Genomic DNA, 114,077 nt, shown 5'->3' with positions numbered 1-114,077 from the left:
CCGCGGGCCGAGCCGATGCCCATGAGGGCGGACCCGGCCCCCTGCATCACGGACTTCACGTCGGCGAAGTCCAGGTTGATCAGGCCGGGGGTGGTGATGAGGTCGGTGATCCCCTGGACGCCGGAGTGCAGCACCTGGTCGGCCGAGTGGAACGCGGCGATCGCCGAGACGTTCCGGTCCGACATCGACAGCAGCCGGTCGTTCGGGATCACGATGAGGGTGTCGACCTCCTCGCGGAGCTGCTCGATCCCCTGCTCGGCCTGCACCGAGCGGCGACGCCCCTCGAAGGTGAACGGCCGGGTGACCACGCCCACGGTCAGCGCACCCAGCGACCGCGCGATGCGGGCCACGACCGGCGCGCCGCCGGTGCCGGTGCCGCCGCCCTCGCCCGCCGTGACGAAGACCATGTCCGCCCCGCGCAGGACGTCCTCGATCTCCTCGGCGTGGTCCTCGGCGGCCTTGCGGCCGACCTCGGGGTCCGCCCCCGCGCCGAGCCCGCGCGTCAGCTCGCGGCCGACGTCCAGCTTGACATCGGCGTCCGACATCAGCAGGGCCTGCGCGTCGGTGTTGATGGCGATGAACTCGACACCCTTGAGGCCGACCTCGATCATGCGGTTCACGGCGTTCACGCCGCCACCGCCGATGCCGACCACCTTGATCACTGCCAGGTAGTTCTGCGGAGTTGCCACGTCGTTGCCTCTCGGGTCGTTCCGGTCCTGACTGCCACCGACCAAACCTTCAGGTTATAGTTGAAGGTGAGTGTTATGTCAGGTTGCTGCTTGCCACCGACGGTATTTCGCCGACACCCACGCGGGCCGCACATGCCTCGGCGTGTCGCGAGCGGTGTGACGGCTCTCAACGGGTCACGGGAAGCTCGGGCGAGGACACGTCGATGACGGCGACGTCGCCGCCGACCTGACGCAGGGTGCGCACGACCTCCACCTTCAGCGGCAGCCGCTCCGCGCCGCCCCACCGGACGCTCAGTCCGTCGCGGAGCACGGTCTCGACGTCGTCCTGGGTGCGGGCGCTCACCGTCTCCACGCGGGCGGCCAGACCGGGCGGCAGCGCCGCGACCACGGCCAGCGCCGCCCGCAGCGCGCGGACGGACTCCTGCTCGAGCGGCACGGAGACCACCGGGAGCCCCTCCGGCACCGCGCCGCGACGGCCGAGGCGGACCCCCTCGTCGTCGAGCAGCACGAAGTCACCGTCGTCCGGGACCGCGGCGACCGGTTCGCGCGCCACGACGGACACCTGCAGACCGTGCGGCCACGACCGCTCCAGCGCGACGTCCTTGACACCGCGCAATCCGCGGATCTCCTCCGCCATGCCCGAGGCGTCCAGCCGCGCCAGCGGCGTGCCGGCGGCCGCGACGGCGATCTCGTGGACCCGCTCGCCGTCGACGACGGACGAGTCGGCCCCCGTCACGGCCACCTCACCGGCCTCGAGCGCCAGCAGGTCGGACCACCCGACCACCCAGCCGGCTCCCCCGGCGAGCAGGAGCACCAGCACGACCACGAGCACGGTGCGCCACGACCGGTGACGGCGCATCGCCGACCGCTCGGCCCGCCGTTCCGCCATGGTGGTCGACACCCGGGGGTCGGCCGCCGGCGACGGCGCCGGGCGCGGCGCCCGCGCGGGAGCCGACGGCCGGGCGCGCGCCGGGCTCGCGGCGGAGCGGGCGCTGTCGGAGGAGCGGGCGCTGCCGCTCGACCGCGCACCGTCGCCCGCACGAGCACGGGAGCCCGACCGCTGCGGGGCACGGCCCCGCGCCCCCGCCGACGGCGCGGACGTCCCCGCCGGGTCCGGCCGGGACCGCTCGGGCGCGCGGGGACGAGGAGGAGGACGCATCACCCCATGGTCGCGTCCGGCGCGGGCCCCGAGGGGTCCGCCACGCCGTGACGGGCCGCCAGGTCCGCGAGGACGACGGGGCCGAGCTCGGTGACGTCGCCGGCGCCGACGGTCAGGACGACGTCACCGGGACGGGCCAGCTCCGCCACGGCGTGCGCGGCCGCGAGCCGGTCCTCGACCGGGCGGACCCGCCCCCCGGAGACCGTCGCGCCGGCCCGGTCGGTGATGGTCCGCGCCGTCACCTGCGGGTCGACGTCCTCCCGCGCCCGGTACACCCCGGTCACCACGACCTCGTCGGCGAGCGCCAGGGCCGCGGCGAACCGGTCGGCGAAGATCCGCGTGCGTGAGTACAGGTGGGGCTGGAACAGCACGACCACGCGTCCGTCGCCGGCCACCGGGCGGGCCGCACGCAGCAGCGCCTCGACCTCGGTCGGGTGGTGGTCGTAGCTGTCGAACACCCGCACGCCCGCGACCTCGCCGCGCGGCTCGAAGCGTCGACCCGTCCCCACGAACATGCCGGCGCCCGCCACGGCGGCCGCCGGCTCCGCCCCGAGCAGCACGGCGGCGACGACCGCGGCGGTGGCGTTCAGGGCGTTGTGCGCCCCCGGCACGTCGAGGGCCAGCACGTGGTCCGTCGCACCCAGGGGCCCGCCGGACACGACGGCGCGCACGGTCCCGGCGCCGACGACGACGTCCCGCACGCGGACGTCGGCACCGTCCGCGGTGCCGTAGGTGACCACGCGTCGGCCGGCCTCGCGGTGCGCGGCGGCCAACCGGGCCGAGCCGGCGTCGTCCGCGCAGGCGACGAGCGCCCCGTCGGGGGTGATCCGCGCGGCGAAGTCCACGAACGCCTGCTCGAACGCCTCCTGGGAGCCGTAGTGGTCGAGGTGGTCAGCCTCGACGTTGGTCACCACCGCCACCGTCGGGGCATAGTTGAGGAACGACCCGTCGGACTCGTCGGCCTCGGCCACCAGCACGTCCGCGCTGCCGGCGTGGCCGCCCGGCACGGTCCGCTCCCCCGTCGCGTCCCGCCGTCGGACCGTGCCCCCGATCGCGAACGAGGCGTCCACCCCGACCGCGGCGAGCACGGTGGCCACCATGGCCGAGGTCGTGGTCTTGCCGTGCGCGCCGGCGACCGCCACGGTGCGCCGCCCCTGCATGAGGGCGGCGAGCGCCTGGGAGCGGTGCAGGACCCGCAGGCCCGCCGCACGCGCGGCGGCCAGCTCGGGGTTGCTCTCCCGCACGGCGGTGGAGACGACGACGGTGTCGACCCGCGGGGTGCCGTCCGGCGCGACGACGTGGTCGGCGTCGTGCCCGACCCACACGGTCACGCCGTCGGCCCGCAGCGCGGACAGCGCGGGGCTCTCGACGGCGTCCGACCCCTGGACCGGGGCGCCCTGGGCCGCGAGCAGACGGGCGACGACGGACACCCCGGCTCCGCCGACGCCGACGAGGTGGACGCGCCCGAGCGCGGCGACGGCGGACGGGGCGCTCATCGTGCCGCCCCCGCGGCCGCCTCGACCATGTCGGCGACCCGGGCCGCCGCGTCGCGGACCCCGACCGAGCCGGCGGCCTCGGCCATGGCGGCCAGCCGTGCCCGGTCCTGGAGCAGGGCGGGCACCTCGGCCGCGACCCGCTCCGGGGTGAACGCGGCGTCGTCGATCACGATCCCGCCGCCGGCCCCGACGACGTCGCGGGCGTTCAGCCGCTGCTCGCCGTTGCCGATCGGCAGCGGGACGTACACCGCGGGCAACCCCAGCGCGGCGAGCTCGCAGACCGTCCCGGCCCCGGAGCGCGCGACGACGAGGTCGCAGGCGGCCAGCGCGTGCTGCATGTCCGACAGGTACTCGCGCACGTGGTAGCGGGACACGTCGTGGTCGCCGGCCAGCGCCGCCACGGCCTCGCGCACCTCGGCGTCCTTGTCCCGGCCGGTCAGGTGCAGCACCTGCAGGCCCGCGTCCAGGAGCGCGGCGGCGGCACCCGTCACCGCCCGGTTGACGTTCAGGGCGCCCGAGGACCCCCCGGTGACCAGCAGGGTCGGCAGGTCGGGGTCGAGGCCGAGCGCGGCGGCCCCGCGGTTCCGGGAACCGGCAGGGTCCGCCCGGCGCTCGTCGACCAGGGCGGCGATCGCCGGGCGCAGCGGCAGCCCGACGCAGGTGGCCCCGGCGATCGTCGTGTCGGCGAAGGTGGTGCCCACGGCGGCCGCCCAGCGGGACCCGAGCCGGTTCGCCAGACCCGGGCGGGCGTTCTGCTCGTGGATCACCACCGGCACGCCGAGACGTCGCGCCGCCAGGTAGGCCGGGGTGGACACGTAGCCACCGAAGCCGACCACGGCCCGGGCGTCGATCTCGGTGATGGCGTCCTGCGCCGACCGCACGGCCGCGCGCAGGCGGCCCGGCAGCCGCAGCAGGTCCACGCTCGGCCGGCGCGGCAGCGGGACCCGGGGGATCTCGTGCAGCCGGTAGCCGGCGGCGGGGACGAGGTCGGCCTCCAGGCCGGCCGCGGTGCCCAGCACCCGGAACGACGTCTCGGGGTCACGGGCCCGCAGCTCGTCGGCCACGGCGAGCAGCGGGTTGACGTGGCCGGCGGTCCCTCCACCGGCCAGCACGACAGAGCGCACGGAGGAAGTCTTCACACGCGCAGACCCTACCGGCCCCGGCGGCGCGCACCGCTCAGCACGGTGAGCGAGCGGCGCACGACGCTCGGGCGCGCCGCGAGCGCCTCCGCGGCACCCGGCTCGGAGCGCGCGAAGCTGATGACCATGCCCAGGGCCGCCATGGTCGTCACCAGGGCCGACCCGCCGGCGGACACCAGCGGCAGCGGCACGCCGATGACCGGCAGCAGCCCCAGCACGACGCCGATGTTGACGAACGCCTGGCCCACGATCCAGCACGCCACGGCGGCGGTGGTGATCTTGACGAACGGGTCGTCGTGCCGCCGCACGATCCGTGCCATGGCGACCCCGAGCACCACGAACAGGGACAGCACGAGCAGGGTGCCGAGGAGGCCGAGCTCCTCGCCGATGATGGCGTAGATGAAGTCGTTGTGCGCCTCGGGCAGGTACCGCCACTTCTCGCGGCTGGCCCCGAGCCCGACGCCGAACAGCCCGCCGGTACCCAGGCCGTACATGCCGTGCAGGGACTGGTAGCACAGGCCCTCGGCGTCGGTGCACTCGCCGTAGGTCGCCAGGATGCGCCCCATGCGGTTGGAGTTGCCGAGCACGAAGAGCCCGACGATCGCCGTCACGGCGGCGGCACCGCCCAGCGCGAGCATGCGCCACGGCGCACCGGCGACCCACAGCGCTCCCGCCACGAGCCCGGCGATGACCAGCATCGTGCCCAGGTCGTTCCCGGCGATGACCAGTCCCAGGACGATCAGCGCCCCGGGCACGGCGGGCACGATGGCGTGGGCCCAGGACCCGAGCAGGTGCTGCTTGCGCCCGAGCACGACCCCGAGCCAGACGGCCAGGGCGAGCTTGCTCACCTCGGCCGGCTGCACCGTGACGCCGCCGAGGGAGATCCAGCCGACGTTGCCGCCCTGCGCGCGCGCCAGCGCCGGCACGAGCGTCAGCGACTGCAGGACGACGGCCACGGCGAGGGCCGGCCAGGCCAGCCGCTTGTACCACCGCACCGGCAGCCGGGCGGCGACCAGCAGCACGGGCAGTCCGATCAGGGCGAAGCGCGCCTGCGTCAGCCCGGCGGCGTAGGGGGACTCGCCCGCGGCGATCGAGGTGACGGCCGTGCTGGAGAACACCATGACCAGACCGATGAGCAGCAGCAGCCCGGTCGCCCCGACGACGAGGTAGTAGCTCGTCACCGCGGAGTTCCACTGCCCCAGCCACGGCCGGTCGGTGCTGCGCGTGCGCGCCGCGGGCGTGACCGCCATCGTGCTCCCCTACGTCAGGTCCTGCACCGCGGAGGCGAACTCCTCCCCCCGCGCCGCGTAGGACGCGAACTGGTCCATGGACGCGCCGGCCGGGGCCAGCAGCACGGTGTCGCCCTCCCGGGCGGCCTGCCGCGCCGCGGACACCGCGCGACGCATCACGCTGCCAGTGTCGCCGGGATCGATCACGCGGACCGGCACCTCGGGCGCGTGTCGGGCCAGTGCGTCGGTGAACGGCTCCGGGTCGGTGCCGATGACGACGGCGGCACGCAGCCGGTCGGCCCGGCTCGCCACCAGGTCGTCGAAGGTCGCCCCCTTGGCCAGACCGCCGGCGATCCACACGCCGGTGCCGGGAGCGCAGGCGGCCAGCGAGGCGGCCGCGGCGTGGGCGTTGGTCGCCTTGGAGTCGTCGACGTAGGTCACCCCGTCGAGCGTGCGCACGACGGCGGCGCGGTGCGCGTCCGCGGAGAAGCGGCGCAGACCGTCGCGCACGGCCCGGGCCTCGACCCCGTGGGCGCGGGCGAGGGCGGCGGCGGCCAGGGCGTTGGCCACGACGTGCGGGGGCGCACCCTGCGGACCGCCCAGGTGGGCCAGGTCGGCGAGCGTGCCCAGCTCCGCGGCCGTGCGGTGCCGGTCGGGGGCGTCGGCGGCCGTGTGGAAGGCGCGGTCGACCAGCACGTCCTCGACCACGCCGAGCTGGCCGGGGCCGGGCGCTCCGAGGGTGAAGCCGACCGCCCGGGCGCCCTCGGCCACGTCGGCCTCGCGCACGAGTCGTTCGGTGCGCGGGTCCGCCACGTTGTACACGCACGCCACCTGCGCGCCGTGGTAGATCCGGCCCTTGTCGGCCGCGTACGCCGCGGCCGACCCGTGCCAGTCCAGGTGGTCGTCGGCCACGTTGAGCACCGCGCCGGCCTCGACCGCCATCGTGAGGGTGTGGTGCAGCTGGAAGCTGGACAGCTCCACGGCCAGCACGTCCAGGTCGGAGTCCTGCGCCGCGGTCAGCACCGGGGTGCCGACGTTGCCGACCGTCGCGGTGCGCAGCCCGGCGGCGGTCAGGATCGACGCCAGCATCTGCACGGTCGTGGTCTTGCCGTTGGTGCCGGTGACGGCGAGCCACGGGGCCCCGCTGCGCAGCCGCCAGGCCAGCTCGACCTCGCTCCACACGGGGACGCCGGCCCGCTGCGCCGCGGCCAGCAGCGGGGTCGTCGGTGCCCACCCCGGGGACGCGACGACGAGGTCGGACCGCGCGACCAGGTCGGCGGCCACCGCCGGGTCGGCCGCGTCCGCGCCGGTCACGTCCGCGTCCGCGGCACGGCCGTCCACGGTGGTCACCGTGCCGGCCCGGCCGGCGAGCGCCTCGACGACGGCGCGGCCGGTGACGCCCAGCCCGGCGACGACGACCCGGGCGCCGGCCAGGTCGACGTCGCGCGCCCGAGGGCTCAACTGACGACCCACTCGGCGTAGAAGATGCCCATGCCGAGGGCGGAGAACAGTCCCGCGATGAGCCAGAACCGGATGACGATGGTGACCTCGCCCCACCCGGACAGCTCGAAGTGGTGGTGCAGCGGGGCCATCTTGAACACCCGCTTGCCGGTCAGCTTGAACGAGCCGATCTGGATGATGTCCGACAGCACGATGATGACGAACAGGCCGCCGATGACGGCGGCGAGGATCTCGGTGCGCGTCAGGATCGACAGCGCCGCGAGCGCGCCGCCGAGGGCGAGGGACCCGGTGTCCCCCATGAAGATCTTGGCCGGGCTGGCGTTCCACCACAGGAAGCCGAAGCAGGCGCCCATGACGGCGGCCGCGACGATCGCGAGGTCCTGCGGGTCGCGCACCTCGTAGCAGCCGGGTCCGGCGGCCGCGAGCCGCTGGCAGGACTGGTTCAGCTGCCAGATGCCCACCAGGATGTACGCGCCGAAGACGATGAGGGACGACCCGGTCGCGAGGCCGTCCAGGCCGTCGGTGAGGTTCACGGCGTTCGACCACGCGGTGATGAGGAAGTTCGCCCAGATCACGAACAGGATCAGCCCGATGGTCGTCCCCGCGAAGGCGAGGTCCAGGTCGGTGTCCCGCAGGAACGAGATCTTCGTCGAGGCGGGCGTGCGGGAGTTCGCGTTGGGGAACTGCAGCGCCAGCACCGCGAACGAGATGCCCACGAAACCCTGGCCGACGATCTTCGCCTTCGCGGTCAGCCCCAGGGACCGCTGCTTGCGGATCTTGGTGAAGTCGTCCAGGAAGCCGACGAGCCCCAGCCCCGTCATGAGATACAGCGCGAGCAGCGCCGAGGCGCTCGGCGGGCGGCCGGCCCAGATCATCGACGCCGCGACGCCCAGCAGGGTGGCGGCGATGATGACGACCCCGCCCATGGTGGGCGTGCCGCGCTTGGTGAAGTGCGCCGTGGGACCGTCCTGCCGGACGAACTGGCCGTAGTTGCGGTGCACGAGGAACCGGATGAACAGCGGGGTGCCCAGCAGGGCGACCAGGAGGGAGACGCCGGCGGCGGCGAGGACGGCGATCATCCGGCGACCTCCACCAGCTCGTCGGCCAGGCTCCACAGGCCGGAGCCGTGCGAGGCCTTGACCAGGACGACGTCACCGTCGGTGAGGGTCTCGGCCAGCAGCGAGCGCGCCGTCGCCAGATCGGGCACGAACACCGACTCCTCTCCCCAGGATCCCTCCTGCTGGGCTCCCTCGTGGATGTGGTAGGCCCCCTCGCCCACCACGACCAGCAGCTTGACGTTGAGCCGCACGGCCAGGCGGCCGATGGCGTCGTGCTCGGTCCGCGCCACGTCCCCGAGCTCGAGCATCTCCCCCAGCACGGCGACCGACCGCCGCGAGCGACCGGCCATCACGGCCAGGGTACGCAGGGCGGCCCGCATCGAGTCGGGGTTGGCGTTGTACGAGTCGTCGACCACCGTCACGCCGTCCGCCCGCTCGGTGACCGCCATGCGGTGCGGGCTCTGCGGCGTCGCCGCCGACAGCCGCTCGGCCACGACCGCCAGGTCGACGCCGAGCCGCAGGGCCGCCGTCGCGGCCGCGAGCGCGTTGGTGACGTGGTGCGCGCCGACGAGCCGGAGCGCGACGTCGGCGGTCTCGCCGCCGGCGCGGAGCGTGAACCGCGCCCGGCCGCCGTCGACCGTGACGTCCTGGGCGCGCACGTCGGCCGAGGAGATCGTGCCGAAGCCGACCACCTCGGTGCCGGGCTCGGCACGGTCGGCCATCGCCGCGACACGGGTGTCGTCGACGTTGAGGGCCACGACGCCGCCCGGACGCACGCCGGAGACCATCTCGCCCTTGGTGCGCGCGATGGTCTCGACGTCGCCGAAGACCCCGAGGTGGGCCGTGCCGACCGCCAGGACGATGCCGACGTCCGGGGGCGCGATCCGGGTCAGGTCCGCGATGTTGCCGGGCCGGTCGGCGCCCATCTCCAGCACCAGCAGGCGGGTGTCCGCGGTCGCCCGCAGCACCGTCAGGGGCAGCCCGATCTCGTTGTTGAACGAGCCCAGGGGCACCACCACGGCGTCCTCGCCGAGCGCGGGCACGAGCAGCTGCCCCAGGAGGTCCTTCGTGGTCGTCTTGCCCACCGAGCCGGTGACGGCGGCGACGCGGACCTCGGCGGCCTCGCGCAGGCGGGCCAGCACGGCCCGGGCGAGCTCGCCGAGGGCCGTCTGGACGTCGTCGACGACGACGCACGGCACGCCGTCGACGGCGCGGGCGGCCAGCACCAGGGACGCGCCGTCCCGGACCGCGGAGGCGGCGAAGTCGTGCCCGTCGACGTGCTCGCCGGGCAGCGCGACGAACAACGCGCCGGGTGACACCTGCCGGGAGTCGACGACCACGGGACCGGTGACGACGGCGTCGTCCCCGGCGCCGTGCAGCGACCCGGCGGTCGCGGCGGCGACCTCGGCGGCGGTGAGCTCGATCATGCGGTGGGGGTCCTCTCTGCGCGGGCGCGCAGCGCGGCGCGCGCCTCGACGCGGTCGTCCAGCTCGAGGTCCACGCCGCGGACCTCCTGGAAGGTCTCGTGCCCGCGGCCGGCGACGAGCACCGTGTCGGTGCCGGCGGCCTCCAGCACGGCGCGCCGGACGGCCTCGCCGCGCGGGGCGACCTCCGTCACGGTCACCTCGCGGCCGGCGGCCGCCGCGCTCTCGCGGGCCGCCTCGGCGCCGGCGCGCACGGCGGCACGGACCGCGGCGGCGTCCTCGTCGTGCGGGTCGTCGTCGGTGATGACCACGACGTCGGCACCCGCGACGGCGGCCGCACCCATCGCCGGGCGCTTGCCCGGGTCACGGTCGCCGGTGGCGCCGAACACGACGGCCAGGCGCCCGGTCGTCGTCGGGCGCAGCGCCGCGAGGGCCAGCTCGAGGGCGTCGGTGTTGTGCGCGAAGTCGACGACGACGCGGGGGTGGCCGTCGCCCCCGGGGCCGACGACCTCCATCCGGCCGGGTACCCGCGCGGACAGCCCGTCCCCCGCCTCGAGCGCGGCCACGACGTCCTGCGGGGCGACGCCGGAGGCGAGCACCATCACCACGGCCAGCGCGGCGTTGGCGACGTTGAAGTGTCCCGGCAGGGACGTGGACGTCCGCAGGGAGAGCCCGTCGGTCCGGGTCAGGGTGAAGGCCGAGCCGGTGCCGTGCGGGACGACCTCGGAGACGGTCCAGTCGGCCGCCGGGGAGTCCGGTGCGGGCGCCGTGGTCCGGACGGTCTCGACCGGGACCGTGGCCGCGGCGGCCATGCGCTCGCCCCACGCGTCGTCGACCACGACGACACCCCGGCGGGCGCGGGCCGGCGTGAAGAGCTCGGCCTTGGCGGCGAAGTACGTGGGCAGGTCCCCGTGGAAGTCGAGGTGGTCCTGGCTGAGGTTGGTGAAGCCGGCGACGTCGTAGACCACGCCGTCGACGCGGTGCATCGCGATGGCGTGCGAGGAGACCTCCATCGACAGCGAGTCGACGCCGTCCTCGCACATCGCGGCGAGCACCGCCTGCAGGTCGGAGGCCTCCGGGGTGGTCAGCCGGCTGGGCAGCACCCGGTCGCCCGACCGCGTCTCGACCGTGCCGACGAGACCGCCGCGGCGTCCCAGGGAGCGCAGCAGGTGGTCGAGCTGGTAGGTCGTGGTGGTCTTGCCGTTGGTGCCGGTGATGCCGAACGTGGTCAGCCGCTCGGCGGGGGCACCGTGCACCCACGCGGCGACGGGACCGAGCAGGGTGCGCGGGTCGTCGGTCACGAGCACGGGCACCGTCAGGTCGCGCAGCCGGTCGGCGCCCGCCGGGTCGGTCAGCACGGCGTGGGCGCCGCGGGACACGGCGTCGGCGGCGAAGGCCGCGCCGTGGGCGCGCGCGCCGGGCAGCGCCACGAAGAGGTCGCCGGCGGCCACGGCACGGTTGTCGCTGGCGACCGCGGTCACCTCCGCCGCGGCGTCCGGGCCGGGGACGGCGGTGGTCAGGTCGAACCGGGCCACGAGGTCGGCCACGCGTCGCGGGACGAGCACCGCGGGCCGGATGCGATCGGTCGGGGATGTCACGGGGAAGAACCTACCTGGTGCCGGCTCGTCACCAGGTCAGCGGGAACAGGTCGGCCGGCTCGTCGGACGGCGGGACGCCGTCGGCACGCAGCACGTAGCCCATCAGCTCGCTGAAGACCGGAGCGGCCACCACCCCGCCGTAGATCGAGGACCGGGGGCTCTTGAGGAACACCGACACCGTGTAGCGGGGGTCGTCGACGGGCGCCACGCCGATGAACGAGGCCACGTAGGTGGTGCCGCCGCCCTCGAACATCTGGGCGGTGCCGGTCTTGCCCGCCACCCGGTATCCCGGGACCTGGGCCGCCGTCCCCGTGCCGTCCTCGGCGGTGACGGCCTCCATCATGGTCAGCACGTCGTTCGCGGTCTGCGAGGACACCACGCGCGTGCCCTCGTCGCGTTCGACGGGGACGAGCTCGCCGGTCGCGGTGCGGGTGCCGGCGACCAGGGTGGCCGGCATGCGCACGCCGTCGTTGGCGATGGTCGAGAACACCTGGGTGGCCTGCATGGCGCTGACCGCGACGCCCTGTCCGAACAGCACCGTGTAGGGCGTGCGGTTCTCGATCTCGTCGATGTTCTCGTCGGGCAGGATGCCCGCGCTCTCCCCCGGCAGCCCGAGCGCCGTCCGCTGGCCGAACCCGAACTTGCGCAGGTAGTCGTAGCGCACCGCGAACGGGATCTCCTCGCCCATCATCACGGTGCCGGCGTTGGAGGACTGGGCGAGGATGCCCGCGAGGGTCCAGCGCTCGACGGGGTGCGGGTGGGAGTCGCGGAACGTCTCGCCGTCGACCGTGTAGCGGTCCGGCACCTCGAACTCGTCCGTGGGTTCCCAGTAGCCGCCCTCGAGCGCGGCGGCCATCGAGATGACCTTGCCGGTCGACCCCGGCTCGAAGACGACGTTCACCGCCCGCGAGCCGTCGGCGACGTCGCCGGAGGTCCCGTTCGGGTCGACCTCGCCGGAGTCGGCCATCGACACGACGTCCCCGGTCCGCAGGTCCTGGACGACGGCGATCGCGTAGCTCGCCCCGGTGTCCGAGACCGCCTGGTCGAGCAGCTCCTCCGCCTTCCACTGCACGTCCGAGTCGAGGGTCAGCTGGACGTCCTCGCCGGGCTCGGCGGGGACGGACTCCAGCTCGGACGCCGGGATCCGGGCGCCGTCCCGGCCGCGCTCGTAGGTCAACGTGCCGTCGGTGCCGTCGAGCACGTCGTCGAAGGTGGCCTCGAGACCGCCCACGCCGACCTGCTCGCTGTTGACGTGCCCGAGCAGCGGGCCGGCCACGGTGCCGGCGGGATAGGTGCGCTCCGACGTCAGGTGGGAGAACACCGAGCCGTACAGGCCGAGGGCCGAGACGGCGCGCTGCACCTCCGGCACGACGTCGCGGGCCAGGACCACGTACCTGTCCTCGCCGTTCAGCCGGGCACCGAGGGTGGCCTCGCTCTCGCCCAGGACCGGGGCCAGCAGCTGGGCGATGCCCAGGGCGCCGTCCTGCACGGGGTCGCCGTCCGCGTCGCGGCGGCCGTTGCCGCGGAACCCCTGGATGTTCACCTGGTCGGCCACGATCCGATAGCGGTCCACGGACGTCGCCAGCACGCGCCCCTCGGCGTCGAGGATGTCGCCGCGGTGGGCCTGGGTGACCTGGGTGGCGAGCCGGGCCTGCTGGGCCGTGGACGCCAGCGCGGGTCCCTGGACGACCTGGACGTCCACCAGCCGGCCCACGAACACCGTCACCACGAGGGCCGCCAGGGCGATCAGCCAGCGCTGCCGACGCTCGGGGTCGCCGGCCAGGCGTCCCTGCGCCCGGGGCGTCCGCCCGCGGCCGGCCGTCGCCGCACCGCGCGACGCGCCCGCCGCACCGGCCCGGGCTCCCCCGGGTCGTCTGGTCTGCACAGCACGATCCTGCGCCCCCGACGGCCGTCCGCCGCGGCGGCGCACCGGGCGTGTCGGGCTCACGGCTCCTCCGCGGGCTCCGTGGGTCCCGGCACGACGGCCCGGTCGGCGGCGGACAGCATGGTCATCTCCTCGGCGGGCACCATGCCGAGCCGCTCGGCCTGCTGCGGCAGCGAGGCCTCGGCGGCCCGCAGCTCGGACCGCACCTCCTGGACGTCCTGCGCGACCAGGCCCGCCTCGCGCTGCAGCCGGGACATCTCGTAGGACCCGCGCGCCATCGTGGTGTTGAGCAGCAGCGCCGCCAGCAGGGCGGCGACCAGCACCAGGGCGCACAGCAGCATGAAGGGGACCCCGGAGGTGGCCTGCAACGGCGCCCGGACGGCGTCGAAGCGACGGCCGGCTCCTCCCTCGACGGCGCGCAGGGGCGCGCGGCGCGGGGTGGGCTCGCCACGGGGCACCGGGTGGACGGTGGAGGCTCGCAGAGCACTCATCGTGACTCCTTCCGGGTCGGGCCGAGCAGGTGGGCGGGCGTGGGTCGCAGTCGGCGGGCGGCGCGCAGGCGGACCGAGGCCGACCGCGGGTTGCGCTCCCGCTCGGCCTCGTCGGCCTCCTCGGCGCCGCGGGTGAGGGCCTCGAGGTAGGGCCGGTGAGTCTCCGGCTCGACGGGGAGGTCGGGCGGCGCGCTGGACGTGGTGCCGCGGGTGATGGCCCGCTTGACGATGCGGTCCTCCAACGAGTGGTAGGACTCCACGACGATGCGGCCGTCGACCGCGAGCGCCTCGATCGCGGCGGGGACGGCCCGCTCGAGCACCTCGAGCTCGCCGTTGACCTCGATCCGCAGCGCCTGGAACGTCCGCTTGGACGGGTTGCCCCCGGTGCGCCGCGCGGCCGCCGGGATGGCGGCGCGGACCGCGTCGGCGAGCTCGGCGGTCCGGGCCCACGGCTCGCGCTCCCGGCGTCGGACCACCGCGCGGGCGATCCGCGGCGCGAACCGCTCCTCGCCGTAGCGACGCAGGACGCGGGCGATGTCCGCCTCGTCGTAGGTGTTCAGCACGTCGGCGGCCGTGATGCCCCGCGAGGGGTCCATGCGCATGTCCAGCGGGGCGTCCTGGGCGTAGGAGAACCCGCGCTCCGGCTCGTCGAGCTGGAGCGAGGAGACGCCCAGGTCCATCAGGACGCCCTGGACCGCGCCGTCGGCGTGCTCGTCGACGACGTCGGCGATCTCGTCGTACACGGCGTGCACCGGGGTGAACCGGTCGCCGAAGCGGGCCAGCCGCCGCCCGGCGAGCTCGAGGGCCTGCGGGTCCCGGTCGATACCGAGCACCCGGGCGGTCGGGACCTGCTCGAGCACGGCCTCGGTGTGCCCGCCCATCCCGAGCGTGCAGTCCACCAGGACGCTGCCGGGCTCGGCCAGGGCCGGGGCGAGCAGGTCGACGCACCGCTGGAGGAGCACCGGCAGGTGGCGGTCGCTCGTCGGCCGCGCCGCGTCGTCCGGTCGTTCGTCCACCACGGGCCCCTCCTTCCTGTCGCGGCCCCGCCCGACCAGGTCTCCCTCCGCGTCGTTCTGGCGCCGGGGAAGTGCGCCAGACCCTCGCGGGGAGAGGCCTCGCCGTGCGGGGCCGCTGCTGTGCTGGTGTCGTCGTCGGTCGGTTCAGAACTGCAGGTCGGGGAAGATCTGCTCGGCCACGTCGGAGTAGTCCGCCTCCTGCGCGGACAGGTAGCTCTCCCACGCACCGGCGTCCCAGACCTCGACCCGGGTGCCGGCGCCGATGACGGCGACGTCCCGGCCGAGGCCCGCGTACTCGCGCAGGTTCGCGGGGATGACCACGCGGCCCTGCTTGTCCGGCACCTCGTCGCTCGCCCCCGACAGGAACACGCGCAGGTAGTCGCGTGCCTGCCGGCTGGTGACCGGCGCCTGCCGGACCTGCTCGTAAATGCGGGAGAACTCGTCCATCGGCAGCAGGAACACGCAGCGTTCCTGCCCCCTGGTCATGACGAGCCCGGCGGCGAGTCGGGAACGGAACTTCGCCGGCAGGATCAGCCGTCCCTTCTCGTCGAGCCTCGGGGTGTACGTCCCGAGCAGCAGCCCGGTACCCGGGAACTGGTCCCCCAGCGCTCCTGCCACGGTCCGCACCTCCCCTCGGGCTCCCGCTTCCTCCACGCTACTCCACTTTCCTCCACCAGGCGCGGCGATTCGGCCCTCTTTCCTCCACCTGGGCACCGGTGCCACGCGTCGTCGCAGGTCAGAGCGTCGGGGGTGAAGTGGAGGGCCGAGGCGCCACCGAGGCCCCCTCGACGGCTGCGCACCACGTCGGACGCGTGACCCGGGTCACGGACCTGGCGTGGGACCGGATAGGCTGCGAGGCGTACCCGCAACATCACCGGAGGCCGCATCGTGCAGACCGACCACGTCACCGGCACCCTGCCGCAGACGCCGCCCGACGGCGGGCAGGAGGCCCTGCGGGCCGGGCTGGGCGAGCTGGTGGCCACCACGGCCCGCGTGCGCGACCAGGTGGAGAGCGTCGTCACCGGACGCCCCGACCTGGCGCGGCTGACGGTCGCGGTCCTGCTCGCCGGGGGGCACCTGCTGGTCGAGGACGTGCCCGGCGTGGGCAAGACCACGCTCGCCAAGGCGCTGGCGCGCACGATCGACTCCCGCGTCGGCCGGGTGCAGTTCACCCCGGACCTGCTGCCGAGCGACCTCACCGGCGTCAACGTGTACCGGTCGACCACCGGGGAGTTCGAGTTCCGGCCGGGCCCGGTGTTCAACAACGTCGTGATCGGCGACGAGATCAACCGCGCCTCGCCGAAGACGCAGTCGGCGCTGCTGGAGTGCATGGAGGAGGGCCAGGTCACCATCGACGGGTCCACCTACGCCCTGCCGCAGCCCTTCCTGGTGGTCGCCACGCAGAACCCGGTCGAGATGGAGGGCACGTACCCGCTGCCCGAGGCGCAGCGGGACCGGTTCATGGCCCGGCTGTCGGTGGGCTACCCCGACAACCAGGCCGAGATGCGCATGCTCGACGCCCAGACGTCGGCGGACCCCCTGGCGCACCTGGAGACGGTCACCCACGCCGACACGATGCTGCGCTTCGCGGGCTGGATCCGTGCCGTGCACGCGGCACCTGCGGTCAAGCAGTACATCCTGGACCTGGTGGGACGGACCCGCGAGCACCCCGGGCTGCGCCTCGGGGCCTCGCCGCGCGCGTCGCTGCAGCTGCTGAAGGTCGCCAAGGCGCACGCCGCCATGGCCGGCCGGATGCACGTGCTCCCGGACGACGTCCAGGCGCTGGCGGTCCCCGTGCTCGCGCACCGCCTCGTGCTGTCGACCGAGTCCCGTCTCAGCGGCCTCGACGCCTCCGGCATCGTCGAGGAGGTCGTCCGGCAGACCCCGGTGCCGACCCGCGCGGACGTCCCCGTCGGCGGCGCCGCCGCCCACCACCAGCCCCGCTGACCATGGCGGTCGAGCAGGTCCGGGACGCGCTCCGGCGTCTCGTGCGGGTGCGCCCGACCGCACGGGGAGCCCTGCTGGTCTGCGCCGGCCTCGTCCTCGCCGTGGTCGGCGTCGTGCTCGACCTGCCGGACCTCGTCGGCCTCGGGGCCGCGGCCCTGCTCGTCGTGGCGGCCGCCTGGGTCTCCCTGGGACTGCAGCGCCTGGACGCCGGCCGCGGCGCCCTCGACGTGGAACGGCACCTGGCACCCCACCCCGTGGTCGCGGGGCAGCAGGCCACCACCCGTCTGGTCGTGCGCGCCCGCGCCCGCACCGGGGCAGCCTTCGAACGGCTCGCCCGGCTGCGGCTGTCCGAGCAGGCCGCGCACGAGCTGGCCGGGCCGCACGGCATCCGCGCGCAGGTGCGCGCGCACCCCGACCATGTGGCGGTGCAGTACGCGATCGCGCCGGTGCGACGCGGGCGCTGGGCGCTGGGTCCGGTGCTGACCACGCGGACCGACGTCTTCGGGCTGGCCCGCACCACGCAACCGCTCGGGACCAGCACCGCGGTGTCGGTGTGGCCCCGGACCACCCGGGTGGCCGCGCGCAACGCCGCCCTGGGCGACGTCGACCGCGCCGCCGCCGGTGCACGCCTCGCCTCCTCCGACGACTCGGTGATCCGGGAGTACGTAGCCGGCGACGACCCGCGCCGCGTCCACTGGGCCGGCTCGGCGCGCCAGGGACGCCTCATGGTGCGGGCCGACGAGAGCGCGGGGCTGCGCCCGGTGACCGTCCTGCTCGACAGCGGCCTGCTCGCGCCGGCCGCGGAGGACCGTCCCGGCGGCCGGGCGCCGACGCACGCCGCCGTCGCCGACGGCGAGTGGGCGGTCGAGCTGGCGGCGTCGATCGCCACCTCGTTCCTCGAGGCGGGCCACCCGACCCGCCTGGCCGCCACCGGCGGCGCGCACCACCCGCTCACGCACGTCACCGGCGTGCAGACCGGACGGGCCGTGGTGCTGGACGCCACCGTGGACCTCAGCGGGCTGCGGGGCACCGCGGCCGAACGCGCCCTCGAGCAGTCCGTGGCGGCCCTGCGCGCCGACCGGACGCAGTCCGAGATCACCGTCGCGGTCCTCGGCCCGACCGCGGGCGCGGCACGGCACGCGATCGCCTCCCTCGGGGCGGACGGGGTGTCGTGGGCGCTGCTCGTCGTCCCGCGGGCCGAGGGGATGCGCCACGACGTCGACCCGACGGCGGACGACCTGCGGGCCGCCGGCTGGCGGGTGACCACCTGCGCACCGGGCACCCCGCCGGAACGGGTGTGGTCCGCCGTCACGGAGCGTGTCGCATGATCCCCCCGTACACCGGTCCGGTCGTGCGGCTCGTGGCCACCGGCCTCCTCGTCGCGCTGGCCGTCGCCGCGTCGATGACGGCGCTGACCGAGCTGGTGCTGCCCGGCCCGTGGGTGCGGACCGGCCTGCTCGGGATCGTGCTGGTCTCGGTCGCCACGACCGTGACCCGCGGGCTGACGGACGCACGGGCCCGCCGTCGCGGGACCACCGAGACCGGGTCCGGGTCGGCGCTGCCCACCCTCGCCGGGGCCGCGGTCGCCGGCTGGTTCGTCCTGTCGCGCTTCGGGGCGCCGACGTCGGACCCCGACCTGCTCGTCGGACCCGAGCACCTCGGCCGGGTGGTGGCGCGCCTGGGCGAGGCCGGGGAGATCATCCGCTCCCAGGTCGCGCCCGTGCCGGGCACGCTGCCGATCGCCCTCCTCACCGTCGGAGGAACGCTCGCGGTGCTGCTGCTGGCCGACGCCCTCGCCGGCGGGCTGCACTGGTACGCCGGGGTCGGGCTGCCGCTGCTGGCCCTGTGGGCCCCGCCCCTGGTGCTGGTCGGCGAGGTGCCCCGCACCGTCTTCGTCGTCGTGGTGGCGGCGCTGCTGCTCCTCCTGACGGTCTCGCCGCGCGGGGGCCCACGGCCACGCCGCCCCGAGCGCCCCCCGGCCTCCGTGCGCCGCGCCGAGGGGTTCCGCTCGGTGGTCACCACCGCGGTGGCCGTCGTGGTGGCCCTCGGCGCCGGGCTCGTGGCCAGTGCCTCGGACTCGTTGCCGGGGTACGCGGGCGCCTGGTACCAGGCGTTCACCACCTCCGGCGACGCCATCCAGCTCTCCGAGGACCTGGACGTGCTCGGGAGCCTCACCGAGCGGTCGGGCGAGGTGGTGCTGACCTACACCGGGCCGTCCGAGGGCGTCGGCCCCTGGCGCACCTACACGACCTCCGCGTTCGACGGCCGCCGCTGGCAGCGGGGCGACGAGCGCACCGGCGAGCCGTTCGGCCCGGACGACCTGCTGTGGCCCGACGACGTCGACCAGGGCGACCTCGCCGGAGCGCGTGACGTGGCGGTCACGATCGGGTCGCTGCGCGACGACCAGCTCCCGGTGCCCGGCGAGCCGCGCCGGGTGGACGCCACCGGGACCTGGGGCTACGACGGGATCCGTGACGAGGTCGTCGGGGACCGGACGGACGAGGGCGAGACCTTCGCCGTCTCGGTCCGCCCCCGCGACCTCGACCCCGAGCGGCTGCGCGCCGCCGGCCCCGGCACGGCCGTCGACGCCTACCTGCTGGTGCCCGAGACGGAGCACTCCGCTGACGTCGCCGCGCTCGCCGCGGAGGTGGCGGGCGAGGCCCCCACCGCCTACGACCAGGCGGTCGCGCTGCAGCAGTGGCTGCGGGACCCGTCGTCCTTCACCTACTCGACCGAGCTCCCGCGGGGCGGGACGGGTGACCCCGTGTGGGACTTCCTGCAGCACCGCACGGGCTACTGCGTCCAGTTCGCCACCACGATGACGATGATGGCCCGCACGCTGGACATCCCCGCCCGCCTCGGCGTCGGGTTCCTGCCCGGCGACACCGTCGAGGAGTCCGAGGACTCGTCGACCTGGCAGGTCACCGGGCAGGACTCGCACGCCTGGCCCGAGCTCTACTTCGAGGGAGCCGGCTGGGTCCGGTTCGAGCCGACGCCGGCGATCCAGACGGGCGCCCCGCCGGAGCACACCACGCCGCGGGACGACGGCACCTCAGCCCAGGAGCAGGCCGACCAGGTCCCGCCGGTGCCCGAGCAGGTGCCGCCCGAGGAGCGCCAGGAGCAGCAGCCGGCGGCGTCCGCACCCCCGATCGCGGTCTCCGGCGGCGCCGACGCCGACGGTCCGGCCGTCTGGGTGTGGGCCGTCGTCGGTCTCGTGGTGCTCGGTGCCGCGGCCGCCGGCGTCGTCCTCCTGCGTCGCCGTCGGGACGACGGCCCGGTCGACGCCGAGAGGGCGTGGGAACGGGTCCTGGCGGCGCTCGCCCGCGACGGTGTGACGCTGCCTCCCCCGACCACGCCCCGGCAGGCCCCGGAGGCCATCGTCACGGCGGTCACCGCGGCGCACGGCCGCGAGCCCTCCCCCGAGGTGCGCGACGGGCTCCACCGCATCGCCGAGGCCGTCGAGCACAGCCGGTACGCCGCCCCGGACGAGGCCGAGACCGACACCGACCTCGCGGCCCTGGCCGAGACCGTGACCGACGGACTGGCCGAGGCGCGGCGTGCGCGGCGGGGCGTGACCTCGGGGCGCTGACCGCGCGACCCTGGCGTCCGGGCGGACCGAGCGATGAGGCCGGGCCGAGCCGGGCAACGCGACCGCGTCGGCCGACGAGATCGTCGGGGCCGGGGGCGAGACCGTCCGACGAGAGGCGTCCGCCCGGCTTCAGGTCGGGGACGTCAGGGACGCGCCGAGCTCAGCGACCTTCGTCGCGACGCTTGTTCCAGCGCTCCTCGAGCCGGTCGAGGAACCCGGCGCTCTTGGGCTTGGGCTTGGCGGTCCGGGTACCGCCGGACGCCGCCGCCGAGGGAGTCACGTTGCCGTCGTCCTTGACGACGCCCTGGGGGCCCTTCTTGCGGGGCGCGGCGAAGACGAACGCGACACCGGCGAACATCAGCGCGAAGCCGACCACCCCGAGCCACGCCATCTGCGAGGCGGCACCGATCACGAGGAGCAGCAGGCCGAGGACGACACCGACCCCGGCGAGCACGAAACGCAGCGGGGAACGCCGCCGCGACTGCTGGAGGGTGGTCGCGAGCCGGGGGTCGTCGCTCTCCAGCGCGCGCTCCATCTGCTCCAGAACGCGCTGCTCGTACTCCGACAGAGGCATCGGGCCCCCCGATCTCGCTGTGTGGTCGACTGACGTGCTTCTAGGATATGCCCGCTGAACCATGGATGGTAGTCGACGAGGGGGCGAACGACGCACCGAGCGCCACGGCGGACGTCCCGAAGCGCGCGCGCACCGCGTCGACGGCGAGCTCGGCCTCGCGACGGGCCCCGCTGCGGTCGTCCTCGGCGTCGAACAGGGTCGGCTGGCTCGAGAGCCCCGTCCGGGGTCGCAGGTTCTCCCCGCGCACCCCGACGAGCCGCACGGCCAGCCCGCCCAGGTCGACACCGACGAGCAGCTCGCGGGCCACGGCGAACAGCTCCTGGGCCACGTCCGTCGGGGTCTCCACCGTCCGGGACCTGGTCACGGTGCGGAAGTCGCTGGTGCGCACCTTCAGCGTGACCGTCCGGGCGACGACCTCGTGGCGACGCAGCCGGGCGGCCACGCGGTCGGCCAGCTCGCGCAGCCGGTGCACGAGCTCCTCGCGGTCGGCCACGTCACGCTCGAAGGTCGTCTCCGCGCCGATGCTCCGCTCCGCGCGGCCGGCCACCACCGGCCGCGGGTCCCGGCCCCAGGCGAGGTTGTGCAGGTGCTGTCCCGCCACGGGCCCGACGGCGGCCCGCAGGACGTCCACCTCGGTGTCGGCCAGCTGGGCGACCGTGGTGATCCCCCACCGCGCCAGCACCGCCTCGGTCTTGTCCCCGACCCCGTTCAGGGCCCCCACGGGCAGGGCGCGCAGGAACGGCTCCGTCGCGTCCCGGGGCACGAGGAGCATGCCGTCGGGCTTGGCGTGCGTGGAGGCCAGCTTGGCGACGAGCTTGTTCCGCCCGATCCCGACCGAGCACGTCACCCCGTGCTCGGCGCGCACGCGCTCGCGCAGCGCCGCCCCGATCGCCGTCGGGGGCCCGAGCCGACGGCGAGCACCCGCCACGTCGAGATAGGCCTCGTCGACGGAGACCTGCTCCACGACCGCGGTGATGTCGCCGAGTATCTCCATGACCGACCGGGAGACGTCACGGTAGGCGTGGTGGTCCGGGCGGACCACCACCGCCTGGGGGCACTGCCGCAGGGCCTGCGTCATCGACATCGCGGACCGCACGCCGTAGGCCCTGGCCTCGTAGGTGGCGGCGAGCACGACGCCCCGGTCCCGCCCGCCCACGATCACCGGTCGACCACGCAGCTCCGGCCGGCGCGCCAGCTCCACCGAGGCGAAGAAGGCGTCCATGTCCACGTGCAGGACCGTCGCGCCCTCCTCGTCCGTCCCCCAGTCCCGGCGGACGGCGGCGGAGCGGGGACCGCGGCTCATGACGCCGCCGTCGACGGCCCGTGCACGCCGGTGAGCGTGAAGCCGGCCTGCGGGTCGAGCCGGAGACCGACCTCGTCGCGGAAGTCCTCGGCGCAGGCCAGCAGCTCGTCGGCGCGACGAGCCGGCACCTCGTCCCCGTGGCCGGAGTCGACCACGGCACGCAGCCGCGCCCCCGAGGCGAAGTAGACGCTCCACGCGGCCAGCTCGGGCTCGACCCCGCTCAGCAGCTCCCACACGGGCCGTGCACGACCCCTGCGCGGTGCGTCCCCGTGCCAGGCCACGACGGCGGCCGCAGCACGCAGCGCGGCGAGGTGGGCATGCACGAAACGGTCGCCGGCGTCGTGCGCCTCCACGGCGGCCGCGAGCTCGGCGTCGGCGCGGGCGAGCAGCTGCTGGACGCGCTCCGGCGCCGGGACTCCGTCACGTGCGGACATCACAGACCTCCTGACCCCGGGCGGGTTCGCCCCGCACCCTCATCGTCGAACACCTGTTCGACTCCTGTCAACATCCCGGGTCGCGAGAGAATGTCGGCCATGGCCAGACGCTCCCGCCGCGCCCGTCGCGACCGATCCTCCCGCGAGGCACCGACACTGCCCCGGGAGGAGGTGCCGATCGACACCGGCACGGCGCGCGTCGAGGTCGACCCGGAGGACCCGCAGCGCCTGACCCTGCACGTCAACGGCGTGCCGAGCTCCTGCCTGGACCTGGCCGACCCCGGCTTCCTCGCCTTCGAGTACCTGCAGCAGATGGCCGCCGTCGTCGACGCGCTGCCCGCCGGACCGGTGCGGGCCGTCCATCTCGGAGCGGCCGGCTGCGCCCTGCCCCGGTACGTCGAGCACACGCGGCCCGGGTCGCGGCAGATCGGCGTGGACATCGACGCCGAGCTCCTGCGGCTGGTGCGCGACTGGTTCGACCTGCCCCGCTCCCCCGCCCTGCGCCTGCGCGCCGACGACGCCGGCCGCGCGCTGTCCGGCCTCACGCCCGGCCTGGCCGACGTGGTGGTCCGCGACGTCTTCGACGGCGACACCACCCCGGAGCACCTGGTCGGCAGGGCGTTCGCGGACGCGTGCGTCCGGGCGCTGCGACCGGGCGGGCTGCTGCTGGCCAACTGCGCCGACCGGCCACCCCTGACGACGGCCCGGCGCGAGGTGGCGTCCGTCGCGGACGCGCTCGGGGACGACCCGATCGGTCAGGGCCGGCTCGCCCTGGTCGCCGAGCCGGCGATCCTCAAGGGGCGCCGGTACGGCAACGTGACGATCGTCGCCGTGACCTCGCCGGAGCAGGACGCCGCGCCGGACGCCGCGCCGGACGCACCGGGGTCGCTCGACGTGCGGGCCGCCGACCTCGGGCGCGCGCTGCGGTCGCTGGCCGTCCCCGCCCACGTCCTCGCCGGAGCGGAGCTGTCCCGGTTCGTCGCGGGGGCCGCGCCGCTGCCCTGAGCCCCCGGGGCGAACGTCCGACCGGACGGGCGGCGAGCGGCGCCCGGGAACGACGCAGGCCGCCTCCCGACGCGGGAGACGGCCTGCGCTGGTGCGGTTCGCCTCAGAGAGGGACGACCTGCTCCGCCTGCGGGCCCTTCGGACCCTGGGTGATCTCGAACTCGACCCGCTGGGCCTCGTCCAGGGTGCGGTACCCCTGCGTCTGGATCGCCGAGTAGTGCACGAAGACGTCGGCACCGCCGCCGTCCTGGGCGATGAACCCGTAGCCCTTCTCAGCGTTGAACCACTTCACGGAACCCTGCGCCATGCTGATCCTTCGACCTTCCGTCCGGTGCACGGGCGCCCCGGACGGGCACCCGCCGCCGCACCGGACGCCGACGCCGGTTCGTGCGCTGCTACGCCGATGCGACGCCGGTCAGTGTGGCACGGATCACGTCGGTTTGCACGGAATCGTGCCCCATGACCGCCAGGTGTCACCCAGGCGAAACATCATGATTCATCGACCCACGCCGCCCCGTGCTACTCGTCCCCGCGCTCGGCGAGGAACCGTTCGAACTCGGCGCCCAGCTCGTCGGCCGTGGGCAGCGCGGAGTCCTCCGCGAGCAGGTTCGTGCGCCCCACCGACCGGGCGAAGGCGTCGTACTGCTCCTCGAGCTGGTGCACGACCGTGGCGACCTCCTCGTTGTCGGCGACCAGCTCGGCCACCTCCACACGGGCCTGCCCGGCGGCCTCGTCGAGCCCGCCCGTGGCCAGGGCGAGCCCCGTCGCCTTCTCGAGCTGCTGCAGGGCCACCACGGCCGCCGGCACGTAGCGCGACTGCCCCAGGTAGTGCGGCACGTGCACCGCGAACCCCATGGCGTCGTGCTCGGTCTCCCCGAGCCGGTACTCGAGCAGGGCCTCCCAGGACCCCGGCACCTGGACCCGGCCGAAGTAGGAGGCGTGGTCGTCGACCAGACCCTCGCGGGTCCCGTGCACCGTCAGCGTGAGCGGGCGCGTGTGCGGCACCGCCATCGGGATGCCGTGCAGGCCGACGGTCAGGGAGACGCCCAGCTCGTCGACGATCCCGCGCACCGCCGCCGCGGCGCGCTCCCACTGCAGGTCCGGCTCCACGCCGTGCAGCAGCAGGAAGCCCGTGCCCTCGTCGTCGACCAGGTGGTCGACGACGAGCTCGGGGGCGTCGTAGCCGGCCCACCGGTCCGCGTCGAACGTCATGGGAGGCCGTCGCGAGCGGTAGTCGACGAGCCGGTCGACGTCGAAGGTGACCAGCCGGGTCGCCGTGAACCGCTCCAGCAGGTGCTCCGCCGCCAGCTCACCGGCGGCGCCGGCGTCGACGAAGCCCCGCACGGCGTGCACGAGCACGGGCGCCGACGCGGGCCCGCCGTCCTCGGACGTCCCCAGGGTGCGCTCCACCGCGTCGTGATCCACCTCGTAGATGCTCTGCGGGTCCTGCACCGTTCCTCCTTCGCACCAGCTGCCGGGTGCGGTCGCACCCCTCGCGGGCCACAACCGACGGCGGCGGTCAGATCATCCCGGCCGGGACGCTCAGCGCTGCGGCAGGCGCACGACCGAGACGAAGAACTCGTCGATCTGCTGCACGACGTCGATGAAGCGCTCGAAGTCGACCGGCTTCGTCACGTACGCGTTGGCGTGCAGGCTGTAGGAGCGCAGGACGTCCTCCTCCGCCTCCGACGTGGTCAGGACGACCACGGGGATGTGCCGCAGCGCCGCGTCCTGCTTGACCTCGGCCAGCACCTCGCGGCCGTCCATGCGCGGCAGGTTCAGGTCCAGCAGGACCAGGTCGGGGGTGGGCGCCTCGGCGTGCTCCCCCTCCTTGCGCAGGAACTGCAGCGCGCTGACGCCGTCGGACACCACCCAGAGGCGGTTGGCGACCTTGTGCTCGGCGAAGGCCTCCCGGGTCATGAGCACGTCACCCGGGTCGTCCTCGACCAGGAGGACCTCGATTCCGACCTGCTGATCCGTCATGGACGACACCCTAGTCGGACGCCGGCAGGGTCCAGCGGATCGTCGTCCCCTCGGTGACGCCGGTGTCGATCCGCACCCGGCCGCCGTGGTGCTCCACGACCCTCTTGACGAGGGCCAGGCCGATGCCGGTGCCGCTGTACACCTCCTTGGGGTGCAGCCGCTGGAAGATCACGAAGACCCGGTCGGCGTACTGCGGGTCGATGCCGATCCCGTTGTCCGCGCAGGTCAGCTCCCACTCGTCGCCCTCCGGTCCGGCGACCCGACGGGCCGACAGGTGCACCCGGGGCGGCCGGTCCGGGTGGGAGAACTTCAGGGCGTTGCCCACCACGTTGCGCAGCAGCATGGTCAGCGGTCCCCGCTCGCCCTCCACCACCGGCAGCGGGTCGGTGGTCACCTCGGCCCCCTTGTCCGCGATGCGCTCGGACAGGTCGGCCAGGACGTGGTCCAGGGCGTCCGCCAGGTCCACCCGCTCCCGCTTCTCCCCCGACCGGCCGACCCGGGAGAAGCTCAGCAGGTCCTGGATGAGCCGCTGCATGCGGTGGGCGCCGTCCACGGCGAAGGCGATGTACTGGTCGGCGCGGTCGTCGAGCTGGTCGCCGTAGCGCTTCTGCAGCAGCTGGGTGAAGCTGGCCACCTTGCGCAGCGGCTCCTGCAGGTCGTGGGAGGCGACGTAGGCGAACTGCTCCAGGTCACGGTTCGACCGTTCCAGCTCGGCGGCCTGCTGCCGCAGGCGCACGTGGGCGTCCTCGACCTCCTGGTGGGCCGCCCGGGCGTCCGCCACCTGGGCGACGAGCTCGCGCCGCATGTCCTCGACGTCGCGCGACAACGCCGCCACCTCGCCCGAGCCGACCAGGGGGATCTCGTGGTCGTGCTCGCCCGTGCTGGCGGCGCGCACCTCGGCGGCGAGGGTGGCCAGCGGCGTCGTGAGGCCCACGCGCACCTCCCGCCAGACCGCGAACGCCACCGCGACGCCGACACCGCCGAGGAGGAGCACGACCGCGAGGAGCACCTCGTTCCAGACCCTGGCGTCGTCGATGGCCTCGGCGTCCGCCCCCGCGGTCAGCAGCTGCAGCGAGAACAGCGTGGCGACCACCGCGACCACGAGGCCGCCGACGAGAGCGGCGGTCGCCCACCGCAGCAGCCGACGCACGCGGTCCAGCACCGAGCTCGACGCGCTCATCGGGCCCACTCCACCGAGTCGGCCAGGGTCGAGGACCGCTCCCCCGGCACGTCGTCGGCACCGGTCCACCCGACGACCAGCATCGCGGCGTCGTCGACGAGCGGGCCGCCGTGCAGCCGCCGCACCCGGCGCAGGACGCGCTCGACGATCCCGACGATCCCGTCGGTGTCCAGCTCGTCCTGGACCAGGTCGGCCAGGCCGGCCACGCCCACGCGCAGCGCCCCGCGCCGTCGTCCGCCCGCCGCGGGACCGGGAGGATCCTCGGCGGCCAGCGACGCCTCCACGAGCCCGTCGGTGTAGGTCAGCACGGCGAAGGGCTCGCCGAGGGGGATCCGCTGCGTCGGCCACTCCCCGGGCACCGGGACGCCCAGCGCCCGGCCGCGCTCGACCGGACGCACGACGGTGCAGCGCACGGCGCCGACGGGCCCCGTGAGCAGCATGGGCGCCAGGTGCCCGGCGAGGCAGACGTCGACGGTGGACCGGTCGGCGGCGATCGTCACCTGGCACAGCGTCACGAAGATCTCCGGCCGGGCCCGCTCGGTGCGCAGCACCGTCTCCAGCCCCGCGAAGATCTCCTCGGGCGGCGTCCCGGTGAGCACCAGCGTCCGCCACGCCGTGCGCAGGGTCGCCCCGAGCGCCGCCTCGTCCGGCCCGTGACCCGCCACGTCGCCGATGACCGAGAGCACCCGGCCGTCCGCCGTCTCCACCGTGTCGAAGAAGTCGCCCCCCAGCAACCCCTCCCCGCCGGGCAGGTAGCCCACCATCACCGAGACCGCGGGGTCCTCGACGAGCGGCCGGGGCAGCAGCGCCTTCTCGAGCCGCTCGGTCTCCGCCGCCCGCACCTCGCTGCGGTACAGCGCGCGCTCCTGGGCCACCGACCGGCGCCGCTGCAGGGCGTACCGCAACGACCGCCCGAGCAGGTCCGGTCCGACCTCGCCCTTGACGAGGTAGTCGTCGGCGCCGGCCGCGACCGCCTCGACGCCCCGGTCCACGCTGCCGAGACCGGTCAGCACCACCAGGGCGGGCGGCGCGGCGTGCCGGGTGCCCGCCCGCCGCAGCCGTTGCACGGCGTCCAGACCGACGGCGTCCGGGAGCCCGAGGTCGACCACGAGACAGTCCACCGCGCCGGTGGCGACCTCGTCCTCGGCCTCGGAGACCGAGACGACACGGCGCAGCTCGACGTCGATCTCGGCGTCGGCGAGCAGCTCGTCGACGAGCACCGCGTCGCCGTCGTCGTCCTCGACCAGCAGGACGCACGGCGGCGACCCGTCCGCCGGCTCGGCGCCGTCGTGACCCCCGTCGCCGCTGCTCATGCGGGTGATCCTATGCGCCAGTGTGCTCCACGTCACCGGCCGCGGGCGGCGCGTCGTGGCACATCACCCCGACCGCACGCACGACAGGGCGCCCGGACGTGGAATGATGGTCGGCCGCACACCGAGCAGCACCGGGAGGACGCGTGGCGGGCAGGCACGACGAGCTGGCGCGCGAGCAGGTGGTCGTCGACCGCCTCTACGAGCGACTGGACGAGCTGCGCGCCACCGCGCGCGAGCGGCTCGCGGTGGTCCGGCGCGAGGGGCCGTCGGGATCGCCGCAGAACCGCAGCGAGCGCGACGCCTTCGCCACCATGTACGCGGACCGGGCGGCCCGCCTGGACGCCGTCGAGGACCGGCTCGCCTTCGGACGGCTGGACCTCGAGACCGGCGAGGAGCGGTACATCGGCCGGATCGGCCTGACCGACGACGAGCACCGCACGCTGCTCACCGACTGGCGCGCGCCCGCCGCCCAGGCCTTCTACCGCGCCACCGCACGGCACCCGGACGGCGTGCGTCGGCGCCGTCACGTCGTGACCACGGGGCGGACCGTCACCGGACTGGAGGACGAGGTCCTGGACCTCGACGCCGTGGACGACGGGCTCGACGTCTCCACGCTGTCGGGCGAGGGCGCGCTGCTCGCGTCGCTGGCGCGGCGCCGGACCGGCCGGATGTCCGACATCGTGGCGACGATCCAGGGCGAGCAGGACCGCATCGTGCGCGACGAGCTCGGCGGGGCCGTGGTCGTGCAGGGCGGGCCCGGCACCGGCAAGACCGCCGTGGCCCTGCACCGCGCCGCCTACCTGCTGTACGCCCACCGCCGGCTCCTCGAGCGCTCCGGCGTGCTGCTCGTCGGTCCCAGCCGCGCGTTCCTGCGCTACATCGACCAGGTGCTGCCCTCCCTCGGCGAGACGGGCGTGGTGTCCACCACCATCGCCGAGCTGCTGCCCGGGCTGACCGCGGACGGCGTCGAGACGCCCGCCGCCGCGGAGATCAAGGGCCGGCTGCTGTGGCGCGCGGCGATCAAGCGGGCCGTGCGCGCCCGCGAGCGCGTCCCCGCGCAGGACGTGCCGGTGCGCATCGACGGTGTCGAGCTGCACGTGCGCCGCCGGGACGTGCGCGACGCGATGGCGCGCGCCCGCCGCACGCACAAGCCGCACAACGAGGCGCGCGCGACCTTCGTGCGCGAGATGCTCGGCAAGCTGGTCGAGCAGTACCGCGAGCGCACCCAGCGCGAGGTGACCGAGCACGACCTCGCGGTGCTGACCGAGGACCTGCGCTCGGACCGGGACGTGCGGGTGGCGATCAACCTCGCGTGGTTCCCGATCACGCCCGAGCGGCTCGTGGCCGACCTGTGGGCCAAGCCGCACCGGCTGGCGGAGGCAGCACCGGAGCTGACGGAGGACGAGCGGGCCGCGCTGCGCCGCGACCGCGGCGCCCGCTGGACCGAGTCCGACGTGCCGATCCTCGACGAGGCGGCCGAGCTGCTCGGCGAGGACGACACCGTCGCGCGGGCCGAGGCCCAGGCCGCCGAGGCACGCCGCGCGGCCGAGGTCGAGTACGCCCGCCAGATGCTGGAGAGCTCCGGCGCGGGCCAGGGCATGGTCGACGCCGAGACCCTGGCGGCGCGGTTCGCCGAGTCCGGACCCACCCTGACGACGGCGGAGCGCGCGGCGTCGGACCGGTCGTGGACCTACGGGCACGTCGTGGTCGACGAGGCGCAGGAGCTCAGCCCGATGGCGTGGCACACCCTGGTGCGCCGGGTGCCCAGCCGCTCCCTGACGATCGTCGGGGACGTCGCGCAGACCTCGTCCGCGGCCGGGTCCCGCTCGTGGCAGAAGACCCTCGGGTCGGTCCTGCGCGACGGCTGGCGCCTGCACGAGCTGACGGTCTCCTACCGGACCCCGGCCGAGGTCGCCACGACCGCGCAGCGCGTCGCGGTCGAGGCCGGGCTGCCCGTGTCCCCGCTCACGGCCGCCCGCGACGTGGCCGACGCCCTCGTCGTCGCGCCGACCGACGACCTCGTCGCCGAGACCGCACGCCGCGTCGCCGCCGAGGCGCGCGAGCACGTCGACCCCGACGGCGCCGGACGGGTGGCCGTCATCGCCCCCGAGGACGCCGTCGCAGGACTGCGCGCACCGGTCGCCGCCGCGGTGGCCGACGCCCTCGGCGCCGACGAGGCCGCACGGCTGGACCGGCAGCGCCCCGAGGACGCCCAGGTCCTCGTCGCACCGCCGCGGGAGATCAAGGGGCTCGAGTTCGACGCGGTCGTGGTCGTCGAGCCGGCGGCCGTGGCCGCCGGGGCCGGCGGCTGGGGAGACCTCTACGTGGCCATGACGCGCCCCACCCAGCGTCTGGTCGTCGTGCACGCCGCGGACCTGCCGGCGGGGCTCGTGCACGAGGGGTGAGACACGTTTGGCCCCGACGCCCCGGGAGGCGCACCATAGGGTCGTGCTGCGCGCCCTCCTTCTCGAGAACATCCACCCTGACGCCGTCGCCATCCTGGAAGCGGCGGGCATCGAGGTCGAGACCCGACCCGGTGCCCTCGACGAGTCCGAGCTGATCGAGACTCTCGCGGACTTCCATATCCTCGGCATCCGGTCCAAGACCCAGGTCACCCGCCGGGTGATCGAGGCCTCCCCCGGTCTGCTGGCGGTCGGGACGTTCTCGATCGGCACCAACCAGATCGACCTCGAGGCCGCCGCCGGCCACGGCGTGGCCGTGTTCAACGCCCCGTTCTCCAACACCCGCTCGGTCGTCGAGCTGGCGGTCTCGGAGATCATCGCCCTGACCCGCCGGCTGACGGTGCGCGACAAGGCGCTGCACGACGGCGTGTGGGACAAGACGGCCGACGGGTCGCACGAGGTCCGCGGCCGCACGCTGGGCATCATCGGCTACGGCAACATCGGCTCCCAGCTGTCGGTGCTGGCCGAGAACCTCGGCATGAACGTGGTCTTCTTCGACACCTCCGAGAAGCTGGCCCTCGGCAACGCCCGCCGGGTCGAGACCCTCGGCGAGCTGCTCGAGGTCTCCGACACCGTGACGATCCACGTCGACGGACGCGCCGGGAACGCCGGGCTGTTCGGGGACGACCTGTTCGCCCGCATGAAGCCGGGCGCGATCTTCCTCAACCTCTCGCGCGGTTTCGTCGTCGACGTCGAGGCGCTGCGCGAGCACATCCTCAGCGGCCACCTCTCCGGTGCGGCCGTCGACGTCTTCCCGACCGAGCCGAAGAAGCGCGGGGACCACTTCGAGTCGCCGCTGCGCGGCCTGGACAACGTGATCCTCACCCCGCACGTGGGCGGGTCGACCGAGGAGGCCCAGCAGAACATCGGTCTGTTCGTGGCCAAGAAGCTGCGTGACTACCTGCTCACGGGATCGACCACGCTGTCCGTCAACCTGCCCAACCTGCAGCTCGAGCACACCGGCGTGGGCCGCATCGCCCTGCTGCACCGCAACGTGCCGGGTGTGCTGGCGGCCGTCAACCAGGTCTTCGCCGACCACGGCGCGAACATCGAGGCCCAGATGCTGGCCACGCACGGCGAGCTCGGCTACGTGGTCACCGACATCTCCGACGTGACCCACCGCGGCGCCTCGAGCAAGCTCATGGCGATGGACACCACGGTGCGCCTGCGGATCCGGGACGCGTTCGACCGGCCGGAGTTCCCTCCGGGTCCGGCCGCGCACTGAGGCGCGCTCACCCCTCCGTACGCTGCGCGGCGGACGACTCGCGTTCGAGTCGCTCCGCCCGCAGCGAGGTGATCGCCGCCTCGAAGTCCTCCAGGGAGTCGAAGTCCTGGTAGACCGAGGCGAACCGCAGGTACGCCACCTCGTCCAGCTCCCGCAGCGGTCCGAGGATCGCCAGACCGATCTCGTAGGCATCGATCTCGGCGCTGCCGCTGGAGCGCAACGTCTCCTCGACCCGCTGCGCGAGCAGCGCGAGGTCGTCGCCGCTGACGGGCCGGCCCTGGCAGGCCTTGCGGACCCCGGAGACGACCTTCTCGCGGCTGAACGGCTCGGTCGCGCCGGAGCGCTTGACGACCGACAGGCTCGCGGTCTCGATCGTCGTGAACCGGCGCTGGCACTCGGGGCACTGACGGCGTCGGCGGATCGACGCACCGTCGTCCGAGGTCCGCGAGTCGACGACGCGCGAGTCGGCGTGCCGACAGAAAGGGCAGTGCATCCGAGGTCTCCTGCGGTCGGTGCCGGGCCCCTGCCCGGCTGCCCGACGAAAGTATGCGCAGGCCCGCCTCCGGTGCAACACAGCCCGCGCCGGCTACGACCTCGGCAGCACCAGCACCTGCCCCACCCGCAGGGACGACTCCGTCATACCGTTCAGGTCACGGAGCTCGGCGACGACGTCACGCACGTCCTGGCCGGGATCGGTCAGGGGCGTCGCGAAGTCCCAGAGCGTCTCCCCGGGCGCGACCGTGTGCAGGCGGACCTCCAGCGGCTCGCCGGGCGAGCCCGCCACCGCCTGCCCCCCGGCGAAGGCCAGCGGGAGGCTGACCGCCACCGCCAGCACCGCCAGCACGACGCGTCCGCGGACCGTCAGCCGCAGCCCGGTCAGCCCCCACCTGTCCTGCACGCTGCTCGGGTGTGCCGTCATCGTGGTCATGACGCCCGTCCCTCCGGCTCGAGTTCGTTCGTACAGACGTTCGTGGAACACATGTTCGTCGAACACGTGTTTTATTGATACCACGACACGGCGACACGAGTCGAGAGATGTCGAACAGATGTTTGATGTCGCAGGTGATCTGGCCTAGGCTGACCGCAGCGGGATGGCAGGAATGTCGGGTTCACCCCGGCGGGCCTGTCCCCGCACCCAGACACGGCACGACGGGAGCGACGCATGACGACGCGACAGCACAACGACGGGACTGGCACCGGCGACGGCCTGGCGTCGGTCTCGGAGCTCGCCCCCGGACCGGACCGGCTCACCGCGCGCCAGCGCGGCGTGCTCACCACGATCCGCGAGTCGGTCGAGTCACGGGGCTACCCGCCCACCATGCGGGAGATCGGCGAGGCCGTCGGCCTGGCGAGCCCCTCGTCCGTCAAGCACCAGCTCACCGTGCTCGAGCGCAAGGGCTACCTGCGCCGCGACCCGAACCGGCCGCGCGCGATGGAGGTCGTCGACCCGGACACCGGCCGGACCGCCAGCACCACAGCGCCCCCCGCACCGCCCGTGCCCGCCGCGCCGACGCCGGACGGCGAGGGCGAGGAGACGCCGGCACCGTCCTACGTCCCCCTCGTCGGCCGGATCGCCGCCGGTGGGCCGATCCTGGCCGAGCAGGTCGTCGAGGACGTCTTCCCGCTGCCGCGCCAGCTCGTGGGCGACGGGGAGCTGTTCCTGCTCAAGGTCGCCGGCGACTCGATGGTGGACGCCGCGATCTGCGACGGGGACTGGGTCGTGGTCCGACGCCAGAACGTCGCGGAGCAGGGCGAGATCGTGGCCGCCATGATCGACGGCGAGGCGACGGTCAAGACCTTCAAGCAGGCGGACGGGCACACCTGGCTCCTGCCGCAGAACCCCGCCTACTCCCCCATCGCCGGCGACGAGGCGCAGGTCCTGGGTCGCGTGGTGGCGGTGCTCCGCAGCCTCTGACCGCGCGGCGTCCGGTCGGTCGACCGGGCGCCCGGCGGTCCGGTGCGGTGCTCCGCACCGGACCGGGGCGGGTCAGAGCCCGAAGCGGTGCAGCACGGCGCGCACGCTCTCGGCCGAGGCACGCAGACCGGCCGCCTCCTCGTCGGAGACCGGCGTGTCGATCACGGTGGTCGCGCCGCGCGAGTCGACCAGCGTGGGCATCGACAGGCAGACGCCGTCGATCCCGTGGAACCCGTCCACGCGGGTCGAGACCGGCATGACCCGGTGCTCGTTCTTCAGCACCGCCTCGACGATGCGGGTCGCCGCGAGACCGACCGCGTAGTTGGTGGCCCCCTTGCCGGCGATGACCTTGTACGCCGACTCCACGACGTCGCGGGCGATGGCTGCCCGCGCCGCGTCGTCCAGCGGCGGCCGGCCCGGCAGGTGCTCCCACTCCAGCAGCGGGACGCCCGCGATGCGCGCCGAGCTCCACAGCGCGATCTCCGAGTCGCCGTGCTCGCCCGCGACGTAGGCGTGCACGTTGGCCGTCGCCACGCCGCAGTGCTCGGCCAGCGCGGCACGCAGCCGCGAGGAGTCCAGGACGGTGCCCGACCCGAAGACCCGCTCCGGCGGGAGGCCGGAGATCTGCTGGGCCGCGTAGGTGACGACGTCGACCGGGTTGGTGACCATCAGGTAGATCGCGTCGGGGGCCACCTCGACCAGACCGGGCAGGATCTTGCGCGTGAGGCCGATGGTGGCCTCGGCGAGGTCCAGGCGGGACTGCCCCGGCTGCTGCTTCGCCCCGGCGGTCACGACGACCACGTCGGCGCCGCGGCACACCTCGACGTCGTCCGAGCCGATCACCTCGGCCTCCGGGACGAACATGCCGCCGTGCTGCAGGTCGAGCACCTCGGCGTCGACCTTGGACTTGTTCACGTCCATCAGCGCGACGGTCCGCGCGGTACCGCGCGCCAGCGCGGCGTAGGCGAGGGTGGCGCCGACGGAACCGGCGCCGACCACGGCGAGCTTGGTCGTGCTGCGGGGTGCGTTCACGCAGGACAGACTATGTGTCGAGCCGCCGCAGTGCACCGCGGACCAGATCCTGGTCGGTGGTGCGCCAGAAGTCGGGCAGGGACCGGGTGAGGAAGGATCCGTACCGGGCCGTGACCAGGCGGGGGTCCAGGACCGCCACGACGCCCTTGTCCTCCTGGGAGCGGATGAGCCGACCGGCTCCCTGCGCCAGCAGCAGCGCGGCGTGCGTCGCGGCGACCTGCATGAACCCGTTGCCGCCGGACTGCTCGACCGCGCGGGCACGGGCCGCCTTGACGGGGTCGTCGGGGCGCGGGAACGGCACCCGGTCGATCAGGACCAGCCGGCACGCGTCCCCCGGCACGTCCACCCCCTGCCACAACGACAGCGTGCCGAACAGACAGGTCGCCGGATCGGCCGCGAACTGTGCCACCAGGCTCGGCAGCTGGTCGTCGCCCTGGCACAGCACCGGGACGTCCAGGCGCTCACGCATGGCCTCGGCCGCGGCCGTCGCGGCGCGGCGGGAGGAGAACAGCCCCAGCGTGCGCCCGCCGGCCGCCTCGATCAGGCCGGCGATCTCGTCGAGCTGCGCCTCGGTGGTGGGTTCGCGCCCGGGCGCGGGCAGGTGCTTGGCCACGTAGCAGATGCCCTGGCGGCGGTAGTCGAACGGGCTGCCGACGTCGATGCCGCGCCAGTCGCCGTCGTCGTCGCCGGTGGAGGCGGCGAGCCCGAGGGACCGTGCCAGCGGGTCGAAGCTGCCGCCCAGCGTCAGCGTGGCCGAGGTCAGGACGCCGGTGCGCTCGGTGAGCAGCTGGGAGCTGATCAGCCCCGCGACGGCCAGCGGCGCGGCGTGCAGCCGGGCGACCCCGTCACCCCAGGGCGCGTCGGCGGGCGGTCGGGAGCACCACAGGACGTCGTCGCTGGTGTCCTCGGCCGCCATGCGTTCGGCCACGTCGAAGAGCTGCTGGATCGCCGACTGCGCCATGCGGATGCCGGCGTCGGGCTCGGCCCCGGGCTCCGGCCGCAGCTCGGCGAGCAGGCCGCGGGCGGCGTCGCGCACCGCGGACACGGCGGTGTGCAACGACTCCGGCAGCCCCTGGGGGTAGCGCTCGGCCGGGACCGTGGCGAGCACCTGCGCCAGGCCCTGGGCGGCGGCGTCGAGGTCGTCCGTGGTCCGGCCGCCGTGGCGGCGGGCGAGCCGGGCCGCGTGCTCGACCGTGCCGGCCGACAGGTCGACCGTCGCGGCGGAGGTGATGCGGTCGGCGAGCTCGTGGGCCTCGTCGACCACCAGCACGTCGTGCTCCGGCAGGACGTGCTGGTTCCCGGACGCGGCGATCCCCAGCATGGCGTGGTTGGTGACCACGACGTCGGCCTCGCGGGCGGTGGCGCGCGCCTGCTCGGCGAAGCACTCGTCGAAGACCGGGCACCGCTGGCCGAGGCACTCCAGGGAGGTGACCGACACCTGCCGCCAGGCACGGTCCGGGACGCCGGGGACCAGGTCGTCCCGGTCCCCGGTGTCGGTCTCCTCGGCCCAGGCGTGCAGCCGGCGCACCTGGTCGGCCAGCCGGTCCGACGCCGCGTCCCCGCCGCGCGGGGTGGCCGGGTGCTGCTCGGCGGCCGCCCCCTCGCCCGGGCCGGGGTCGGGCGGCAGGTCGAACAGCGTGGCGTCGTCCGTCGGGTAGCCGCCGGTGATCTTGTGCCGGCACAGGTAGTTGTGCCACCCCTTGAGCAGGGCGACCCGCGGCGGCCGCGGCAAGGCCGGCGCCACGGCGTCGGCCACCAGGGGCAGGTCCCGGGTGATGACCTGGCGCTGCAGGGCGAGCGTGGCGGTCGACACCACGACCCGCTCGTCCTGCGTCACCGCGTGGCGCACGGCGGGCACGAGGTAGCCGAGGGACTTGCCGGTGCCGGTGCCGGCCTGCACGAGCAGGTGCCGCCCGTCGTCGATGGCCCGCGCGACCTCCGAGGCCATCTCCCGCTGGCCCTCGCGCGGGCTGCCTCCGAGGGCCCCGACCGCGCGGTCGAGCAGCGTCGAGACGTCGGGTGCGGCGGCGGGGTCGGACGAGGTCACCGTGCGATCCTACGGGCGCCCGGCGACCCCGCCGGACGGGTCCACAGCGCTCAGACGGCCGCGGCGTCCAGCTCGGCCGCGAGCGCCGCGTCGACCCGTCCGCGCAGGCGCGTGCCCTCGGCGAGGTACTCCTCGTCGGCGAGCTCGCCGTGCTCGTGGACCCGGTGCACGAGGTCGCCGCGCGAGTACGGCACGACCAGGTCGATCTCCACGGCCGGGCGCGGCAGCGCGTCGGCGATCAGCGCCTTGAGCTCGGCGATCCCCTCGCCGGAGTGCGCCGAGACGACGGCGGTGCGCCGTTCGCGGCGCTGGATCCGGCCCACGGTGACGGGGTCGGCGAGGTCGGCCTTGTTCAGCACGACGATCTCGGGGACGTCCTCCACCCCGGGGATGTCGGACAGCACCTCGCGGACGGCGTCGATCTGCCCCTCGGGGTCGGGGTGGGAGGCGTCGACGACGTGCAGCAGCAGCGCCGCGTCGCCCACCTCCTCGAGGGTGGACCGGAACGCCTCGACGAGCTGGTGCGGCAGGTGCCGCACGAACCCGACGGTGTCGGCGAGCGTGTACAGGCGGCCGTCCTCGGTGCGGGCGCGCCGCACCGTGGGGTCGAGCGTCGCGAACAGGGCGTTCTCGACCAGCACCCCGGCGTCGGTGAGGACGTTGAGCAGCGAGGACTTCCCGGCGTTGGTGTACCCGGCGATCGCGACGTTGGGCACCGCGTGGCGACGACGCTCGAGGCGCTTGGTCTCCCGGGCGGGCGCCATCGCGGCGATCTCGCGGCGCAGCTTGGCCATGCGGTTGCGGATCCGGCGGCGGTCGAGCTCGATCTTCGTCTCACCGGGGCCGCGCGAGCCCATGCCGGCGCCCGCGCCGCCGACCTGGCCACCGGCCTGCCGGGACATCGACTCGCCCCAGCCGCGCAGACGCGGCAGCAGGTACTCGAGCTGGGCGAGCTCGACCTGCGCCTTGCCCTCCCGCGACTTGGCGTGCTGGGCGAAGATGTCCAGGATCAGCGCGGTGCGGTCGACGACCTTGACCTTGACGATGTCCTCCAGCGCACGCCGCTGGGACGGGGCGAGCTCGGAGTCGACGACGACGGTGTCGGCGCCGCTGGCCGCGACCATGTCGGCGAGCTCGGCCGCCTTGCCGGAGCCGAGGAACGTGCCCGGGTCGGGCGTGGCCCGCTTCTGCAGCAGCCCGTCGAGGACCTGGGAGCCGGCGGTCTCGGCCAGCGCGGCGAGCTCGCGCAGCGAGATCTCGGCGTCGCGGGAGGCGACCTCGCCCCCGGAGTGCAGGCCGACGAGGACGACCTTCTCCAGCCGGAGCTGGCGGTACTCGACCTCGGTGACGTCGTCGAGCTCGGTGGACAGCCCGGAGACGCGGCGCAGCGCCGAGCGCTCGGCCAGGTCGAGCTGGTCGCCGTCGTACGCGGAGTGCACGGTCCCGCCCTCGGCCCGCGCCGTCCCTGCTCTCGCGAGGACGCGTGCGACCACGTCGTGAGCGATCGACTGCGCGTCCCGGGGCTCCTCGGTCGCCTCGGCGCCCGTCGCGGTCTGCTCGGGGTCGGTGGGGGTGTGGGTCAAGTCGGTCCTCTCGATGGGTTCTCCGTCGTCAACAAGGATCCCACGCGGTTTCGTCCCGACGAAGCCCATTACGCTTCCTGCTGTGAGCGACCACTACTTCACGGCCCGACCGGCCTCCGACGACGAGCGTCGCACCCTCGACGTGCGGCTCGCCGGACGCGAGGCGACCGTCGAGGTCGCCGCCGGCATCTTCTCCCCCGGCGGGGTCGACAAGGGCACCCGGATCCTGCTCGACGAGGTGCCCGCCCCGCCGGCGGGCGACCTGCTGGACCTCGGGTGCGGCTGGGGCCCGATCACGCTCACGGCGGCCCTGGAGAACCCGGCGAGCACCGTCTGGGCCGTCGACGTCAACGAGCGCGCGCTGGACCTGGTGCGCCGCAACGCCGACCGGCTCGGGGTCTCCGACCGGGTCCGGGCGGTGACGCCGGACGGGGTGCCCGACGACGTCACGTTCGCCGCGATCTGGTCGAACCCGCCGATCCGCGTGGGCAAGCAGGTGCTGCACGACATGCTGCGACGCTGGCTGCCGCGGCTGACGGCGCCGTGCCCGCCCGACGGCGGCGCGTGGCTGGTGGTGCAGAAGAACCTCGGCGCCGACTCCCTGGCCCGGTGGATCGAGGCCGAGCTCGGGCAACCCACGCGGCGCGCGGCCTCGTCGAAGGGCTTCCGCGTCCTGCACGTGACGCGCTGAGGGCGCGCCGGGCGGCCGGGCACGTCCCGTGAGGGGACGAGCGTCCCGGTTCTGCGGCGGATCAGCAGACGAATCTCGCGCGTCCGGGACGCTCGACCGACGGACGCGGGACCTGACCGGCGACCGCGGTGACGTCCGGCACTACAGGTCGATCTCGCCGCTGAAGACGAGCTCGGCGGGACCGGCGAGCTCCACGTGCCCGCCGTGCAGCAGCCGGACGCGGACCTCGCCGCCGGGCACCTCGACGAACCAGGTCGACGGCACCCCGTGGGGGTCGTCCACGCCGTGCGCCGCCCAAGTGCGCACCGCGAGCGCCGCCGCGCACGCACCGGTGCCGCACGACCGCGTCTCGCCGACGCCGCGCTCGTGCACCCGCATGCGGATCCGCCCGACGGGCCGCCCCTCGGGACCGGCCTCCTCCCCGAGCGGGACGACGAGCTCGACGTTGGTGCCGTGCGGCGGGACGGGTTCGACGGCCGGGGCCCGGGTGAGGTCCAGCGCGTCGAGCTCGGCGACGTCGGACAGCGCCACCACCGTGTGCGGGTTGCCCAGGTCGAGGCTCAGCGCCGGACGCGGGGCGTCCCAGCCCGCCGTGAGCACCATGGCGTCGGCTCCGGCAGCGGCCGCGTCGTCGCCCCCGGTGAGGGACCACGGCCCCATGTCGACGGCGTACCAGCCGTTCTGCTCGCGCCGGACCCGCTTGACGCCCCCGCGGGTGCCCAGCGCCAGCTCGGCGCCGTCGGACAGGTCGGCGAGCCCCAGGCTCTCGGCGAACGCGGTGAAGACCCGCACGCCGTTGCCGCACATCTCGGCCGGGCTGCCGTCACCGTTGCGGTAGTCCATGAACCAGATGGCCTCCGGGGCGGCCGCGAGCACGTCGTCGGCCACCTGCTCGCCCGCCTGGGCGACCGCGGCCGTCGGCGCCAGGCGGATGACGCCGTCGGCGCCGATGCCGCTGCGCCGGTCGGCCAGACGCCGCACCTGCTCGGCCGTGAGGTCCATGTCGCCGCGGGTGTCGGCGACGAGCACGAAGTCGTTCTGCGTGCCGTGCCCCTTGGTGAAACGTACGGTCATGAGCCCAGACTACGGCGCACGGGTCGGTCCTCCGGCGCCGGGAGGGTCTCCGCATCGGCGGCCCGGACCACGGCGAGGGCGTCGGCCAGCAGGGTCGGCGAACCGGCGTCGAGCCACTGCACGCGCGGGTCGCGGCCGAACCATCCCATCTGCTTGCGCGCGAGCCGCCGGGTGTCGGTCACCACGGCCTCGCGCGCGGCGTCCTCGGTGAGGTCGCCCGCGAACCAGCGCAGCAGCTCGGCGTACCCCACGGCGCGCGCCGCCGTCGTGCCGAGTCCGGCACCGGTCCCGCCCTGCGCGGGCGAGGCCAACGACCGCACCTCGTCGACGAGCCCGGCGGACCACATGCGGTCCACCCGCCCCGCGACCCGGGCGTCGAGCGTGGGTCGGTCGCAGTCGAGACCGATCTGGACGGCGAGACGGACGTACTCCTGGCGGGGCAGGTTGGCGGTGAACGGCTGCCCGGTGATCTCGATCACCTCCAGCGCACGTACGAGGCGCCGGGTGTTCTCCGGGCCGATGGACGCGGCGGCATCGGGGTCGCGGCGCACCAGCTCGGCGTGCAGCGCGCGGCGCCCCTCGGTCTCGGCGCGCCCCTCGAGGCGGGCGCGCACCTGCGGGTCGGTGCCCGGGAAGTTCATCTCGTCCAGCAGTGCGCGCACGTAGAGCCCGGAACCGCCGACGACGACGGCGCGGGCGCCGCGGGCCGCGATCGCGTCGAGGTCCGCGCGGGCCGCCGCCTGGTAGTGCGCCACGGAGGCGTCCTGGGTGGGGTCCAGCACGTCGAGCTGGTGGTGGACGATCCCCCGGCGCTCGGCCGGCGGCACCTTGGCGGTGCCGACGTCCATGCCGCGGTAGAGCTGGAAGGCGTCGGCGTTGACGATCTCGGCCGGCGCCCGCGGTCCGGACAGCGCCTCGGCGAGGTCCAGGGCGAGGTCCGACTTCCCGGTGGCGGTGGGTCCCACGACGGCGACGATCACGGACCTACCGTACGTCGTGGGTCGCCGTACCCCCCGGCTAGGCTCTGCGGGTGCTGCTGCTGTCCGTGCTCGCCGTGAGCCTGCTGTCCGGGCTCGTCCCGGTGGTCAGCATCGAGGTGTACCTCGGGGGCGTCGCGGCGGTGACGGACGCGGCGTCGGACCCGGTCCGGGTGGCGCTGATCGCTCTCGTGGCCGGGATCGGCCAGACCGTGTCCAAGGTGGTGTGGTACCTCGGCGCGGCCCGGTCGATGGAGACGCGGTGGGTGCGCGAGAAGCTGGCCGTCAAGCGACGCCGCGAGACCTTCGACCGGTGGCAGGACCGCATCCAGGGCCGGCCCTGGCTCAGCGCCGCGGTGCTTCTCGCGTCGGCCTCGGCGGGCTTCCCGCCGCTGATGATCATGGCCGTCGTGGCCGGCTCGCTGCGGGTGCCCATGGCCGTCTACGTCCCGACCCTCCTGGTCGGCCGCACGGTGCGGTTCTGGCTGCTGCTCGCCGGCGTCGGCTGGTTCGCCGGGTGAGTCAGTCGGCCCAGGTCACGACGTCGTAGGCACCCGGCAGGTGGTCCCCGGACGCGGCGACGGTCCGGGTGGTCGCCGACCAGCCGCCGCGGTCCGCGAGCCCGGCCAGGACGCCGGCGACCGCCGTCGTGCAGGCCGTGGGTCCGGCCGCCGGGTCGGCGGGGGAACCGCCGGCCACGACGAGCGCGTCGACCCCGGCGAGCTCGCGCAGGCCGACGCGCACGGCCCCGGGATCGTCGTCGGCGACCTCGACGACGTGCGCCCCGGCCGCGACGTCGTCGCCCAGCGCGCGGGCCAGGACCAGCAGCGCCACCGAGGCGGGAACGTGTGCCGCCGGGAGCGTGACGCCCGTGGGGGGACCAGGCAGCCAGCGGTCGTGGACGCCGGCCGCGGCGAGGGAGGCCCGCCGGGCGCCGGCGGCGGTGCGCGGACCGGGCGCGAGCACCCCCCAGCGCTGCGGGACGGCTCCGTGCGGGGTCCGGACGGCGGCCAGGGCGTCCGCGACGGCGGCACGCAGGTCGCCCAGGGGCCGTGCCGTCCCGGCGGCACCGGGGACCAGGAGCGGGGTCGCGGGCAGGACGACGGCACGAGCGGGCACGCTGCCAACCTACCGGGACGTGTAGCGTGGGTGGTGTGAGGTTCTTCGGGTCGCGCCGGATCGCCAGATCGTCAGCCGCATCGCGTGAGGAGCCCCTCGACGCGGACCTGTTGCGCAGCGACGTCGAGAACGTGCTGCTGGCCGGGCCCGTCGGGCAGCTCGCCGGGGCGACCCCCCGCCCCGTGACGCGAGAACGGGTCAGTGCCTGGCTGGACTCCTCGGGGTTCACCTACGCCGTCGACAACGACGGCGACCCGGGCGGCATCTGGCACGGACGGCAGTTCTCCTTCCTCGTGCTGGGCGACGAGGGCGAGGTCCTGCAGGTGCGCGGCCAGTGGCACCGCCAGGCCACCATCGAGCGGCTCAGGGAGATCCTCGACGTGTGCAACGCCTGGAACGCCGAGCGCATCTGGCCGACGACGTACGCGCGGGTGCGCGACGACGGCGCGGTCGTGGTCTGCGCCGAGGTCACCACGAGCCTCGAGCACGGCGCCACCGACGACCAGCTCGGCCAGCTCCTGGAGTGCGGGCTGTCGACCGGGGTGATGTTCTTCGAGCACCTGGACTCGGTGTTCCCGGACCCGCTGCAGGTGGCACCGTGAGCGGGCCGCTGCGACGAGCCGCGACGGCGGTGCTGCAGGTGGCGCGCCGTCGGCGCGCCGACGACACCGAGCCCCCGGCCGCACGCCCCACCCCGGTGACGGCCCGACGCATCGGCGCCGACCTCGCGCGGCGCGGCTACCGGTTCCGCACCGACGACGACGGCGACCTCACCGGGACGTGGGACGGCCACCGGTTCTGGTTCCTGCTGCTGGGCGACGCCGGAGAGATCCTCCAGGTCCGCGGACGCTGGTCGGGAACCGTGCCCGACTCGGCACGGCCGGCGGTGCTGCAGGCGTGCAACGACTGGAACCGCGAGCGCATCTGGCCGAAGGTCTACACGCGCCCCGAGCAGGGCGGCCTCGCCCTCTACGGCGAGGTGTCCGTCGACCTGGAGCACGGCGCGACCGACGAGCAGCTCGCCGAGACGCTGTCGTGCGGCCTGGTGACGACGTCCCAGTTCTTCTCGGGGCTCGGCGCCCTGGTCGGCCCGGAGGCCGAGGACTGATCCCCGGCCGCCGGTCCGGACCTCGGCCGGGAGTCCGGCCCCGGCCGGGGCACGTCAGCGACGTAGCGTCGGCATCCCCAGGGTGACCGGCGCGCCGGGCTCGCCACCGCCGCCGTGGGAGTGGTCGTCGTGGCCGCCGCCGAGGCGGGCGGACTCCCGCTGCACCCAGGCGTCGCCGGACCGCGTGCGCCGCACCGTGTAGGTGCCGCCGTCGAGCGCGGAGTCGGCGATGAGATGGTGCGGCGCCGCCCGCGTGACCTCGACGGTCACCATGTCCCCCGGGCGCGGGAGCGCAGGGTCCAGGTCGGCGACGTCGACGAGCCGCGGGTCGTCGAGGGAGGCCGGCTGGTCGGCCAGGCCGCCCTCGGGCAGCACGCCGGCCGGCACCGCGAGGTGGACCAGGCGGTTGTCCGGGGCCCGGCCCGACAGCCGGTGGGTGGCACCGTCCTTCTTCCCCGAGCCCTCCGAGACGAGCACCTCGAGGGTCCGGCCGGTCTGTCGCGCGGACTCCTCGGCGCTGATCCGCTCCTGGAGCGCCAGCAGCCGGTCGAAGCGCTCCTGGACGACCTCCTTGGGCAGCTGGTCGTCCATCTCCGCCGCCGGCGTCCCGGGGCGCGGGGAGTACTGGAACATGAAGGCCGAGCTGAATCGCGACTCCTCGACGACGCGCAGCGTCTCGGCGAAGTCCTCCTCGGTCTCCCCGGGGAAGCCGACGATGATGTCGGTGGTGATCGCGGCGTCGGGCATCGCGGCGCGCACGCGGTCCAGGATCCCGAGGAACTTGGTCGACCGGTAGCTGCGGCGCATGGCGCGCAGGACGCGGTCCGAGCCCGACTGCAGCGGCATGTGCAGCTGCGGCATGACGTTCGGGGTCTCCGCCATCGCCTCGATGACGTCGTCGGTGAACGCGGCCGGGTGGGGCGAGGTGAAGCGCACGCGCTCCAGTCCCTCGATGTTCCCGCAGGCGCGCAGCAGCTTGGCGAACGCCCCCCGGTCGCCGAACTCGACGCCGTAGCTGTTGACGTTCTGACCCAGCAGCGTAACCTCGACGGCTCCGGCGTCCACCAGGGCCTGCACCTCCGCGAGGACCTCCCCCGGCCGGCGGTCGCGCTCCTTGCCCCGCAGGTGCGGGACGATGCAGAAGGTGCAGGTGTTGTTGCAGCCCACGGAGATGGAGACCCAGCCGGCGTACACCGACTCGCGGCGGGTCGGCAGCGTGGAGGGGAAGACCTGCAGGGACTCGGCGATCTCGACCTGCGCGGCCGCGTTGTGCCGTGCCCGCTCGAGGAGCACCGGCAGCGCGTCCAGGTTGTGGGTGCCGAAGACCACGTCGACCCAGGGCGCCTTGTCGACGATCTCGCCGCGGTCCTTCTGCGCCAGGCAGCCGCCGACGGCGATCTGCATGCCGGGCCGCTCCGCCTTGAGCCCGGCGAGCTGGCCGAGGTTGCCGTAGAGGCGGGTGGCGGCGTTCTCGCGCACCGCGCAGGTGTTGATGACCACCACGTCGGCGTTGCTGGCCGCCTCGTCGGCGGCCGACGCCCGCGTGTAGCCGGCCTGCTCGAGCATCCCGGCCATGTGCTCGGAGTCGTGGACGTTCATCTGGCACCCCAGGGTGCGGACCGTGTACGTCCGGCCGGCCCCGTCGGAGGGCTGGGGTGTGACGGTCTCGCGGGGTGACGGCATGGTGGTGGACATCGCCTTCTAGGGTACGGTCCCGCGCGCGACGAATCCGACGTCGCAAGCATGCTGATTCTTCACGTTCCGGACAGTCGTTACCGATTCGTTGCCGACTCGGCGCGTCTTCGCATCCCATGGAAACAATCGGCTGGTTAGGTTCATGACATGGATCACAGCGGAACGACTCCGGCGGACGACCAGCACCCGCCGGCGGACGACTCGCACCTGGGCGCCCCGCTCGTCGAGCTCGAGGCGGTCGACAAGTACTTCGGGGACCTGCACGTGCTGCAGGACATCAACCTGACGGTGCGACGCGGCGAGGTGCTCGTCGTCATCGGCCCGTCGGGCTCCGGCAAGTCGACGCTGTGCCGTGCCATCAACCGGCTGGAGACGATCGACAGCGGCGACATCTCCATCGACGGGCAGCCGATGCCGGCCGAGGGCCGCCAGCTCGCCCGGCTGCGCGCCGACGTCGGCATGGTCTTCCAGGCGTTCAACCTCTTCGCCCACAAGACGGTGCTGGACAACGTCACGCTCGGCCCGCGCAAGGTCCGCGGGCTGAGCAAGTCCGACGCCGAGGCCGAGGCCCTGCGGCTCCTCGACCGGGTTGGGGTCAAGAACCAGGCGGCGAAGTTCCCCGCCCAGCTCTCCGGCGGGCAGCAGCAGCGCGTGGCGATCGCCCGCTCGCTGGCCATGCACCCCAAGGTGATGCTCTTCGACGAGCCGACGTCGGCACTCGACCCCGAGATGATCAACGAGGTGCTCGACGTGATGGAGCAGCTCGCCAAGGAGGGCATGACGATGATCGTCGTCACGCACGAGATGGGGTTCGCGCGCAAGGCGGCCGACCGGGTGGTGTTCATGGCCGACGGCCAGATCGTCGAGGAGGCCACCCCCGAGGAGTTCTTCCACCACCCGCGCAGCGACCGCGCCAAGGACTTCCTGTCGAAGATCCTCACCCACTGATCTTCCGCACCGGCACCACCCGACGAAAGGACGAACCATGCGACGCACACGCACCACCGGGGTGATCGCCCTGGCCGCCACGGCCGCGCTCGCGCTGGCCGCCTGTTCCTCCGACGACGGCGGAGGAGACACCGACGCCGACGCCGGCAGCGAGACGACCGACACCATGGAGGAGGAGGAAGGTGCCGGCGGTGAGGGCCTCACCATCGGTATCAAGTTCGACCAGCCCGGCCTCGGCTTCATGGACGGCGACACGCCCTCCGGGTTCGACGTCGACGTCGCCAAGTACGTCGCGAGCGAGCTCGGCTACTCCGAGGACCAGATCGAGTGGGTCGAGGCCCCGTCCGCCCAGCGCGAGACGCTGCTCTCGACCGGCCAGGTCGACATGATCTTCGCCACCTACTCGATCACCGACGAGCGCCGCGAGCAGGTCTCCTACGCCGGCCCGTACTTCGTGGCCGGCCAGGACCTCCTCGTCGCGGCCGACAACACCGACATCACCGGCCCGGACGCCCTGGACGGCAAGAACCTGTGCTCGGTCACCGGTTCGACGTCCGCCCAGCGCATCAAGGACGAGTACTCCGAGGGCGTCAACCTCCTCGAGCAGCCCGGGTACGCCGAGTGCGTCACCGCGCTCACCTCGGGGCAGGTCGACGCCGTGACCACCGACGACATCATCCTCGCCGGCCTGGGCGCCCAGCCCGCCAACGCCGGCCAGGTGAAGGTCGTGGGCAACACGTTCTCCGAGGAGCGCTACGGCGTCGGCATCCCGCAGGAGTCCGAGCAGTGCGAGGACATCAACGCGGCGCTGACGCAGATGATCGAGGACGGCTCGTGGCAGGAGTACATCGACGCCGCCACCGAGGGCACCGGCTACACGCCGAACTCCGACCTGAACCCGCCGGAGTTCGACCCCTGCGACATGTGATCCCCGGATGAGTCCGGGTCGGGCCCGCCGCACCGCTCGGCGGGCCCGACCCGGTCCCTCGATCCGATACCCGGGCCGTCGGCCCGGTGCCCGTCACCGCCGTGACCGAGCCGAAGGAGCGTCCGCCGCGTGGAGGAGTATCTCGACATCGTCCGCCAGTACGACGTGCTGGGGGCGTTCTGGGTCAACATCCAGCTCGCCTTCTGGGCGGCGCTGCTCTCCCTGGCCCTGGGGTCGGTGCTGGCGCTGTTCCGCATCTCCCCCATCGGGAGCCTGCAGTGGGCCGGGTCCGCGTACGTGACGATCCTGCGGAACACCCCGCTGACGATCATCATGGTCTTCATGGTCCTCGGGGCCTGGGGTCAGCTCGAGCTGACGCTGGCGACCGACTTCGACCTCAACTTCTTCTGGCTCGCGGTCGTGGGGCTGTCGATCTACCACGCGGCCTTCGTGTGCGAGGCGATCCGCTCCGGCGTCAACACGGTGCCGGTCGGCCAGGCCGAGGCGGCACGCTCCATCGGCCTGTCGTTCCTGCCCTCGGCCCGGCTGGTCATCCTGCCGCAGGCCTTCCGCGGCGCGATCGCCCCGCTCGGCAACGTCCTCATCGCCCTCATCAAGAACACCACGGTCGCGGCGGCCGCCTCGGTGGCGACCGAGACCTCCTCGGTGATGCGGACGATGATCGAGTTCCGGCCCGACTACATCTACGCGATCTTCTTCACCTTCGCGATCGGCTACGTGATCCTCGTGACCCCCGTCGGACTGCTGTCCACCTCGTTCTCGCGTCGACTGGCGGTGGCCCGATGAGCGCCCAGACCGTCCTCTTCGACGCGCCCGGTCCCCGTGCCAAGCGCCGGATCCTGCTGGGCAACATCGTCGGTGCCGTCGTCGTCGCCGGCATCGCGGCTCTCGTGCTCGCCCGTCTGGCCGACAAGGGCCAGCTCGACGCGGACCTGTGGCTCGCCGCGGTGGACGCCGATGCCTGGGCCTACTACTACTGGCCGGGGTTCCTGGCCACCATGCGCGCGGCCGCCGTCGCGATCGTCGGCGCCTTCGCCTTCGGCCTGCTCTTCGGCGTGGGCCGGCTCTCCGCGCTGCTGCCGGTCCGGGTGGTGTGCGGCGCCGTCGTGGAGTTCTTCCGCGCCGTGCCGGTGCTGCTCATGATGGTGTTCTTCTGGCTGCTGCTCGCCAACGCCGGCGTCGACGACTCGGACTTCTGGGGGGTCGTCATCGGGCTGATCCTCTACAACGGGTCCGTCGTGGCCGAGCTGGTGCGTTCCGGTGTCCACGGCCTGCCCTCGGGTCAGCGCGAGGCCGCGCTGTCGACGGGACTGACGCGGGGCCAGTCGCTGCGGTCCGTCGAGGTCCCCCAGGCCCTCATCGCCATGCTGCCCGCGCTGCTCTCCCAGCTCGTGGTCGTGCTCAAGGACTCCGCCCTCGGCGCGATCATCACCTACCGCGAGCTCCTGCAGGAGGCCCGGCGCCTCGGCTCCGGCGAGGGCAACATCCTGCAGACCCTGGCCGTCGCCGCCGTGCTGTTCATCCTCATCAACTGGAGCCTGACCAAGCTGGCGGAGCGGCTGGGCAACTCCTTGCGGCGCACCTCGGGGCGGACCGGGACGATGGCGGCCGGTCTGGACGCCGGTGTCGGGGTGGGCGCGACGGCCCAGGCCGCCGAGCGCCCGCACGGGGTCGACGAGGGACCCGACGCCGGTCCCGGGGACCCCGGCCGACCGGGACGGTGGACCTGACTCAGGAGACGTCGACGACGACGCTGCCCCACCTTGCGGCCGGACTCGACGTACCGGTGCGCCGCCGTGATGTCCTCCAGCGCGTAGTGCCGATCGACGACCGGGACGAGACGTTCAGCCGTGACCAGCTCGTGCAGCACGCGGCGCGTGGGTCCGTCCGGGACAGGCGCCGGAAAGCGCACGCGGGCCCACGGCGCCAGCGCGAGCAGGAGGTTGACGCCGCCGGGACCGAGCTCCGACGAGGCGTACACGCCGTGCGGACGCAGCAGACGTCGGCACCGGGCGAACGAGCTCTTGCCCACGGCGTCCATGACGACGTCGAAGCGGGCGGCGTCGCGGGTGAAGTCCACCTCGTCGCGCGCGATGACCCGGTCGGCGCCCAGGCTGCGCACGAGATCCGCGTGCGCGGCGTCGCAGACCGCCGTCACCGTCGCACCGCAGGACGCCGCCAGCTGGACGGCAGCCGCACCGATCGCCCCGGTCGCGCCGTGCACGAGCACGTCCGTGTCCGGGCCGATCTGGAGCCGCTCGCAGAACGCCCAGGCGTAGTGCGGGCCCTCGGTCACCGTGGCCGCCTCCGCGAAGGAGAGGTGGTCGGGGATCGTCTCGACCCAACCGTCGCTGCGGACCGTCATCAGCTCGGCGTGCGCCCCGAAGGGACCTTCGACGTAGCCGTAGACGCGGTCCCCGACACCGCGGTCGTGCACGCCGTCCCCGACGGCTTCCACTGTGCCCGCGTACTCGCACCCCAGCACTCGTGCCCGCGGGCGCCGCGGCCCGTACATCGCCCGGGCGAACCAGGGACGGCCCGCACGGTACGCGGTATCGGTGCGGTTCACGGTCGTCGCCCGGACCCGGACGAGGATCTCACCGGGGCCCGGCGCCGGGTCGGGCACCTCCTCGACACGCACGACCTCGGGCGGCCCGTACCGATCGTGCACGGCAGCGCGCATGGCTCCCCGCTCCTTCGTGTCGACGAGAGCCGCGAGTGCTCCCCGACGCAGGCTAGTCGTCGAACGACACCATGTCGTCCAGGTCGTCATTCTCGCCCTCGGTGGCCAGGGCCTCCTTGACCGCGGCGAAGGCCACCGACGGGTTGTGCCCCTTCCGGCTCAGCGCCCCCACGGCACGCCGGACGCGCTTGTCCCGGTCCAGACCCTGCGTCCGCGCGACGTGCTTGCGGGCCAGCTCGGCCGCGGCGGCGCGCTCGTCGTCGCCGTCGATCTGCTCGAGGGCGGTGGCCGCCGTCTCGGTGTCGACGCCCCGGCGGTGCAGCTCGGCGGAGATCGCCCGCCGGGCCTGCCCACGCTCCGCGTGCCGGGTCCGCACGATCATCTCGGCGTACGCGGCGTCGTCGACGAGGTGGACGTCCTCAAGGCGGTCGAGCACCTGCTCCGCCAGATCCTCCGGGTACCCCTTGCGCGCGAGGGACCGTGCCAGCTCGACCCGGCTCTTCGGCGCAGCGGTGAGCGTGCGCAGGACGGCCTCCCGCGTCAGCTCCATGGCCTCGTCGCGGGAGAGCTCACCGGCCTCGAGCCGCTCGACGACGGTCGGGCGACGGCGACGGGTCCGCCCGTCGCCGTCGCCCGACCGTCCGCGTCCGGTCTCCGCGCTGCTCAGAAGGGCGCCTTCTTCTTCGCGGCCATGCGGCCGGCGCTCTTGCTCGCCGCGGGCGCCTTCGCCGGCGCCTTCTCGTCGGCCGCGCCGGCCGCGCCGGCCGTTGCGGTCTCGCCCGCGGGGGCGTCACCGTCGGCCGGGGCATCCACTTGCGGGCCGACGCCGAGCTTCTCCTTGATCTTCTTCTCCAGCTCGTTCGCCAGGTCCGGGTTGTCCCGCAGGAACGAGCGGGCGTTCTCCTTGCCCTGACCGAGCTGGTCCCCGCCGTAGGTGAACCACGACCCGGACTTGCGCACGAACCCGTGCTCGACGCCCATGTCGATCAGACCGCCCTCGCGGGAGATCCCGACCCCGTAGAGGATGTCGAACTCGGCCTGCTTGAACGGGGGCGCCATCTTGTTCTTGACGACCTTGACGCGGGTGCGGTTGCCGACGGAGTCGGTGCCCTCCTTGAGGGTCTCGATGCGGCGGATGTCCATACGCACCGAGGCGTAGAACTTCAGCGCCTTACCACCCGTGGTCGTCTCGGGAGAGCCGAAGAACACGCCGATCTTCTCGCGGAGCTGGTTGATGAAGATCGCCGTGGTGCCCGACGAGCTCAGCGCACCGGCGATCTTGCGCAGCGCCTGCGACATCAGGCGGGCCTGCAGACCGACGTGGCTGTCACCCATCTCGCCCTCGATCTCCGCCTTGGGCACCAGGGCGGCGACGGAGTCGATGACGATGATGTCGAGCGCGCCCGAGCGGATCAGCATGTCCGCGATCTCCAGGGCCTGCTCACCGGTGTCGGGCTGGGAGACGAGCAGCGCGTCGGTGTCCACGCCGAGCTTCTTGGCGTACTCGGGGTCCAGGGCGTGCTCGGCGTCGACGAAGGCGGCGATGCCACCGTTCTTCTGGGCGTTGGCGACCGCGTGCAGGGCGACGGTCGTCTTGCCGGAGGACTCGGGGCCGTAGACCTCGATCACGCGGCCACGGGGCAGGCCGCCGATGCCGAGGGCCACGTCGAGGGCGATGGAGCCGGTGGGGATGACGTCCACCGGGGCGCGCCCCTCCTGGCCGAGCCGCATGACCGAGCCCTTGCCGAAGCTGCGGTCGATCTGGGCGAGCGCGGCCTCGAGGGCCTTCTCACGGTCTTCCGGTGCTGGCATGTCGGTCACCTTCGTGTTCTGCGCGCGGCCGCGCGTCTTCGGTCTGCTGCTCATGTCGACGACGACGCTACGCGCCGCCACCGACATGACCCCGGCCGGGCCCGTCGACCTGTGGACGACGAGCCCGCGAGGCCGTCCTGTGGACACACTCTAGCCGAACATCTGTTCGACGCGAGAGGCTCGACGCTCGGCGTGTCGGCCTCGCCGCGGGCGGCCGTCAGCGCGGCGGCCGTCAGCGCGGCGGCGGGGCCTGCCGGTGCTCGTCGGTCCCCCACCGCTCGCGGTCCGGGACGTCCAGGGCGTCGCACAGGGCGTGCCACACGTCGCGGGGGTCCGTCCCGGCGTCGAGCGCCTCGGCGGGCGTCCGGTCGCCGAGGCGGGGCAGCACCTGCTCGCGCACGAGGGTGCGCCCGTAGGCCCGGCCGAACACCTCGTCGACGAGCTGGGTGAAGTCGGAGTAGAGCACGCGCCCAGCCTGCCACGGCCGCCCCGATGTCGGTGCCCGGGTGCACCATGGGCTGGTGGCCACCGACCCGCTCGCCCGCTTCGCCCCCGCGACCCGGGCCTGGTTCCGCGACGCGTTCGCGGGCCCCACGACGGCGCAGGTGGGCGCCTGGGAGGCCGTCGAGGCGGACCGGCACGCGCTCGTGGTCGCGCCCACGGGCTCGGGCAAGACGCTGGCCGCGTTCCTCTGGGCGATCGACCGCCTGACGTCCACGCCACCGCCGGCGGAGCCCGCGCACCGCTGCCGGGTGCTGTACGTCTCCCCCCTCAAGGCGCTGGCGGCCGACGTCCAGCGCAACCTGCGCGCTCCCCTGACGGGGATCCGCCGGGCCGCCGACCGGCTGGCGGTCGGTGCCCACGAGGTGCACGTGGGGATGCGCACCGGCGACACGCCTCCCGCCGAGCGCCGCGCCTTCGCCACCCGTCCCCCGGACGTCCTCGTCACGACGCCCGAGTCGCTGTTCCTCGTGCTGACCTCGGCGGCCCGCGCCGGCCTGGCCGGCGTCGAGACGGTGATCGTCGACGAGATCCACGCGCTGGCGGGCACGAAGCGTGGCGCGCACCTGGCCGTCAGCCTCGAGCGGCTCGACGCCCTGCTGCCGCGCCCCGCCCAGCGCATCGGCCTGTCGGCCACCGTGCGTCCGGCCGAGGAGGTCGCCGGGTTCCTCGGCGGGAGCCGTCCGACGACGGAGGGCGGCCGCGAGGTCGTCGTCGTCCAGCCGCCGTCCGAGAAGCGCTGGGACCTGGACGTCGCCGTCCCCGTCCCCGACCTGACCGACCTCGGCGGCGACGAGGAGCCCGACCTGTCCGGGGCCGCGAGCGGTCCGCAGCGGCAGGCCTCGATCTGGCCGCACGTGACCGACCGGGTCGTCGACCTCGTCACCGACCACCGCTCGACCCTGGTGTTCACCAACTCCCGGCGCGGGGCGGAGCGGCTCACCGCCCGCGTCAACGAGACCTGGGCGGAGCGCGAGGGGACGGCCGCGCCCGACGCCGGGGCGGAGCAGGCGGCCGGGACACCCGGCCAGTCGGGCACGGCGGCGGCCCTGGAGCCCGGGGTCCCGGTCCTCGCCCGCGCCCACCACGGCTCGATGAGCCGGACCGAGCGCACGCGGACCGAGTCCGACCTCAAGGCGGGGCTGCTGCCCGCCGTGGTCGCGACGTCGTCCCTGGAGCTCGGCATCGACATGGGGGCGGTGGACCTCGTCGTCCAGGTCGGCGCCCCGCCGTCGGTGGCCAGCGGCCTGCAGCGCATCGGTCGGGCCGGGCACCAGGTCGGGGCCGTCTCGCGCGGCGTGGTCCTGCCCACGCACCGGGGCGACCTCGTCCCGGCGACGGTGGTCACCCAGCGCATGCGCTCCGGCGACATCGAGCCCCTGCGGGTCGTGTCCACGCCGTTGGACGTGCTCGCCCAGCAGGTCGTGGCCGCGCTCGCCGTCGACGACTGGGACGCCGACGAGCTGCTCGGCACGTTCCGTCGGGCCGCGCCTTTCGCCGCCCTCGGCGACGCGACGTGGCACGCGGTGCTCGACATGCTGGCCGGGCGCTACCCCAGCGAGGAGTTCGCCGAGCTGCGGCCGCGGATCGTGTGGGACCGGGCCACGGGGCGGCTCACGGCCCGTCCCGGTGCCCTGCGGCTGGCCGCCACCAGCGGCGGGACCATCCCCGACCGCGGCCTCTACGGCGTCTACCTGGCCGGCGACGACGGCGGGCGCGGCGGCAAGCGTGTCGGCGAGCTCGACGAGGAGATGGTCTACGAGTCCCGCGCCGGGGACACCTTCACCCTCGGGTCCTCGACCTGGCGGGTCGAGGAGATCACCCCGGACCGCGTGCTGGTCACCCCGGCACCGGGCCTGCCCGGCCGCCTGCCGTTCTGGCGGGGCGACTCCCCCGGCCGTCCTGTCGCTCTGGGGCGGGCCGTCGGCGCGTTCCTGCGGGAGGCCGACGAGCACCTCGCCGACGACGCCGAGAAGGGCCGCGCCCACCTGCGCGAGGCGGGCCTGGACGCGTGGGCCGCCGACAACCTCGCCGGCTACCTCACCGAGCAGCGCGCCGCGACCGGTCGCGTCCCCGACGACCGCACCGTCGTCGTCGAGCGCTTCCGCGACGAGCTCGGCGACTGGCGGGTCGTGGTCCACTCCCCGCTGGGCGCCCGCGTCCACGAGCCCTGGGCGCTGGTGGTCGGCGCGCGGCTGCGGGAGCGCCTGGGCACCGACGTCGCCGCCATGGCCGCCGACGACGGGATCGTGCTGCGCCTGCCCGGCGACTCGCCGTGGGACCTCGAGGCCGCGACGGCACGGCCCGAGGTCACCACGGCCGACCTCCTCGTCGAGCCGGACGAGGTCGACGCGGCCGTCCGTGCCGAGCTCGGTTCCTCGGTGCTGTTCGCGTCCCGGTTCCGCGAGGCGGCGGCCCGCGCCCTGCTGCTGCCCCGCCGTCGTCCCGACCGCCGCGCCCCGCTGTGGCAGCAGCGCCAGCGGGCCGCCCAGCTGCTGCAGGTCGCCTCGGCCTACCCGGACTTCCCGATCATGCTCGAGGCGGCCCGCGAGTGCCTGCAGGACGACTTCGACGTCGCCGCCCTGCGCGCGCTGATGACCGACCTGGCCGCGGGAGACGTCCGGCTCGTCGAGATCTCCACCGAGGGACCCTCGCCGTTCGCCCGGTCGCTGCTGTTCGGGTACACCGCCCAGTTCCTGTACGACGGCGACGCGCCGCTCGCCGAGCGCCGGGCCGCCGCGCTCTCGCTGGACCCGACGCTGCTGGCCGAGCTGCTCGGCGAGCAGGGCGCGACCGACCTCTCCGACCTGCTGGATCCCCAGGTGGTCGAGCGGACCGAGGCCGAGCTGCAGGGGCTCGCCCCCGACCGCCGTGCGACCGACGCCGAGGGGGTCTGGGACCTGCTGCGCCGCACCGGACCGCACGGGCTCGAGGAGGTGCGCCGCCGGGTGGCCGACGACGTCACCGGCGCGGTCCCCGACTGGCTCGCCGCGCTGGAACGGGACCGCCGGGCCATCCGGGTCCGCGTCGCCGGCACCGAGCAGTGGGCGGTCGCCGAGGACGCCGGCCGGTTGCGCGACGCGCTCGGGGTGGCACCGCCCGCGGGCCTGCCGGACGCCGTCATGGCGCCCGCCGCCGACCCGCTGACGGACCTGCTGCGCCGCCACGCCCGCACGCACGGGCCGTTCACGGCGGCCGGGGCCGCGCACCGGTTCGGGCTCGGCATCGCCGTGGTGACCGCGGTGCTGTCCCGGCTGGAGCGGGACGGCCGGCTGACCCGCGGCGCCCTGCGGCCCGAGGTGATCGGCGGCACCGGCGACGAGTTCTGCGACCCGCAGGTGCTGCGGACCCTGCGGCGGCGTTCCCTGGCCGCGCTGCGCGCCGAGGTCGAACCCGTGGAGCCGGAGGCGCTGGGCGTGTTCCTGCCCCGCTGGCAGGGCACCACCGGACCGCGGCTGCGGGGCACCGACGGTCTGCTCCGGGCGGTCGAGCAGCTCGCGGGTGCCGCGGTGCCCGCCTCGGCGCTGGAGACGCTGGTGCTCCCCGCCCGGGTCGCCGACTACTCCCCCGCGCTGCTGGACGAGCTGACCACCACCGGCGAGGTCGTCTGGGCCGGCCACGCCGCGCTGCCCGGCACGGACGGCACCGTGAGCCTGCACCTGGCCGAGGACGCCCCGCTGACGCTGGCGCAGCCGGCGCCCCTGGGTCCCGAGGGGACGCTGGACACCGACCTGCACCGGGTGCTGCTCGACCTGCTCACGTCGTCGGGCGGCTTCTTCCTGCCCCGCCTCGTCGAGCTCGCGGACGCCTCGGCCGAGGACGTGCTCGAGGCGCTGTGGGACCTCGTCTGGGGCGGGCACGTCACCAACGACGGGCTGGCCGTGCTGCGGGCGCGGCTCGGCACGGGCGGTGGCGCGCACCGGGCACCCCGGCAGCCGGGGCGCGCCCGCCCCGTGCGGCGGTCCCGCTTCGCCATGGCCCGCTCCACCGTGCCGCCGGCGGGAGCCGGCCGCTGGTCCGCGCTGCCGACCCGAGAGCAGGACGCGACGGTGCGCACGCACGCCCTGGCCCAGATGCTGCTGGACCGGCACGGCGTCCTGACGCGTGCCGTCGCGCCGTCCGAGCACGTGGCCGGACAGTTCCGGGAGGTCTACCGGGTGCTCACCGGGCTCGAGGAGCGCGGGGCGGTCCGGCGCGGGTACTTCGTCGAACGGCTGGGCGGCGCGCAGTTCGCCCTGCCCGGTGCGGTCGACCGGCTGCGCGTGGACGCCGGGGACCGCGACCGGGTCCGCGACGACCCCGACGCCGCACCGCCCGGCCTGCTGCTCGCCGCGACCGACCCCGCCAACCCGTACGGGGCGGCGCTGCCGTGGCCGGGCACCACCCCGGGGCCGGGTGACGCCCCCGGCGGCCACCGGCCCGGCCGCAAGGCGGGGGCCGTGGTGGTGCTGACGAACGGCGAGCCGGCGATCTACGTCGAACGGGGCGGCCGCACGGTGCTGACGTTCACCACGGAGCCGGCCGCCCTCGAGGTCGCGGCGGCGACGCTGGCCGACCATGCGCGCCAGGGGCGGCTGGGCCGGCTCGTGGTGCAGCGGATCGACGGCGTGGCGTCCCTGGAGGCCGTCCGGACACCGTCCGCGGCCGTCGGGGCGCTGCTGGGGGCGGGTTTCTCGGTCACGCCCCGCGGCCTGCGGGTGGCGGTCTGATGCCCGAGGGGGACGTGCTGCGGCTGACGGCCGAACGCCTCGACCAGGCGCTGCGGGGCGGGCCGCTGGTGCGCGCCGAGCTGCGCTGGCCGAACGTCGGCGGGGCCGAGCTGACGGGTCGGACGGTCACGGGCTGCGTCTCGTACGGCAAGCACCTGCTGACCCGCTTCGACGACGGCCGCACCCTGCACACCCACCTGCGGATGGAGGGCGCGTGGCGGGTGGTGCCGACCGACGGCCGCACCTCGGCCGCGGGCCATCCGCAGGTGCGCGCCGTGCTGTCGACCGCCCGCTGGACCGCCGTGGGGTGGCGGCTCGGCATGCTGGACCTGCTGCGGACCCGGGACGAGCCGCGCCTGCTCGCTCATCTGGGACCGGACGTGCTCGCCGACGACTTCGGCACCCACGGGCTGCCCGAGGCCCTCGACCGGTGGCATGCCCAGGGGGACCGCCCGCTGTGCGACGTCCTGCTGGACCAGGCCGTCGTGGCCGGGCTCGGGACGATCTGGATGGCGGAGTCGCTCTTCGCGCGACGGCTGCACCCGTGGATCCCGGCCGACTCCCTGTCCGAGGACGAGGTGCGCGGCCTGCTCGTCACGGCGCGCCGGCTCGTGGGGGGCAGCGTCGAGATCGGCCGCCGCCGTGATCTGGGCGAGGTGCCGCGGTCCGTGCACGGGCGACTGGGCCGACCCTGCCGACGGTGCCGGACGCCGATCGCCGTCGGGCAGGCCAACGAGCCGCCGTACGAGCGGCCGGTGTTCTGGTGCCCCACGTGCCAGGCGGTCAGCCGACCGGCGTGAGGTCCTCGCGCTCGACGGCGCCGCGGGAGAGCATCCCGGCGAGCACGTCCGTGGGGATCGTGTCCGGGACCAGCAGCCCCTCGGCGACCGCGATCCGGTCGCTCACCTCGCGCAGCACGAGGGACAGCGGGATGTCGAGGGCCTCGCAGATGGAGGCCAGCAGCTCGGAGGAGGCCTCCTTCTGCCCGCGCTCGACCTCGCTGAGGTAGCCGAGCGAGACCCGTGCGGCCGAGGACACCTCTCGCAGGGTGCGCCCCTGACGCTGCCGCGCGTCGCGCAGCACGTCACCGATCTCCTGTCGCAGGACGACCATGTCGCGCCCCCTCTCTTCCTCCGACACCCCGGGACGGGGCGTGGGATGACTACCGTACCCCGACGGGCGCGTGGTGCGTCGTCCGGGACGGGCATCGATACCGGTTCGTGGCCTGTTGGCGATCACACCTGCCCAACGCCCGGCACCCCCGCTGTGTTCCCACCACGGCACGACGTCCGGGATCCGCACCCTTCCTTCACGCGGCTGCGTCACCCAGCACCGCTGCGCAGAGGTCCAGGACCGCCGCGACCGCCCCCGCACGGACCGCGGCGCGGTCGCCGTCCAGGTCGCACCGGCGCACCTCGATGGTCGTCGGCGTGGCCACGGCGACGAAGACGAGCCCGGGAGCCCGGCCGTCCTGGGGGTCCGGCCCGGCGACCCCGGTCGTGGCGAGCCCGACGTCCGCCCCCGTCGCGGAACGCGCGCCCGTGGCCATCGCACCGGCGACGTCGGGGTCCACGGCCCCCCGGGCGGCCAGCAGGTCCGCGTCCACCCCCAGCAACGACGCCTTCAGGTCCGTCGCGTAGGCGACGACACCGCCGCGCAGGACGGCGGAGGCGCCCGGCACCGTGGCGAGCTCGGCCGCGACCATGCCCGCGGTCAGCGACTCGGCGACGCCGAGCGTCCATCCCCTCGCGGCCACCGCCGCCAGGACCTCGCGGGCCGTCATCCCTCGGTCCGGGGCGCTCCCGACGCACCGTCGGCCGGCCCGTCCTCGGGGGCGGAGTCCGTGCCCTCCTGCCGGGCTCGGCGCCGCAGGCGCAGCCCCTGGACGGCGTAGTCGACACCGGTCACGACGGTGACCGCGATCGCCGCCCACATGGCGACCCACGCGACGTCCCGGACCTCGGCCGGCAGGTGGGCCAGGAGCAGCAGGAACAGCGAGATCGCCACGACCTGCAGCACCGTCTTGATCTTGCCGCCGCGCGAGGCCGGCATCACCGCGTACTTCAGGACGGCCATGCGCATCAGCGTGATCCCCAGCTCGCGCGCAAGGATGATCGTCGGCACCCACCAGGGCAGCTCGCCGAGCGGCCACCACAGCAGGACGAGCGCGGTCCCCACCAGGGCCTTGTCGGCGATCGGGTCCAGGAGCTTGCCCAGGTCCGTCACGAGCCCGCGCGACCGCGCCAGGTGGCCGTCGACCTTGTCGCTGAGCGCGGCCAGCAGGAAGATGCCCGTCGCCACGAGGCGCCAGAGCATCGAATCGCCGCCGTCGACCAGCAGGGCCGCCGCGAAGACGGGGACGAGAGCGATGCGGATCATCGTGACGATGTTCGCGATGTTCCAGGGCGAAGGTGCGGCGTCCGGCATGCCATCAGCCTACTGGGACCGGCCGCGCGATAATCTCGCAGCGTGGCCGACGACGTCCCACGCAGGGTCACCCTGCGGGTCCTCGTGGTCGCCGCCGTGGCGGCGACGACGGCCTGCGAGCTGGTCGCACCGCCGGAGCCCGCACCGGCGCCCACGACGACGGTCGCGCCGTCCACCGCCCGTGCCCGGACCCCGTCCTGCCGGCGGTCTTCACGGTGCTCGCCGCCGGTGACCTGCTCCCGCACGGGCCGGTCGTGCGCTCCGCCCGCGGGGGCGACCGCTTCGGCCGGCTGCTGGCCGACCTGGACCCGTGGGTGGCCGGGGCCGACCTCGCCCTCTGCCACCTCGAGGCGCCCGTCGCGCCGCGAGGCACCGCACCGAGCGGCTACCCCGTCTTCGGTGCTCCGCGACAGCTGGTCCCGGCTCTGGCCGCGCAGGGGTGGGACGGCTGCTCGACGGCGTCGAACCACGCCCTCGACCGGGGCTACACCGGCGTCGTGACCACCCTGGACGCGCTCGACGACGCCGGGATGGGCCATGCCGGCACGGCCCGCTCACACCGCGAGCAGAGGTCGGCCCAGCACTACCGCCTCCAGCGGTCCGACCGGGACCTGGTCGTGGCGCACCTGTCGGCCACCTACGGCCTCAACGGCTTCCCGGTGCCGGCCGAGGCGCCGTGGGCGGTCGACCTCATCGACGCGGAGGCGCTCGTCACCGCTGCGCGCACCGCCCGGCGTGACGACGGTGCCGACGTCGTGCTCGTCAGCCTGCACGCCGGCACCGAGTACACCGAGCGGCTCACCGCCCAGCAGGAGGACGTGGCCGCCGCCCTGGCCGCCTCGCGTGCGGTCGACCTCGTCGTCGGGCACCACGCGCACGTACCCCAGCGGATCGAGCGGCTCGACGGCGGGCCGCACCGGGCCGGCATGTGGGTCGCCTACGGGCTGGGCAACCTGCTGTCGAACCAGAGCGCGTCCTGCTGCGACCCCCGGAGCAGCAGCGGTGTGCTGCTGACCGCCACCGTCACCGAGGAACGGCCGGCCGAGCCGGCACTCGTCACCGACGTCCGCTGGACGGCCACGACCGTGGACATCCCGGCGGGGCACCGCGTGCACGCGTTGGGACGCCGGCTCGACGCCGGGGCCACGACGCTGGACCGCCGCGAGCTGAGGACCCGCCACGACCGGGTCGCCGAGGCGGTCGGCCCGCAGGCCCGTGAGCGTCGGCGCCCGCCGGAGCCGACCGGCGGGACCCCCGCCGTCCTGCCCCGGGACCCCGCCGTCCTGCCCCGGGACCCCGCCGTCCGGGACCGCTGAGCCCGCCCCCGGGGCCCGGTGGACGAGGAGCTCAGCGGACGGGGTGCTCGGCGTCGGTGTCGGCGCCGTCGTGGTAGTCGGTCGCCGTGGGCGGCCGGTGACCGTCGGTGCCGTCGGAGTACCGGTCCCCCGAGGCCGCGGTCTCGGCGTCCTGGTCGTAGGCGGACGGCGTCTCCCCGCGGATCAGGGCGAGCGCGGACGACAGGGACTCGGGCTGGACGAGCACCTCGCGCGCCTTCGACCCCTCGGAGGGTCCGACGATCTCGCGCGACTCGAGCAGGTCCATCAGCCGGCCGGCCTTGGCGAACCCGACGCGCAGCTTGCGCTGCAGCATCGACGTCGAACCGAACTGCGTCGACACCACGAGCTCGGTCGCCTGCAGCAGCACGTCGAGGTCGTCGCCGATGTCCTCGTCGATCTGCTTCTTGGCGGCCGCCGGGGCGGTGACGTCCTCGCGGTAGATCGGCTTGAGCTGCGACTTCACGTGCTCGGTGACGGCGTGCACCTCCGACTCGCTGACCCACGCCCCCTGGACGCGCATCGGCTTGGAGGCGCCCATCGGCAGGAACAGCGCGTCACCCTGACCGATGAGCTTCTCGGCGCCCGGCTGGTCGAGCACGACGCGGGAGTCGGCCAGGGACGACGTCGCGAACGCCAGCCGCGAGGGCACGTTCGCCTTGATCAGACCGGTCACGACGTCCACGGAGGGACGCTGCGTGGCCAGCACGAGGTGGATGCCCGCGGCCCGCGCGAGCTGGGTGATGCGCTGGATCGCGGCCTCGACGTCCCGCGGCGCGACCATCATCAGGTCGGCGAGCTCGTCCACGACGACCAGCAGGTACGGGTAGGCGGCGACCTTGCGCTCGGAGCCCGGCGGCGGCGTCACCTTGCCGGCCCGCACGGCGGCGTTGAAGTCGTCGATGTGCTTGTACCCGAACGTCGCCAGGTCGTCGTACCGGGCGTCCATCTCGCGCACGACCCAGTCCAGCGCCTCGGCCGCCTTCTTCGGGCTCGTGATGATCGGCGTGATCAGGTGCGGGATGCCCTCGTACAGCGTGAGCTCGACCCGCTTGGGGTCGACGAGGATCAGTCGCACCTGCTCGGGGGTGGCACGCATGAGGATCGAGGTGATCATCGAGTTGATGAAGCTCGACTTGCCGGCGCCGGTCGCACCGGCGACGAGGATGTGCGGCATCTTGGCCAGGTTCGCCACGACGAAACCGCCCTCGACGTCCTTGCCCACACCCATGACCATCGGGTGCTCGGTGCGGCGGGCCGCCGACGATCGCAGCACGTCCCCGAGCACGACCGTCTCGCGGTCGGTGTTCGGGATCTCGATGCCGATCGCGGACTTGCCGGGGATCGGCGACAGGATCCGCACGTCGGCGCTGGCGACCGCGTAGGCGATGTTGTTGCTCAGCCCGGTGATGCGCTCGACCTTGGTCTTCGGGCCGACCTCCACCTCGTACCGGGTGACCGTGGGCCCCCGGGTGAAGTTGGTGACCTGGGCGTCCACGCCGAACTGCTCGAAGGTCTGCTCGAGGGCGGCCACCACGCGGTCGTTGGCCGCCGAGCGGCTCTTGTGCGGCGCGCCCTGGACCAGCGCGTCCTCCGACGGCAGCAGGTAGACCGTGTCGCCGGAGAGCATCGGCTGCTCCGCCCGCCCCTGGGGAGCGGGCAACGGCTCCGGTGCGGCCGGCCCCGACGGCGCCGCTGGGGCGCTGTCCGCCGGGGCTGGCGACGCCGTCGCCCCCGTGGCGATCACCTGGGTCGCCCCCGGGTCGTCGGCGCCGGCCGGCGCCGACGGGCCGGCCGGGTCGAGGGTGGCCGCCTTGTCGAAGGCCTGGTCGCCGGCGTACTCGTCGAGGTCGCCGGCGGCCGCCTTCGCGGCGCGCTCGGCGCGGGTGGAGCGCACCCGCTTGGTGCGCTTCTTGCGGGCGGGCTTCTCGTCGGTGCCGTCGTGCTGGGAGACGCCGTCGGCGAGCTCGAGCCCGCCGTCGTCCGCGGCGGAGCCGTGGTTGCCCGTGAGGCGGTCGTACAGCCCCCGCACCCGTTCGGGGATGCGGTGCACGGGGGTCGCGGTGACGACGAGGAGCCCGAAGAAGCCGAGCAGCAGGAACAACGGCACGGCCACCCACGCCGTGACGCCGATGACGACGGGCGTCGCCGCGAGGTAGCCGATGATGCCGCCGGCGTCCTGCACCTGGTCGAACCCGTCCCGCGGGGACGGGGTGTCCTCGGCGATGGCCACCAGCGAGCAGACGGAGACCACGAGCAGGCTCACCCCGATGGCCACGCGGGAGTTGGCGTGGCCCCGCTCGGGGTGACGCATGATCCGCACGCCGATCCAGATGAGCAGGACGGGGATCGCGACGCCCGCCAGCCCGACCGTCCCGGCGACGACCGCGTGGACCCAGGTGCCGAAGGCCCCGGGGATGCCCCACCACTCGCGGGCCGCCACGACGAGGGCGATCGCGATGAGGAAGAAGGCGACGCCGTCTCGGCGGTGCTCGGGTTCCAGGTCTCTCGCTCCCTTGGTGATCGTGCGGGTCAGGGCACCCAGGCCGTGCGCGACGCCCAGGTAGGCGCCGCGCACCATCTTCACGGGCCACGGTGGCCCGGTCCGCCGACGGTTCCGGGCGGAGCCGGACGAGCGCCCGCCGCGCGCCCCGGAGGACCGGCCCGTGGAGGACCGGCCCGTGGAGGAGCGCGACGACGAGCGCGCGGACGTGCTGCGTGACGGCGCGGACACGGAGGCGCTGCGCCCCGTACGGGCCGTCGACCGCGAGGTCCCGGAAGTCTTCCGGGCAGGGATCCGGGTCGCCATGATGGTCACCACGGTACCCGCGACCCTGGTCACGACGCCGCACGTCGGCGTCGCGTGTCCGTTCGCTCCGACTCAGACCCCGGTCCCCCGGTCAGCCTGCGCCTGCGCTCGCACGCTCGCTCCGACTCAGACCCCGGCCCCCCGGTCAGCCTGCGCCTGCGCTCGCACGCTCGCTCCGTCTCAGGCTCAGGCTTCGACGACGACGGGGACGATCATCGGGCGGCGGCGCAGACGCCGGTTGACCCAGCGGCCGATGACGCGCCGCATGATCTGCTGGAGCTGGTAGGTGTCGGTGGCGCCGCCGGCGATCGCGTCCTCGAGGGCCTGGACCACGTCCGGCTGGATCTCGGAGAACACGGCGTCGTCCTCGGCCATGCCGCGCGCCAGGAGCTGCGGCCCGGCGAGCACCTTGCCCGTGGCGGTGTCGACCACGGCGAAGACGGACACGAAGCCCTCCTCGCCGAGCGTGCGACGGTCCTTCAGCTCGCTCTCGGTCACCTCGCCGACCGAGGAGCCGTCCACGAACACGTACCCGCACGGGACCGCGCCCACCACGGCGGCCTTGCCGTCCACGAGGTCGACGACGACGCCGTCCTCGGCGAGCACGACGCGGTCGGCGGGGACCCCGGTCTTGACCGCGAGCGCCGCGTTGGCCACGAGGTGGCGCACCTCGCCGTGCACCGGCATGACGTTCTTGGGCCGCAGGATGTTGTAGCAGTACAGCAGCTCGCCGGCGCTGGCGTGCCCGGAGACGTGCACCTTGGCGTTGCCGGAGTGCACCACGCGCGCGCCGAGCCGGGTCAGTCCGTTGATGACGCGGAACACGGAGTTCTCGTTGCCCGGGATGAGCGACGAGGCGAGGATCACGGTGTCGCCGTGGCCGACGTTGACCTTGTGGTCGCCGTTCGCCATGCGGCTCAGCGCCGCCATGGGCTCGCCCTGCGACCCGGTGCTCATGTAGACCACCTGGTCGTCGGGCAGGTTGGTGGCCTGCTTGAGCTCGATGAGCACACCGGGCGGGACGTCGAGGTAGCCGAGCTCGGCGGCGATCCCCATGTTGCGCACCATCGAGCGGCCGACGAACGCGACCTTGCGCCCGTGGGCGTGCGCGGCGTTGAGGACCTGCTGGACGCGGTGCACGTGGGAGGAGAACGAGGCGACGACGATGCGCTTCTCCGCCTGGGCGAAGACGTTGTCCAGCACCGGTCCGATCTCCGCCTCGTTGGTGACGAAGCCGGGGACCTCCGCGTTGGTGGAGTCGACCATGAACAGGTCGACCCCCTTCTCGCCGAGCCGGGCGAAGGCCCGCAGGTCGGTGACGCGACCGTCCAGGGGCAGCTGGTCCATCTTGAAGTCGCCCGTGTGCAGCACGGTACCGGCGGCCGTGGTGACGGCCACGGCGAGCGCGTCCGGGATGGAGTGGTTGACGGCCACGAACTCGCAGCCGAACTCCCCGAGCTGCACGGAGTCGCCCTCGGCCACCACGTGGGTGACCGGCTTGATGCGGTGCTCCTTGAGCTTGGCCTCGATGAACGCCAGCGTCAGCTGCGAGCCGTAGATCGGGATGTCGCGGCGCAGGCGCAGCAGGTACGGCACGGCACCGATGTGGTCCTCGTGGCCGTGGGTGAGCACGATCGCCTCGACGTCGTCCATGCGGTCGGCGATGTACTCGAAGTCGGGCAGGATGAGGTCGACGCCGGGCTGGTGGTCCTCCGGGAAGAGGACGCCGCAGTCGATGATGAGCAGCCGTCCGCGGTGCTCGAGGACGGCCATGTTGCGGCCGACCTCTCCCAGCCCGCCGAGGGCGACGATCCGCAGACCGTCGGCCGGCAGCTCGGGGGGCAGGGGAAGTTCGGGGTGAGGGTGACTCACGGGGCCTCCTGGCCTGTGTCGTTACTGGGGTGTGGTGGCGGGTTCCATGACCCCGCCGGCGATGAGGGCGGCGCGCACCGCGGCGACGTCGTCGTCCGTGGCGGCGACGTTCGGCAGGCGCAGCTCGCGGTTGTCGTGGACGCCGAGCAGCTCGAGGGCGGCCTTGACCATGACGGCCTGCGCGCCGGCGCCGTTCATGGCGGCCAGCACGGGCATCGTCGTGTTGAAGACCTCGAGCGCACCGACGTGGTCGCCGGCGTCGAAGCGCCGCACGACCTCGGCGAACCGGTCGCCGACGAGGTGCGCGGAGACCGAGACGATCCCCGCCGCGCCGTGGGCGAGGAAGGGCAGCAGGAGCCCGTCGTCGCCGGAGTACCAGGCCAGGCCGGTCAGCCGCTGCAGCGCGGGCACCGAGCCCACGTCCCCGGTGGCGTCCTTGGTGGCCACCACGCGGGGGTGGGCGGAGATCCGCTCGTACGTCGCGGGTGCGATGCGCACCCCGGCCCGGCCGGGGATGTCGTAGAGCATGACCGGCAGGTCGGTGGAGTCGGCCACCGTCGCGAAGTGCTGGTACAGCCCCTCCTGGGTGGGGCGGGAGTAGTACGGCGAGACGACGAGGAGCCCGTCGGCGCCGGCCTCGGCCGCCTGCTCGGCCATGCGCACGGCGTGCGCCGTGTCGTTCGAACCGGCACCGGACAGGACGGTCGCCCGGTCACCGACGGCCTCGACGACGGCGCGCACCAGGTCGGCCTTCTCCGGGGCGTGCGTCACGGGCGCCTCGCCCGTGGTGCCCGACAGCACGAGGCCGTCGTTGCCCGCGTCCACGAGCCGCGTCGCGAGCTGCGCAGCGGCGTCGAGATCGATCGCGCCCGACCCCGACATGGGCGTGACCATTGCGGTGAGCACGGCGCCGAAAGGGCGCGCAGGGGTACCGGGCAGCGTCATGGGAACACCGTACCTGTCGAGGGGTCGCGGCGGCGGCGCTGTCCAGCGGCTGTCGCACGGCGTGTCGTCGGCGCGACGGCGCGGCCCCGGGCCGAGGGCCCGGGCGGCCGCACGCGCTGCTGCGGTGCCGCGACGCGCGTCACATACTGGCCGTATGACTGCGACGACGCCGACCACCTCTCCCGTCCGTGACGTCCCGACCGAGGTGCTCGTCGACGGCCGCTGGCGTGCGGCCACCGGCGGCGGCACGTTCGAGGTCGTCGACCCGGCGACCGAGGAGACCCTGTGCTCGGTGGCGGACGCCGGTCCCGAGGACGGCGAGGCGGCCCTGGCCGCGGCGCACGCGGCCGCCCCGGAGTGGGCGCGGGTCGCCCCGCGCGAGCGCGCCGAGCTGCTGCGGGCCGCCTTCGAGACCGTCACCGCCCGCGCCGAGCAGCTGGCCGCCCTCATCACCGCCGAGTGCGGCAAGACCCTCGCCGAGTCGCGCGCCGAGGTCGCCTACGGCGCCGAGTTCCTCCGCTGGTTCGCCGAGGAGGCGGTGCGCGCGCCCGGCCTGCTGCGCCGCGCACCGGCCGGCGCGAACCAGCAGCTCGTCCACCGGCGGCCGGTGGGGCCGGCGCTGCTCATCACCCCGTGGAACTTCCCCATCGCGATGGCGACGCGCAAGATCGGTCCCGCCCTGGCCGCCGGGTGCCCGGTCGTGATCAAGCCGGCCCAGCTCACCCCGCTGACCACCCTCGCCGTGGCCGAGATCCTGCGTGACGAGCTGGAGCGCCGCGGGCTGCCCGCCGGCGTCGTCAACGTCGTCCCCACCTCCTCGGCCGGGGACGTCACGGGCCCGCTGCTGGCGGACGACCGGTTGCGCAAGCTGTCGTTCACCGGGTCCACGGGTGTCGGGCGGCGGCTGCTGGCCCAGGCGGCAGACCAGGTTCTGTCCTGCTCGATGGAGCTGGGCGGCAACGCGCCGTTCGTCGTCTTCGGCGACGCCGACCTCGAGGCCGCCGTGGACGGTGCGGCCGTGGCCAAGCTGCGCAACGGCGGCCAGTCGTGCGTGGCGGCCAACCGCTTCCTGGTGCACGAGTCGCTGGCCACCGAGTTCGCCGACCGCCTCGGTGCGCGCTTCGCCGACCTGACCGTGGGGCCCGGCGCCGAGGGCAACGACGTCGGGCCGCTCATCGGTGCCGACGCGGTGGACTCCGTGCACGCGCTGGTCGCCGACGCCGTGGACCACGGCGCCCGCGTGGTCACCGGGGGGCAGCGCCCCGCCGGCCCCGGCTACTTCTACCCGCCCACGGTGCTCGCCGACGTCGCCCGGGACGCGTGCTGCGTGCACGAGGAGATCTTCGGGCCCGTGGCCCCCGTGGTCGCGTTCGCCGACGACGACGAGGGCATCGCCCTGGCCAACGACACGCCCTACGGGCTGGCGGCCTACGCCTACACCCGCGACCTGGACCTGGCGATGCGCGCGGCGCACGAGCTGGACGCGGGCATGATCGGGGTGAACCGGGGCATGGTCAGCGACGCGAGCGCGCCGTTCGGCGGCACCAAGCAGTCCGGGCTGGGCCGCGAGGGCGGCGAGGCCGGTCTCGAGGAGTACCTCGAGACCGTGTACGTGGCGATGTGACCGGCCGCGGGTCCCGTGGTTCGATGACCCGGTGTCCCGCCCCCGCTCCCCCGCGGTCTCGGCCGCCGTCCGCCAGGGCGTCAGCGTCTCTGTGGCCACCGGGCTCTACGGCGTCTCGTTCGGCGCGCTGGCGGTGGTCGCGGGTCTGACCGTGGCCCAGACCGCCGCGCTGAGCCTGCTGCTCTTCTCGGGCGGCTCGCAGTTCGCCCTCGTCGGGGTCGTGGCCGCCGGCGGCTCCCCGCTGGCCGCCGTGGCGACGTCGAGCCTGCTCGGCGTGCGCAACACCCTCTACGGCGCGGTGGTCTCCCCGCTGCTCGACGTGCGCGGGTGGCGCCGCTGGGCGGCCGCGCAGGTCACGATCGACGAGTCGACCGCGGTCGCGGTGGCCCAGCGCGACCCGCAGGCCGTACGGGTCGGGTTCTGGGCCACCGGGCTGGGCGTCTTCGTGCTGTGGAATGTCTGCAGCCTGCTCGGGGCCCTGGCCGGCGACGCGCTCGGGGACCCGCGGGCCTGGGGTCTGGACGCGGCCGCCGGGGCCGCCTTCCTCGCGCTCGTCTGGCCGCGCCTGGCCTCCCGCGACGCCCGCCTGGTGGCCGCTCTCGCCGTCGTCGTCTCCGCCGCCCTGGTCCCGGTGACCCCCGCGGGCATCCCCGTGCTGGGTGCGGCCGCCGCGGCGATCGCGGCCGGGTTCCTGTCCCCCGCACCCCGTGCCCGGCGTGGAGGTGCGCGATGACCCCGACCGTGCTGTGGGCGACCGTGCTGGTCGCCTCCGTGGCGAGCTTCGCCCTGAAGCTCGCGGGCCACCTCGTCCCGCAGCACTGGCTGGCCACCGACCGGGTGCAGCGCACCTCGGGGCTGGTCACGGTAGCGCTGCTCGTGGCCCTCGTGGTGGTGCAGACCTTCGCCACCGGCCCTGCTCTCACGGTGGACGCGCGCGTGCCGGCGCTGGCCGCCGCGGCGGCAGCGCTCGCGCTGCGCGCACCCTTCGTCGTGGTCATCGTGGTCGCCGCCGCCGTGGCCGCGGGCCTGCGCGCGCTCGGCTGGGGCTGAGCGGCCCACTAGGGTGGCCCGATGGCATTGTTCCAGGAGACCGCCGACGTCTCGGTGCGCCCCGCCGTCCCCGGCGACGAGGAGGCCGTCACCCGCATCCAGGTCGAGGCCTGGCGCACCACGCACGCCGACGTGCTCGGGGGCGCCGTCGACGCCCTGGACACCACGGCGATGACCGACCGGTGGGCCGACGCGATCTCCCGGCCGCCGGGTCCCGGCTTCGCCGTGCTCGTCGCCCTGGACGGACCGACGGTCGTCGGCTTCGCCGCCGTCGCCCCGGGCCAGGTGATGTCCCTGGAGGTGGCGCCCCACGCCCGGCGCGGCGGTCACGGCTCACGGCTGCTGGCCGCGGCCGTGGACCGGCTGCGGACCGACGGCGAGTCCGAGGTCGTCACCTGGGTGCTCGACGGCGACGACGGCCGTGAACGGTTCCTGTCCTCCTCGGGCCTCGGTCCCGACGGCACGGAGCGCGCCCTGGCCACCGGGGTCCGCGACGTCGTCGAGCGGCGCTGGTCCGCCACGATCTGAGCCTCAGGGGCGGCGGCGCCACCGGCCGGTGGTCCCTCCGGGCGACCCCGCGCCCGGGTCCTCGCCGTCCGCGGGCGTGCCCGTCGCGGGGCTGTCCTCGCCGGACGGTCCGTCCGGGCCGGACGGGGCGTCGGGCGCGGGCGGGGTGCCGCCCTCGGAGGGCGTACCCGTCCCCTCGGCGGCGGGAGCACCGGTCCCGCCGTCCGGTGCCGCGGTCGGCGAGGCCGCCTCGTCCCGGGGCGTCGACGGCGTCCCGGGAGCGTCACCGGCCGACGTCGCGCCGACCTCCTGGCCGCCGGGCGCGGGACGCGGGCCGGCGGCACGGGCGGGCGCGGCCTGCGGGTTGGCGGCGCCGAGCACGGAGCCACCGGTGACCACGACCCCCACGCGTTCGGCCTGCTCGCGCAGGCCCTGCAGCTCGCGCGACACCGAGCGGACGGCGAACCCGGAGACGATGTTCAGCGATCCGGCCACGAAGGCGAACAGCGCGAAGACGATCGTCACCAGCCGCAGGACGTCGAAGGAGTCCAGCGGCCGCGTCACGAGCAGGAGGCCGAAGAGGGCGGCCGTGATGCCGAACGCGACCATCCACGGCCAGCCGAGGTCCCGGTTCCTCGACAGCGCCGCACCGCCGATGATCGCCACGATGCCCAGCACGATCGTCCAGACCGCGAGCACGTAGTACAACGGCGTCGGCGACAGCTCGGGCCACAGGGCGACGGCGGCGCCGAAGCCGAGGTTGACCCCGGCCTGGGCGAGCCACCAGGCCGAGCCGACCTGCCGGCGGTGCACCAGCCACTGGACCAGGACCAGCACGCCGTCGAAGGCGAGGAAGATCCCGATGAGCAGGCGCAGGATCTCCAGCTCCTCGAGCGGCTCGATCATGAGCAGCAGACCGAGCACGATGTAGGAGATCCCCCGGAGCACGGGGAGCCACCACACCCGGCGGAACGGGTTGCGTGCGGCACCGGGTGCCTCGGCGGTGGCCTCGTCCTGGGTCGTTCCGTCGTCGCGTGCCATGCGAGCCCTTCGTCGATGCCTGCTGACCTGCGGCCATGCTAGGCGCCCGCGTGCCGGCGCGCCCGGGAGGCGCAGGAGGCACGCCTCGGGGCCGCCGCCCGTCAGTCCGCCGCGCGGGCATCCTCGGGCACGAGGACGAGGTCGAGGTAGGCCCGCAGGGCACCGGCCATGTCCGGCCGCTGCGCCCGCGGGAGGTCGCGGGCGAGCAGCCACTGCAGCTGCATCCCGTCCATGATGGCGACGATCGAGCGGGCGGAGGCCTCCAGGTCGATGCCGGGGCGCAGGCCGCCGGCGTCCCGCCGGGTCTCCAGCTCCTCGAGCATCCGCGCGACGGTGGCGGCGTACCGCTGCTCGAAGTAGGCGTGCGCGGGGTGGTCCGGGGACGTCGCCTCGGCGGCGACGGAGGTGTAGAGGTCGACGATCGCCGGGCGCAGCGCGTTGCGCTCCACGAGGTGGATCATCGCGGCGAAGAAGTCGGTGCCCTGGTCCAGCTCCGCCTCGAGGTCCGCCTCGTCGACCTCGTCCCGGTGCTCCAGCAGCGCCTCCAGCACCGCCGCCTTGGTCGGGAAGTGGTGCAGCAGCCCGGGGTGGGAGATCCCCGCGGCCGCGGCGATGTCGCGCAGGGAGGTGCCGTGGAAGCCGGCCTCGCCGAACAGCGAGATCGCGGCCTGCAGGATCTGCTCGCGCTTCCGGCGACCGCGCGCGTAGCCACCGGCCCGCGAGCCGCTGGCCTGGGGTGTCGTACCGGTGGTCGTCATCGCACTCCTTCGTCCGTCACGGCCACCATCATGCCAGGGTTGCGCAGAACCCGACCAATCGGTAACCATAGGTCCCGACCAGTTGGTAAGTAATGGGTTCCGACCCCGACGACGAGGATGTCCACCATGACCGCCACCCCCACCCCGGCCGACGGCCGGGCACTGTCCCAGGACCCCGGTCCGGCGACGACGCCGCGCGGCTACGGATCCGGCCTGACGATCGCGGCGTTCGGCGTGTACTTCGCGCTGTTCACCCCGGTGATGGTCGCCATGGCGTTCAAGATCCAGCACATCGACCCCGAGGGCGCCGTCGGCAGCCTCGGGCTCGTGCTCGGCGTCGGCGCCGCGTTCGCCCTCGTCGCGAACCCGCTGGCCGGCCGGCTGTCGGACCGCTCCACGGCGCGCTTCGGCAAGCGGCGGCCGTTCATCGTCGGCGGCTCTCTCGTCGGGACCCTGGCCATGGCGGTGATCGGCGTGACCGAGTCGGTGCCGATGGTCCTGGTCGCGTGGTGCCTGGCGCAGGCCGCCTACAACGGGGCACTGGCCGCGATCATCGCGACCCTGCACGACCAGGTCGCCCCCGCCCGCCGCGGGCGCTACTCCGCGCTCATCGGCATCGGCACGCCGCTGGCCATCCTCGGCGCCTCGGTGCTCGCCAACCTCGTCGCCGCCGACCTGTGGCGGTTCCTGCTGCCCGGCCTGGTCGCCACCGTGGCGAGCATCGTGTTCGCCGTCGTGCTCGACGACGTCGTGCGCACCGTCCCGCCCGTGGAGCCCTTCCGCGTCAAGGAGTTCTTCGGCTCCTTCGTCTTCGACCCCCGCACCCACCGGGACTTCGGCTGGACCTGGCTGACGAAGTTCTTCGTCATGTTCGGCTACGCCGGCATCGCGACCTACATCCCCTACTACCTGACCGACACCTTCGGCCTGGCCGAGGCCGAGGCGACCGAGGTCATCCTGGCGGCCAACATGGCCTCCACCGTGGCCATGCTCGTCTCGAGCCCCCTGGGCGGCTGGCTGTCGGACAAGCTCGGCAAGCGCCGCCCCTTCGTCACCGCCGCCGGTCTGGTGATGGTGCTCGGTCTCCTGCTCCTCGCGCTGGCCCCGTCGGTGGCGATGGTCGTGGTCGCCCAGGGCGTCGTCGGCTTCGGCGCCGGCTCGTTCCTCTCGGTGGACCAGGCCCTGGCCACCCAGGTGCTGCCGAACGCGGAGGACGCCGCCAAGGACCTCGGGGTGCTCAACATCGCCAACGCCCTGCCCCAGTCGCTCGCCCCGGCGATGGCCCCCAGCATCATCGCCGTCGGCACGGCCGTCGGCATCGGCGGCTACACCGCCTGGTTCCTCTTCGGAGCGTTCGTCGCCTTCTTCGGCGCCGTGCTCGTCTACCGCATCAAGGGCGTGCGTTGAGGACCGCGACCGACGACGCCGTGGGGACCGGGGCCGTCCCGCCGGACGCCCCGTACCGGGACCGGACCCGCCCCGTCGGCGAGCGCGTCACCGACCTGCTGGGTCGGATGACGGTGGCCGAGAAGGCCGGCCAGCTCTTCCACACGATGATCGAGACCGGCCCCGGCGGCACCCTCGCCGAGGAGCCCTCGCCCATGGGCGTGCCCGCCACCAGCGACATGCTCCTGGGTCGGCACATGACGCACTTCAACGTGCTCGCCTCGCCGGCGACCGCCGAGGAGTTCGCCCGCTGGCACAACCGGCTCCAGGACCTCGCCGCCTCGACGCGGCTGGGCATCCCGGTGACGGTGTCCAGCGACCCGCGCCACGCGTTCACCGACAACCCCGGCACGGCGCTGCTGGCCGGCCCGTTCTCGCAGTGGCCCGAGACGCCGGGCCTGGCGGCCGTCGGCGACCCCGGGCTCGTGGAGGAGCAGGCCGACGCCGTGCGGCGCGAGTACCTGGCCGTGGGGATCCGCACCGCGCTGCACCCGCAGGTGGACCTCGCCACGGAACCCCGCTGGTCGCGGGCCGCGGGGACCTTCGGCGAGGACCCCGCGGCCGCCGGACGGCTCGGCGCCGCCGCCGTCCACGGGCTGCAGGGCACCGGTGCGGTCGCACGCCGCGCCGGGCTGCCCGGCACCTTCGGCCCGTCCTCCTTGTCGACCATGACCAAGCACTTCCTCGGTGGCGGCCCGCAGGCCGACGGCGAGGACCCCCACTTCGCCTACGGGCGCGAGCAGGTCTACCCGGGCGGCGCCTTCGCCACGCACCTCGCACCGTTCACCGAGCTCATCGCCGCCGGCACCCGCCAGATGATGCCCTACTACGGCATGCCGGTGGGCCTCGAGGTCGACGGCGAGGCGGTCGAACCCGTCGGCTTCGCCTTCAACCGGCAGGTCCTCACCGGGCTGCTGCGCGAGCGTCTCGGGTTCGACGGCATCGTCTGCACGGACTGGGGCCTGGTCAACGACGCCGAGATCCTCGGCACCGAGTACCCCGCCCGCGCGTGGGGCGTCGAGGGCCTCGACCCGCTCGAGCGGGTCGAGAGGATCCTCGCCGCCGGAGCCGACCAGCTCGGCGGCGAGGCCTGCCCCGAGCTCGTCGTCGAGCTCGTCCGCACCGGCCGGGTCCCCGAGGAGCGGCTGGACGTCTCCGTCGCCCGCCTGCTGCGCGAGAAGTTCGTCCTCGGGCTGTTCGACGACGCCCGGTACGTGGACGTCGACGCCGCGAGCGCCGTCGTCGGGCATCCCGAGCTCGTCGCGGCAGGGCGCCGGGCCCAGTCCCGCTCGGTGACGGTCCTGTCCGCCGCCCGGAGGGGTCCGGCGGCACTGCCGGCCGCTCGCGGCCTGCGCGTCTGGCTCGAGGGGGCCGACGACGTCACCGACGTCTCCCCCGGCCTGGTGACCCTCGTCGACTCGCCGGAGGAGGCCGACGTGGCGCTGCTGCGCCTCAAGGCACCCTACGAGGCACGCGGGGACGGCTTCGAGGCGTTCTTCCACGCGGGGTCCCTGGACTTCCCCGCCGAGGTGCTCTCCCACGTCGCCGCGGTCTCGTCCCGGGTCCCGACCGTCGTGGACGTCTACCTCGACCGCCCGGCGGTCCTCGCCCCCGTGCTCGACGCCCTGGGGTCGACGGGGTCGCTCGTGGCGAACTTCGGGGCCTCCACCGGCGCGCTGCTCGACGCCCTGACCGGCGTCGTGCGGCCCGAGGGCAGGCTGCCGTTCGACCTGCCCCGCTCGATGGCCGCCGTCGAGGCCTCCCGGGAGGACGTGCCGTTCGACACCGCGGACCCGCTGTTCCGCTGCGGTCACGGCCTGTCGGTCTGAGCTGCGTGCCGTCCCGCGGCCGCCCCCCGGGCGGTCGCGGTCGCCGCACCGGTGACAGGATGAGCCGGTGGAACACCGCACCGTCCGCGACGCCCTGGCGGGGATCACGATCCTGGCGGTCGCGAACTTCGTCGCCATCACCACCGAGGTGCTCCCGGTCGGGCTGCTGCCGCAGCTCGCGGCCGGCCTCGGGGTGCCGGAGTCGACGGCCGGGCTGCTCGTGTCCGTGTACGCGTTCGTCGTGGCGGCGTGCGCGGTCCCGCTGACGCTGCTCACCCGGCGCCTGGCCCGCAAGCCGCTGCTGCTCACCACGGTGGTCGTCTACGCCGTCGCGAACGTGCTGGCCGCCGTCGCGCCGACGTTCGGCGTCGTCGTCGCGGCACGGACGCTCGGCGGGCTCGGGCACGCGCTGTTCTTCTCGGTCTCGATCGCCTACGCGGCGCGACTGGTCTCGCCGCTGTACACCGGCCGCGCGGTGACGCTGGTGACCACCGGCGGCACCTTCGGGTTCGTGCTCGGCGTGCCGCTGTCCACGTCGCTCGGCGCGGCCGTCGGGTGGCGGTGGTCCTTCGCGGTGCTCGCCGGCGTGTGCGCGCTGACCGCCCTCCTCGTCGCGCGGCTCCTGCCCCCGGTCGGGGTCGAGCAGGTCGCGCCGGGCGGCTCGCCGCACCGCGGGCGGTCGCGTCTCGGGATCGTCGTGGGGACCAACACGCTGCTGTTCGTGGGCCAGTACACGGTCTACACCTTCGTCTCCCTGCTGCTGCTCGCGACCGGCCTGACCGAGGCCGCGGTCGGCCCGGCCCTGCTCGTCTTCGGCGCGCTGGGGATCGTGGGGCTCTGGGCGGCAGCGCGCTACCTGGACCGCCGCCCGCGCGCCCTGACGCTCGCCACCGTCGGGGTGATGGTGCTCGCCCTGGTCGTCCTCGGGCTGGCACTGCCGCAGCGGCTCCCCGTGCTGGTCGCCGCGGCGGTGTGGCTCGCTGCGTTCGGGGCCGTGCCCGCCGCGTTCCAGACCCTGGCGCTGCGGGCCCGCGGCGCGAGCGCGGACGTCGCGGGCGCGTTCGTCAACGCCACCTCGAACCTCGGCATCGGTCTCGGGGCGGCCGTCGGGGCCGTCGTCGTCGCCGGCCCGGGACTCCCCGCCCTCGCCTGGACCGGGGCGGCGGCCATGGCCGCCGCCGGCGTCGTGGTGCTGGTCGCCCGGCGAGCGTTCCCGCGCGACCCCGCACGGTAACTCCCGCGTGACCACGTCGTAGCACGTCGCTGGCAGGCTGGATCCATGTCCGACGTCGGAGAACGGTCCGCACGATCCAGCACCAGGCACCGGCGTCTGGCGAGCCCGACGGAACCGATGCTCACCGACTACTTCGCCGCGCCGTCCGACGCGCTCGCCGCGACGGTGCTGCACGTCGAGACCGGGCCGAGCACGCCGACGCGAGGGTCCGGCGAGCCGCTCTTCGACACGGTGGCGCTGCCGTCGATCGACCCCTTCGTCGCGCTGGCCGTGCTGGCGGAGGTGACCTTCGGCCTCCCCTACGGCGAGGTGACGGCCGATCCCCGGCACGGTCAGGTCGTCGGCGGGCAGGACGAGGGTCCGTTCGTCGTGACGGTGGCCGCCGAGCTCGCCGACCACCTGGCGGCCGCCTCCCCGCAGCAGCTCGCCGAGGCAGCCCGCGAGTGGGCACGGCGCGTCGAGCACACGGGCGACGCCGCGGCGCTGGCCCGCTCCCTCGAGGACCTGGGCGAGCTCGCCTGGCGGGCCGCCGACGTCCGCCACGAGCTGTACTGCTGGACCCGGTGGCCGTCCGGCTGAGACGTCAGCCCGTGAAGAGCGAGGAGGCCCGGCGCAGGGCGGCCCGGGCCCGACGGCGGTCGCGGGCGGCGTCGTAGGCGAAGGCCAGGTGGTACCAGGCCCGCCAGCTCTCCGGCTCGGCCTCGACGGCGGCCTGCGCCTCGGTGAAGGCGGCGTCGGCGGCGTCGCGGTCGATCCGTCCTCCCGGGGACCGGGGCAGGTCGTCCACGGGGAGCTCCCCGGCGTCGGCGAGGACGTCGGCCATCCGCTGGACGCGGGCCGCGAGCCAGAACTCGCGCGCGATGAGCCCCACGACGAGCAGCGGGACGACCAGCGCGGCGGCACCGATGGCGACGAGCACGGGCTCGCCGCTGGCCACCATCGCCACGCCGCGCCCGGCGATCGCCCAGACGTAGATCGCCAGCAGGAACGTCACCGCCAGCGCGCCGACCAGTCCCCGCGGCGGACGCCTCCGGGCGGGCGGCGAGGAGCCGTCCTCGGTGGTCACGACAGGTCCAGCACGTGCTCGAGCCCGACCGTCAGACCCGGGCGCGACCCGACCTCGCGCACCGCCAGCAGCACGCCCGGCATGAACGAGGCCCGGTCGAACGAGTCCTGGCGGATCGTCAGCTGCTCCCCGGCGTTGCCGAACAGGATCTCCTCGTGGGCCACCAGGCCGCGCAGCCGGACCGCGTGCACCCGCACGCCGTCGACGTCGGCACCCCGCGCCTCCCAGCCGTCCTGGGTCGCGTCGGGCGAGGCCCCGAGGCCGGCGTCCGCGCGCGCCGCGGCGATCGCGGCCGCCGTGTGCCGGGCCGTGCCCGACGGGGCGTCGACCTTGTTCGGGTGGTGCAGCTCGACGACCTCGGCGGACTCGAAGTACCGGGCCGCCTTGGCCGCGAACGTCATGGCCAGCACGGCGGACAGGCCGAAGTTCGGCGCGATGAGCACACCGGGCCCGTCGCCCACCTGCCCGGCGGCGAGCCGTTCGAGGTGCTCGGTGACCCGGCCGCGCGAGTCGTCGTCCCAGCCGGTCGTCCCGACCACGACGTGGGCACCGGCGTCGAGCGCCGCGTGCACGTTGGCCTCGGTGACCGCCGGGACGGTGAAGTCCACGGCCACCTGGGCGCCGGAGTCGCGGACCGTCGCCGCGACGTCGTCACCGGCGTCGACGCGGGCCACGAGCTCGAGGTCCTCGGCGGCCTCCACCGCGGCGCACGTCTGGCTGCCCATCCGTCCGGCCGCACCGATGACGGCCACCCTGGTCGCGCTGCTCATGCTCACTGCTCTCCCTGTTCTGCGAAAGGTCCCACCCGCACGACCGACCGCGGACGCCCGGCCAGGTCGGCGGCCAGCTCCCGGACGTCCTCGCGGGTGACGGCCCGGATGCGCTGCAGCGACTCGTCGACGGTCATCAGCTCACCGAGGACGAGCTCCGACCTGCCCAGCCGGCTCATCCGCGACCCCGTGTCCTCCAGGCCGAGCACGAGCCCGCCGGAGAGCTGGCCCACCGAGCGCTCGAGCTCGGCGGCGGTGATGCCGTCCTCGGCCAGTCGGTCGAGCTCGGCGCCGAGCATCGCCACGACCTCGTCGGTACGGGCCGGAGCGCACCCGGCGTAGAGCCCGAAGGTCCCCAGGCCGCCGTGCCCCTGGGCGAAGGAGTAGGTCGCGTACGCCAGACCCCGCTTCTCGCGGATCTCCTGGAACAGCCGCGACGACATGCTGCCGCCCAGCACCGCGTTGAGCACCGTCATGGTGAAGCGGCGCTCGTCGGTCGCGCTGAGCCCGGTGGTGCCCAGGATCACGTTCGCCTGCTCGGTGGGGCGCCGCACCGTGACCTCGGCGCCCTCGGCCGGCACGCCGTCGGACTCCGGAGCGCCGGAGCGGCGCTCCCGCGGGCCCGCGGTGCCGGACAGGTCCCAGCCGCCGGCGGACAGCGTCTCGCCGACCTGACCGACGAGCCGGTCGTGGTCCACCCCGCCGGCCGCCGCGACGACGAGGGTCTCGGGACGGTAGTGCCACCGGTAGTGCTCCCAGACGGCGTCGCGCGGCACGCCGCGGATCGCCTCGGGGGTGCCACCGATGGGACGGCCGAGCGGGTGGCTGCCGAGCACGGCGGCGGCGAACCGCTCGTGCACGAGGTCGCCCGGGTCGTCCTCGGCCATGGCGAGCTCCTCGAGGATGACTCCCCGCTCCGTCTCGAGCTCGTCCGGGTCCAGCCGGGCCGACGTCATCATGTCGCTGACGACGTCGACCGCCATCGGGACGTCGGCGTCGAGCACCCGGGCGTAGTAGCACGTGTGCTCCTTGCCGGTCGCCGCGTTGGCCTCGCCCCCGACGGCGTCGAACGCCTCGGCGATGTCCAGGGCCGTGCGTCGTGCCGTGCCCTTGAACAGCAGGTGCTCCAGGAAGTGGGTCGACCCGTGGTGCCCGTCCGTCTCGTCGCGGGACCCGACGCCGACCCAGGCGCCGACGGTGGCCGAGCGCAGCCCCGGCATGTGCTCGGTGAGCACACGCACACCGCCGGGCAGGACGGTGCGACGGATCGTCGCACCGTCCTGCCCGGCGGTCAGCTCCGCACCCGGCTGATCCGCTCCGACGAGCGGCAGGTGCTGGCTCATACGGGCGATCAGGCCTCGCTCGCCTCGGTGGCCGGCGCCTCGTCGGCGTCGGCCGCCTTGTCGTCCTCCTCGGTGATCGCGACCAGCGACAGCTTGCCGCGGGAGTCGATCTCACCGATCTCGACCTGGATCTTCTGGCCGATGGAGAGCACGTCGTCGACGTTCTCCACGCGCTTGCCGCCGACCAGCTTGCGCAGCTGGCTGATGTGCAGCAGGCCGTCCTTGCCCGGCGCGAGCGAGATGAACGCGCCGAAGGAGGTCGTCTTGACCACGGTGCCGACGAAGCGCTCGCCGACCTCCGGCACGTGCGGGTTGGCGATCGCGTTGATCGACGCCCGCGCCGCCTCCGCGCTCGGACCGTCCGTGGCGCCGATGTAGACCGTGCCGTCGTCCTCGATGGAGATGTCGGCGCCGGTCTCCTCCTGGATCTGGTTGATCATCTTGCCCTTGGGCCCGATGACCTCGCCGATCTTGTCCACGGGGACCTTGACCGCGATGACCCGCGGCGCGTACGGCGACATCTCGTCCGGCGTGTCGATGGCCTCGGCGATGACGTCGAGGATCGTCAGGCGGGCGTCGTGCGCCTGGCCCAGCGCGGCGGCCAGCACCGAGGCGGGGATGCCGTCGAGCTTGGTGTCGAGCTGGATGGCGGTGACGAACTCGCGGGTGCCGGCGACCTTGAAGTCCATGTCGCCGAAGGCGTCCTCGGCACCGAGGATGTCCGTCATGGCCGCGTAGCGGGTCTCCCCGTCGACCGTGTCGGACACCAGGCCCATCGCGATGCCCGCGACGGGGGCCTTGAGCGGCACGCCGGCGTTGAGCATGGACAGCGTCGAGGCGCAGACCGAGCCCATCGAGGTCGACCCGTTGGACCCGAGGGCCTCGGAGACCTGGCGGATCGCGTAGGGGAACTCCTCGCGGCTCGGCAGCACCGGCACCAGGGCGCGCTCGGCGAGCGCACCGTGGCCGATCTCGCGACGCTTCGGCGAGCCGACCCGGCCGGTCTCACCGGTCGAGTACGGCGGGAAGTTGTAGTTGTGCATGTAGCGCTTGCGCGTGACCGGCCCGAGGGAGTCGATCTGCTGCTCCATGCGCAGCATGTTCAGCGTGGTGACACCCAGGATCTGGGTCTCGCCGCGCTCGAACAGCGCCGAGCCGTGCACGCGGGGCAGCACCTCGACCTCGGCCGACAGGGTGCGGATGTCCGCGAGACCGCGGCCGTCGATGCGCACGCCCTCGGTGAGCACGCGCTGACGCACGAGCTGCTTCTGCAGGCTGCGGTAGGCGGCCGACAGCTCCTTCTCACGGCCCTCGAACTGCTCGCCCAGCTGCTCGAGGACGCCGGCCTTGATCTCGTCGAGACGGCTCTCGCGCTGCTGCTTGTCGGCGATCGCCAGCGCCTCGGTGGCCGGGGCCGACGCCGCGGACTCGACGGCGGCGTAGGCGTCGTCGGCGTAGTCCGGGAAGAGCGGGAACTCGGCGACGTCCTTGGCCGACTGCGAGGCCAGGGAGAGCTGGGCGTCGCACAGGGCGGCGATGAACGGCTTGGCCGCGTCGATGCCCTCGGCCACGACCTGCTCGGTCGGGGCGGTGGCGCCCTCGTTCTTGACGAGGTTCCACGCGTCGTCGGTCGCCTCGGCCTCGATCATCGCGATGGCGACGTCCTCCGAGCCGTCGGCGGCGGTGACCTTGCGGCCCGCGACGACCATCTCGAAGACGGCGCGCTCCTTGTCCGAGTACTTCGGGAACGCGACCCACTGGTCGTCGATGAGCGCGATGCGCACGGCACCGGCCGGGCCGGAGAACGGCAGGCCGGAGATCTGGGTGGACGCGGAGGCCGCGTTCATCGCCAGGACGTCGTAGGCGTCGTCCGGGTGCTGGGCCATGACCGTGATGACGATCTGGACCTCGTTGCGCAGGCCCTTGACGAACAGCGGGCGCAGCGGGCGGTCGGTGAGGCGGCAGGTCAGGATCGCCTCGGTCGACGGGCGGCCCTCACGGCGGAAGAACGAGCCGGGGATGCGGCCCGCGGCGTACATCCGCTCCTCGACGTCCACCGTCAGCGGGAAGAAGTCGAACTGGTCCTTGGGGTGCTTGCCGACCGCGGTGGTCGACAGCAGCATGGTCTCGCCGTCGAGGTAGGCGGAGACGGCGCCGGCGGCCTGCCGGGCCAGTCGGCCGGTCTCGAAGCGGACGGTACGGGTGCCGAAGCGGCCGTTGTCGATGACGGCCTCGGCGAACTGGATCTCGGGACCCTCCACGGGTGCCCTCCTTGCTCTCGAAGGCGCCGCCCGCCCGAGCGACGGTCTTCGATCGAGGCCCCCGGAGCACGCCGGTGCGGACCGGCGGATCGGGGGGCCACTACCGAGGACCGGACGACGGCCCGGCGGCGCGGTGTGCTGTGTGACTACAAGGACATCACACCAGATCAGCCCGGTCCCTGCGAGAGGGACCGGGCTGAGGGCGGGACGTCAGCGACGCAGACCGAGGCGCTCGATGAGCGCGCGGTAGCGCTGGATGTCGACCTTCTGCAGGTAGCTCAGCAGACGGCGACGCTGACCGACCAGGAGGAGCAGACCACGACGGGAGTGGTGGTCCTGCTTGTGCTCCTTGAGGTGCTCGGTCAGATCGGTGATCCGCCGGGTCAGCAGAGCGATCTGCACCTCCGGCGAGCCGGTGTCGCCCTCGTGAGTCGCGTACTCGGTGATGATGGACTGCTTCGTGGCAGCGTCGAGCGGCATGGCTCTCCTTCTGGTGTCGTTGCGCGGTGCTCCGGGACTTCTTCACCGGGCGCTCTGGATCCGCGGCCGTTCTACGGCAGCGACCATCCTATCAGGAGAGCAGGGCGGCCCGGGCGCGCACGACGTCGTCGGTCATCTGGGTCACCAGGGCGTCGATGCCGTCGAACCGGACGGTGGGACGCAGGTGCTGGACCATCTCGAGCACGACCTCCTCGCCGTACAGGTCGAGGTCGGTCCGGTCCAGGACGTACGCCTCGACGCGGCGCTCGACACCGTCGAACGTCGGGTTGGTGCCGATGGAGATCGCCGCCGGCAGCACGACGTCGGGGTGGTCGGGCTCGCGGTCGGCCAGACCCGGCCGGCGCAGCCATCCGGCGTAGACGCCGTCGGCGGGCACCATGCCGTCGATGCCGCCCAGGTTCGCCGTGGGGAACCCGAGCTCGCGGCCGCGGGCGTCCCCGTGCACGACGACGCCGCGCACCCGGTGGGGCCGGCCCAGGACGTCGGCGGCCTGGGCCACGTCGCCCTCGGCGATCAGGGCGCGGGCGGCCGAGCTGGACCAGCGGTCCCCGGCGCCGTCGTCCTGCGGCGCGCACTCGCCGACGTCGTCGACGGCCACGACCTCGAAGCCGTGGCGCCCGCCCAGGTCGACCATGGTGGCCAACGTCCCGGCGTTGGCCCGGCCGAAACGCACGTCGTGGCCCACGACGACGCTGCGCGCGCCGAGCGCCCCGGTGAGGTAGCGGGTGACGAACTCCTCGGGGCTCTGCTCCGCGAACTCGAGGGAGTAGCGGACCACGAGCACCGCGTCCAGACCCGTCCGCGCCAGCAGCTCGAGGCGGTCGGCGAGGCCCGTGATCAGCTCCGGGGCCGACTCCGGGCGGTGCACCAGCGCCGGGTGCGGGTCGAAGGTCACGGCGACGGCGGCGCGGGAGTCCGCCCGGGCGAGCCGGACGAGACGTCCCAGGACGGCCTGGTGGCCGCGATGGACGCCGTCGAAGTTGCCGATCGTCACCACCGACGGGCCGAAGTCGTCGGGGACCTCGGCGAGGTCCGTGAACACCTGCACGCCGATCGCGCTCCTCGTCAGCAGACTTCTCGGCGCCCGGGCGACGCCGACGGATCAGGATAGTCCGGCTCAGGCCGGGGCGAGCACCAGCACCGGCTTGGCCAGGCGCTCGCCACGCCGGGTCGTGTCCTCGAGCAGGGCGACCAGGGTGCCGTCCGGGCCCAGGCCCGCCACGGTCCCGCGCATCCCGGTCGGCGTCACCCACTGCCCGTAGCCCAGGGCGCGGGTCTCGGCCTCGGTCAGCTCACGCACCGGGAAGGTGCTGCGCGCCGCGTCGCCGAGCGGCAGCGTGGCGAGCACGCCGTCCGCGTCGGCCTGCGCCTCGAGCTCGTCGAGGGTGGCGGCCCGGTCGAGCGTGTAGCCGCCCACACGCGTCCGCCGCAGCGCCGTCAGGTGCCCGCCGACGCCGAGCGCCGCCCCGAGGTCCCGCGCCAGGGCGCGCACGTACGTGCCGGAGGAGACGACCACGACGACGTCGAGGTCGAGGACCGCGGTCCCGTCGTGGGACGTCGCGGGCCGGGTGGCGGTCACCTCGAAGGTGCTCACGGTCACCGGGCGGGCGGCGAGCTCCACGTCCTCGCCGGCCCGGGCCCGCGCGTAGGCGCGCCGGCCGTCCACCTTGATCGCGCTGACGGTGGTCGGCACCTGCTGGATGTCCCCGGTGAGCCGGCCGATCTCGCGGTCCAGCGCCGCCGGGTCCACACCGTCGTCCACGCCGGGGGCGTCGACGACGTCTCCCTCGGCGTCGTCCGTGGTGGTCGCGACGCCGAGACGGATCGTCGCGGTGTAGGCCTTGTCGGCCCCCACGACGTAGGTGAGCAGCTTGGTGGCCCGCCCGACGCCGATCACCAGCACGCCCGTGGCCATCGGGTCCAGCGTGCCGGCGTGGCCGACCTTGCGCGTCCCCGCCAAACGACGGCACCGCCCGACGACGTCGTGGCTGGTCCAGCCGGCCGGCTTGTCGACGACCAGCAGACCGTCGGGCGCCGTCGGGCGCCGCGCGGGACGGCCGGAGCTCTCCTCGGCCACGGCTCCTCCCCTCTCCCCCACAGCTGTGGGCATGAAATCTGCAGGCCAGGACGGGTCCAGCACTGCAGATTTCATGCCCACAGTGTCGGGGTGGTGGTCACTCGTCGTCGGCGCGCTCGTCGCTCGTGCGGTACGGGTCCGCGTCGCCCGCCGGGGACTTGCCCTCGCGCAGCGCCGCCAGCTCGGCGTCGCGCAGGCGGGCCTGCGACAGCGCCGCGTCGAGGTGCGCCGCGGTCTCCGGCACCGAGTCCAGGTGGAACTCGATGGTCGGCGTGAGCCGCACGCCCGTCTGCTTGCCGACCTCGGAACGGATCATCCCCTTGGCGCTCTCCAGCGCGGCGGCGGTCCCGGTCCGCTCCTCGTCGCTGCCGAAGACCGTGTAGAACACCGACGCCTGCTGCAGGTCGCCGGTGACACGCACGTCCGTGACCGTGACGAACCCGAGGCGGGGGTCCTTGATCCGCGTGTCGAGCATCTGCGCGACGATCTCCTTGATGCGGTCCGCCAACCGGCGCGCCCGCGGGTTCTCGCTCATCCGTCCTCCTTGTCACGACGTCGACGGCGCCCCGCCCCCCCTCCGCGCGTGGCGGGGTGGAACGGGGCGCCGTCGTCCGTCTCGACCTTCTCAGTCGCGCGGGATCTCGCGCATCTCGAAGGTCTCGATGATGTCGCCCTCGACGATGTCGTTGTACGACCCGAGACCGATACCGCACTCGAAGCCCTCGCGGACCTCGGTGACGTCGTCCTTCTCGCGTCGCAGCGACTCGACCGTGAGCTCGTCGCCCACCACGCGGCCGTCGCGCAGCACGCGGGCCTTGGTGTTGCGACGGATCGTGCCCGACCGGACGATCGAACCGGCGATGTTGCCGAACTTCGAGGACCGGAAGACCTGGCGGATCTCGGCGCTGCCGAGCTTCGCCTCCTCGTACTCCGGCTTGAGCATGCCCTTGAGGGCCGCCTCGATGTCGTCGATCGCCTGGTAGATGACCGAGTAGAACTTGACCTCGACGCCCTCGCGCTCGGCGAGGTCCTCGACACGCTCGCCGAAGCGGACGTTGAAGCCGAGGATCACGGCGTTGTCGACCGTGGCCAGGTTGACGTCGTTCTGCGTGATCGCACCGACACCGCGGTGGATGACGCGCAGGTCGACCTCGTCGCCCACGTCGATCTTGAGCAGGGCGTCCTCCAGCGCCTCGACGGCACCGGAGACGTCGCCCTTGAGGACCAGGTTGAGGGTCTCGACCTTGCCCTGCTCGAGCGCCTTGGTGAAGTCCTCCAGGCTGATGCGCTTGCGGCGCTTGGCCAGAAGGGCGGCACGCTCGGCCGCCTCACGCTTCTCGGCGATCTGCCGGGCGGTGCGCTCGTCGGGCGCCGCGAGGAAGGTGTCCCCCGCGCTCGGCACCGACGCCAGCCCCAGGACCTGGACCGGACGCGCCGGACCCGCCTCGGTGACCGACTCGCCGTGCTCGTCGAACATGGCCCGCACCCGGCCGTGCGCCGTGCCCGCCACGATGGCGTCCCCGACGTGCAGGGTGCCGGACTGCACCAGGACGGTGGCCACGGAGCCGCGGCCCTTGTCCAGGTGCGCCTCGATCGCCACACCACGGGCGTCCTTGGTCGGGTTCGCCCGCAGGTCGAGGGCCGCGTCCGCCGTCAGCAGCACGGCCTCGAGCAGGTCGTCGATGCCCTTGCGCTGCAGCGCCGAGACGTCGACGAACATCGTGTCGCCGCCGTACTCCTCGGCCACCAGGTTGTACTCGGTGAGCTGCTGGCGGATCTTGGCGGGGTTGGCCCCCTCCTTGTCCACCTTGTTCACCGCGACCACGACGGGCACGTCGGCCGCCTGGGCGTGGTTCAGCGCCTCGATCGTCTGCGGCATCACGCCGTCGTCCGCGGCCACCACGAGGATCGCGATGTCCGTCGCCTTGGCACCACGGGCACGCATGGCCGTGAAGGCCTCGTGACCCGGGGTGTCGATGAACGTGACCGCACGGTCCATGTCCTCGTGCTCGGTGTGCACCTGGTACGCACCGATGTGCTGGGTGATCCCGCCGGCCTCGCCCGCGACGACGTCCGTGGACCGGATGGCGTCCAGGAGCTTCGTCTTGCCGTGGTCGACGTGACCCATGACGGTCACGACCGGCGGCCGGGCGACGAGGTCCTCGTCGGTCTCCTCGGCCTCCTCGGCCTGCAGGTCGATGGCGAAGGACTCGAGCAGCTCGCGGTCCTCCTCCTCGGCCGAGACCATCTCGATCTTGTAGCCGAGCTCGGACCCGAGCGTGACGAAGGTCTCCTCGTCCAGGGACTGGGTCGCGGTCGCCATCTCGCCGAGGTGCAGCAGCACCGTGACGAGCGCGGCGGGGTTCGCGTCGATCTTGTCCGCGAAGTCGTTCAGCGACGAGCCGTGGCGCAGGCGCACCAGGGTGTTGCCGTTGCCCCGAGGGACCGACACGCCACCCGGCGTGGGGGCCTGCATCTGCTCGAACTCTTGACGCTTCGCCCGCTTCGACTTGCGGCCCCGGACCGGCTTGCCGCCGGCGCGACCGAACGCACCCTGGGTGCTGCCGCGGCCGGCGCCACCACGACCGCGGAAGCCGCCGCCGCCACCGGGGCGGAAACCGCCCCGACCGCCGCCGGGACCCCCGGGACCGCCCGCACCACCGGGACCGCCCGGACCGCCGCCGCGGCCACGGCCGCCACGACCGCCGCCGCCGGGACGCTCGCCCGGACGCGGCATGCTCGTCTTGCCGGGCATCATGCCCGGGTTGGGGCGCGGGGCGCCCGGACGCGGGGCCGCCGGACGCGGAGCGCCCGGACGGGGACCGCCGGAGCGCTCGCCCTGCTTGCCCTCACCGCGTGCGGGACGCTGCTGCATGCCCTGCTGGGAGGAGTACGGGTTGTTGCCCGGACGCGGGCCACCGCCCGAACGCTGCATGCCCTGCTGGGAGGAGTACGGGTTGTTGCCCGGACGCGGGCCACCGCGTCCGCCGGAGCGCTGGCCGCCCGGCTTGGGGGCACCACCCGGCTTGGGCGCGCCACCCGGCTTGGGGGCACCACCCGGCTTGGGCGCGCCACCGGGCTTCGGGGCCGTGCCCGGCGTGGGCGCACCCGGCGTGGGGGCGCCGGACGTCGGGGCCTGCTCGCCGGCCGGCTTCGGGGCGGCCGGCGGGGCCGTCTCGGCGCTCGGGGCCGTGGCGGCACCGGGCTTGGGCGCCGCCGCGGGCGTCGGGGCACCCGGCTTCGGGGCCTTCTCGCCTCCCGGCTTCGGCGCACCCGGCTTGGGCGCGGCCGACTTCTTGGGCGCCGGCTTGGCGGGCTTGTCGCCCTTCGACGCGCCGCCGTCGGACGACGCGAACTTGCCGCGCATCATGCGCTCGACCGGTGCCTCGAGCGTCGAGGACGCCGACCGGACGAATTCACCTGAGGCCTTCAGCTCGGCCAGCAGGGTCTTGCTCTCCACCCCGAGCTGCTTCGCCAGCTCGTGGACGCGGATCTTCGCCACATCTCTCCTGTCTCGGCCCCACCGAGACAGGCAGGACCGTCGCTAGTACTGAGTACTCATCGCTGGGGACTCATCGGGTGCCCATCGGCTTCTGACCCGCTTCCTTGTCGACGTACGCGTGGTGCGGCCGGGCGGTGACGCCCGGTCGCGACGTGGGCGGCACCCGTGGTGCCGCCCCGGTTCTCTCAACGGTCCTGGTGCTCCAGATATGCCCGGACCGGGTCCAGGTCCACCGGCCCGTCCGCACGCAGTGCGCGCGGGACGGCCCGTCGCCGGACGGCACGTTCCCAGCAGGCGAGGTCCTCGTGGAGCCAGGCACCCCGCCCCGGCAGGCACCCGCGGACGTCCACGACGACACGCTGGGCGTCGTCCGACGTCGCGAGGACCAGCCGCAGGAGCTGCGACCGCAGGTCACGCATCCGACATCCGACACACGTCCGCACCGGACCCGCCGCGGAGGGAGGGACGGTCGGCGAGCACGCCGGAAGAGGGTCGCGCGACCCGATCTGCTCCAGTCTAACGCGACTGCTCATGGGCCTCGACCAGCTCAGGCGCCCTCGACCCGGTCACCGTCGGCCACCGCCCCGGGTGTGCCCTCGTCGGACCGGATGTCGATCCGCCACCCCGTGAGCTTGGCCGCAAGCCGAGCATTCTGCCCTTCCTTGCCGATCGCGAGGGAGAGCTGGTAGTCGGGCACGACGGCGCGCGCGGCCTTGGCCTCGGCGTCCACGACGGTGACCGAGCTCACACGCGCCGGCGACAGGGCGCTCGCCACGAACCGGGCCGGGTCGTCGCTGTGGTCGACGATGTCGATCTTCTCCCCGTGCAGCTCGGCCATCACGGCGCGCACGCGGGACCCCATCGGTCCGATGCAGGCACCCTTGGCGTTCAGGCCGGGCACCCGCGAGCGCACCGCGACCTTCGAGCGGTGCCCGGCCTCGCGGGCGACGGCGGTGATCTCGACCGAGCCGTCCGCGATCTCGGGGACCTCCAGCTCGAACAGCTTGCGTACCAGGCCCGGGTGGGTCCGGCTGAGCGTGACCTTGGCGCCCTTCATGCCGCGGGCGACCTCCACCACGTAGCCGCGCAGGCGCTCACCGTGGACGTACTTCTCTCCGGGCACCTGCTCGTGGTGCGGGAGCACCGCCTCGGTCTCGCCGACGTCGACCAGCACCGTGCGCGGGTCGTGACCCTGCTGGATCACCCCCGCGAGGATCTCGCCCTCCTTGCCGCGGAAGGTGCCCAGCACCTGGTCGTCCTCGGCGTCCCGCAGCCGCTGCACGATCACCTGGCGGGCCGTGGCGGTGGCGATGCGCCCGAAGTTCTCCGGCGTGTCGTCGATCTCCGGGCCCAGCTCCACCGTGCCCCGCCCCTCCGGGTCCTCCGGGTCGGGCGTGCGGATCTGCTCGCGCGCCCACACGGTGACGTGACCGGACGTGCGGTCCAGCTCGACCCGCGCGTGGTGGTAGGCGTCCGGGGTGCGGTGGTAGGCGGACAGCAGCGCGTCCTCGATCGCCCCGACCAGCAGGTCCAGGCTGATCTCCCGCTCGCGCTCCAGCATCCGCAGCGCGCTCATGTCGATGTCCACGTCAGCTCTCCTCGCCCTGGCGGGAGGTCCCCGCCTCGTCGTCCTCGCGCCGGTCCAGCTCCACCTCGACACGGCCACGCCGCACCTGCCCGAGCCCGACACGTCGCTCGTCGTCCAGGACGAGCACGGCGTCGTCGCCGCCGCCGTCCACGTCCGTCAGCCGCCCGGTGACCACCTGGCCGTCGTCGAGCGTCAGACGCACCAGGCGCGTCCGCGCCCGACGATAGTGCCGCAGCTCCGTCAGCGGCCGCGAGACACCCGGGGTGGAGACCTCCAGCGTGTACTGGCCGCGCACCGCGTCCGCGTCGTCCAGGGCCGCGGACAGCGACCGCGAGGCCTCGGCGAGGGTGTCGGAGTCGAGGCTGCCCACCGCGTCCTCGGGCAGGTCGATCGTCAGGCGGACCACCGAGCGGCTTCCCGCCCGGGTCACCCGGACGTCCTCGAGGGACAGGCCGACGTCGTCGACCACCGGAGCGACCACCGCTCGGACGCGACCGTCCGCGGTCCGGTCCTCTCCTGCTGCCATCGCTGCCTCCCGTGGGTCTCCCGCGCCGGGACCTCCCGCGGCGGTGTGTCGTTGTGCGTCGACCAGCGTAACGAACGACCCGCGCACCGGGCGCCGAACGAACCACCCTGGCAGGTGGAGGAACGTCACACCAGGACGTGGCAAGATCAGGGCACGATGACGCTGCAGCCTGCCCCCGACCCGACCCGCCGCCGGAGCCGGGGTGTGGTCGGCGGCCTGCTCGTGGTGCTCCTGCTCGCCGGCTGCGGGCTCCGGCTGGAGACTCCTCCGCCCGCCGAGCCGGAGCCCGACACGCTCGAGATCGTGCGTCGCACCGCCGTCACGGACGCCCTGTTCGTCGCCGAGCAGGCCGACGCCGCGATCGAGGAGCTGGGCGACCGGCGCCGGCGGCTGGTCGCCGAGCTCGAGCGGGTCGCGGCCGACTCCCGCGAGCAGGCGGACCAGCTCGGCGGCGTGTACGTCTCCGGGCTGCAGGAGCCCGCCGACCCGCCGAGCGGGTCGCCGCAGAGCACGCCGGCCGACGAGCCGGTGCTGGCCCGGGACGTCGTCGACGCGCTGACGAACGCCTCGGGACGCAACCGGACGGCGGCCGGCACCACGGCCGACGGCTCCCTGGCGAGGCTGCTGGCCTCGGTGGGCGCGGCGCAGGCCGTCTCGGCCGCCCGCGTGGGCGGGTTCACCGACGACGGAGCCCCGGCGCCGGTCGTGCCGCGGCTGCCCGGACCCGACGAGGTGACGGCCGACGCCCCGTCGGGCGCGTCGCCGGCCGGCGACGACGCCGGGCAGGCGGCCGACCGGTCGGGGTCGGCCGCGCTCACCGCTCCCTCCGACGCCGAGGAGCCCCCGGCCACCGAGGAGCCCGGCGAGGACGGCGTCTCGAGCACGTCACCGGACTCCGACGAGCCCCCCGTGGTGCCGGTCGGCCTGACGGCGGCCGACCTGCGCACCCTCGTGACCTCGGAGCACGGGGCGGGCTACGCCCTGCGGCTGCGTGCCGCGCTCCGGCCCGAGGACGAGCGCGCCCGCCTCGCCGGCCGTGCCGACGTGCACACCGCGCGGGCCCAGGCCTGGGCCGTCGTGGCCGGCACCGACGGGACGGCCCAGGACCCGCGCCAGGTGGCCTACGCGGTCCCCCGCGGTCCCGGCGACCGGGCGCTGGTCCGCGCGGTCGAGGACGACCTGGCCACGACCTACGCGACGCTGGTCGGCTCGACCGCGGCGGGCACCCGCGCCGTCCTGGTCGACCTGCTCGTCGAGACCGCCCTCACGCTCGACGCGTGGGGCGCCGACCCCGTGCCGTTCCCCGGGCTGCCGGAGCAGGCGCCGCAGGAGACCACCGACGGCGAGGACGCCGCGGAGGACCAGGGCGGGCAGTCCGACCAGGACGGCTGAGGCGGCTCAGGCCAGCAGCTCGCCGACCCGACGCGTGACCTCCGCCACGGCGTCGTCCACGGCGACCTGCTCCGCCGGCCCGACGCGGGGGCGGACCTCCACCACGCCGTCGGACAGGCCCCGGCCCACGACGACCACGAGCGGCACGCCGAAGAGCTCGGCGTCGGCGAACTTCACCCCGGGCGAGACCTTCGGGCGGTCGTCGTAGACCACCTCGACGCCCTCGGCCGCGAGCTGCGAGGCCAGGGCGTCGGCGGCCTCGAAGACCTCGGCCCCCTTGCCGGTGGCGACCACGTGGACGTGCGCCGGGGCGACCTGCGCCGGCCACGCGAGCCCGCGCTCGTCGTGGTTCGCCTCCGCCAGGGCGGCCAGCACGCGGCTCACGCCGATGCCGTAGGACCCCATGGTCACCACGGACTGCTTGCCGTTCGGGTCGAGCACCTTCAGGTCGAGGGCCTCGGCGTACTTGCGGCCCAGCTGGAAGATGTGACCGATCTCGATGCCGCGCGCGAGCTCGAGCGGCCCCGAGCCGTCGGGCGCGGGGTCGCCGGCACGGACCTCCGCGGCCTCGACGGTGCCGTCCGCGGTGAAGTCCCGGCCCGCCACCAGGTCGAACACGTGCTTGCCGGTCTCGTCGGCGCCGGTGATCCAGCGGGTCCCCGTGACCACGCGCGGGTCGAGCAGGTACCGGATCGCCGAGCGGGCCTCGCCGGTCTCGACGTCGGTCACCTGCTTGCCCTGCGGTCCCAGCACGCCGGGCCCGATGTAGCCCTTGACGAGCTCGGCGTGGGCCGCGAAGTCCGCCTCCGTGGCGGGCTCCACCTCGGCCGGGGCCATGGACGCCTCCAGCCGCTTGACGTCCACCTCGCGGTCGCCGGGCACGCCGACGACGACGAGCTCGCGCCGCCCGTCGGGGTGCGTCGCGGCGAGCACGACGTTCTTCAGCGTGTCCGCGGCGGTCCACGCCCGGTCCGGACGCGGGTGACGGGCGTTGGCCACGTCCACCAGCGTCTCGATCGTCGGGGTGTCCGGGGTGTCCTCGACGTGGGCCGCGGGGGCGTCGTCGTACGCCACGGGCTCGGGCACCGGCGTGGTGACGGCCTCCACGTTGGCCGCGTAGCCGCCGGCCGATCGCACGAAGGTGTCCTCGCCGATCGGCGACGGGGAGAGGAACTCCTCCGAGCGCGAACCGCCCATGGCGCCCGAGGTCGCCGCGACGACGACGTAGTCGAGCCCGAGGCGTTCGAAGATCCGCTGGTAGGCGCCGCGCTGCTTGTCGTATGCCGCGGCGAGACCGTCGTCGTCCAGGTCGAAGGAGTAGGCGTCCTTCATGATGAACTCGCGGCCGCGGATCAGCCCGGCCCGCGGACGGGCCTCGTCGCGGTACTTGGTCTGGATCTGGTACAGCGCCAGCGGCAGGTCCTTGTACGAGGAGTACAGATCCTTGACCAGCAGGGTGAACATCTCCTCGTGCGTCGGCGCGAGCAGGTAGTCGGCGTCCTTGCGGTCCTTGAGCCGGAACAGGTTGGGACCGTACTCGCTCCAGCGGCCGGTGGCCTCGTAGGGCTCGCGCGGCAGCAGCGCCGGGAAGTGGACCTCCTGCGCGCCGATCGCGGCCATCTCCTCGCGCACCACCTGCTCGACCTTGGCGAGCACGCGCAGTCCCAGCGGGAGCCAGGAGTACACGCCCGGGGCCGCCCGACGGATGTAGCCCGCGCGCACCAGCAGCCGGTGGCTGGCGACCTCGGCGTCGGCGGGATCCTCGCGCAGGGTGCGGACGAAGAGGGAGGACAGGCGCAGCAGGTCACCGCTGCGGTGGGACGCGATCGACATGGAGCACAGCCTAACGGCGCGCACCGGCGTGCATCGGCGCCGTCGGCGACACTGGGACCATGCCGGAGCTGCCCGAGGTGGAGGGGCTGGCGCGCTTCCTCGACGAGCGCACGCGCGGTCGGACCGTCGTGGCCGCCGACGTCGCCGCCGTCGCCGCGCTCAAGACCCACGACCCGCCGGTGTCGTCCCTGGTGGGCGCCGCGGTGCGCGGGTGGACGCGCCGGGGCAAGTGGCTGGTGCTCGGCACCGACGGCCCCGTGCTGGCGGTGCACCTGGCCCGCGGCGGCTGGGTGCGGTGGCGGGAGGACGCACCGACGACGCCGGTGCGTCCGCGGCTGGGCGGCTCGTCCCGGGGTGCGGCGCTCGCGCTGCGGCTGCGGTTCGACGACGGCGCGGGTGCGGACGTCACCGAGGCCGGCACGCGCAAGCGCCTCGCCGTGCACGTGGTCCACGCGGCCGAGGACGTCGAGGCGATCCGGACCCTCGGCGTCGAGCCCCTTTCCGAGGCCTTCACCCCGGCGGTGCTGGCCGAGCTGATGCGCGGGCGCAACCAGCAGATCAAGGGGCTGCTGCGGGACCAGCACGCCGTGGCCGGGATCGGCAACGCCTACTCCGACGAGATCCTGCACGCCGCCCGCCTGTCCCCCTTCGCCCTGACCCGGTCCTTCGACGCCGCCGGGGTGGCGGCGCTGCACACGGCCGTGGTGGGCACGCTGGCCGCCGCGGTGGACGCGGCGACGGGACGCCCCGCGGCCGAGCTCAAGGACGCCAAGCGGCGCGGCATGCACGTGCACGGCCGCACCGGCGAGGCGTGCCCCGAGTGCGGCGACGTGGTGCGCGAGGTCTCGTTCGCCGACCGCTCGCTGCAGTACTGCGCGACCTGCCAGACCGGCGGTCAGGTGCTGGCCGACCGGCGGATGTCCCGGCTGCTGCGCTAGGCGGCCCGAGTCAGTACAGCTAGAACAGGACCGTCGCGAAGGTCCCGGCCTGCTCGAAGCCCACCCGGCGGTAGGTGGCCAGCGCAGGGGCGTTGAACCCGTTGACGTACAACGAGACCACGGGGGCGACGTGCTGCCGGGTCAGGGCGACCACGGCGGCCATCCCCGGGACGGAGAACCCCCGCCCGCGCAGCTCCGGGTCGACCCAGACGCCCTGGACCTGGGCCACGCCGCCGGACACCGCGCCCAGCTCCGCCTTGAAGACCACCCGGGGCGCGCCGTCGTCGTCGGGCTCGATCCGCACGAACGAGCGCCGCTCGGCCACCAGCGACCGCACCCGGGCGGCATAGGCGCTGCCGCCGCCCGCCACCGGGGAGTAGCCCACCTCCTCGGTGAACATGCGGACGCAGGCGGGCAGGACCAGCTCCAGCTCGGACAGGTCCGCGTGCCGCACGCCCGGGTCGGGCGCGACGAGCGGGTCGCGGTCGAGCACGAGGGAGGGCTGGTCGGTGCGCACCTCGCGCGGCGGGGGCCAGACCCGCGAGAGCAGCTCCCACAGGCGCAGCGTGGTGCGCTGCTCCCCCACGACCGAGCTGGACCGGCGGCCCTGCTGACGCGCCAGGGCCGCGAAGGACGCCACGGCGTCGTCGGCCTCGGCGGGGTCCACCGACGACGGCACCACCGGGACGAGGTTGGCCCCGGCCCAGCACACGGCGCGCAGCTCGCCGGTGGCCGGGTAGCCCCACACCTGCCCGCCGGCCGCGGCCAGCCCGACGTGCAGGGCCACGTCGAGCCGGGCGGCGGCGAGCACGGACGCCACCGGGTCGCGCGTGCAGACCCGGCGTGCCTCGACCAGGTCGTCGGGTCCCAGGACCCGAGCGCCGGCCCCGGAGCCGTCCCCGGGCGCGGCCGACCGGCTGCGCAGCGCCGGTCGCCATCCCATCGCGTGTGCCCCCTCGTCGTCGCTCTGGCCTAGGAGACCGTCACCACGGCGCCGGCCTGGTCGTCGTTCTCCGGCGCGTCCATGGTCGCGGCGATGCGGTTCGCCTCGTCGATCAGCGTCTCGACGATCTGGGCCTCCGGGACGGTCTTGATGACCTCGCCCTTGACGAAGATCTGCCCCTTGCCGTTGCCGGACGCCACACCCAGGTCGGCCTCGCGCGCCTCGCCGGGACCGTTGACGACGCAGCCCATCACGGCCACGCGCAGCGGGACCGCCATGCCCTCCAGACCCGCAGTGACCTTGTCGGCGAGCTCGTAGACGTCCACCTGCGCCCGCCCGCAGGACGGGCAGGAGACGATCTCGAGCTTGCGGGGGCGCAGGTTGAGCGACTGCAGGATCTGCGTACCGACCTTGACCTCCTCGACCGGAGGCGCCGACAGCGAGACGCGGATGGTGTCGCCGATACCCTCGCTGAGCAGCGCACCGAAGGCCGTGGCGGACTTGATCGTGCCCTGGAAGGCCGGTCCCGCCTCGGTGACCCCGAGGTGCAGGGGCCACGCACCCCGCTCGGACAGCTGCCGGTACGCCTCGACCATGACCACGGGGTCGTTGTGCTTGACGGAGATCTTGAAGTCGTGGAAGTCGTGCTCCTCGAAGAGGCTCGCCTCCCACACGGCCGACTCGACCAGCGCCTCGGGGGTCGGCTTGCCGTACTTCTCGATGAGGCGCTTGTCCAGCGACCCGGCGTTGACGCCGATGCGCAACGAGGTGCCGTGGTCCTTCGCCGCCTGGGCGATCTCCTTGACCTGGTCGTCGAAGCGGCGGATGTTGCCCGGGTTGACCCGCACGGCGGCGCAACCGGCCTCGATGGCCGCGAACACGTACTTCGGCTGGAAGTGGATGTCCGCGATGACGGGGATCTGGGACTTCTTCGCGATGATCGGCAGCGCGTCGGCGTCGTCCTGGGTGGGGCACGCGACACGGACGATGTCGCAGCCGGCGGCCGTCAGCTCCGCGATCTGCTGGAGGGTGCCGTTGATGTCGGTGGTCTTGGTCGTCGTCATCGACTGGACGCTGATCGGGGCGTCGCCACCGACGTAGACGTCACCGACCTTGATCTTGCGGGTCTTCCGGCGCGGGGCGAGCGTGGGCGCGGGGGGTGCGGGCATGCCGAGGTTCACTGCAGTCACCACGCCAGTATCGCGCGGTTTCGACCGTGCTGTGCACCTGTCGGCCCGGTGACGTCCCGATGGTCACCGGATCCCCACGTCGTCCGCCGTCAGAACAGCCGGACGGGATCGACCAGGTCGGCGACCATGAGTACCGCACCCACGCCGATGAGCAGCACGAAGACCACGTACGCCACGGGCATCATCCGGGCCACGTCGGCCGGTCCCGGCACGGCGCGACCGCGGACCCGGGCGACCTGGCGCCGTCCGCCCTCGTAGAGCGCGTTCGCCACGTGGCCGCCGTCGAGAGGCAGGAGCGGGATGAGGTTGAACATGAACAGCGCGACGTTCAGCGACGCCAGGAGCATGAGCATGAGCTGGACCCGGGCGAGCACCGAGTAGTCCTCGGCCCCCGCGGTGTCCACCGCGGCACGGCCCACGCCGACCACCGACATCACCGAGTCCTGCGAGCGCGGGGCGTCGGTGAACGCCTCGTAGGCGGCGTCGTAGATGCGCACCGGCAGGGTGACGATCGCCCGGGCGGTCTCCGAGACCTGGAGCCAGACGGCCTCGGGCACCGACGAGACCGGCAGGGCCTGACGCTCGACGCTGGAGGTGACGCCGAGCAGGGCGCCGTCGATCATCACGGGCTCGCCGTCGTCGTCGAGGACCGGGTAGCCCTGGTCGTCGGTCGCCGGCCGCTCCGCCGGCACGGGCGTGACGGTCAGGGCGACCTGCTCGCCGTCCCGCTCGACGACCATCGGCACGGCCTCGCCGGCCGAGTCGTTGACCATGCCCACGAGCTGGTTCCACTCCTCGACGGGCACCCCGTCGAAGGCGACCACCTCGTCACCGGCCTCGACCCCGGCGGACGACGCGGCGGAGTCGTCGCCGACCTGCGCGACGGTGGTCGTCGCCGTCGGCATGCCGATCGCCAGGAACACGACCGCCAGCAGCACGACGGCGATGACGAGGTTCATCACCGGACCGCCGAGCATGACGACGAGCTTCTTCGGCGTGGACAGCCGGTAGAACGCGCGGTGCTCCTCGCCGGGTCGGATCTCGGAGACGCTGGCGTCGCGGGCGTCGGCGATCACCTGGCCGAAGAACCCGCCGCGCGGACGACGGCCCGCCGGGGCGGGCGGCATCATGCCGACCAGCCGCACGTAGCCGCCCAGCGGGATCGCCTTGAGGCCGTACTCGGTCTCGCCCTTGCGACGCGACCAGAGGGTGGGCCCGAAACCCACCATGTACTCGCTCACGCGCACGCCGAACTTCTTGGCGGGCACCATGTGCCCCACCTCGTGCAGGGCGATCGAGACGAGGATGCCGAGCACGATGACGACGATGCCGACGACGAGAGGAAGGATGTCCACACCAGCAGGGTAGGCGACCATCCTGGGAGCCGGGTGCAGGCCCCGTGCAGGTCCCCCGGAGCCGTCCGCGACGGATCGACGGTCGTGCGGGCCTCAGCGGCGGGCGAGCAGCTCGTCCGCCCGGGCGCGCGCCCAGGTCTCGGTCTCCTCGACGTCCTCGAGCGTGACGTCCGCGGCCGCCGCGCCGTCGTGCTCGCCGAGCACCCGCTCGACGGTGCCCACGATGTCCAGGAACCCGATCCGCCCCTGCAGGAAGGCGGCGACGCCCTGCTCGTTGGCGGCGTTGTAGACGGCCGGGTGGGTCGCCGAGGCCGCAGCCGCCGCCCGCGCCAGCCCGACGGCCGGGAACGTGTGCTCGTCCAGCGGCTCGAAGGTCCAGCTCGCCGCCTGCGTCCAGTCGCACGGCGGGGAGACGACGTCGAGGCGCTCGGGCCACGACAGGCCCAGCGCGATGGGCAGGCGCATGTCCGGCGGCGAGGCCTGTGCGATGGTCGAGCCGTCGCGGAACTCGACCATCGAGTGCACGACCGACTGCGGGTGCACGACGACGGTGATGTCGTCGGTGGGGACGTCGAACAGCAGGTGCGCCTCGATGAGCTCGAGGCCCTTGTTCATCAGGGACGCCGAGTTGACCGTGACCACCGGTCCCATCGCCCAGGTGGGGTGGGCGAGCGCCTCGTCCGCGGTCACCGCCTCGATCTCGTCCCGGCTCCGGCCGCGGAACGGCCCGCCGGAGGCCGTCAGGACGATCCGGCGGACCTCCTCGCGGGCCCCGCCGCGCAGCGCCTGGGCGATGGCGGAGTGCTCGGAGTCGACCGGGACGATCTGCCCCGGGGCGGCGGCCGCCTTGACGAGGGCGCCGCCGACGACCAGCGACTCCTTGTTCGCCAGCGCCAGGGTCGACCCGGCGCCCAGCGCCGCGAGGGTGGGCCGCAGGCCGACCGACCCGGTGATGCCGTTGAGCACGACGTCGCTGCCGCGCCCGGCCAGCTCGGTGGCCGCGTGCGGGCCCGCGAGGACCTCGACGTCGGCCGCCCGCGGACCCATCGCCCCGACCAGCGCCTCGCGGAGCGCGTCCGCACGACCGGCGTCGGCGACCGCGACGGCACGCACCCCGTGCCGGGCCGCCTGGGCGGCGAGCACTCCGACGTCGGACCCGCCGGCGCTGAGCGCCTCGACCTCGAACCGGCCCGGGTGGGCGTCGACGACGTCGAGGGCCTGGGTGCCGATCGATCCGGTGGATCCGAGCAGGGTCAGGGTCCGTGCAGCGTGGGGCATGGCCCCATCATCCCAGGTCACTCGACCCCGAGGAGCACCTCGATCGCCCGGGCGAGGAACTTGTCCACCGCTCCCTCGGCGTAGGCGTCCTTGCCCTTGGCGCGGCTGAACGTGGCCGACCGCAGCTCGGCCGCCGTCAGCGGCTCCTGCCGGTCGAAGTAGCCCACGAGCCGGTCGCACAGGGCGTCGACGTCGTCCATGTCGTAGCCCTGCTGCCCACGCTCCGCCGGGGCGAACTTCAGCCCGTCGGGGCGGCCCAGCCGGCCGTACAGCGTGCGGGCACGCTCGGCCAGCGCCGCCATCCAGGCGTCCTGGCCGTGCTCGTTGACGAAGTCGGCCCGCTGGCGGGCGATGAAGGCACCCTCCAGGCGGTCCAGCGCCGCGTCGACCTCGTGAGTGTTGTAGCCACCGCGCACCAGCTCGAACGTGGACGCCGCGACGTCCGCGTTCGTCATCGGCTCGGGGGTCTGCCCCTCGTACGCCTGCCGGGCGTGGTCGAAGAACTCGTCGACCTCGTCCGGTTCATAACCCTGTCGCATCTTCGACACGGTGGAAAAGAGCGTGCTCACTCGTCGTCGTCCTCCTCGGCGGCCAGCTGCCCGCAGGCGCCGTCGATGTCGCTCCCGCGGGTGTCACGGATCGTGGTGGGGATCCCGTGCCCGCGCAATCGTGCCACGAACTCGTCCTCCACGGAACGGTCGGACGCCGTCCAGATCGAGCCGGGAGTCGGGTTGAGCGGGATCGGGTTGACGTGCACCCAGCCCCGGCCGCGGGCGTTGAGCTTCTCCGCGAGCAGGTCAGCACGCCAGCCGTGGTCGTTCATGTCCTTGATGAGCGCGTACTCGATGGACACGCGCCGGCCCGTCACCTCGTAGTAGTGCCGCGCCGCGTCGATCGCCTCGTCGACGCTCCAGCGCGTGTTGATCGGCACCAGCTCGCTGCGCAGGTCGTCGTCCGGGGCGTGCAACGACAGGGCCAGCGTGACGGGGATGCCGAGGTCGGCGAGCTTGCGCATCGCCGGCACGAGTCCGACGGTCGACACCGTGATGTTGCGCGCCGACATCCCGAACCCCTCGGGAGCGGGCGCCACCAGGGCCTTGACCGTCTCGATGACGGCGCGCGGGTTCGCCAGCGGCTCCCCCATCCCCATGAACACGAGGTTGTTCAGCCGGGCCGGGCCGCCCGGGATCTCGCCGCGGTCCAGGGCACGGAAGGCGTCCCGGACCTGCTCGAGGATCTCGGCCGTCGACAGGTTGCGGGTCAGCCCGAGCTGACCCGTGGCGCAGAACGGGCAGGCCATGCCGCAGCCGGCCTGGGACGAGACGCACAGCGTGGTGCGGTGCGGGTAGCGCATCAGCACCGACTCGACCTTGGCGTCGTCGAACAGGTGCCACAGCGTCTTGACGGTGGTGCCGCCGTCCGCCTCCATGCGGCGCGTAGGCCGGATCAGCGGCGGGAACATCGTGGTGGCCAGCTGGTCGCGGGTCGCCTTGGGCAGGTCGGTCATCTCCGCCGGGTCGGAGGTGTAGTGGGTGAAGTAGTGCGCCGCGAGCTGCTTGGCCCGGAACGCCTTCTCCCCCATCTCGGTGACGCTGGCGACCCGCTCGTCGGCGGTGAGGTCGGCGAAGTGCTTCGGGGGCTTGCCCCGGCGCCGCGGCGCCATCTGCAGCGGGATCGGGCGGGTCTCGTCGGACGGCCGCACCGCGGGGATGCCGAGGTCGGCGCCGGCGCCGGAGGGCGCGGTCGGTGATGCCATGGGTGTTTCCTTCGCAGCTCAGACGGTGGCGGCCAGGACCAGGTAGACGAACGGGGCGGTGATGACCAGGGAGTCGAGACGGTCGAGCACGCCCCCGTGGCCCGGCAGCAACGACCCCATGTCCTTGAGGTCGAGGTCGCGCTTGACGAGGGACTCGGCCAGGTCCCCCGCCGTGGCGGTGACGGCGGTCAGCACCCCCAGCGCGACGCCCAGCCACCAGGGGGCGTCCAGGACGAACAGCGCCCCGGCGACGCCGACGGCGGTGGTCAGGGCCACCGAGCCGGCCAGTCCCTCCCAGCTCTTCTTGGGACTGACCGAGGGCGCCATCGGGTGCCGCCCGAAGAGCACCCCGGCGACGTAGCCGCCGACGTCGTTGGCCACCGCGAGCAGCACGAACAGCACGACCCGCAGCTCGCCGTCCGGCTGGTCCAGGACGAGCAGCACGAATCCGGCCAGGAACGGCAGGTACGTGGCGGCGAACACGCCGGCGGCCGCGTCCCGCAGCGCCTGCGGTCCCGAGCCGTCCAGCACGCGCCACACGACGACGGCGCCCACGGTGAGCATGAACGCCACGAGCAGCGCCTCGGGCCCGGCGACGTACGCCGACACGGCCATGCCGGCCCCGCCCACGAGCAGCGGGGTCAGCGGGACGTGGATCTCCCGTCGGGCGAAGGCGACGCGCAGCTCCCACAGGGCCGCGCTCTGGGCCACGACCACGAACGCCACGAAGGGCTCGGGACGGAACCAGAGGGACGCGGCGAGCAGCAGGAGCAGCCCGACCCCGACCGCGACGGCGGCCGGCAGGTTGCGCCCGGCGCGGGACGGCCGGCGCTGCGCGTCGACGGGGGACATCAGACCTCGAGCAGCTCGCTCTCCTTGTGGGCGAGCAGCTGGTCGACCAGCTCCACGTGCTTCTTGGTGAGCGCCTCAAGCTCCTTCTCCGCCCGGGCGCCCTCGTCCTCGCCGACGTCGCCGTCCTTGACCAGCTTGTCCAGCTGCTCCTTGGCCTTGCGGCGCACGCCACGGACCGAGATCCGGGCGTCCTCCGCCTTGGTCTTGGCCAGCTTGACGTAGTCGCGGCGGCGCTCCTCGGTCAGCGTCGGCATGATGACGCGGATCGCGTTGCCGTCGTTGGACGGGTTGACGCCGAGGTCGGACTCGCGCAGCGTCTTCTCGATGGCCGACATCGAGCTCTTGTCGAACGGGGAGATCAGCACCGTGCGGCCGTCGGGGATGTTGAACGAGGCCAGCTGCTGCAGGGGCGTCGGCGCGCCGTAGTAGTCCACCTCGAGCGAGGAGAACATGCCGGCGTTCGCGCGCCCGGTGCGGATCGAGCCGAACTGCTCCTTGGCGACCTCGATCGCCGTGTCCATCTTCTCCTCGGCCTCGAGGAGGGTGTCGTCGATCACCCGGTGCTCCTTGCTCGTGATGGGTTGGGGGGACGGTGCCGCTCAGCGGGTCGTGACGGAGGTACCGATCTTCTCGCCGAGCAGTGCACGGGTCACGTTACCGGTCTCCTCCAGGCCGAAGACAAGCATGGCCACGTCGTTGTCCCGGCACATCGACAGCGCGGTGGCGTCCATGACGTTGAGCCCGCGCACGAGGGCGTCGGTGTAGGTGAGGTGCTCGAGCTTCTCGGCGTCGGGGTCGGTGCGGGGGTCGGCGGTGTACACGCCGTCGACCCCGTTCTTGCCCATGAGGACCTCGTCGCAGTGCGTCTCCAGGGCGCGCTGGACCGAGACCGTGTCGGTGGAGAAGTAGGGCATCCCGGCCCCCGCGCCGAAGATGACGACACGGCCCTTCTCCAGGTGACGCATCGCGCGCAGCGGGATGTACGGCTCGGCGACCTGCCCCATGGTGATCGCCGTCTGGACGCGGGTCTTGACGCCGTCCTGCTCGAGGAAGTCCTGCAGGGCCAGGCAGTTCATCACCGTGCCGAGCATGCCCATGTAGTCGGCGCGGGCCCGGTCCAGACCGGCCCGGGACAGCTCGGCGCCGCGGAAGAAGTTGCCCCCGCCGACGACGATGGCGACCTGGATCCCCTGACGGACCGCCTCACCGATCTCCTGGGCGACACGGCGCACGACGTCGCTGGCCAGCCCGACGGCGCCGCCGCCGAAGGTCTCGCCGGACAGCTTGAGCAGGACGCGCCGGGTGTCGGGGTCCTTCGGCGGGACGTGTCCGGTCGCCGTCTGGGTCTGGTCGATCTGCGTCATGCCACCGTCCGTCTCGTCGTCGTCCGGGTCAGCCCCGCACGGGTCTCTCCTGGGCGCATCCTGGCACCGGATGCCGTCGTCCGCCCTCCGGGGAGTGACCGGGAGCGGACGCACGACGGCCCGGCCGCATCCGTCGCCGGTGCGGCCGGGCCGTGGTCGCGTCAGCTGCCGACGCGGAAGCGGACGAAGCCGAGCAGCTCGCCGCCGGCGGCCTCGACGTGCTTGCCCACGGTCGTCTTGGTGTCCTTGGCCAGCGGCTGGTCCACCAGCACGGCCTCCTTGAAGAAGCCGTTGAGACGACCCTCGACGATCTTCGGCAGCGCGGCCTCGGGCTTGCCCTCGGCGATGGACCGCTCGCGGGCGATCTCGCGCTCCTTGTCGACGACCTCGGCCGGGACGTCCTCACGGGTGAGGTACTGCGGCGCCAGCGCGGCGACGTGCTGCGCGACGTCCTTGGCGACGGCCTCGCCCGCGGCGTCCGTCACGACCAGGACGCCGATCGACGGCGGCAGGTCCTTGGCGGTCTTGTGCAGGTAGGCGGTGACCTTCGGGCCCTCGACGCGAGCGACGCGGCGCAGGACGACCTTCTCGCCCATGGTCGCGCCCTGGGCGGCGATCGTGTCGGCGACCGTGCCGTCGGCGGCCGGGGCGGCCAGCGCCGACTCGGCGTCGGTGGCACCGGCCGCGGCGGCGGCCGCGAGGACGGTGTCGGCCAGCGCGACGAAGTTCTCGTTCTTGACGACGAAGTCCGTCTCGGCGTTCAGCTCGATCAGCGTGGCGACCTGGCCGTCGCCCGCGTCGGTGATCGTCGCGGCGACGAGACCCTCGGAGGCGGTGTTGCCCTCACGCTTGGCGGCCTTGGCCAGGCCCTTCTTGCGGATGATCTCGATGGCCTGGTCGGCGTTGCCGTCGGCCTCGTCGAGCGCCTTCTTGACGTCGAGCATGCCGGCGCCGGTGCGCTCGCGCAGCGCCTTGATGTCAGCGGCGGTGTAGTTCGCCATGGGGGGATGTCCTCCGTGCTGGTGATCGATGTGCGTTCCGAGAGGCGGGCCGGCCGCGCGTGCGGCCGGCCGCCAGGGGCTCACTCGGACTTCTCGGCGGTCTCCGCCGGCTGCTCGGCCGGGGCGGCCTCCGCGGCGGGCTGCTCGGCAGCGGCGTCCTCGGCCGGGGCGACCGGCTGCGCGGCGTCCGCGGCCTGCTCGCCCTCGGCACCGGCGAGGAGCTCGCGCTCCCACTCGGCCAGCGGCTCGGACTCCTCGGGGGCCGACTCGCCCTTCTTGCCGGCGGCGCGCTGCATGAGGCCCTCGGCGACGGCGTCGGCGATGACCCGCGTGAGCAGCGTGACGGAGCGGATCGCGTCGTCGTTGCCCGGGATCGCGTAGTCGACCAGGTCGGGGTCGCAGTTGGTGTCCAGGATCGCCACGACCGGGATGCCCAGCTTGCGGGCCTCGTCCACGGCGAGGTGCTCCTTGTTGGTGTCCACGATCCACACGGCCGACGGCGTCTTGGCCATGTCGCGGATGCCACCCAGCGTGCGCGAGAGCTTGTCCTTCTCGCGGCGCAGGACGAGGAGCTCCTTCTTCGTCAGGCCGGAGCCGGCGACGTCGTCGAAGTCGATCTCCTCGAGCTCCTTGAGACGCTGGAGCCGCTTGTGCACGGTGGTGAAGTTGGTGAGCATGCCGCCGAGCCAACGGTGGTTGACGTAGGGCATGCCGACGCGGGAGGACTGCTCCGCGATGGCCTCCTGGGCCTGCTTCTTGGTGCCGACGAACAGGATCGTGCCGCCGTGGGCGACGGTCTCCTTGACGAACTCGTAGGAGCGGTCGATGTACGACAGCGACTGCTGCAGGTCGACGATGTAGATGCCGTTGCGCTCGGTGAAGATGAACCGCTTCATCTTCGGGTTCCAACGACGGGTCTGGTGCCCGAAGTGGACACCGCTCTCGAGGAGCTGACGCATGGTCACGACGGCCATGGCTGGTCCTTTCGCCGTGCGGCCCGGGATCCTCCCGGCTCCACACGCATCGGGCGACCGCCGACGGTGTCGACGGTCGCGGGTGCTTCGGTTGTCGGTGGTGGGCATCGGGCCCGGCCACCCCTGGCGTCACGCCGCTCCGGCACCGCACCCGGGGTGCGGACCGCTGCCGACGCGGCGGTGCCGGTCGGTTCCCTGCGGGAGCCTCCGAGCACCACGTGACGCGCGATGTCGACCGTTCGTGCCGGGCCACCCCGCGCAGGCGTCCGTCGCGGACGGAACGAGGTGGGGGTGGACACGAGTGGTCGCACGGGCGAGTCTACCCGACGCCGCCGCGCCAGGACGACGACCGTCGTGGTGTTCTCGCGCACGTCGTCGGCCACGCCCAGACCGGTTCGTCCACAGCTCCGGCCGGCCGTGGGACGGCGCGGTCCACCGGTGCGGGACGGTGGCGGGATGACGCCCGACCGCCACCCCGACCGCCGTCCGCGACGGCCCGGTCGTCGCCCGCGACGGTCGCGGCCGGGCGCGGCCCTGCCCGTGGCCCTGCTCGCCGGTGCGGCCGTCGTGCTCACGACCGGACCGGCGGCGCCCGCTCCCCCGCCGCGCGCGGTCGTGGTCGCGGCCGGCGAACCCGCAGCAGCCCTCGAGCGGCCCGGGGCCGCCGACGGGTGGCGTCTCCCCCTGCCCGGCCCGGTCCGGACGGTCGTCGACCTGCCGGCCGAGCCCTGGCGGCCCGGACATCGCGGCGTCGACCTGCCCGCCGCTGCCGGCTCGACCGTCCGCGCCCCGCGGGCCGGGACGGTCACGTTCGCCGGCCAGGTCGGCGGTAAGCCCGTCGTCGTCCTCGCGCACGGTGCGCTGCGGTCGACGTTCGAGCCGGCCGAGGCCCTGGTGGAGGTGGGCGGCACCGTCCGCGCGGGCCGCCCGGTGGCCGTCGTCGCCGACGCGGGCGCGGGGCACTGCGCTCCCGACCGGTGCCTGCACTGGGGCGTCCGACGCGGGGACCGCTACCTCGACCCGCTGGTCCTGGTCGGACGAGCCGTGCCCGTGGTGCTGCTCCCCCACGGCTGAGACCGGTCGGCTCAGGCGCGGGGGAACGCCTGCTCGAACACCTGCCGTAGCCGGTCGGCGTCCACGTGGGTGTACCGCTGGGTCGTGCCCAGGTCGGCGTGCCCGAGCACCTCCTGCACGGACCGCAGGTCGGACCCGCCGGCGAGCAGGTGCGTCGCGGCCGAGTGCCGCAGGGCGTGCGGGGCCACGTCGTCCACCTCGGCCCGGGCGGCCAGGCGGTGCACGGCGTCGCGGGCCTGCCGCTGCCCCCAGCGTCCGCCCCGGTCACCGAGGAAGAGCGCCGCCGGGCTCGCGGCACGCACGAGGGCGGGCCTGCCGTCCGAGACCCACGCCTGCAGCGCGCGGGCCGCCGGGACGCCGAACGGCACGACGCGTTCCTTGCCGCCCTTGCCGAGGACGCGCACGATCCGCTCGCAGACGTCGACGTCGGTCAGGTCGGCCGCCGTCAGCTCCCCGATCCGCACGCCGGACCCGTAGAGCAGCTCGGCCGCCGCCCAGGCACGCAGCGCCGCGGGCCGGTGCTCGGGCTCGGCCGCCTCCGCGTCGGACCGTGCGGTGTCGAGCAGCCGCGCCGCGGCCCGGGTCGAGAGCACGGTCGGCAGCGTCCGCGGGGTGCGTGGGGTGGCCAGCCGCACGGACGGGTCGCTCGCCACGAGGCCCTCGTGATGGGCCCAGCGCAGGAAGGCCCGCGCCGCCGCACCCCGCCGCGCGAGCGTCGCGCGCGACAGACCGCGGTCGGCCTGCGCACCGAGCCAGCCGCGCAGCATGGTCAGGTCGAGGCCGTCGAGGCCGTCGGCACCGTGCCGGACGGCGTACCGCAGCAGCGCGGTCACGTCCGCCCGGTAGGCACGCCGGGTGTGCGCCGAGTGGCCCTGGCGGGTGGCCAGGTGCCGCGAGAACCCGTCCACCGCGCCGGCGAGCGCGGCGGGCAGCGGCGGGACGTCGGGGTCGGTCACCTCGCCAGTGTGCCCCGCCGGTCCGCCGCGACGCTGCAGGTCGCGCGGCGTTTCCCGCCACGCTGCCCCGCGTCCCCGCGCCCGCGGGTCAGGTGCCCCGCAGCCACCGTCCGGCGTCGCAGCGCGCCAGCCCGCGGCGCTCGAGGCCGCCCACCAGGGTCATCACCCGGCGCGGCGAGAGACCGGCGCTGCGCGCCAGGGCGTCGACGCCCGCCCCCGAGCGCAGCGGCAGCGCGTCCCAGAGCGCGCGCTCGTCCGGTCCGAGCCCGTCGAGCCGGTCGTGCGACCCGGGCAGCGGGTCCTCGGGCACCGCGTCCTCGCCCAGCCGCCCCGCCAGCTCGGCCACCTCGGCCGGGTCGGTCACGCAGACGGCGGCGCCGTCCCGCAGCAGACCGTGGCACCCGGACGACGCGATCGACGTCACCGGCCCCGGCACCGCGCCGAGAGGACGCAGCAGCTCGGCCGCCCGCCGCGCCGTCGACAGGGCGCCGGACCGCCGCGCGGCCTCGACGACGACCGTCGCCCCCGTCAGCGCCGCGATCACGCGGTTGCGCGCCAGGAAGCGCCGACGGTACGGAGCCGATCCCGGAGGGACCTCGCTGAGCACGGCCCCGCCCTGCGCGACCAGGTGCCGCAGCAGGCCGTCGTTGCCCTGCGGGTAGTAGCGGTCCACACCACCGGCCAGCACCGCGCACGTCGCGCCGCCCGCCGCGAGCGCCCCACGGTGAGCGGCGGCGTCGATGCCGTAGGCGCCCCCGGACACGACGGTGAAGCCGCGGTCGGCGACACCGGCGGCGAGGTCCTCGGCGACGCGCTCGCCGTACCGGGTCGAGGCGCGGGACCCCACGAGCGCCACCGCGCGGTCCGCCCAGGACGCGACGTCGGCGCGTCCGCGCACCCACAGCGCGAACGGCGCCGCCGTACCCAGGTCGCCGAGGGTCCGCGGCCACCGGTCGTCCTGCGGGGTCAGGAGCGTCCCCTGGCACCGGTCGAGCACGCGCAGCTCGCGGCGCGGGTCGAGGCTCTCCAGGCGCGGGGCCCAGCGCCGCACGGCGGCACCGAGCCGGGCGGCGGCGTCCTGCCCGGTGTCGGCGCGAGGCGGTGCGGCGAGGCCGCCGGGGACGGACGGCGGGTCAGGCAGCGCCAGGCCGTCGAGGCCGGCGGCACGGCGGGCCCCGACCGGGTCGGTGGTGGCGTCCACGAGCCAGGACAGGGCCCCCGACGCGCCCAGGTGCTCCACCACGGCCCCGGCCACCACGTCGCCGGGTTCGGCCAGCCGGCTCCAGGCCGCCGCGGCCAGCACCGGGTCGTCGACGTCGAACCGGACCCCCGTGCGGGCGGGGACGCGGCCGTCGAGGAGGTGATCAGCCACGGGACCCCTCCGTCCGCAGCACGGTCGCGGTGTCGACGTCGTCGGCGCGGGGGACGTCCCGTCCGTCCAGCTCGGCGACCGTCCACGCGACCCGCAGCACCCGGTGGGCACCGCGCATCGACAGCCGGCCCTCGTCGAGCTGCCGCTCGACGGGGCCGAGCACCGCGCGCTCGCCGCGGAGCCGTTCGTGCAGCCACGGGCCCGGCAGCTCGGCGTTGGTGCACCACGGCGTGTCCCGCAGGCGCTCGCGCGCCCGGTCCCGGGCGGCGGCCACCCGGGCGGCCACGACGCGGGTCGGCTCGCCCGCGGCGCCGAGCACACGGTCGGCGCGGCTGGGTCCGGGCAGGTGGACCTGGAGGTCGACCCGGTCCAGCAGCGGCCCCGACACCCGGCCCAGGTACCGGCGTCGTGCCGTCACCGAGCAGGTGCAGTCCTGGCCGGCGCGGGTGTCCGCCATCCCGCACGGGCAGGGGTTGGCCGCCAGGACCAGCTGGAAGCGCGCCGGATAGCGGGTCGCGCCACCGCTGCGGTGCAGCACGAGCTCTCCGGCCTCCAGCGGCTGGCGCAGCGTCTGCAGCACCCGCGGGGCGAACTCGGGCGCCTCGTCGAGGAAGAGCACCCCCCGGTGCGCGCGGGACACCGCACCCGGGCGGGCCAGGCCCGTGCCGCCGCCGGCGATCGCGACCGGGGTGGCGGTGTGGTGCGGGTCCTCGAAGGGTGGTCGGCGCAGGAGCCCGCCGCCCGGGTCGAAGGTGCCCGCCACCGAGTGCACCGCGGTGACCTCCACGGCCTCGGCGTCGGTGAGGTCCGGCAGGAGGCCGGGCAGGCGGGCCGCCAGCATCGTCTTGCCCGCACCCGGCGGGCCGACCATGGCCAGGTGGTGCCCGCCGGCGGCCGCGATCTCGAGCGCCGTCCGTGCCTCGGTCTGCCCGACGACGTCCGCCAGGTCTCCCCCGGGTCGACGCGGCACTGCGGAGCGCGCCGGGGCCACGGGCTCGACGCGACGGTGGTAGCGCAGCCGGCCGCCGTGGCGGAGCACGACGTCACCGAGGTGGGCCGCTCCGTGGACCCGGGCACCCGGGACCAGCGCCGCCTCGGCCTCGTCGCCGGCGGCCACCACGACGTCTCGGTGGCCCGCGGCGACCGCCGCGGCGACCGCCGGGAGCACCCCGCGGACCGGCTGGAGCCGGCCGTCGAGGCCCAGCTCGGCCAGGTGCACCACCGCGCCGAGCCCGGCGGCCGGCACCACGCCGTGACCGGCCAGGACGGCCATCGCGATGGCGAGGTCGAAACCCGAGCCGGACTTGCGCAGCGAGGCGGGCGAGAGGTTGACCGTGACCTTGCGCTGCGGCCACTCGATCCCGGTCGACAGCACGGCGGCGCGCACCCGGTCGCGCGACTCCGCCAGGGCGGTGTCGGGCAGCCCCACGAGCGTGAACCCCGGCACGGACCGGGCGAGCTGTGCCTGCACCTCCACCAGGTGGCCCTCCATCCCGGCGAGCGCGACGCCGGTGGTGGTGGCGTACCCCATCAGAGGACTCCCCGCAGGTGCTCGACCTGGGCGGCCCCGGAGCGGGGCAGCAGCACCGCCACCACGTCGACCCGTATCTCGCGCCACGGGCCCGGGTGGGTGCGCAGCCACTCGGCGGTCAGCCGCCGCACCCGGCGCAGCTTGGCCCGGGTGACCGCCTCGGCCGGGTGGCCGTAGCCGGTGCCGCGTCGCGTCTTGACCTCGACGGCGACCACGCGGCCCCGGTCGCCGAGGACCAGGTCCAGCTCACCGCCGGTCCCCCGCCAGTTGCGGTCCAGGACCTCGTACCCGCGTTCGGTCAGGTAGCGCGCCGCCACCCGTTCGCCGTGCCGTCCGACGGCATCCTTGGCTCGCACGGAACCACCTCCGCGACCGAGGCTGCCGCGGCGGGGGTGCGGCGCGCGGCCCGGGCGGGCCGGGCTGTGGACGAACCGCGCCGAGGGGCGGGCTGTGGACGGCCGTGCGGCGCCGCTACAGGGCGATCTCGGCCTTGGCGAGCTCCTCGACGTTGACGTCCTTGAACGTCACCACCCGCACGGCCTTGACGAAGCGTGCGGAGCGGTACACGTCCCACACCCACGCGTCGGTCAGCCGCAGCTCGAAGTACACCTCGCCCGCGGCGGACCGGACCTGCAGGTCGACCTGGTTGGCGAGGTAGAACCGGCGTTCGGTCTCCACGACGTACGAGAACAGGCCCACGACGTCCCGGTACTCGCGGTAGAGGGCCAGCTCGGCGTCGTTCTCGTAGTTCTCGAGGTCCTCAGCGCTCACCGGGTCATCATCCCACCCGGTAGCGCGAGGCTGCCTCCTCGGGCGCCGCGGCGGCCTCGAGGGTGACCACGTCCGCCGGCTCGCCCGCCGTCGCGGAGGTCTCCGGCGCGGCCGGGGTGTCGTCGAGCACCCGCAGGTTCCAGGACCGCCGGTGCTGCGGCGTCGGGCCGAGGCGGCGCAGGCCGTCCAGGTGGGCCGGGGCCGAGTAGCCCTTGTTCTGCTCCCAGGCGTAGTGCGGGTACTGGGCGGCCAGCCGGCTGAGCAGACCGTCGCGCTCCACCTTGGCCAGCACGCTGGCCGCGGCGACCGACGAGCACTGCAGGTCGGCCTTGACCATCGTGCGCACCCCGGGCTCGGGGGCGTCGAGCGCCCCGCCCGGATCGAGGTCGGCCGCCTCGAAGAGGTCCGCCCCGGGCCGGCTGAGCCAGTCGTGCGACCCGTCCAGGAGCACGACGTCGACGTCGCCGTGGGTGCGCCGGATCTGCGCCAGCGCCCGGCGTCCCGCCAACCGCAGCGCCGCGACGATGCCGTGCGCGTCGATCTCGGCGGGGCCGGCGTGCCCCACGGCCCAGGCCACGGCCCACCGCCGCAGCGGGTCGACCATCGCCTCGCGGACCTTCGGGGCCAGCAGCTTGGAGTCGGTCAGCCCGCGCGGCGCGGTCCGGGTGCCGGCGTCGACCACGACGAGGCCGACGCTGACCGGGCCCGCCAGGGCGCCACGGCCGACCTCGTCCATCCCCCCGACCAGGCGTGCGCCGTCGGACAGCAGGGACCTCTCGGCCCGCAGGGTCGGGCTCCGGCGTCCGTTCCGGGTCGTCATGGCGCCGGCTCCTCGGCCCCGTCGGCCGCGGGGACGTCGGCGAAGACGTCGGCCGGGTTGCGCAGCAGCCGGGCGTCCTCGAACGGCCACATGATGACGAACGCGTTGCCCACGACGTTGTCGAGCGGGACGAACCCCCCGCCCGGCTTGCCGGTGTTGTAGCGGGAGTCCTGGGAGTTCTGCCGGTTGTCCCCCATGACGAACAGCATGCCCTCGGGGACCTCGTGCTCGAAGGTCGTCTGGCTCGGCACGGCGCCGTCGGCCAGGTACTCGCTCTCGTCGACCGGCTCGCCGTTGACCGTGACCCGGCCGTCGTCGTCGCAGCAGGCCACGGTGTCGCCCGGCGTGCCCACGACCCGCTTGATGAGGTGGTCGCCGGCGTCCTGCGGGAGCAGCCCGACGAAGGTCGCGGCCCCGCGCAGGGCGTTGCCGACCGGTCCGCGGTCCGGCTCCTCGTAGGGCGGCAGCCACCCGCCCGGGTCCTGGAAGACGACGACGTCGCCGCGGTTCACGTCCAGCGCGTCCGGGACCAGGCGGGACACCATCACGCGGTCCCCGATCTGGAGGGTGTCCTCCATCGAGGAGCTGGGGATGTAGAAGGCCTGGACGAGGAAGGTCTTGATCAGCCACGACAGCACCAGCGCGGAGACGACGATGATCGCCGTCTCGCGCAGCAGCCCGAGGCCCCGGCTGCGCGAGTCCTCGGCGACGGCGGCGGCGTGCGCCGGGGGGCCGTCCGCACGCACGGAGCGCTCGGCCTCGTCGGACCGTCCCACGACGTCGTCGGTCGCGTCGCCCTGGTCCTCGGGTCGGTCCGGCGCGGAGGTCATGGGATCGGAGTCTGCCACGACCACACCTTGCCAGACGCCCGCACGAGGCGCGAAACCCCCGCCGGGACGACGACGGGCGGTCCCTCCACGTGGAGGGACCGCCCGTCGGTCTCGCCGGGGCGGCCTGAGCCGCCGGCGATCACTTCTTGGGGGTCTCGCGCTTCTCGCGGATCTTGGCCTTCTTGCCGCGCAGCTCGCGCAGGTAGTAGAGCTTGGCGCGTCGCACGTCACCGCGGCTGACGACCTCGACGGACTCGACCGTCGGGGCGTGCACCGGGAAGGTGCGCTCCACGCCGACGCCGAAGCTGATCTTGCGTACGGTGAAGGTCGAGCCGACACCGGCGTTGCGGCGCGCGATCACGACACCCTGGAACGCCTGGATGCGCGAGCGGTTGCCCTCGATGACCTTGACGTTGACCTTGACGGTGTCACCGGCGCGGAAGTCCGGGATGTCGGAGCGCAGCGTGGCTGCGTCGACGGAGTCGAGCGTCTTCATGGTTGTCTCCCCGCCCTGCCACAGGTCAGCGCAAGCTCTGGGTCCGCACGGGCGGACCGGATCTCGTCATGGTGGGTGCGTCGGCTCTCGGCCCGATGGTCTCCCCTGTGGCAGAGTTCGGGCTGCGACACACCAGCGCCCTATTCTGCCACACCGGGTCCGGCGAGGTCAGCCGCGCGGCTCGTGAGGCGCGCCACCGTCCGACAGGTCCTCGGTCGACTCGGCCAGGACCTCGCGGTCGCGGGCGTCCAGGTCCCCGTCCCCCAGCGCCGCGATCATGTCGGGACGCCGCCGGGCGGTGCGCCGCAGCGCCTCGTCGCGCCGCCAGCGCTCGATGCGGGCGTGGTGCCCGGAGAGCAGCACCTCGGGCACCTCGCGACCTTCCCAGACCGGGGGCTTGGTGTAGACCGGGTACTCGAGGAGCCCGGCCTCCCCGTGCGACTCCTCGACGAGCGAGTGCGGGTTGCCGACGACGCCGGGCAGGAGCCGCCCCACGGCCTCGACCATGACCAGCGCGGCCACCTCCCCGCCGTTGAGCACGTAGTCGCCGAGCGAGAGCTCGTCGACGGCCACACCGCGGTCGCGGTAGTGCTCGACCACCCGGGCGTCGATGCCCTCGTAGCGGCCGCAGGCCACGACCAGGTGCTCCTCGGTCGCCAGCGCCTCGGCGCGGCGCTGGGTGAAGACCTCGCCCGACGGCGCGGGGACCACGAGCCGGGCCGGGCCGTCCGCGGCCAGCAGCTCGTCGAGCGCACGACCCCACACGTCGGCCCGCATGACCATCCCCGCGCCCCCGCCGAACGGGGTGTCGTCGACGGTGCGGTGGCGGTCGTCGGTCCAGTCGCGCAGGTCGTGGACCCGCAGGTCGAGCAGGCCCGCGCGGCGAGCCTTGCCCACGAGCGACAGGTCGAGGGCCGCCAGGTACTCCGGGAAGATCGTGACGACGTCGATGCGCACGTCAGGCCTCCGGCTCGCCGGCGGCCTCGTCCGCGACCTGGTCGCGGGCGAGCAGACCGCCGGGCGGGTCCAGCACGACGCGTCCGCCGGCCACGTCGACGGTCGGGACGATGGCGTGCACGAACGGGACGAGCGTGCGGGCCCCGCCGTCCTCGCGCACCACGAGCGCGTCGTGCGCGGGCAGGTGCTCGAGCCCGGCGACCTCGCCGACCACGGTGCCGTCGACGAGCTCGGCCCGCAGGCCCGTCAGCTCGTGCGGGTACCAGGCGTCCTCCTCGTCGGACTTCCCGACGTCGACGAGCAGCTCGGTGCCGCGCAGGGCCTCGGCGGCCGTGCGGTCGGCGGTCTCGGCGAAGCGGACCAGCCAGCGCCCCTGGTGCACCCGGGTGCTCTCCACCGTCAGCGGCCCCGCCGTGGCCGGCTCGGTCGCCAGGACGGCCCCGACGGTGAACCGCTCCTCGGGGACGTCGGTGCGCATCTCCAGCGCGACCTCGCCCCGCAGTCCGTGCGCGCGGCCCACGCGGGCCACCACCAGCTCCATGTCGTCTCCTCGTCGTGCCGTGACGTTCCCAGTGAACACGACGAGGCCCGGCCCCGCGGGGGGACCGGGCCTCGTCGAGACTGCTCCGTGCCGTACCGGGTGGTTCAGCGCCGGTCGACGTCCACGACGTCGACCCGCACCGGACCGTCGGTGGCGAGCGCACCGACGACGGTGCGCAGCGCCTTGGCGGTCCGGCCGCCCCGCCCGATCACTCGGCCGAGGTCGTCGGGGTGCACCCGGACCTCGAGCAGATCGCCCCGGCGCTGCGTGCGGGCGGACACCTGGACGTCGTCCGGGTTGTCCACGATGCCGCGCACCAGGTGCTCGAGGGCGTCTGCCAGCATCAGGCCTCGGCCTCGGCCTCGTCGTCGGAGGACGTGGCGTCCTTCTCGGCGGAGGCCTTCGCCTTGGCCTTCTCCGCCTCGGCGTTGACCGCGTCGACGGCCGAGGTGGAGTCGGAGGCGGCCTGCTTGGTCTTCAGGGTGCCCTCGGCGCCCGGGAGACCCTTGAACTTCTGCCAGTCGCCCGTGACGCGGAGCAGAGCGGCGACCTGCTCGGTCGGCTGGGCGCCGACACCGAGCCAGTACTGCGCCCGCTCGGAGTCGATCTCGATGAACGAGGGCTCCTCGGTGGGGTGGTACTTGCCGATCTCCTCGATCACACGACCGTCGCGCTTGGTGCGCGAGTCGGCGACGACGACACGGTAGAAGGGGCTGCGAATCTTGCCGAAACGCTTCAGACGAATCTTGACGGCCACTGGTGTGGACTCTCCTGTGCTTGAGGGGGATCCGGGACGTCGCGCGGGTGGGGTGCCGGCGGACGATCGGATCGGGACCGGGC

Annotated in this window: 106 protein-coding genes (1 of these 106 cut by a window edge); 29 read left to right on the top strand and 77 right to left on the bottom strand. The window is 74.4% G+C overall.

The window, feature by feature from the left end; genetic code table 11:
• From ftsZ to mraZ, 13 genes are all read right to left on the bottom strand, one after another.
• Positions 1-689: the 5' portion of a cell division protein FtsZ gene (gene ftsZ / locus PO879_RS06765; protein WP_278237152.1), read on the bottom strand. Its footprint begins 655 nt before the window's first position; the window shows 689 of its 1,344 coding nt (coding positions 1-689); the start codon lies at positions 687-689; its stop codon lies off the left edge, out of view.
• A 166-nt stretch (positions 690-855) separates the two neighbouring features.
• Positions 856-1,848 carry a cell division protein FtsQ/DivIB gene (locus PO879_RS06760; protein WP_278237151.1) on the bottom strand — a complete coding sequence of 331 codons (993 nt, stop codon included), beginning with the start codon at positions 1,846-1,848 and terminating at the stop codon, positions 856-858.
• Positions 1,848-3,344, bottom strand: a complete 1,497-nt coding sequence (gene murC / locus PO879_RS06755; RefSeq protein WP_278237150.1) for a UDP-N-acetylmuramate--L-alanine ligase — start codon at positions 3,342-3,344, stop codon at positions 1,848-1,850. Before murC ends, PO879_RS06760 begins: the two co-directional genes overlap by 1 nt.
• A complete protein-coding gene (murG, locus tag PO879_RS06750) occupies positions 3,341-4,483 on the bottom strand; it encodes an undecaprenyldiphospho-muramoylpentapeptide beta-N-acetylglucosaminyltransferase (RefSeq protein WP_278237149.1) in 1,143 nt (380 codons plus the stop codon). Before murG ends, murC begins: the two co-directional genes overlap by 4 nt.
• Before the next feature lie 11 nt (positions 4,484-4,494).
• Positions 4,495-5,733, bottom strand: coding sequence for a putative lipid II flippase FtsW (ftsW, locus tag PO879_RS06745; protein ID WP_278237148.1), 1,239 nt, complete (start codon positions 5,731-5,733; stop codon positions 4,495-4,497).
• Positions 5,734-5,742: 9 nt separating this feature from the next.
• Positions 5,743-7,173 carry a UDP-N-acetylmuramoyl-L-alanine--D-glutamate ligase gene (gene murD, locus PO879_RS06740; RefSeq protein WP_278237147.1) on the bottom strand — a complete coding sequence of 477 codons (1,431 nt, stop codon included), beginning with the start codon at positions 7,171-7,173 and terminating at the stop codon, positions 5,743-5,745.
• The gene (mraY, locus tag PO879_RS06735; RefSeq protein ID WP_278237146.1) at positions 7,170-8,252 is read right to left on the bottom strand and encodes a phospho-N-acetylmuramoyl-pentapeptide-transferase; all 1,083 of its coding nucleotides are present in this window, start codon (positions 8,250-8,252) and stop codon (positions 7,170-7,172) included. The genes murD and mraY overlap by 4 nt, the downstream gene beginning before the upstream one ends.
• Complete coding sequence (gene murF / locus PO879_RS06730; protein WP_278237145.1) at positions 8,249-9,658, bottom strand: UDP-N-acetylmuramoyl-tripeptide--D-alanyl-D-alanine ligase; 1,410 nt, start codon at positions 9,656-9,658, stop codon at positions 8,249-8,251. Before murF ends, mraY begins: the two co-directional genes overlap by 4 nt.
• A complete protein-coding gene (locus PO879_RS06725; protein WP_278237144.1) occupies positions 9,655-11,253 on the bottom strand; it encodes a UDP-N-acetylmuramoyl-L-alanyl-D-glutamate--2,6-diaminopimelate ligase in 1,599 nt (532 codons plus the stop codon). The genes murF and PO879_RS06725 overlap by 4 nt, the downstream gene beginning before the upstream one ends.
• Positions 11,254-11,281: 28 nt before the next feature.
• Positions 11,282-13,138, bottom strand: coding sequence for a penicillin-binding protein 2 (locus PO879_RS06720; RefSeq protein WP_278237143.1), 1,857 nt, complete (start codon positions 13,136-13,138; stop codon positions 11,282-11,284).
• 59 nt (positions 13,139-13,197) lie between these two features.
• Positions 13,198-13,629, bottom strand: coding sequence for a hypothetical protein (locus tag PO879_RS06715; protein ID WP_278237142.1), 432 nt, complete (start codon positions 13,627-13,629; stop codon positions 13,198-13,200).
• Positions 13,626-14,645 (bottom strand): 16S rRNA (cytosine(1402)-N(4))-methyltransferase RsmH, encoded by a 1,020-nt coding sequence (rsmH, locus tag PO879_RS06710; protein WP_278237474.1) that lies wholly within the window; start codon positions 14,643-14,645, stop codon positions 13,626-13,628. Before rsmH ends, PO879_RS06715 begins: the two co-directional genes overlap by 4 nt.
• A gap of 144 nt (positions 14,646-14,789) precedes the next feature.
• Positions 14,790-15,263 carry a division/cell wall cluster transcriptional repressor MraZ gene (gene mraZ / locus PO879_RS06705; RefSeq protein WP_278237141.1) on the bottom strand — a complete coding sequence of 158 codons (474 nt, stop codon included), beginning with the start codon at positions 15,261-15,263 and terminating at the stop codon, positions 14,790-14,792.
• A 333-nt stretch (positions 15,264-15,596) separates the two neighbouring features.
• On the opposite strand from mraZ, the gene PO879_RS06700 reads away from it, so the two are divergent.
• The 3 genes from PO879_RS06700 to PO879_RS06690 are packed head-to-tail and all read left to right on the top strand — an operon-like array spanning position 15,597 to position 20,181.
• Positions 15,597-16,592 (top strand): MoxR family ATPase, encoded by a 996-nt coding sequence (locus tag PO879_RS06700; RefSeq protein WP_278237473.1) that lies wholly within the window; start codon positions 15,597-15,599, stop codon positions 16,590-16,592.
• 2 nt (positions 16,593-16,594) lie between these two features.
• Complete coding sequence (locus PO879_RS06695; RefSeq protein ID WP_278237140.1) at positions 16,595-17,920, top strand: DUF58 domain-containing protein; 1,326 nt, start codon at positions 16,595-16,597, stop codon at positions 17,918-17,920.
• Entirely contained in the window at positions 17,917-20,181 is a 2,265-nt protein-coding gene (locus PO879_RS06690) for a transglutaminase domain-containing protein (RefSeq protein ID WP_278237139.1), read from the top strand. Before PO879_RS06695 ends, PO879_RS06690 begins: the two co-directional genes overlap by 4 nt.
• Positions 20,182-20,341: 160 nt before the next feature.
• Here PO879_RS06690 and PO879_RS06685 read toward each other — a convergent pair whose 3' ends face one another.
• From PO879_RS06685 to PO879_RS06675, 3 genes are read right to left on the bottom strand one after another with little or no spacing between them, the layout of a single operon-like run.
• Positions 20,342-20,755: a DUF3040 domain-containing protein gene (locus PO879_RS06685; protein WP_278237138.1), complete on the bottom strand. Its 414-nt coding sequence runs from the start codon at positions 20,753-20,755 to the stop codon at positions 20,342-20,344.
• A 40-nt stretch (positions 20,756-20,795) separates the two neighbouring features.
• A complete protein-coding gene (locus tag PO879_RS06680) occupies positions 20,796-22,058 on the bottom strand; it encodes a DNA polymerase IV (RefSeq protein WP_278237137.1) in 1,263 nt (420 codons plus the stop codon).
• On the bottom strand, positions 22,055-22,492 hold the full coding sequence (locus PO879_RS06675; RefSeq protein ID WP_278237136.1) for an SAV_6107 family HEPN domain-containing protein: 438 nt from the start codon (positions 22,490-22,492) through the stop codon (positions 22,055-22,057). The genes PO879_RS06680 and PO879_RS06675 overlap by 4 nt, the downstream gene beginning before the upstream one ends.
• A 99-nt stretch (positions 22,493-22,591) precedes the next feature.
• Here PO879_RS06675 and PO879_RS06670 point away from each other — a divergent pair, with 99 nt between their 5' ends.
• A complete protein-coding gene (locus PO879_RS06670; protein WP_278237135.1) occupies positions 22,592-23,497 on the top strand; it encodes a fused MFS/spermidine synthase in 906 nt (301 codons plus the stop codon).
• 103 nt (positions 23,498-23,600) lie between these two features.
• Here PO879_RS06670 and PO879_RS06665 read toward each other — a convergent pair whose 3' ends face one another.
• From PO879_RS06665 to PO879_RS06645, 5 genes are all read right to left on the bottom strand, one after another.
• Positions 23,601-23,804 carry a cold-shock protein gene (locus PO879_RS06665; RefSeq protein WP_278237134.1) on the bottom strand — a complete coding sequence of 68 codons (204 nt, stop codon included), beginning with the start codon at positions 23,802-23,804 and terminating at the stop codon, positions 23,601-23,603.
• A 212-nt stretch (positions 23,805-24,016) separates the two neighbouring features.
• Positions 24,017-24,949: a PAC2 family protein gene (locus PO879_RS06660; RefSeq protein WP_278237133.1), complete on the bottom strand. Its 933-nt coding sequence runs from the start codon at positions 24,947-24,949 to the stop codon at positions 24,017-24,019.
• Positions 24,950-25,039: 90 nt separating this feature from the next.
• Entirely contained in the window at positions 25,040-25,480 is a 441-nt protein-coding gene (locus tag PO879_RS06655; protein WP_278237132.1) for a response regulator, read from the bottom strand.
• A gap of 10 nt (positions 25,481-25,490) precedes the next feature.
• Positions 25,491-26,660 (bottom strand): ATP-binding protein, encoded by a 1,170-nt coding sequence (locus PO879_RS06650; RefSeq protein WP_278237131.1) that lies wholly within the window; start codon positions 26,658-26,660, stop codon positions 25,491-25,493.
• Positions 26,657-27,973 (bottom strand): fused response regulator/phosphatase, encoded by a 1,317-nt coding sequence (locus PO879_RS06645; RefSeq protein WP_278237130.1) that lies wholly within the window; start codon positions 27,971-27,973, stop codon positions 26,657-26,659. Before PO879_RS06645 ends, PO879_RS06650 begins: the two co-directional genes overlap by 4 nt.
• A 143-nt stretch (positions 27,974-28,116) precedes the next feature.
• Between PO879_RS06645 and PO879_RS06640 the strand changes: the two genes are divergently transcribed.
• On the top strand, positions 28,117-30,378 hold the full coding sequence (locus PO879_RS06640; RefSeq protein WP_278237129.1) for an AAA family ATPase: 2,262 nt from the start codon (positions 28,117-28,119) through the stop codon (positions 30,376-30,378).
• A 43-nt stretch (positions 30,379-30,421) separates the two neighbouring features.
• Positions 30,422-31,660, top strand: a complete 1,239-nt coding sequence (serA, locus tag PO879_RS06635; protein ID WP_278237128.1) for a phosphoglycerate dehydrogenase — start codon at positions 30,422-30,424, stop codon at positions 31,658-31,660.
• A 7-nt stretch (positions 31,661-31,667) separates the two neighbouring features.
• On the opposite strand, the gene nrdR is transcribed toward serA, so the two are convergent.
• Both nrdR and PO879_RS06625 read right to left on the bottom strand, forming a co-directional pair.
• Entirely contained in the window at positions 31,668-32,153 is a 486-nt protein-coding gene (gene nrdR, locus PO879_RS06630; protein WP_278237127.1) for a transcriptional regulator NrdR, read from the bottom strand.
• Positions 32,154-32,246: 93 nt separating this feature from the next.
• Positions 32,247-32,588, bottom strand: coding sequence for a LysM peptidoglycan-binding domain-containing protein (locus PO879_RS06625; RefSeq protein WP_278237126.1), 342 nt, complete (start codon positions 32,586-32,588; stop codon positions 32,247-32,249).
• A gap of 234 nt (positions 32,589-32,822) precedes the next feature.
• Here PO879_RS06625 and lexA point away from each other — a divergent pair, with 234 nt between their 5' ends.
• A complete protein-coding gene (lexA, locus tag PO879_RS06620) occupies positions 32,823-33,575 on the top strand; it encodes a transcriptional repressor LexA (protein ID WP_278237125.1) in 753 nt (250 codons plus the stop codon).
• A 72-nt stretch (positions 33,576-33,647) separates the two neighbouring features.
• Here the strand turns inward: lexA and PO879_RS06615 are convergent, their stop codons facing one another.
• The 3 genes from PO879_RS06615 to hflX are packed head-to-tail and all read right to left on the bottom strand — an operon-like array spanning position 33,648 to position 38,237.
• A complete protein-coding gene (locus tag PO879_RS06615; RefSeq protein ID WP_278237124.1) occupies positions 33,648-34,607 on the bottom strand; it encodes an L-lactate dehydrogenase in 960 nt (319 codons plus the stop codon).
• 10 nt (positions 34,608-34,617) lie between these two features.
• Positions 34,618-36,654: an ATP-dependent DNA helicase gene (locus tag PO879_RS06610; protein ID WP_278237123.1), complete on the bottom strand. Its 2,037-nt coding sequence runs from the start codon at positions 36,652-36,654 to the stop codon at positions 34,618-34,620.
• 50 nt (positions 36,655-36,704) lie between these two features.
• Positions 36,705-38,237, bottom strand: a complete 1,533-nt coding sequence (gene hflX, locus PO879_RS06605; RefSeq protein ID WP_278237122.1) for a GTPase HflX — start codon at positions 38,235-38,237, stop codon at positions 36,705-36,707.
• 82 nt (positions 38,238-38,319) lie between these two features.
• On the opposite strand from hflX, the gene PO879_RS06600 reads away from it, so the two are divergent.
• Entirely contained in the window at positions 38,320-38,928 is a 609-nt protein-coding gene (locus PO879_RS06600; RefSeq protein WP_278237121.1) for a methyltransferase, read from the top strand.
• 141 nt (positions 38,929-39,069) lie between these two features.
• On the opposite strand, the gene dapF is transcribed toward PO879_RS06600, so the two are convergent.
• Positions 39,070-40,002, bottom strand: a complete 933-nt coding sequence (dapF, locus tag PO879_RS06595) for a diaminopimelate epimerase (protein ID WP_278237120.1) — start codon at positions 40,000-40,002, stop codon at positions 39,070-39,072.
• Positions 39,999-40,982, bottom strand: coding sequence for a tRNA (adenosine(37)-N6)-dimethylallyltransferase MiaA (gene miaA, locus PO879_RS06590; protein ID WP_278237119.1), 984 nt, complete (start codon positions 40,980-40,982; stop codon positions 39,999-40,001). Before miaA ends, dapF begins: the two co-directional genes overlap by 4 nt.
• Positions 40,983-41,032: 50 nt before the next feature.
• On the opposite strand from miaA, the gene PO879_RS06585 reads away from it, so the two are divergent.
• The gene (locus PO879_RS06585) at positions 41,033-41,500 is read left to right on the top strand and encodes a hypothetical protein (protein WP_278237118.1); all 468 of its coding nucleotides are present in this window, start codon (positions 41,033-41,035) and stop codon (positions 41,498-41,500) included.
• Between the two features lies 1 nt (position 41,501).
• On the opposite strand, the gene PO879_RS06580 is transcribed toward PO879_RS06585, so the two are convergent.
• Entirely contained in the window at positions 41,502-42,098 is a 597-nt protein-coding gene (locus PO879_RS06580) for a hypothetical protein (protein WP_278237117.1), read from the bottom strand.
• Positions 42,099-42,208: 110 nt separating this feature from the next.
• Here PO879_RS06580 and PO879_RS06575 point away from each other — a divergent pair, with 110 nt between their 5' ends.
• Positions 42,209-42,700, top strand: coding sequence for a YbjN domain-containing protein (locus PO879_RS06575; protein ID WP_278237116.1), 492 nt, complete (start codon positions 42,209-42,211; stop codon positions 42,698-42,700).
• On the top strand, positions 42,697-43,206 hold the full coding sequence (locus PO879_RS06570; protein WP_347568620.1) for a YbjN domain-containing protein: 510 nt from the start codon (positions 42,697-42,699) through the stop codon (positions 43,204-43,206). Before PO879_RS06575 ends, PO879_RS06570 begins: the two co-directional genes overlap by 4 nt.
• A gap of 54 nt (positions 43,207-43,260) precedes the next feature.
• On the opposite strand, the gene miaB is transcribed toward PO879_RS06570, so the two are convergent.
• The gene (gene miaB, locus PO879_RS06565; protein ID WP_278237471.1) at positions 43,261-44,889 is read right to left on the bottom strand and encodes a tRNA (N6-isopentenyl adenosine(37)-C2)-methylthiotransferase MiaB; all 1,629 of its coding nucleotides are present in this window, start codon (positions 44,887-44,889) and stop codon (positions 43,261-43,263) included.
• Positions 44,890-45,048: 159 nt separating this feature from the next.
• Between miaB and PO879_RS06560 the strand changes: the two genes are divergently transcribed.
• From PO879_RS06560 to PO879_RS06545, 4 genes are all read left to right on the top strand, one after another.
• Positions 45,049-45,849 carry an amino acid ABC transporter ATP-binding protein gene (locus PO879_RS06560; RefSeq protein WP_278237115.1) on the top strand — a complete coding sequence of 267 codons (801 nt, stop codon included), beginning with the start codon at positions 45,049-45,051 and terminating at the stop codon, positions 45,847-45,849.
• Between the two features lie 37 nt (positions 45,850-45,886).
• Positions 45,887-46,777, top strand: a complete 891-nt coding sequence (locus PO879_RS06555; RefSeq protein ID WP_278237114.1) for a glutamate ABC transporter substrate-binding protein — start codon at positions 45,887-45,889, stop codon at positions 46,775-46,777.
• A 129-nt stretch (positions 46,778-46,906) separates the two neighbouring features.
• Positions 46,907-47,584: an ABC transporter permease subunit gene (locus PO879_RS06550; protein WP_278237113.1), complete on the top strand. Its 678-nt coding sequence runs from the start codon at positions 46,907-46,909 to the stop codon at positions 47,582-47,584.
• Positions 47,581-48,528: an amino acid ABC transporter permease gene (locus PO879_RS06545; protein WP_278237112.1), complete on the top strand. Its 948-nt coding sequence runs from the start codon at positions 47,581-47,583 to the stop codon at positions 48,526-48,528. Before PO879_RS06550 ends, PO879_RS06545 begins: the two co-directional genes overlap by 4 nt.
• Positions 48,529-49,533: 1,005 nt before the next feature.
• Here PO879_RS06545 and PO879_RS06540 read toward each other — a convergent pair.
• From PO879_RS06540 to PO879_RS06530, 3 genes are all read right to left on the bottom strand, one after another.
• A complete protein-coding gene (locus PO879_RS06540; protein WP_278237111.1) occupies positions 49,534-50,031 on the bottom strand; it encodes a regulatory protein RecX in 498 nt (165 codons plus the stop codon).
• Positions 50,032-50,144: 113 nt separating this feature from the next.
• Positions 50,145-51,293 carry a recombinase RecA gene (gene recA, locus PO879_RS06535; RefSeq protein WP_278237110.1) on the bottom strand — a complete coding sequence of 383 codons (1,149 nt, stop codon included), beginning with the start codon at positions 51,291-51,293 and terminating at the stop codon, positions 50,145-50,147.
• 232 nt (positions 51,294-51,525) lie between these two features.
• Entirely contained in the window at positions 51,526-51,759 is a 234-nt protein-coding gene (locus tag PO879_RS06530) for a DUF3046 domain-containing protein (RefSeq protein ID WP_278237109.1), read from the bottom strand.
• 55 nt (positions 51,760-51,814) lie between these two features.
• On the opposite strand from PO879_RS06530, the gene PO879_RS06525 reads away from it, so the two are divergent.
• Together PO879_RS06525 and PO879_RS06520 are read left to right on the top strand one after the other, a co-directional pair.
• The gene (locus PO879_RS06525; RefSeq protein WP_278237108.1) at positions 51,815-56,503 is read left to right on the top strand and encodes an ATP-dependent helicase; all 4,689 of its coding nucleotides are present in this window, start codon (positions 51,815-51,817) and stop codon (positions 56,501-56,503) included.
• Positions 56,503-57,303 carry a DNA-formamidopyrimidine glycosylase family protein gene (locus PO879_RS06520; protein ID WP_278237107.1) on the top strand — a complete coding sequence of 267 codons (801 nt, stop codon included), beginning with the start codon at positions 56,503-56,505 and terminating at the stop codon, positions 57,301-57,303. The genes PO879_RS06525 and PO879_RS06520 overlap by 1 nt, the downstream gene beginning before the upstream one ends.
• Here the strand turns inward: PO879_RS06520 and PO879_RS06515 are convergent.
• The 3 genes from PO879_RS06515 to pgsA all read right to left on the bottom strand — a co-directional run bounded on the left by PO879_RS06515 (position 57,287) and on the right by pgsA (position 58,930).
• Positions 57,287-57,616, bottom strand: coding sequence for a helix-turn-helix transcriptional regulator (locus tag PO879_RS06515; RefSeq protein ID WP_278237106.1), 330 nt, complete (start codon positions 57,614-57,616; stop codon positions 57,287-57,289). The genes PO879_RS06520 and PO879_RS06515 overlap by 17 nt on opposite strands.
• 196 nt (positions 57,617-57,812) lie before the next feature.
• A complete protein-coding gene (locus PO879_RS06510) occupies positions 57,813-58,286 on the bottom strand; it encodes a CinA family protein (protein ID WP_278237105.1) in 474 nt (157 codons plus the stop codon).
• A complete protein-coding gene (pgsA, locus tag PO879_RS06505) occupies positions 58,283-58,930 on the bottom strand; it encodes a CDP-diacylglycerol--glycerol-3-phosphate 3-phosphatidyltransferase (protein WP_278237104.1) in 648 nt (215 codons plus the stop codon). The genes PO879_RS06510 and pgsA overlap by 4 nt, the downstream gene beginning before the upstream one ends.
• Before the next feature lie 215 nt (positions 58,931-59,145).
• Here pgsA and PO879_RS06500 point away from each other — a divergent pair, with 215 nt between their 5' ends.
• Complete coding sequence (locus tag PO879_RS06500; protein WP_278237103.1) at positions 59,146-60,246, top strand: CapA family protein; 1,101 nt, start codon at positions 59,146-59,148, stop codon at positions 60,244-60,246.
• Between the two features lie 31 nt (positions 60,247-60,277).
• Here PO879_RS06500 and PO879_RS06495 read toward each other — a convergent pair whose 3' ends face one another.
• The 3 genes from PO879_RS06495 to dapA all read right to left on the bottom strand — a co-directional run bounded on the left by PO879_RS06495 (position 60,278) and on the right by dapA (position 65,890).
• A complete protein-coding gene (locus tag PO879_RS06495; protein WP_278237470.1) occupies positions 60,278-62,845 on the bottom strand; it encodes a DNA translocase FtsK in 2,568 nt (855 codons plus the stop codon).
• 414 nt (positions 62,846-63,259) lie between these two features.
• The gene (locus tag PO879_RS06490) at positions 63,260-64,945 is read right to left on the bottom strand and encodes a ribonuclease J (RefSeq protein WP_278237102.1); all 1,686 of its coding nucleotides are present in this window, start codon (positions 64,943-64,945) and stop codon (positions 63,260-63,262) included.
• A gap of 21 nt (positions 64,946-64,966) precedes the next feature.
• On the bottom strand, positions 64,967-65,890 hold the full coding sequence (gene dapA, locus PO879_RS06485) for a 4-hydroxy-tetrahydrodipicolinate synthase (RefSeq protein ID WP_278237101.1): 924 nt from the start codon (positions 65,888-65,890) through the stop codon (positions 64,967-64,969).
• A gap of 154 nt (positions 65,891-66,044) precedes the next feature.
• Here dapA and PO879_RS06480 point away from each other — a divergent pair, with 154 nt between their 5' ends.
• The 4 genes from PO879_RS06480 to PO879_RS06465 are packed head-to-tail and all read left to right on the top strand — an operon-like array spanning position 66,045 to position 69,092.
• On the top strand, positions 66,045-67,514 hold the full coding sequence (locus PO879_RS06480) for an NAD-dependent succinate-semialdehyde dehydrogenase (protein ID WP_278237100.1): 1,470 nt from the start codon (positions 66,045-66,047) through the stop codon (positions 67,512-67,514).
• A 31-nt stretch (positions 67,515-67,545) separates the two neighbouring features.
• Positions 67,546-68,247 carry an AzlC family ABC transporter permease gene (locus PO879_RS06475; protein WP_278237099.1) on the top strand — a complete coding sequence of 234 codons (702 nt, stop codon included), beginning with the start codon at positions 67,546-67,548 and terminating at the stop codon, positions 68,245-68,247.
• Entirely contained in the window at positions 68,244-68,564 is a 321-nt protein-coding gene (locus PO879_RS06470; RefSeq protein ID WP_278237098.1) for an AzlD domain-containing protein, read from the top strand. Before PO879_RS06475 ends, PO879_RS06470 begins: the two co-directional genes overlap by 4 nt.
• Positions 68,565-68,585: 21 nt before the next feature.
• The gene (locus PO879_RS06465; protein WP_278237097.1) at positions 68,586-69,092 is read left to right on the top strand and encodes a GNAT family N-acetyltransferase; all 507 of its coding nucleotides are present in this window, start codon (positions 68,586-68,588) and stop codon (positions 69,090-69,092) included.
• A gap of 3 nt (positions 69,093-69,095) precedes the next feature.
• On the opposite strand, the gene PO879_RS06460 is transcribed toward PO879_RS06465, so the two are convergent.
• Positions 69,096-70,112, bottom strand: coding sequence for a DUF308 domain-containing protein (locus PO879_RS06460; RefSeq protein WP_278237096.1), 1,017 nt, complete (start codon positions 70,110-70,112; stop codon positions 69,096-69,098).
• Positions 70,113-70,213: 101 nt separating this feature from the next.
• Positions 70,214-70,870 (bottom strand): TetR/AcrR family transcriptional regulator, encoded by a 657-nt coding sequence (locus tag PO879_RS06455; RefSeq protein ID WP_278237095.1) that lies wholly within the window; start codon positions 70,868-70,870, stop codon positions 70,214-70,216.
• A 126-nt stretch (positions 70,871-70,996) separates the two neighbouring features.
• On the opposite strand from PO879_RS06455, the gene PO879_RS06450 reads away from it, so the two are divergent.
• The 4 genes from PO879_RS06450 (at position 70,997) to PO879_RS06435 (ending at position 75,958) form a co-directional block, all read left to right on the top strand.
• Positions 70,997-72,277: an MFS transporter gene (locus tag PO879_RS06450; protein WP_278237094.1), complete on the top strand. Its 1,281-nt coding sequence runs from the start codon at positions 70,997-70,999 to the stop codon at positions 72,275-72,277.
• Positions 72,274-74,145: a glycoside hydrolase family 3 N-terminal domain-containing protein gene (locus PO879_RS06445; RefSeq protein ID WP_278237093.1), complete on the top strand. Its 1,872-nt coding sequence runs from the start codon at positions 72,274-72,276 to the stop codon at positions 74,143-74,145. Before PO879_RS06450 ends, PO879_RS06445 begins: the two co-directional genes overlap by 4 nt.
• 67 nt (positions 74,146-74,212) lie before the next feature.
• Positions 74,213-75,379 carry an MFS transporter gene (locus PO879_RS06440; RefSeq protein ID WP_278237092.1) on the top strand — a complete coding sequence of 389 codons (1,167 nt, stop codon included), beginning with the start codon at positions 74,213-74,215 and terminating at the stop codon, positions 75,377-75,379.
• Between the two features lie 45 nt (positions 75,380-75,424).
• Positions 75,425-75,958, top strand: coding sequence for a hypothetical protein (locus PO879_RS06435; RefSeq protein ID WP_278237091.1), 534 nt, complete (start codon positions 75,425-75,427; stop codon positions 75,956-75,958).
• A gap of 4 nt (positions 75,959-75,962) precedes the next feature.
• Here PO879_RS06435 and PO879_RS06430 read toward each other — a convergent pair whose 3' ends face one another.
• The 12 genes from PO879_RS06430 to rimP form a co-directional block, all read right to left on the bottom strand.
• A complete protein-coding gene (locus PO879_RS06430) occupies positions 75,963-76,445 on the bottom strand; it encodes a hypothetical protein (protein ID WP_278237090.1) in 483 nt (160 codons plus the stop codon).
• Positions 76,442-77,215, bottom strand: coding sequence for a 4-hydroxy-tetrahydrodipicolinate reductase (gene dapB, locus PO879_RS06425; protein WP_278237089.1), 774 nt, complete (start codon positions 77,213-77,215; stop codon positions 76,442-76,444). Before dapB ends, PO879_RS06430 begins: the two co-directional genes overlap by 4 nt.
• A 2-nt stretch (positions 77,216-77,217) precedes the next feature.
• Positions 77,218-78,558, bottom strand: coding sequence for a pitrilysin family protein (locus PO879_RS06420; RefSeq protein ID WP_278237088.1), 1,341 nt, complete (start codon positions 78,556-78,558; stop codon positions 77,218-77,220).
• An 8-nt stretch (positions 78,559-78,566) separates the two neighbouring features.
• On the bottom strand, positions 78,567-80,819 hold the full coding sequence (locus PO879_RS06415) for a polyribonucleotide nucleotidyltransferase (RefSeq protein ID WP_278237087.1): 2,253 nt from the start codon (positions 80,817-80,819) through the stop codon (positions 78,567-78,569).
• Between the two features lie 210 nt (positions 80,820-81,029).
• On the bottom strand, positions 81,030-81,299 hold the full coding sequence (gene rpsO, locus PO879_RS06410) for a 30S ribosomal protein S15 (RefSeq protein ID WP_278237086.1): 270 nt from the start codon (positions 81,297-81,299) through the stop codon (positions 81,030-81,032).
• 91 nt (positions 81,300-81,390) lie between these two features.
• Positions 81,391-82,368 (bottom strand): bifunctional riboflavin kinase/FAD synthetase, encoded by a 978-nt coding sequence (locus tag PO879_RS06405; protein WP_278237085.1) that lies wholly within the window; start codon positions 82,366-82,368, stop codon positions 81,391-81,393.
• A 69-nt stretch (positions 82,369-82,437) separates the two neighbouring features.
• Entirely contained in the window at positions 82,438-83,397 is a 960-nt protein-coding gene (gene truB, locus PO879_RS06400; RefSeq protein ID WP_278237084.1) for a tRNA pseudouridine(55) synthase TruB, read from the bottom strand.
• Positions 83,398-83,494: 97 nt separating this feature from the next.
• Positions 83,495-83,932, bottom strand: coding sequence for a 30S ribosome-binding factor RbfA (gene rbfA / locus PO879_RS06395; protein WP_278237083.1), 438 nt, complete (start codon positions 83,930-83,932; stop codon positions 83,495-83,497).
• A gap of 90 nt (positions 83,933-84,022) precedes the next feature.
• Complete coding sequence (gene infB, locus PO879_RS06390) at positions 84,023-86,899, bottom strand: translation initiation factor IF-2 (RefSeq protein ID WP_278237082.1); 2,877 nt, start codon at positions 86,897-86,899, stop codon at positions 84,023-84,025.
• Positions 86,900-87,084: 185 nt separating this feature from the next.
• Positions 87,085-87,318: a YlxR family protein gene (locus PO879_RS06385; RefSeq protein WP_278237081.1), complete on the bottom strand. Its 234-nt coding sequence runs from the start codon at positions 87,316-87,318 to the stop codon at positions 87,085-87,087.
• A 128-nt stretch (positions 87,319-87,446) separates the two neighbouring features.
• Complete coding sequence (nusA, locus tag PO879_RS06380; RefSeq protein WP_278237080.1) at positions 87,447-88,487, bottom strand: transcription termination factor NusA; 1,041 nt, start codon at positions 88,485-88,487, stop codon at positions 87,447-87,449.
• Position 88,488: 1 nt separating this feature from the next.
• Positions 88,489-89,013 carry a ribosome maturation factor RimP gene (gene rimP, locus PO879_RS06375; RefSeq protein ID WP_278237079.1) on the bottom strand — a complete coding sequence of 175 codons (525 nt, stop codon included), beginning with the start codon at positions 89,011-89,013 and terminating at the stop codon, positions 88,489-88,491.
• Positions 89,014-89,169: 156 nt separating this feature from the next.
• Between rimP and PO879_RS06370 the strand changes: the two genes are divergently transcribed.
• On the top strand, positions 89,170-90,405 hold the full coding sequence (locus PO879_RS06370; protein ID WP_278237078.1) for a DUF4439 domain-containing protein: 1,236 nt from the start codon (positions 89,170-89,172) through the stop codon (positions 90,403-90,405).
• 6 nt (positions 90,406-90,411) lie between these two features.
• Here PO879_RS06370 and PO879_RS06365 read toward each other — a convergent pair whose 3' ends face one another.
• Positions 90,412-92,238 carry a proline--tRNA ligase gene (locus PO879_RS06365; RefSeq protein ID WP_278237077.1) on the bottom strand — a complete coding sequence of 609 codons (1,827 nt, stop codon included), beginning with the start codon at positions 92,236-92,238 and terminating at the stop codon, positions 90,412-90,414.
• A 59-nt stretch (positions 92,239-92,297) separates the two neighbouring features.
• On the opposite strand from PO879_RS06365, the gene PO879_RS06360 reads away from it, so the two are divergent.
• Complete coding sequence (locus tag PO879_RS06360; RefSeq protein ID WP_278237076.1) at positions 92,298-93,176, top strand: DNA-formamidopyrimidine glycosylase family protein; 879 nt, start codon at positions 92,298-92,300, stop codon at positions 93,174-93,176.
• Between the two features lie 19 nt (positions 93,177-93,195).
• Here the strand turns inward: PO879_RS06360 and PO879_RS06355 are convergent, their stop codons facing one another.
• The 11 genes from PO879_RS06355 to rpsB all read right to left on the bottom strand — a co-directional run bounded on the left by PO879_RS06355 (position 93,196) and on the right by rpsB (position 103,889).
• Complete coding sequence (locus PO879_RS06355) at positions 93,196-94,119, bottom strand: GNAT family N-acetyltransferase (protein ID WP_278237075.1); 924 nt, start codon at positions 94,117-94,119, stop codon at positions 93,196-93,198.
• A gap of 29 nt (positions 94,120-94,148) precedes the next feature.
• The gene (gene ispG / locus PO879_RS06350) at positions 94,149-95,309 is read right to left on the bottom strand and encodes a flavodoxin-dependent (E)-4-hydroxy-3-methylbut-2-enyl-diphosphate synthase (protein ID WP_278237074.1); all 1,161 of its coding nucleotides are present in this window, start codon (positions 95,307-95,309) and stop codon (positions 94,149-94,151) included.
• A gap of 89 nt (positions 95,310-95,398) precedes the next feature.
• On the bottom strand, positions 95,399-96,664 hold the full coding sequence (locus tag PO879_RS06345; RefSeq protein ID WP_278237073.1) for an RIP metalloprotease: 1,266 nt from the start codon (positions 96,662-96,664) through the stop codon (positions 95,399-95,401).
• A 93-nt stretch (positions 96,665-96,757) separates the two neighbouring features.
• The gene (gene dxr, locus PO879_RS06340) at positions 96,758-97,942 is read right to left on the bottom strand and encodes a 1-deoxy-D-xylulose-5-phosphate reductoisomerase (protein ID WP_278237072.1); all 1,185 of its coding nucleotides are present in this window, start codon (positions 97,940-97,942) and stop codon (positions 96,758-96,760) included.
• A gap of 17 nt (positions 97,943-97,959) precedes the next feature.
• Entirely contained in the window at positions 97,960-98,511 is a 552-nt protein-coding gene (locus PO879_RS06335) for a DivIVA domain-containing protein (protein WP_278237071.1), read from the bottom strand.
• Positions 98,508-99,605, bottom strand: a complete 1,098-nt coding sequence (gene rlmN / locus PO879_RS06330; RefSeq protein WP_278237469.1) for a 23S rRNA (adenine(2503)-C(2))-methyltransferase RlmN — start codon at positions 99,603-99,605, stop codon at positions 98,508-98,510. The genes PO879_RS06335 and rlmN overlap by 4 nt, the downstream gene beginning before the upstream one ends.
• Positions 99,606-99,716: 111 nt before the next feature.
• Positions 99,717-100,550, bottom strand: coding sequence for a phosphatidate cytidylyltransferase (locus tag PO879_RS06325; protein WP_278237070.1), 834 nt, complete (start codon positions 100,548-100,550; stop codon positions 99,717-99,719).
• Positions 100,550-101,107 carry a ribosome recycling factor gene (gene frr, locus PO879_RS06320; protein WP_278237069.1) on the bottom strand — a complete coding sequence of 186 codons (558 nt, stop codon included), beginning with the start codon at positions 101,105-101,107 and terminating at the stop codon, positions 100,550-100,552. The genes PO879_RS06325 and frr overlap by 1 nt, the downstream gene beginning before the upstream one ends.
• Positions 101,108-101,149: 42 nt before the next feature.
• On the bottom strand, positions 101,150-101,914 hold the full coding sequence (gene pyrH, locus PO879_RS06315; RefSeq protein WP_278237068.1) for a UMP kinase: 765 nt from the start codon (positions 101,912-101,914) through the stop codon (positions 101,150-101,152).
• 161 nt (positions 101,915-102,075) lie between these two features.
• Complete coding sequence (gene tsf, locus PO879_RS06310; protein ID WP_278237067.1) at positions 102,076-102,915, bottom strand: translation elongation factor Ts; 840 nt, start codon at positions 102,913-102,915, stop codon at positions 102,076-102,078.
• Between the two features lie 80 nt (positions 102,916-102,995).
• Positions 102,996-103,889, bottom strand: a complete 894-nt coding sequence (gene rpsB / locus PO879_RS06305; RefSeq protein WP_278237066.1) for a 30S ribosomal protein S2 — start codon at positions 103,887-103,889, stop codon at positions 102,996-102,998.
• A 456-nt stretch (positions 103,890-104,345) separates the two neighbouring features.
• Here rpsB and PO879_RS06300 point away from each other — a divergent pair, with 456 nt between their 5' ends.
• Positions 104,346-104,963: a M23 family metallopeptidase gene (locus PO879_RS06300; RefSeq protein ID WP_278237065.1), complete on the top strand. Its 618-nt coding sequence runs from the start codon at positions 104,346-104,348 to the stop codon at positions 104,961-104,963.
• Between the two features lie 11 nt (positions 104,964-104,974).
• On the opposite strand, the gene PO879_RS06295 is transcribed toward PO879_RS06300, so the two are convergent.
• The 12 genes from PO879_RS06295 to rpsP form a co-directional block, all read right to left on the bottom strand.
• Positions 104,975-105,919, bottom strand: a complete 945-nt coding sequence (locus PO879_RS06295) for a tyrosine-type recombinase/integrase (RefSeq protein WP_278237064.1) — start codon at positions 105,917-105,919, stop codon at positions 104,975-104,977.
• A gap of 88 nt (positions 105,920-106,007) precedes the next feature.
• Positions 106,008-107,291, bottom strand: coding sequence for a DNA-processing protein DprA (gene dprA, locus PO879_RS06290; RefSeq protein WP_278237063.1), 1,284 nt, complete (start codon positions 107,289-107,291; stop codon positions 106,008-106,010).
• Positions 107,284-108,822 (bottom strand): YifB family Mg chelatase-like AAA ATPase, encoded by a 1,539-nt coding sequence (locus PO879_RS06285; protein ID WP_278237062.1) that lies wholly within the window; start codon positions 108,820-108,822, stop codon positions 107,284-107,286. The genes dprA and PO879_RS06285 overlap by 8 nt, the downstream gene beginning before the upstream one ends.
• Positions 108,822-109,178, bottom strand: a complete 357-nt coding sequence (locus PO879_RS06280) for a YraN family protein (RefSeq protein WP_278237061.1) — start codon at positions 109,176-109,178, stop codon at positions 108,822-108,824. The genes PO879_RS06285 and PO879_RS06280 overlap by 1 nt, the downstream gene beginning before the upstream one ends.
• A 115-nt stretch (positions 109,179-109,293) precedes the next feature.
• On the bottom strand, positions 109,294-109,593 hold the full coding sequence (locus PO879_RS06275; RefSeq protein ID WP_278237060.1) for a DUF2469 domain-containing protein: 300 nt from the start codon (positions 109,591-109,593) through the stop codon (positions 109,294-109,296).
• Positions 109,594-109,600: 7 nt separating this feature from the next.
• Complete coding sequence (locus PO879_RS06270) at positions 109,601-110,413, bottom strand: ribonuclease HII (RefSeq protein WP_278237059.1); 813 nt, start codon at positions 110,411-110,413, stop codon at positions 109,601-109,603.
• On the bottom strand, positions 110,410-111,261 hold the full coding sequence (lepB, locus tag PO879_RS06265) for a signal peptidase I (protein WP_278237058.1): 852 nt from the start codon (positions 111,259-111,261) through the stop codon (positions 110,410-110,412). The genes PO879_RS06270 and lepB overlap by 4 nt, the downstream gene beginning before the upstream one ends.
• A 121-nt stretch (positions 111,262-111,382) precedes the next feature.
• Positions 111,383-111,739 carry a 50S ribosomal protein L19 gene (gene rplS / locus PO879_RS06260; RefSeq protein ID WP_278237057.1) on the bottom strand — a complete coding sequence of 119 codons (357 nt, stop codon included), beginning with the start codon at positions 111,737-111,739 and terminating at the stop codon, positions 111,383-111,385.
• A 168-nt stretch (positions 111,740-111,907) separates the two neighbouring features.
• On the bottom strand, positions 111,908-112,696 hold the full coding sequence (gene trmD / locus PO879_RS06255; RefSeq protein ID WP_278237056.1) for a tRNA (guanosine(37)-N1)-methyltransferase TrmD: 789 nt from the start codon (positions 112,694-112,696) through the stop codon (positions 111,908-111,910).
• 1 nt (position 112,697) lies between these two features.
• The gene (gene rimM / locus PO879_RS06250) at positions 112,698-113,237 is read right to left on the bottom strand and encodes a ribosome maturation factor RimM (protein ID WP_278237055.1); all 540 of its coding nucleotides are present in this window, start codon (positions 113,235-113,237) and stop codon (positions 112,698-112,700) included.
• Positions 113,238-113,341: 104 nt separating this feature from the next.
• On the bottom strand, positions 113,342-113,581 hold the full coding sequence (locus tag PO879_RS06245; protein ID WP_278237054.1) for an RNA-binding protein: 240 nt from the start codon (positions 113,579-113,581) through the stop codon (positions 113,342-113,344).
• A complete protein-coding gene (rpsP, locus tag PO879_RS06240) occupies positions 113,581-113,994 on the bottom strand; it encodes a 30S ribosomal protein S16 (RefSeq protein WP_278237053.1) in 414 nt (137 codons plus the stop codon). Before rpsP ends, PO879_RS06245 begins: the two co-directional genes overlap by 1 nt.
• Positions 113,995-114,077: the final 83 nt, after the last annotated feature.

This window comes from Isoptericola sp. AK164 (assembly GCF_029643425.1).
GTDB classification, from domain to species: Bacteria; Actinomycetota; Actinomycetes; order Actinomycetales; family Cellulomonadaceae; genus Isoptericola; species Isoptericola haloaureus.
Note: the sequence above shows the minus strand (reverse complement) of the source record. Positions and strands in the feature narration are given on the sequence as shown.

Coding starts and splice junctions, on each gene's coding strand:
- PO879_RS06690 (WP_278237139.1), top strand. CDS start 17,917: ATGATCCCCCCGTACACCGGTCCGGTCGTGCGGCTCGTGGCCACCGGC.
- rpsB (WP_278237066.1), bottom strand. CDS start 103,889: ATGGCCGTCGTGACCATGCGTCAGCTCCTCGAGAGCGGTGTCCACTTC.
- pgsA (WP_278237104.1), bottom strand. CDS start 58,930: ATGCCGGACGCCGCACCTTCGCCCTGGAACATCGCGAACATCGTCACG.
- rbfA (WP_278237083.1), bottom strand. CDS start 83,932: ATGAGCGAGAACCCGCGGGCGCGCCGGTTGGCGGACCGCATCAAGGAG.
- ftsW (WP_278237148.1), bottom strand. CDS start 5,733: ATGGCGGTCACGCCCGCGGCGCGCACGCGCAGCACCGACCGGCCGTGG.
- rplS (WP_278237057.1), bottom strand. CDS start 111,739: ATGAAGACGCTCGACTCCGTCGACGCAGCCACGCTGCGCTCCGACATC.
- rpsO (WP_278237086.1), bottom strand. CDS start 81,299: ATGCCGCTCGACGCTGCCACGAAGCAGTCCATCATCACCGAGTACGCG.
- PO879_RS06365 (WP_278237077.1), bottom strand. CDS start 92,238: ATGTCGATCGCGTCCCACCGCAGCGGTGACCTGCTGCGCCTGTCCTCC.
- rimP (WP_278237079.1), bottom strand. CDS start 89,013: ATGGCAGCAGGAGAGGACCGGACCGCGGACGGTCGCGTCCGAGCGGTG.
- PO879_RS06680 (WP_278237137.1), bottom strand. CDS start 22,058: ATGAGCCGCGGTCCCCGCTCCGCCGCCGTCCGCCGGGACTGGGGGACG.
- PO879_RS06460 (WP_278237096.1), bottom strand. CDS start 70,112: ATGGCACGCGACGACGGAACGACCCAGGACGAGGCCACCGCCGAGGCA.
- PO879_RS06760 (WP_278237151.1), bottom strand. CDS start 1,848: ATGCGTCCTCCTCCTCGTCCCCGCGCGCCCGAGCGGTCCCGGCCGGAC.
- PO879_RS06455 (WP_278237095.1), bottom strand. CDS start 70,870: ATGACGACCACCGGTACGACACCCCAGGCCAGCGGCTCGCGGGCCGGT.
- pyrH (WP_278237068.1), bottom strand. CDS start 101,914: ATGACGCAGATCGACCAGACCCAGACGGCGACCGGACACGTCCCGCCG.
- tsf (WP_278237067.1), bottom strand. CDS start 102,915: ATGGCGAACTACACCGCCGCTGACATCAAGGCGCTGCGCGAGCGCACC.
- mraY (WP_278237146.1), bottom strand. CDS start 8,252: ATGATCGCCGTCCTCGCCGCCGCCGGCGTCTCCCTCCTGGTCGCCCTG.
- PO879_RS06655 (WP_278237132.1), bottom strand. CDS start 25,480: ATGACGGATCAGCAGGTCGGAATCGAGGTCCTCCTGGTCGAGGACGAC.
- PO879_RS06285 (WP_278237062.1), bottom strand. CDS start 108,822: ATGGGGTACGCCACCACCACCGGCGTCGCGCTCGCCGGGATGGAGGGC.
- nrdR (WP_278237127.1), bottom strand. CDS start 32,153: ATGCACTGCCCTTTCTGTCGGCACGCCGACTCGCGCGTCGTCGACTCG.
- murF (WP_278237145.1), bottom strand. CDS start 9,658: ATGATCGAGCTCACCGCCGCCGAGGTCGCCGCCGCGACCGCCGGGTCG.
- dxr (WP_278237072.1), bottom strand. CDS start 97,942: ATGCCCCACGCTGCACGGACCCTGACCCTGCTCGGATCCACCGGATCG.
- murC (WP_278237150.1), bottom strand. CDS start 3,344: ATGAGCGCCCCGTCCGCCGTCGCCGCGCTCGGGCGCGTCCACCTCGTC.
- PO879_RS06545 (WP_278237112.1), top strand. CDS start 47,581: ATGAGCGCCCAGACCGTCCTCTTCGACGCGCCCGGTCCCCGTGCCAAG.
- PO879_RS06555 (WP_278237114.1), top strand. CDS start 45,887: ATGCGACGCACACGCACCACCGGGGTGATCGCCCTGGCCGCCACGGCC.
- PO879_RS06540 (WP_278237111.1), bottom strand. CDS start 50,031: ATGGAGCTGACGCGGGAGGCCGTCCTGCGCACGCTCACCGCTGCGCCG.
- dapB (WP_278237089.1), bottom strand. CDS start 77,215: ATGAGCAGCGCGACCAGGGTGGCCGTCATCGGTGCGGCCGGACGGATG.
- PO879_RS06625 (WP_278237126.1), bottom strand. CDS start 32,588: ATGACCACGATGACGGCACACCCGAGCAGCGTGCAGGACAGGTGGGGG.
- lexA (WP_278237125.1), top strand. CDS start 32,823: ATGACGACGCGACAGCACAACGACGGGACTGGCACCGGCGACGGCCTG.
- PO879_RS06465 (WP_278237097.1), top strand. CDS start 68,586: ATGGCATTGTTCCAGGAGACCGCCGACGTCTCGGTGCGCCCCGCCGTC.
- PO879_RS06675 (WP_278237136.1), bottom strand. CDS start 22,492: ATGTCCGCACGTGACGGAGTCCCGGCGCCGGAGCGCGTCCAGCAGCTG.
- PO879_RS06715 (WP_278237142.1), bottom strand. CDS start 13,629: ATGAGTGCTCTGCGAGCCTCCACCGTCCACCCGGTGCCCCGTGGCGAG.
- PO879_RS06685 (WP_278237138.1), bottom strand. CDS start 20,755: ATGCCTCTGTCGGAGTACGAGCAGCGCGTTCTGGAGCAGATGGAGCGC.
- PO879_RS06370 (WP_278237078.1), top strand. CDS start 89,170: ATGACGCTGCAGCCTGCCCCCGACCCGACCCGCCGCCGGAGCCGGGGT.
- PO879_RS06560 (WP_278237115.1), top strand. CDS start 45,049: ATGGATCACAGCGGAACGACTCCGGCGGACGACCAGCACCCGCCGGCG.
- dapA (WP_278237101.1), bottom strand. CDS start 65,890: ATGACGCTGCCCGGTACCCCTGCGCGCCCTTTCGGCGCCGTGCTCACC.
- PO879_RS06325 (WP_278237070.1), bottom strand. CDS start 100,550: ATGTCCCCCGTCGACGCGCAGCGCCGGCCGTCCCGCGCCGGGCGCAAC.
- PO879_RS06515 (WP_278237106.1), bottom strand. CDS start 57,616: ATGGTCGTCCTGCGACAGGAGATCGGTGACGTGCTGCGCGACGCGCGG.
- PO879_RS06470 (WP_278237098.1), top strand. CDS start 68,244: ATGACCCCGACCGTGCTGTGGGCGACCGTGCTGGTCGCCTCCGTGGCG.
- PO879_RS06695 (WP_278237140.1), top strand. CDS start 16,595: ATGGCGGTCGAGCAGGTCCGGGACGCGCTCCGGCGTCTCGTGCGGGTG.
- PO879_RS06650 (WP_278237131.1), bottom strand. CDS start 26,660: ATGAGCGCGTCGAGCTCGGTGCTGGACCGCGTGCGTCGGCTGCTGCGG.
- PO879_RS06270 (WP_278237059.1), bottom strand. CDS start 110,413: ATGACGACCCGGAACGGACGCCGGAGCCCGACCCTGCGGGCCGAGAGG.
- PO879_RS06510 (WP_278237105.1), bottom strand. CDS start 58,286: ATGACGGCCCGCGAGGTCCTGGCGGCGGTGGCCGCGAGGGGATGGACG.
- PO879_RS06420 (WP_278237088.1), bottom strand. CDS start 78,558: ATGAGCCAGCACCTGCCGCTCGTCGGAGCGGATCAGCCGGGTGCGGAG.
- PO879_RS06450 (WP_278237094.1), top strand. CDS start 70,997: ATGACCGCCACCCCCACCCCGGCCGACGGCCGGGCACTGTCCCAGGAC.
- miaB (WP_278237471.1), bottom strand. CDS start 44,889: ATGCCGTCACCCCGCGAGACCGTCACACCCCAGCCCTCCGACGGGGCC.
- rlmN (WP_278237469.1), bottom strand. CDS start 99,605: ATGGCGCCGCGGCGCCGGGGCAAGCCCCCGAAGCACTTCGCCGACCTC.
- PO879_RS06665 (WP_278237134.1), bottom strand. CDS start 23,804: ATGGCGCAGGGTTCCGTGAAGTGGTTCAACGCTGAGAAGGGCTACGGG.
- PO879_RS06495 (WP_278237470.1), bottom strand. CDS start 62,845: ATGGTGCGCGGCGCCTACCTGGGCGTCGCGCACGGCCTGGGTGCCCTG.
- PO879_RS06245 (WP_278237054.1), bottom strand. CDS start 113,581: ATGCTGGCAGACGCCCTCGAGCACCTGGTGCGCGGCATCGTGGACAAC.
- PO879_RS06480 (WP_278237100.1), top strand. CDS start 66,045: ATGACTGCGACGACGCCGACCACCTCTCCCGTCCGTGACGTCCCGACC.
- PO879_RS06435 (WP_278237091.1), top strand. CDS start 75,425: ATGTCCGACGTCGGAGAACGGTCCGCACGATCCAGCACCAGGCACCGG.
- PO879_RS06520 (WP_278237107.1), top strand. CDS start 56,503: ATGCCCGAGGGGGACGTGCTGCGGCTGACGGCCGAACGCCTCGACCAG.
- PO879_RS06645 (WP_278237130.1), bottom strand. CDS start 27,973: ATGAGCAGCGGCGACGGGGGTCACGACGGCGCCGAGCCGGCGGACGGG.
- PO879_RS06385 (WP_278237081.1), bottom strand. CDS start 87,318: ATGCGTGACCTGCGGTCGCAGCTCCTGCGGCTGGTCCTCGCGACGTCG.
- dapF (WP_278237120.1), bottom strand. CDS start 40,002: ATGACCGTACGTTTCACCAAGGGGCACGGCACGCAGAACGACTTCGTG.
- PO879_RS06300 (WP_278237065.1), top strand. CDS start 104,346: ATGACGCCCGACCGCCACCCCGACCGCCGTCCGCGACGGCCCGGTCGT.
- PO879_RS06670 (WP_278237135.1), top strand. CDS start 22,592: ATGGCCAGACGCTCCCGCCGCGCCCGTCGCGACCGATCCTCCCGCGAG.
- rimM (WP_278237055.1), bottom strand. CDS start 113,237: ATGGAGCTGGTGGTGGCCCGCGTGGGCCGCGCGCACGGACTGCGGGGC.
- PO879_RS06360 (WP_278237076.1), top strand. CDS start 92,298: ATGCCGGAGCTGCCCGAGGTGGAGGGGCTGGCGCGCTTCCTCGACGAG.
- PO879_RS06355 (WP_278237075.1), bottom strand. CDS start 94,119: ATGGGATGGCGACCGGCGCTGCGCAGCCGGTCGGCCGCGCCCGGGGAC.
- recA (WP_278237110.1), bottom strand. CDS start 51,293: ATGCCAGCACCGGAAGACCGTGAGAAGGCCCTCGAGGCCGCGCTCGCC.